The organism is Rhodococcus sp. 06-235-1A (assembly GCF_002258785.1).
Classification (GTDB): Bacteria; Actinomycetota; Actinomycetes; order Mycobacteriales; family Mycobacteriaceae; genus Rhodococcoides.
On sequence record NZ_NOYI01000002.1, the window covers coordinates 288356 to 398786 of the forward strand.

106 protein-coding genes, 1 tRNA gene, 1 rRNA gene and 2 pseudogenes (1 of these 110 only partly in view) are annotated in these 110431 nt (G+C 63.1%); 44 read left to right on the plus strand and 66 right to left on the minus strand.

Annotated elements, in window-relative coordinates:
* The 5 genes in view from CH275_RS01250 to idi are tightly spaced (at most 58 nt apart) and all read right to left on the minus strand, a layout consistent with a single transcriptional unit that may run on beyond the window.
* Positions 1–253 carry the 5' portion of a small basic family protein gene (locus tag CH275_RS01250; protein ID WP_094674413.1) on the minus strand. It extends 191 nt beyond the left edge of the window, so the window shows 253 of its 444 coding nt (coding positions 1–253); the start codon lies at positions 251–253; its stop codon lies beyond the left edge, outside the window.
* Complete coding sequence (locus CH275_RS01255; RefSeq protein ID WP_256990806.1) at positions 250–1056, minus strand: DUF881 domain-containing protein; 807 nt, start codon at positions 1054–1056, stop codon at positions 250–252. Before CH275_RS01255 ends, CH275_RS01250 begins: the two co-directional genes overlap by 4 nt.
* A 56-nt stretch (positions 1057–1112) precedes the next feature.
* Entirely contained in the window at positions 1113–1715 is a 603-nt protein-coding gene (locus CH275_RS01260) for a CDP-alcohol phosphatidyltransferase family protein (RefSeq protein ID WP_094674417.1), read from the minus strand.
* 58 nt (positions 1716–1773) lie between these two features.
* Complete coding sequence (locus CH275_RS01265; RefSeq protein WP_094674419.1) at positions 1774–2409, minus strand: NUDIX hydrolase; 636 nt, start codon at positions 2407–2409, stop codon at positions 1774–1776.
* A 27-nt stretch (positions 2410–2436) separates the two neighbouring features.
* Positions 2437–3045, minus strand: coding sequence for an isopentenyl-diphosphate Delta-isomerase (gene idi / locus CH275_RS01270; RefSeq protein WP_094674421.1), 609 nt, complete (start codon positions 3043–3045; stop codon positions 2437–2439).
* Positions 3046–3089: 44 nt separating this feature from the next.
* On the opposite strand from idi, the gene CH275_RS29325 reads away from it, so the two are divergent.
* The 3 genes from CH275_RS29325 (at position 3090) to CH275_RS01280 (ending at position 4874) form a co-directional block, all read left to right on the plus strand.
* The gene (locus tag CH275_RS29325; protein ID WP_179275909.1) at positions 3090–3254 is read left to right on the plus strand and encodes a hypothetical protein; all 165 of its coding nucleotides are present in this window, start codon (positions 3090–3092) and stop codon (positions 3252–3254) included.
* Between the two features lie 103 nt (positions 3255–3357).
* Positions 3358–3615, plus strand: coding sequence for a BatC protein (locus CH275_RS01275; protein ID WP_094674657.1), 258 nt, complete (start codon positions 3358–3360; stop codon positions 3613–3615).
* Positions 3612–4874, plus strand: coding sequence for a cupin domain-containing protein (locus CH275_RS01280; RefSeq protein WP_094674423.1), 1263 nt, complete (start codon positions 3612–3614; stop codon positions 4872–4874). The genes CH275_RS01275 and CH275_RS01280 overlap by 4 nt, the downstream gene beginning before the upstream one ends.
* A 6-nt stretch (positions 4875–4880) precedes the next feature.
* Here the strand turns inward: CH275_RS01280 and CH275_RS01285 are convergent, their stop codons facing one another.
* Together CH275_RS01285 and CH275_RS01290 are read right to left on the minus strand one after the other, a co-directional pair.
* Positions 4881–5642 carry an SDR family NAD(P)-dependent oxidoreductase gene (locus tag CH275_RS01285; RefSeq protein WP_094674425.1) on the minus strand — a complete coding sequence of 254 codons (762 nt, stop codon included), beginning with the start codon at positions 5640–5642 and terminating at the stop codon, positions 4881–4883.
* 28 nt (positions 5643–5670) lie between these two features.
* Complete coding sequence (locus CH275_RS01290) at positions 5671–7467, minus strand: acyl-CoA dehydrogenase (RefSeq protein WP_094674427.1); 1797 nt, start codon at positions 7465–7467, stop codon at positions 5671–5673.
* A gap of 340 nt (positions 7468–7807) precedes the next feature.
* On the opposite strand from CH275_RS01290, the gene car reads away from it, so the two are divergent.
* Complete coding sequence (gene car / locus CH275_RS01295; RefSeq protein WP_094674429.1) at positions 7808–11335, plus strand: carboxylic acid reductase; 3528 nt, start codon at positions 7808–7810, stop codon at positions 11333–11335.
* 42 nt (positions 11336–11377) lie between these two features.
* Here car and CH275_RS01300 read toward each other — a convergent pair whose 3' ends face one another.
* From CH275_RS01300 to CH275_RS01315, 4 genes are read right to left on the minus strand one after another with little or no spacing between them, the layout of a single operon-like run.
* On the minus strand, positions 11378–12958 hold the full coding sequence (locus tag CH275_RS01300) for a regulator (RefSeq protein WP_094674431.1): 1581 nt from the start codon (positions 12956–12958) through the stop codon (positions 11378–11380).
* An 8-nt stretch (positions 12959–12966) separates the two neighbouring features.
* Positions 12967–13680 (minus strand): cysteine hydrolase family protein, encoded by a 714-nt coding sequence (locus CH275_RS01305; protein WP_094674433.1) that lies wholly within the window; start codon positions 13678–13680, stop codon positions 12967–12969.
* The gene (gene atzF, locus CH275_RS01310) at positions 13677–15509 is read right to left on the minus strand and encodes an allophanate hydrolase (RefSeq protein WP_094674435.1); all 1833 of its coding nucleotides are present in this window, start codon (positions 15507–15509) and stop codon (positions 13677–13679) included. The genes CH275_RS01305 and atzF overlap by 4 nt, the downstream gene beginning before the upstream one ends.
* Before the next feature lie 57 nt (positions 15510–15566).
* Positions 15567–16241, minus strand: coding sequence for a GntR family transcriptional regulator (locus CH275_RS01315; RefSeq protein ID WP_094674437.1), 675 nt, complete (start codon positions 16239–16241; stop codon positions 15567–15569).
* A gap of 101 nt (positions 16242–16342) precedes the next feature.
* On the opposite strand from CH275_RS01315, the gene CH275_RS01320 reads away from it, so the two are divergent.
* Positions 16343–16639, plus strand: a complete 297-nt coding sequence (locus tag CH275_RS01320; protein ID WP_094674439.1) for a DUF503 domain-containing protein — start codon at positions 16343–16345, stop codon at positions 16637–16639.
* A 16-nt stretch (positions 16640–16655) separates the two neighbouring features.
* Here the strand turns inward: CH275_RS01320 and CH275_RS01325 are convergent, their stop codons facing one another.
* A complete protein-coding gene (locus tag CH275_RS01325) occupies positions 16656–17219 on the minus strand; it encodes a dihydrofolate reductase family protein (protein ID WP_094674441.1) in 564 nt (187 codons plus the stop codon).
* Positions 17220–17300: 81 nt separating this feature from the next.
* Here CH275_RS01325 and CH275_RS01330 point away from each other — a divergent pair, with 81 nt between their 5' ends.
* The 5 genes from CH275_RS01330 (at position 17301) to CH275_RS01350 (ending at position 20044) form a co-directional block, all read left to right on the plus strand.
* Positions 17301–18452 (plus strand): NAD(P)/FAD-dependent oxidoreductase, encoded by a 1152-nt coding sequence (locus CH275_RS01330; protein ID WP_094674443.1) that lies wholly within the window; start codon positions 17301–17303, stop codon positions 18450–18452.
* A 19-nt stretch (positions 18453–18471) separates the two neighbouring features.
* Positions 18472–18762 carry a hypothetical protein gene (locus tag CH275_RS01335; RefSeq protein ID WP_094674445.1) on the plus strand — a complete coding sequence of 97 codons (291 nt, stop codon included), beginning with the start codon at positions 18472–18474 and terminating at the stop codon, positions 18760–18762.
* Positions 18763–18813: 51 nt separating this feature from the next.
* On the plus strand, positions 18814–19233 hold the full coding sequence (locus CH275_RS01340) for a hypothetical protein (protein WP_094674447.1): 420 nt from the start codon (positions 18814–18816) through the stop codon (positions 19231–19233).
* Positions 19230–19523 (plus strand): transcriptional regulator, encoded by a 294-nt coding sequence (locus CH275_RS01345; RefSeq protein WP_094674449.1) that lies wholly within the window; start codon positions 19230–19232, stop codon positions 19521–19523. Before CH275_RS01340 ends, CH275_RS01345 begins: the two co-directional genes overlap by 4 nt.
* A 101-nt stretch (positions 19524–19624) precedes the next feature.
* A complete protein-coding gene (locus CH275_RS01350) occupies positions 19625–20044 on the plus strand; it encodes a VOC family protein (protein WP_094674659.1) in 420 nt (139 codons plus the stop codon).
* A gap of 15 nt (positions 20045–20059) precedes the next feature.
* On the opposite strand, the gene CH275_RS01355 is transcribed toward CH275_RS01350, so the two are convergent.
* The 4 genes and pseudogenes from CH275_RS01355 to CH275_RS01370 form a co-directional block, all read right to left on the minus strand.
* A complete protein-coding gene (locus tag CH275_RS01355) occupies positions 20060–21331 on the minus strand; it encodes an MFS transporter (protein WP_094674661.1) in 1272 nt (423 codons plus the stop codon).
* A 25-nt stretch (positions 21332–21356) separates the two neighbouring features.
* Positions 21357–21974 carry a GyrI-like domain-containing protein gene (locus CH275_RS01360; protein WP_094674451.1) on the minus strand — a complete coding sequence of 206 codons (618 nt, stop codon included), beginning with the start codon at positions 21972–21974 and terminating at the stop codon, positions 21357–21359.
* Positions 21975–22053: 79 nt separating this feature from the next.
* Positions 22054–22572, minus strand: a pseudogene (locus CH275_RS01365) (alanine:cation symporter family protein); the annotation flags it as partial.
* 39 nt (positions 22573–22611) lie between these two features.
* Positions 22612–23865 carry an EAL domain-containing protein gene (locus tag CH275_RS01370; protein ID WP_094674453.1) on the minus strand — a complete coding sequence of 418 codons (1254 nt, stop codon included), beginning with the start codon at positions 23863–23865 and terminating at the stop codon, positions 22612–22614.
* A 147-nt stretch (positions 23866–24012) separates the two neighbouring features.
* Between CH275_RS01370 and CH275_RS01375 the strand changes: the two genes are divergently transcribed.
* From CH275_RS01375 to CH275_RS01410, 8 genes are all read left to right on the plus strand, one after another.
* Positions 24013–25380 carry a serine/threonine-protein kinase gene (locus CH275_RS01375; protein ID WP_094674455.1) on the plus strand — a complete coding sequence of 456 codons (1368 nt, stop codon included), beginning with the start codon at positions 24013–24015 and terminating at the stop codon, positions 25378–25380.
* A gap of 30 nt (positions 25381–25410) precedes the next feature.
* Positions 25411–26742: a flavin monoamine oxidase family protein gene (locus tag CH275_RS01380; RefSeq protein ID WP_094674457.1), complete on the plus strand. Its 1332-nt coding sequence runs from the start codon at positions 25411–25413 to the stop codon at positions 26740–26742.
* 238 nt (positions 26743–26980) lie between these two features.
* Positions 26981–29044 (plus strand): AMP-binding protein, encoded by a 2064-nt coding sequence (locus tag CH275_RS01385; protein ID WP_094674459.1) that lies wholly within the window; start codon positions 26981–26983, stop codon positions 29042–29044.
* A gap of 206 nt (positions 29045–29250) precedes the next feature.
* Positions 29251–29691: a carboxymuconolactone decarboxylase family protein gene (locus CH275_RS01390; RefSeq protein WP_094674461.1), complete on the plus strand. Its 441-nt coding sequence runs from the start codon at positions 29251–29253 to the stop codon at positions 29689–29691.
* A gap of 49 nt (positions 29692–29740) precedes the next feature.
* Complete coding sequence (locus CH275_RS01395; RefSeq protein WP_094674463.1) at positions 29741–30322, plus strand: hypothetical protein; 582 nt, start codon at positions 29741–29743, stop codon at positions 30320–30322.
* A gap of 55 nt (positions 30323–30377) precedes the next feature.
* A complete protein-coding gene (locus CH275_RS01400) occupies positions 30378–31196 on the plus strand; it encodes a DNA-formamidopyrimidine glycosylase family protein (protein ID WP_094674465.1) in 819 nt (272 codons plus the stop codon).
* 155 nt (positions 31197–31351) lie between these two features.
* Positions 31352–33199: a DEAD/DEAH box helicase gene (locus CH275_RS01405; protein WP_179275910.1), complete on the plus strand. Its 1848-nt coding sequence runs from the start codon at positions 31352–31354 to the stop codon at positions 33197–33199.
* Positions 33199–33771 carry a hypothetical protein gene (locus tag CH275_RS01410; RefSeq protein WP_094674469.1) on the plus strand — a complete coding sequence of 191 codons (573 nt, stop codon included), beginning with the start codon at positions 33199–33201 and terminating at the stop codon, positions 33769–33771. The genes CH275_RS01405 and CH275_RS01410 overlap by 1 nt, the downstream gene beginning before the upstream one ends.
* 21 nt (positions 33772–33792) lie before the next feature.
* On the opposite strand, the gene CH275_RS01415 is transcribed toward CH275_RS01410, so the two are convergent.
* The 11 genes from CH275_RS01415 to CH275_RS01465 form a co-directional block, all read right to left on the minus strand.
* A complete protein-coding gene (locus CH275_RS01415) occupies positions 33793–34257 on the minus strand; it encodes an SRPBCC family protein (RefSeq protein WP_094674471.1) in 465 nt (154 codons plus the stop codon).
* Positions 34258–34330: 73 nt separating this feature from the next.
* Positions 34331–35425 (minus strand): iron-containing alcohol dehydrogenase, encoded by a 1095-nt coding sequence (locus CH275_RS01420; protein WP_094674473.1) that lies wholly within the window; start codon positions 35423–35425, stop codon positions 34331–34333.
* Positions 35422–36411 carry a transketolase family protein gene (locus CH275_RS01425; protein WP_094674475.1) on the minus strand — a complete coding sequence of 330 codons (990 nt, stop codon included), beginning with the start codon at positions 36409–36411 and terminating at the stop codon, positions 35422–35424. Before CH275_RS01425 ends, CH275_RS01420 begins: the two co-directional genes overlap by 4 nt.
* Positions 36404–37249, minus strand: coding sequence for a transketolase (locus tag CH275_RS01430; RefSeq protein WP_094674477.1), 846 nt, complete (start codon positions 37247–37249; stop codon positions 36404–36406). Before CH275_RS01430 ends, CH275_RS01425 begins: the two co-directional genes overlap by 8 nt.
* Positions 37250–38047 carry an SDR family NAD(P)-dependent oxidoreductase gene (locus CH275_RS01435; protein ID WP_094674479.1) on the minus strand — a complete coding sequence of 266 codons (798 nt, stop codon included), beginning with the start codon at positions 38045–38047 and terminating at the stop codon, positions 37250–37252. It abuts the gene before it with no gap.
* Positions 38044–39507 carry an MFS transporter gene (locus tag CH275_RS01440; RefSeq protein ID WP_094674481.1) on the minus strand — a complete coding sequence of 488 codons (1464 nt, stop codon included), beginning with the start codon at positions 39505–39507 and terminating at the stop codon, positions 38044–38046. The genes CH275_RS01435 and CH275_RS01440 overlap by 4 nt, the downstream gene beginning before the upstream one ends.
* A complete protein-coding gene (locus tag CH275_RS01445; protein ID WP_094674483.1) occupies positions 39504–40919 on the minus strand; it encodes an MFS transporter in 1416 nt (471 codons plus the stop codon). Before CH275_RS01445 ends, CH275_RS01440 begins: the two co-directional genes overlap by 4 nt.
* A gap of 16 nt (positions 40920–40935) precedes the next feature.
* Entirely contained in the window at positions 40936–41622 is a 687-nt protein-coding gene (locus tag CH275_RS01450; RefSeq protein ID WP_256990807.1) for an HAD family hydrolase, read from the minus strand.
* A 17-nt stretch (positions 41623–41639) separates the two neighbouring features.
* A complete protein-coding gene (locus CH275_RS01455; protein ID WP_094674487.1) occupies positions 41640–42557 on the minus strand; it encodes a phosphotriesterase family protein in 918 nt (305 codons plus the stop codon).
* Entirely contained in the window at positions 42554–44119 is a 1566-nt protein-coding gene (locus CH275_RS01460; protein ID WP_094674489.1) for an FGGY-family carbohydrate kinase, read from the minus strand. Before CH275_RS01460 ends, CH275_RS01455 begins: the two co-directional genes overlap by 4 nt.
* Complete coding sequence (locus tag CH275_RS01465) at positions 44112–44660, minus strand: hypothetical protein (RefSeq protein WP_094674491.1); 549 nt, start codon at positions 44658–44660, stop codon at positions 44112–44114. Before CH275_RS01465 ends, CH275_RS01460 begins: the two co-directional genes overlap by 8 nt.
* A 151-nt stretch (positions 44661–44811) precedes the next feature.
* On the opposite strand from CH275_RS01465, the gene CH275_RS01470 reads away from it, so the two are divergent.
* Positions 44812–45606, plus strand: coding sequence for an IclR family transcriptional regulator (locus CH275_RS01470; protein ID WP_094674493.1), 795 nt, complete (start codon positions 44812–44814; stop codon positions 45604–45606).
* Positions 45607–45646: 40 nt separating this feature from the next.
* Here CH275_RS01470 and CH275_RS01475 read toward each other — a convergent pair whose 3' ends face one another.
* A complete protein-coding gene (locus CH275_RS01475; RefSeq protein WP_094674495.1) occupies positions 45647–47572 on the minus strand; it encodes a TerD family protein in 1926 nt (641 codons plus the stop codon).
* Between the two features lie 418 nt (positions 47573–47990).
* Complete coding sequence (locus CH275_RS01480) at positions 47991–48773, minus strand: class II aldolase/adducin family protein (protein ID WP_094674497.1); 783 nt, start codon at positions 48771–48773, stop codon at positions 47991–47993.
* Positions 48774–50176: 1403 nt separating this feature from the next.
* On the opposite strand from CH275_RS01480, the gene CH275_RS01495 reads away from it, so the two are divergent.
* Complete coding sequence (locus CH275_RS01495) at positions 50177–51103, plus strand: hypothetical protein (RefSeq protein WP_143546667.1); 927 nt, start codon at positions 50177–50179, stop codon at positions 51101–51103.
* Here the strand turns inward: CH275_RS01495 and CH275_RS01500 are convergent.
* On the minus strand, positions 51037–52008 hold the full coding sequence (locus CH275_RS01500) for a hypothetical protein (protein WP_094674505.1): 972 nt from the start codon (positions 52006–52008) through the stop codon (positions 51037–51039). The genes CH275_RS01495 and CH275_RS01500 overlap by 67 nt on opposite strands.
* Positions 52009–52155: 147 nt before the next feature.
* Positions 52156–52778: pseudogene (locus CH275_RS01505) on the minus strand (IS3 family transposase); the annotation flags it as partial.
* Positions 52779–52825: 47 nt separating this feature from the next.
* Between CH275_RS01505 and CH275_RS01510 the strand changes: the two are divergent.
* Positions 52826–53362 carry an MFS transporter gene (locus CH275_RS01510; protein ID WP_094674507.1) on the plus strand — a complete coding sequence of 179 codons (537 nt, stop codon included), beginning with the start codon at positions 52826–52828 and terminating at the stop codon, positions 53360–53362.
* A gap of 1210 nt (positions 53363–54572) precedes the next feature.
* Complete coding sequence (locus tag CH275_RS01520; protein WP_094674511.1) at positions 54573–54881, plus strand: hypothetical protein; 309 nt, start codon at positions 54573–54575, stop codon at positions 54879–54881.
* Here CH275_RS01520 and CH275_RS01525 read toward each other — a convergent pair.
* The 8 genes from CH275_RS01525 to CH275_RS01555 all read right to left on the minus strand — a co-directional run bounded on the left by CH275_RS01525 (position 54878) and on the right by CH275_RS01555 (position 58443).
* Positions 54878–55429, minus strand: coding sequence for a class I SAM-dependent methyltransferase (locus CH275_RS01525; protein WP_179275911.1), 552 nt, complete (start codon positions 55427–55429; stop codon positions 54878–54880). The genes CH275_RS01520 and CH275_RS01525 overlap by 4 nt on opposite strands.
* 31 nt (positions 55430–55460) lie before the next feature.
* A complete protein-coding gene (locus CH275_RS29330; protein ID WP_179275912.1) occupies positions 55461–55604 on the minus strand; it encodes a hypothetical protein in 144 nt (47 codons plus the stop codon).
* Between the two features lie 350 nt (positions 55605–55954).
* The gene (locus CH275_RS30320; protein ID WP_094674514.1) at positions 55955–56167 is read right to left on the minus strand and encodes a helix-turn-helix domain-containing protein; all 213 of its coding nucleotides are present in this window, start codon (positions 56165–56167) and stop codon (positions 55955–55957) included.
* A gap of 163 nt (positions 56168–56330) precedes the next feature.
* Positions 56331–56540, minus strand: a complete 210-nt coding sequence (locus CH275_RS01535; RefSeq protein WP_094674516.1) for a carboxymuconolactone decarboxylase family protein — start codon at positions 56538–56540, stop codon at positions 56331–56333.
* 71 nt (positions 56541–56611) lie between these two features.
* Positions 56612–57061, minus strand: a complete 450-nt coding sequence (locus CH275_RS01540; protein WP_094674518.1) for a MarR family winged helix-turn-helix transcriptional regulator — start codon at positions 57059–57061, stop codon at positions 56612–56614.
* A gap of 58 nt (positions 57062–57119) precedes the next feature.
* Positions 57120–57536, minus strand: coding sequence for a PPOX class F420-dependent oxidoreductase (locus tag CH275_RS01545; RefSeq protein WP_218828739.1), 417 nt, complete (start codon positions 57534–57536; stop codon positions 57120–57122).
* A 66-nt stretch (positions 57537–57602) separates the two neighbouring features.
* Positions 57603–57995 carry a nuclear transport factor 2 family protein gene (locus CH275_RS01550; RefSeq protein WP_094674522.1) on the minus strand — a complete coding sequence of 131 codons (393 nt, stop codon included), beginning with the start codon at positions 57993–57995 and terminating at the stop codon, positions 57603–57605.
* A 52-nt stretch (positions 57996–58047) separates the two neighbouring features.
* Complete coding sequence (locus CH275_RS01555) at positions 58048–58443, minus strand: VOC family protein (RefSeq protein ID WP_094674524.1); 396 nt, start codon at positions 58441–58443, stop codon at positions 58048–58050.
* Positions 58444–58612: 169 nt separating this feature from the next.
* Between CH275_RS01555 and CH275_RS01560 the strand changes: the two genes are divergently transcribed.
* The gene (locus CH275_RS01560) at positions 58613–61261 is read left to right on the plus strand and encodes an excinuclease ABC subunit UvrA (protein ID WP_179275913.1); all 2649 of its coding nucleotides are present in this window, start codon (positions 58613–58615) and stop codon (positions 61259–61261) included.
* On the opposite strand, the gene CH275_RS01565 is transcribed toward CH275_RS01560, so the two are convergent.
* From CH275_RS01565 to CH275_RS29335, 3 genes are all read right to left on the minus strand, one after another.
* On the minus strand, positions 61242–61436 hold the full coding sequence (locus tag CH275_RS01565) for a hypothetical protein (RefSeq protein ID WP_143546668.1): 195 nt from the start codon (positions 61434–61436) through the stop codon (positions 61242–61244). The genes CH275_RS01560 and CH275_RS01565 overlap by 20 nt on opposite strands.
* A 164-nt stretch (positions 61437–61600) precedes the next feature.
* Complete coding sequence (locus CH275_RS01570) at positions 61601–61810, minus strand: hypothetical protein (protein WP_052053589.1); 210 nt, start codon at positions 61808–61810, stop codon at positions 61601–61603.
* Complete coding sequence (locus CH275_RS29335; protein WP_179275914.1) at positions 61810–61968, minus strand: hypothetical protein; 159 nt, start codon at positions 61966–61968, stop codon at positions 61810–61812. Before CH275_RS29335 ends, CH275_RS01570 begins: the two co-directional genes overlap by 1 nt.
* Before the next feature lie 358 nt (positions 61969–62326).
* Between CH275_RS29335 and CH275_RS01575 the strand changes: the two genes are divergently transcribed.
* From CH275_RS01575 to CH275_RS01585, 3 genes are read left to right on the plus strand one after another with little or no spacing between them, the layout of a single operon-like run.
* Positions 62327–62860: a DUF4440 domain-containing protein gene (locus tag CH275_RS01575; protein WP_080731770.1), complete on the plus strand. Its 534-nt coding sequence runs from the start codon at positions 62327–62329 to the stop codon at positions 62858–62860.
* A gap of 43 nt (positions 62861–62903) precedes the next feature.
* A complete protein-coding gene (locus CH275_RS01580) occupies positions 62904–63569 on the plus strand; it encodes a response regulator transcription factor (RefSeq protein WP_032392427.1) in 666 nt (221 codons plus the stop codon).
* Positions 63569–64987 carry a HAMP domain-containing sensor histidine kinase gene (locus CH275_RS01585; protein WP_094674528.1) on the plus strand — a complete coding sequence of 473 codons (1419 nt, stop codon included), beginning with the start codon at positions 63569–63571 and terminating at the stop codon, positions 64985–64987. The genes CH275_RS01580 and CH275_RS01585 overlap by 1 nt, the downstream gene beginning before the upstream one ends.
* A 122-nt stretch (positions 64988–65109) precedes the next feature.
* Here CH275_RS01585 and CH275_RS01590 read toward each other — a convergent pair whose 3' ends face one another.
* Both CH275_RS01590 and CH275_RS01595 read right to left on the minus strand, forming a co-directional pair.
* Positions 65110–65634, minus strand: a complete 525-nt coding sequence (locus CH275_RS01590; RefSeq protein WP_032371923.1) for a YqhA family protein — start codon at positions 65632–65634, stop codon at positions 65110–65112.
* A gap of 678 nt (positions 65635–66312) precedes the next feature.
* Positions 66313–66819, minus strand: a complete 507-nt coding sequence (locus tag CH275_RS01595) for a CGNR zinc finger domain-containing protein (RefSeq protein WP_230597381.1) — start codon at positions 66817–66819, stop codon at positions 66313–66315.
* A 47-nt stretch (positions 66820–66866) separates the two neighbouring features.
* Between CH275_RS01595 and CH275_RS01600 the strand changes: the two genes are divergently transcribed.
* The 7 genes from CH275_RS01600 (at position 66867) to CH275_RS01630 (ending at position 74263) form a co-directional block, all read left to right on the plus strand.
* Positions 66867–67790, plus strand: coding sequence for an AEC family transporter (locus tag CH275_RS01600; RefSeq protein ID WP_032371922.1), 924 nt, complete (start codon positions 66867–66869; stop codon positions 67788–67790).
* Positions 67791–68114: 324 nt separating this feature from the next.
* A complete protein-coding gene (locus tag CH275_RS30490) occupies positions 68115–68621 on the plus strand; it encodes an Rv2732c family membrane protein (RefSeq protein WP_441347012.1) in 507 nt (168 codons plus the stop codon).
* Positions 68596–69357 carry a DsbA family protein gene (locus tag CH275_RS01610; protein WP_080729425.1) on the plus strand — a complete coding sequence of 254 codons (762 nt, stop codon included), beginning with the start codon at positions 68596–68598 and terminating at the stop codon, positions 69355–69357. Before CH275_RS30490 ends, CH275_RS01610 begins: the two co-directional genes overlap by 26 nt.
* A 65-nt stretch (positions 69358–69422) precedes the next feature.
* A complete protein-coding gene (locus CH275_RS01615) occupies positions 69423–69953 on the plus strand; it encodes a vitamin K epoxide reductase family protein (RefSeq protein ID WP_080729424.1) in 531 nt (176 codons plus the stop codon).
* A 194-nt stretch (positions 69954–70147) separates the two neighbouring features.
* Positions 70148–71515, plus strand: a complete 1368-nt coding sequence (locus CH275_RS01620) for a PepSY-associated TM helix domain-containing protein (RefSeq protein WP_094674663.1) — start codon at positions 70148–70150, stop codon at positions 71513–71515.
* Positions 71512–72207 (plus strand): DUF5134 domain-containing protein, encoded by a 696-nt coding sequence (locus CH275_RS01625; protein ID WP_052053225.1) that lies wholly within the window; start codon positions 71512–71514, stop codon positions 72205–72207. Before CH275_RS01620 ends, CH275_RS01625 begins: the two co-directional genes overlap by 4 nt.
* Before the next feature lie 208 nt (positions 72208–72415).
* Positions 72416–74263, plus strand: coding sequence for a cytochrome c oxidase assembly protein (locus CH275_RS01630; RefSeq protein WP_094674531.1), 1848 nt, complete (start codon positions 72416–72418; stop codon positions 74261–74263).
* Positions 74264–74576: 313 nt separating this feature from the next.
* On the opposite strand, the gene CH275_RS01635 is transcribed toward CH275_RS01630, so the two are convergent.
* Both CH275_RS01635 and CH275_RS01640 read right to left on the minus strand, forming a co-directional pair.
* Complete coding sequence (locus CH275_RS01635) at positions 74577–76766, minus strand: heavy metal translocating P-type ATPase (protein WP_230598160.1); 2190 nt, start codon at positions 76764–76766, stop codon at positions 74577–74579.
* Positions 76767–76922: 156 nt separating this feature from the next.
* Complete coding sequence (locus tag CH275_RS01640; protein ID WP_179275915.1) at positions 76923–77678, minus strand: zf-HC2 domain-containing protein; 756 nt, start codon at positions 77676–77678, stop codon at positions 76923–76925.
* Positions 77679–77740: 62 nt separating this feature from the next.
* On the opposite strand from CH275_RS01640, the gene CH275_RS01645 reads away from it, so the two are divergent.
* Entirely contained in the window at positions 77741–78316 is a 576-nt protein-coding gene (locus CH275_RS01645) for a sigma-70 family RNA polymerase sigma factor (protein ID WP_032389148.1), read from the plus strand.
* Between the two features lie 17 nt (positions 78317–78333).
* Here CH275_RS01645 and CH275_RS01650 read toward each other — a convergent pair whose 3' ends face one another.
* The gene (locus CH275_RS01650; protein ID WP_094643454.1) at positions 78334–78675 is read right to left on the minus strand and encodes a winged helix-turn-helix transcriptional regulator; all 342 of its coding nucleotides are present in this window, start codon (positions 78673–78675) and stop codon (positions 78334–78336) included.
* Positions 78676–78738: 63 nt separating this feature from the next.
* Between CH275_RS01650 and CH275_RS01655 the strand changes: the two genes are divergently transcribed.
* The 10 genes from CH275_RS01655 to CH275_RS01700 all read left to right on the plus strand — a co-directional run bounded on the left by CH275_RS01655 (position 78739) and on the right by CH275_RS01700 (position 90834).
* Entirely contained in the window at positions 78739–79581 is an 843-nt protein-coding gene (locus tag CH275_RS01655) for an NmrA family NAD(P)-binding protein (RefSeq protein WP_094674535.1), read from the plus strand.
* A gap of 215 nt (positions 79582–79796) precedes the next feature.
* Complete coding sequence (locus CH275_RS30325) at positions 79797–80027, plus strand: heavy-metal-associated domain-containing protein (RefSeq protein ID WP_032389146.1); 231 nt, start codon at positions 79797–79799, stop codon at positions 80025–80027.
* 102 nt (positions 80028–80129) lie between these two features.
* Complete coding sequence (locus tag CH275_RS01665) at positions 80130–81227, plus strand: ABC transporter substrate-binding protein (RefSeq protein WP_218828740.1); 1098 nt, start codon at positions 80130–80132, stop codon at positions 81225–81227.
* Entirely contained in the window at positions 81224–82270 is a 1047-nt protein-coding gene (locus tag CH275_RS01670; protein WP_218828741.1) for a FecCD family ABC transporter permease, read from the plus strand. The genes CH275_RS01665 and CH275_RS01670 overlap by 4 nt, the downstream gene beginning before the upstream one ends.
* A 2-nt stretch (positions 82271–82272) precedes the next feature.
* Entirely contained in the window at positions 82273–83055 is a 783-nt protein-coding gene (locus CH275_RS01675) for an ABC transporter ATP-binding protein (RefSeq protein WP_094674537.1), read from the plus strand.
* Between the two features lie 166 nt (positions 83056–83221).
* A complete protein-coding gene (scoE, locus tag CH275_RS01680; RefSeq protein ID WP_094674539.1) occupies positions 83222–84139 on the plus strand; it encodes a (3R)-3-[(carboxymethyl)amino]fatty acid oxygenase/decarboxylase in 918 nt (305 codons plus the stop codon).
* A complete protein-coding gene (locus CH275_RS01685) occupies positions 84136–84681 on the plus strand; it encodes an FcoT family thioesterase (protein ID WP_052066535.1) in 546 nt (181 codons plus the stop codon). The genes scoE and CH275_RS01685 overlap by 4 nt, the downstream gene beginning before the upstream one ends.
* A complete protein-coding gene (locus tag CH275_RS01690; RefSeq protein ID WP_032389142.1) occupies positions 84678–86219 on the plus strand; it encodes a long-chain-fatty-acid--CoA ligase in 1542 nt (513 codons plus the stop codon). The genes CH275_RS01685 and CH275_RS01690 overlap by 4 nt, the downstream gene beginning before the upstream one ends.
* Before the next feature lie 102 nt (positions 86220–86321).
* Positions 86322–86531: a phosphopantetheine-binding protein gene (locus CH275_RS01695; RefSeq protein WP_218828742.1), complete on the plus strand. Its 210-nt coding sequence runs from the start codon at positions 86322–86324 to the stop codon at positions 86529–86531.
* Position 86532: 1 nt separating this feature from the next.
* Complete coding sequence (locus tag CH275_RS01700; protein WP_094674541.1) at positions 86533–90834, plus strand: condensation domain-containing protein; 4302 nt, start codon at positions 86533–86535, stop codon at positions 90832–90834.
* A 1996-nt stretch (positions 90835–92830) separates the two neighbouring features.
* Here CH275_RS01700 and CH275_RS01710 read toward each other — a convergent pair.
* The 19 genes from CH275_RS01710 to rrf form a co-directional block, all read right to left on the minus strand.
* Positions 92831–92904: transfer RNA gene (locus tag CH275_RS01710), tRNA-Pro, on the minus strand.
* Between the two features lie 85 nt (positions 92905–92989).
* On the minus strand, positions 92990–94438 hold the full coding sequence (gene der / locus CH275_RS01715; RefSeq protein WP_094674545.1) for a ribosome biogenesis GTPase Der: 1449 nt from the start codon (positions 94436–94438) through the stop codon (positions 92990–92992).
* Entirely contained in the window at positions 94435–95118 is a 684-nt protein-coding gene (cmk, locus tag CH275_RS01720; RefSeq protein ID WP_094674547.1) for a (d)CMP kinase, read from the minus strand. The genes der and cmk overlap by 4 nt, the downstream gene beginning before the upstream one ends.
* Positions 95118–96284 carry a pseudouridine synthase gene (locus CH275_RS01725; protein WP_094674549.1) on the minus strand — a complete coding sequence of 389 codons (1167 nt, stop codon included), beginning with the start codon at positions 96282–96284 and terminating at the stop codon, positions 95118–95120. The genes cmk and CH275_RS01725 overlap by 1 nt, the downstream gene beginning before the upstream one ends.
* Positions 96285–96296: 12 nt before the next feature.
* Entirely contained in the window at positions 96297–96980 is a 684-nt protein-coding gene (gene scpB / locus CH275_RS01730) for an SMC-Scp complex subunit ScpB (RefSeq protein ID WP_094674551.1), read from the minus strand.
* Positions 96977–97813, minus strand: a complete 837-nt coding sequence (locus CH275_RS01735) for a segregation and condensation protein A (RefSeq protein ID WP_032378001.1) — start codon at positions 97811–97813, stop codon at positions 96977–96979. The genes scpB and CH275_RS01735 overlap by 4 nt, the downstream gene beginning before the upstream one ends.
* Positions 97810–98772, minus strand: coding sequence for a ParA family protein (locus CH275_RS01740; RefSeq protein WP_256990808.1), 963 nt, complete (start codon positions 98770–98772; stop codon positions 97810–97812). The genes CH275_RS01735 and CH275_RS01740 overlap by 4 nt, the downstream gene beginning before the upstream one ends.
* Before the next feature lie 110 nt (positions 98773–98882).
* Positions 98883–99797 (minus strand): site-specific tyrosine recombinase XerD, encoded by a 915-nt coding sequence (gene xerD / locus CH275_RS01745; protein WP_037150221.1) that lies wholly within the window; start codon positions 99795–99797, stop codon positions 98883–98885.
* 5 nt (positions 99798–99802) lie between these two features.
* Positions 99803–100435, minus strand: coding sequence for an NUDIX domain-containing protein (locus CH275_RS01750; RefSeq protein WP_094674555.1), 633 nt, complete (start codon positions 100433–100435; stop codon positions 99803–99805).
* Complete coding sequence (locus CH275_RS01755; protein ID WP_094674557.1) at positions 100432–102165, minus strand: CTP synthase; 1734 nt, start codon at positions 102163–102165, stop codon at positions 100432–100434. Before CH275_RS01755 ends, CH275_RS01750 begins: the two co-directional genes overlap by 4 nt.
* Before the next feature lie 150 nt (positions 102166–102315).
* Complete coding sequence (locus CH275_RS01760; RefSeq protein ID WP_094674667.1) at positions 102316–103263, minus strand: copper transporter; 948 nt, start codon at positions 103261–103263, stop codon at positions 102316–102318.
* Complete coding sequence (gene steA, locus CH275_RS01765) at positions 103260–104444, minus strand: putative cytokinetic ring protein SteA (protein ID WP_094674669.1); 1185 nt, start codon at positions 104442–104444, stop codon at positions 103260–103262. The genes CH275_RS01760 and steA overlap by 4 nt, the downstream gene beginning before the upstream one ends.
* An 84-nt stretch (positions 104445–104528) precedes the next feature.
* Positions 104529–106298, minus strand: coding sequence for a DNA repair protein RecN (gene recN, locus CH275_RS01770; protein ID WP_179275916.1), 1770 nt, complete (start codon positions 106296–106298; stop codon positions 104529–104531).
* A gap of 2 nt (positions 106299–106300) precedes the next feature.
* Complete coding sequence (locus tag CH275_RS01775) at positions 106301–107266, minus strand: NAD kinase (protein WP_094674561.1); 966 nt, start codon at positions 107264–107266, stop codon at positions 106301–106303.
* Entirely contained in the window at positions 107263–108084 is an 822-nt protein-coding gene (locus CH275_RS01780) for a TlyA family RNA methyltransferase (RefSeq protein WP_094674563.1), read from the minus strand. The genes CH275_RS01775 and CH275_RS01780 overlap by 4 nt, the downstream gene beginning before the upstream one ends.
* Before the next feature lies 1 nt (position 108085).
* On the minus strand, positions 108086–108328 hold the full coding sequence (locus CH275_RS01785; protein WP_094674565.1) for a hypothetical protein: 243 nt from the start codon (positions 108326–108328) through the stop codon (positions 108086–108088).
* Positions 108329–108392: 64 nt separating this feature from the next.
* Positions 108393–109382, minus strand: coding sequence for an HAD-IIA family hydrolase (locus CH275_RS29755; RefSeq protein ID WP_094674567.1), 990 nt, complete (start codon positions 109380–109382; stop codon positions 108393–108395).
* Positions 109379–110260, minus strand: coding sequence for a hypothetical protein (locus CH275_RS29760; RefSeq protein ID WP_094674569.1), 882 nt, complete (start codon positions 110258–110260; stop codon positions 109379–109381). Before CH275_RS29760 ends, CH275_RS29755 begins: the two co-directional genes overlap by 4 nt.
* Before the next feature lie 74 nt (positions 110261–110334).
* Positions 110335–110431: ribosomal RNA gene (gene rrf, locus CH275_RS01800) — 5S ribosomal RNA — on the minus strand; the annotation flags it as partial.

Genomic DNA, 110431 nt, shown 5'->3' on the forward strand with positions numbered 1-110431 from the left:
GAAGCGCACGTACCCCACCGAATACCGCATCGATCGCAGCGACGACGGCGATCGGCAGATAGGGCGCGACGACGGCGGGGACCTGCGGGCCTGCGACCGTGCCGATGGCGACCCCGGCGACCAGTGCGACGAGCGCAGCGATGGCGTAGGCACCGTGGGCAGTGGTGACCGGAGCGTCCGCGGTTGCCTCGGCGTCCACTGCGTCGGCGTCGATCTGGGACGGTACGGATTTCGCCGGATCGTGCTTCGTCATCGTGGGGTTGCCTCCTCTGCCTCGAACGACTCTTTCACGGCGGCAGGCCCGAGCTCGAGATCGGCGGCCGGCCGTACCGAGAACCCGACACCGTACAACTGCGCCACCGTACTCATCCGCAGATACGCGTCGCTGACGACGAACTGCACCTGGATGCGCTGCGGCGGCCCGATCGCCGCGATGTCGTAGGGCGAGGTGATCGGGCGATTTTCCACCAGCATTGCCCCGCCGGCCTGCCTGATGGTCACGTTCGGCCCGACTCGAACCCCGTCGACGGATACCGCCTCGGCTCCGCTGGCCCACAACGAGTTGACGATTGCGGCGATGTCTCGATCGAATACGGCCGCTCCCGAGCCCGTGCGCTCCGAAGAACCACCGTCCACGGCCGGTTCGGTCACGACAACCGAGAGTCCCGGACCGGAAACGGTATCGAGGCCCGCGGCAGACTCGACGGCACTCAACCGGTCCAGCAGGGCGTTGCCCACCACATCGGACTGCAGCGCTTCGTCTCGTTCGGACGACACCTGCTCGGCCAGTTCGTCTCTCGTCGATTCCAATTCGGCGCTGCGATCCCGGGCAGCACGGACCGCGGCCGACGCATCGGCCCCGGCGCGGTCGACGGCGGCGGCCCCTGACGCCAATTGGGACAGCGCGACACCGAAGACGATACCCACGACGACGGCTCCGGTCAGCAACCAGAGCGCCGCGGGTAATCGCGGCTTTCGGGTGTGTTGCGCCGTGCGTTCGGCAGCCGCGGCCACGTAGCCGGGATCGAGGTGGTCGGTCAACAACGACGTCAACAACGACGGGACAGGATTCCTCCTGACCCGAGCCCCCGGTCGTTCCGCAGGTGTCACCGTCAGGTGCCGGCCACTGTCGGGTCGACCGCCCTGGCGACGGCGATGGCCTTGCCCACGTACAACATGCCGGTCCAGGTGTACAACGCAGTGCCCCAGATGAGTAGGGCATACCCGAGTGGGCCCGCTGCGTCGGCCACCGAACTGTCGCCCTCAGAGACCAGCAGTACCGGCAGAGCGATCATGACGACGAAGGTGGCGGCTTTACCGAGGTAGATGACGTCCGGGGGCGGGAGCGAACGACGTCGATAGACGAACATCGTCAGTCCGAGCACGGCATCGCGGCCGATCAATATTGCTGCGACCCACCACGGGATGATGCCGCGTAGAACGAAGGCAACGAGGGTGCTGATGACGTAGAGCCGATCGACCAGCGGGTCGAGAACGGCACCCAATTTCGATGCCTGTCCGAGCATGCGAGCGAGTTTGCCGTCGAGCCAATCGGTTCCGCCGCTGACGAGCAGAATGACCAGTGCCCACCCGTCCGCTTCGGGGCCGAGCATGAGGTACAGGAACAGCGGGACGCCGGCCAGGCGAATGGCACTGAGCAGATTGGGAACGGTCGCGATGCGGTCCGATACCTCGAGCTCACGGTTGTCCGTCATCGACGATCACCTCCAGTCGTTTCTGCTCGTCGTGCGCTCGGCCGAGTCTGCGGCCACGTTAGCGCCATGCGAACACGGGCTGCTCGAAGTCTGCGACTCGGGTGTGTCGACCGCGCAGCGCCACCTCGCGGAATTGGTGGACGATCGCACCGGTTGGAGCATGGATGGCTCCGGTTCGGTACGGCCACCGAATCACCGGACGCTGCGATTCCGGAATCGACACGAACTCGGCGTCGACGTCGAGTTCGTCGACCGTCACCTCGAACACCTCCGCAACCTCGTCCTCGTTGGGGCGCAATGCGGCCGAGTAGTCACCCACCCACACCACGAACGGTGTGATGACGTAGCCGGACCGGGTGACGTAATCGTCGAGCCTACCGATGACATCGGTCTCGGCGACTCGAATACCCAACTCCTCGTCCAATTCGCGTAGGCACGCCTGCACAGTGGACTCTCCCGGGTCGACGCCGCCGCCCGGCAGGGCGTACTGCCCGGGATGCGCGCGCAACCGGCTCGGCCGCTTCGTGAGCAGCATGCGCCGGTCCCCCGGCGCTCCGCCGACTGCGACGGCCACTGCCGCGGCCCGCAGTCCGACGGATTCAGCGGTGTGATGTGCGAACCCTTCGAGTGCGCGCGCAATCGAATCTCGACCGAGAAGGTCCTCGATCGGGTCACCGGAATCGTCGACGCTCACACCACGAACACTAGAGGCTCGGCCGAATCAGCGGCTACCGGCAAGGCGGGCAGCGGGGGGAAGCAGATCGTCGGGCGCGACCGGCCAGCCGAGCGGCTCGTCGCCCAGGGCTGTCAATTGGTCCACTTGTGTTCGACACCATGGTGATACGTCGATGCTGCCGCCCCGCACCCCCGTGGAGAATTCACTCCACGACACCCACCGGGTCTCGTCCACCTCGAGCGGATCGGGATCGAACGTCGCATGCTCGTCCACCCGCACGCGGTAAACGGGGCAGATCTCGTTCTCCACGATTCCGTTGTCCATGACGGCCCGGTACCGAAAGTGAGGCAGAACCAGTTCGGCCGAACTTGCGTGCAGCCCCAGCTCTTCGCCGATTCGGCGCAACACGGCGTCGTCGAGTTTCTCGCTCGGGGCAGGGTGGCCACAGCAGCTGTTGGTCAGCACGCCCGGCCAGGTCGTCTTGGTCGACGCTCTGCGCGTGAGCAGTACCGCGCCGTCGGATCTGACCACGTAACTCGAAAATGCCAGGTGCAGCGGCGTCTGCGCCGTGTGCACGGTGGTCTTGTCCTGTGTGCCGACAGCGCGGCCTTCGTCGTCGAGCAGCACCACGTGCTGCGAGGGGGATGGATCCATCGTTCCATGGTCCCACGGGCAATCCAGCGGTCTACTGTCGAACCATGGGACGCGAAGCGAACGCAGACGACGAGACACAGACCGACAGCGAGAAATCGAACACCTCCGATTCACCCAAGGGCGGTCGACCCGGACCGGTGGACGGCGGGGGCGGCGGCGGGATGGCGACACGTGAGAACGCGCCCGAGATCGCCGACGACTCAGCCTGAAATTTTCGACATCACGGCTGTTTGAAAAAAAGAGTTCGCGTCAATACCTCCGATGTTCTCGCGCTGCGCGGGCACACGAACCTCCACGACCGGAAGGACCTCGATGAGCATCAACGACGACGACATCACCACCACGAGCGGATCTGCAGGCGAAGGCCCCGCTGACGGCGGCTCGAACCCCGGCGGTCACGACGGCGGCGCAGACGGCTCGGCCGGAGCGGGCGAAGGCCCAGCCGACGGCGGCTCGAACCCTGATGGTCACGACGGCGGCGCAGACGGCCCCGCTGGAGCAGGCGAAGGCCCAGCCGACGGCGGATCCAACCCCAACGGGCACGACGGCGGTGCGGACGGCACCGCTTGAGCACTGAGCTGAGCGACGAGCGCGGATCGGATCATCGGTCCGCGCTTCGTCGTCTCACCGGTAGCGACCTCGGGACGTTCGCAGATCGGTTCTGGGGTGTTGCCCCCAAGCTGACCAGATCCGCTGATCTCTCCCAGTCGTTCGACGACTTGATGACGCTCGATGCGGTGGACGAGTTGATCTCCGAACGTGGCGTACGTACCCCGTTCGTACGCATGGCCAAGGATGGCCGCCTGCTGGACAAAGCACAGTTCACCGCGTCCGGCGGCTTCGGTGCCGAGGTCACCGATCAGGTGGACTCCGGCGCGGTACTGGCGGCGTTCGCGGACGGCAACACTCTGGTTCTGCAGGGTCTGCACCGGTTGTGGCCCCCACTGATCCATTTCGTCGGTGATCTCGTTCGCGAGCTGGGCCATCCCGTGCAGGTCAATTCGTATGTCACACCGGCTGCATCGCAAGGCTTCTCGCCGCACTACGACGTACACGACGTGTTCGTCGTTCAAATTGCCGGCAGTAAGCGGTGGAGCATCCATTCGCCGGTCCACGTCCATCCGCTCAACAATCAACCGTGGTCGGACCGACGTTCGGCGGTCGAAGAGCACGCATCGAACGCTCCCGAACTGGACGTCGTCCTCGAGCCCGGCGACGTGCTGTACCTACCGCGCGGGTGGATTCACTCGGCGCAAGCACTCGGTGACACCACGGTTCACCTCACGATCGGCGTCGCGTCGTACAACGAATACGACATCGCCCACCACGCACTGCAGGCGCTCGGCGACGTCGAGAGTCTACGTGCTCCCCTGCCCGCCGGCCTGGACCACGCCGACCCCGAATCCCTCGTCCCGCATGTGCACCGAGTTCTGGACGGGATGCGTGCCGCGCTCGACGAGATCGGCCGAGACCCCGACGCGATACGTCGCCTCGCCGACCGCGTCGCACACCGTCACGACGAACTCGTCCGACCGCAACCGGTACGTCCCCTGGCAAGCGTCGCCGCGATGGGCGCGTTGCGGGGTGGGGATTCGATTCGGTTGCGGCCCGGCATCTTCGCACGCCTGGTGCACTCGAGCGACGGCGTATCGATGGTGCTTCGAAACAAGACCGTGACGCTGCCACCCCAGTGCGGCGACGCGGTCGAGAGCCTGATGAAGGGCGCTCCGTGCCGTCTCGATTCGATGCCCGGTCTCGACCTCGACGATGCATCGGTGGTTGCGCGCAGACTCATCCGCGAGGGCATTGCGGTGACGGTAGCGCGGTAGCAGTCGTCAGGTGATCGTGACTCCACCGTCGACCGCGATGGTCTGACCCGTCACGTATCCCCCGGCGTCGGATGCCAGCCAGACGGCGGTGGCGGCCAGCTCCTCCGGATCGCCCTTGCGGCCGAGGATCATCCGCGGCGCCATCGAATCGAGATATCCCGGTTGGTAGGAGTCCGTCATCTCGCTCTGAAAGAAGCCCGGCGCAATCGCGTTGACCCTGATCCCTTTTCGCGCGCCCCACTGCTGCGCGAGGTCGCGGGTGAGCCCGACGATGGCGGCCTTGCTGGCGCTGTAGGCGGCCTGCGGTAGGCCCGCAGTGGTCAGCCCGAGCACGCTGGAGATGTTCACGATCGAACTGCCGGGTGCCATCACCCGTCCGCACGCCTGGGCTGCCCAGTAGGACCCGTTCAGGTTGATGTCGATCACCGAGCGAAACTGCTCGGGAGTCTCGCGGGTGGCGGGATAGGCGGTGCCGACTCCGGCGTTGTTGATCAGCACGTCGACTTTGCCGAACTCGGCCACGGCGGCGTCGACCATCGCGGTGCACTGGTCGGGGTCGACCACATCGGTTGCGACGGTGATCGAACGTCCTCCGACACTGTCGATCAGCTGTGCGGTCTGCGCCAACTTGTCCACGCGGCGCGCCGCGAGCACCACGTCCGCCCCCGCCTCGGCAGCAGCTTTCGCGAAGGCAACACCCAGACCGGAGGATGCGCCGGTGACGATGACGACTCGGCCGTCGAGGCGGAATTTGTCCAAGATCGACATTTGCGTAACTCTCCTTGTAACTGGTCTTTCAGAACCAGGCGGGTGACATATCGAGGGTGGTGCGGTCCAGTCGCGCCAGCAGATCCAACTGAGCATCCACCTTCGGCAGCTCGTAGACGTAGAAGTACTGTGCCGCAGAACGCTTTCCGTCATAGAAGTCTCCGGACTTCGTGCCGACGGCCAGTAATTGCTCCAGCCACATCCAGGCGATCACGATGTGACCCATGGCCTCGAGGTACGCCGTGGAGTTCGCCAGTGCCACAGCCGCGTCACCGGTCCCCCACAGCGCCGCGGTGACCTCGACGATTCGGCCGAATCGGGCGTCCAGTTCCGCACCGTGGGTCGCAGCATCGCCGCCGACAGCGTCCGCCCGCGCGACCGTCCCCGAGATCTGTTCGCCGAGCAGTGCCAGTCCAGCGCCGCCTTGCATGACTACCTTGCGACCGAGTAGGTCCAAGCCTTGAATGCCGTGCGTGCCTTCGTGAATGGGATTGAGGCGGTTGTCGCGGTAGTGCTGTTCGACGTCGTAGTCGCGAGTGTATCCGTAGCCACCGTGCACCTGAATGGCCAAGCTGTTGGCCTCGAGGCACCACTGCGACGGCCAACTCTTGGCAATGGGCGTCAGTACATCGAGCAACAGTGTCGATCGCGACGCTTCGGCATCGTCGGACGCCGAATCCTGCAGGTCGACCAGATGCGAACAATAGAGCCCCAACGCCAGCGCACCTTCGACATAGGACTTCTGCGCCAACAACATTCGGCGAACATCGGCGTGTTCGATCAACGCCACCGGCGGTGTGGCAGGATCCTTCGCGCCGAGCGGCCGTCCCTGGGTACGTGTCTTCGCGTATTCGACCGACTTCAGGTATCCGACGTAACCGAGAGCAATGGCCAGGAATCCGACTCCGATCCGAGCCTCGTTCATCATGTGAAACATGTACGACAGTCCGCGGTTCTCCTCGGCGACCAGAAACCCGACTGCCCCGGGTTGCCCTGCGGGAGAATGGGTTCCGTCACCGAACGCCAGCAGGGTGTTGGTGGTGCCGCGATTGCCCATCTTGTGATTGAGGCCGGTCAACACGATGTCGTTGCGCTCGCCGATACCGCCGTTGCCGTCCGGCAGGAACTTGGGCACGATAAACAGCGAGATGCCCTTGACCCCGGGCGGTCCCCCTGGGGTCTTCGCCAGCACCAGATGGACGATGTTCTCGGTGAGTTCGTGATCTCCACCGGAGATCCACATCTTGGTACCCGTGATACGGAAGCTGCCGTCGTCCTGCGGTACCGCTTTGGTCGTGATGTCCGCCAGCGACGATCCGGCCTGCGGCTCCGACAGGCACATGGTTCCGAACCAGCGCCCGTCGAGCATGGGCCCGACGTAGTCGCGCACCTGGTCCGGCGTGCCGTACGTGGCGATCAGGTTGGCGTTGGCCATCGTGAGAAACGGGTACGACGAGGTCCCCGCGTTCGCGGCCTGGAAAAAGGCCATCGCTGCCCGGGAGACGGTCGCAGGCAGTTGCATGCCGCCGATCGACTCGTCGAACTGCCCGGCGATCAGACCTGCCGACGCATAGACATCGAGCGCTTGTTTGACTTCCGGTATCAGCTCGACCGAACCGTCCGCGTTCATCGTCGGCTCCTGCGCGTCCGCCTTCTTGTTGTGCGGCGCGAAGTGCTTACGAGCGATGTCCGCACTGAGATCGAGTACAGCGTCGAAGGTCTCGCGGGAATGTTCCGCGAAGCGCGGTCGAGTGGTCAGCCCGGCCACGTCGAGCCACTCGTACAGCAGAAAATCCAGGTCGCGGCGCGAGAGGACATCCGACATTCACTTCTCCGATCGCGAGAGCACACCACCAGCACTGAGTCCTTCCGCAGGCTTCACTCCTGCGCGAATGCTGTGATGCACGTGACTACGACCTCACCATACAAGTCGGCCCCCGTCGGTCGCACCGAGCATCCAACGCAGCCTTCACCGTCTGCGGACGGACGGCGGGATCTCGGTCGAAAGACTCAGCCCGACAGACATTTACGACCAATCGGACTATGAGCAGCGTCACGATTGAAACGTCGACCCCCGGCATATACTTACCTTTGATAACGATATTTTTCGAGCTATCACGATTGCCCCGAACAGGTTCGGAGCGCATCGTCGGAGGGAGTCGAGCATGACGCACACACTGGCCGTCGACAGCGAGCACGACCGGAACGCCAGGCAGCGAGATCGATACCGGGCGCTGCACGAGACCGACCCCGAGTTTCGTGCCGCCGAACCGGACAGTGCCGTCGCCGACGCGGCGCAGGAGCTCGCCCCCAACCTTGCGCGTGTGGTGGCCGAAGTGATGACTCGGTATGCGGAGCGACCGGCCCTCGGCCGCCGGGCCAGAGAGATCGTAAGAACTGGCACCGCGCACACCGTCGGACTGCTCCCGCGACTCGAAACCGTCACCTACGGCGACGCGTGGCAGGACGCCGGCGCACTGGCCTCGGCGCTGACCAACGACGAGTTCGGCATCGCACCCGGGGACTTCTTCGCTACGTTGGGATTTGCCGGGGTCGACTACGTCATCGCCGAATTGGCCACGATCCGACTCGGTGCCATCGCCGTTCCGTTGCAGGCCGGTGCCACCGCCGGCCAGCTGTCGGCCATCGCCGACGAGGTGGAGCCGGTCGTCCTCGCAGCCGACGTCGACAACCTGTCCGTAGCGGTCCAGGTTGCCACGCACTGCCGGTCCATCAGGCGAATCGTCGTGCTCGACTACGACGGTGCGATCGACGCCCACGCACGGACCATGAAGTCCGCGCGGGACGACGCCGAACAGGTGGGGGTCGTGGTTCGGCCGCTCACCGAGCTGGTTCGCGACGGAGTGCAAATGCCCGAGGTTCCACTACCCGATGCAGAAGATCCCGATCGACTCGCGACGCTGATCTACACCTCCGGCAGCACCGGCACACCCAAGGGGGCGATGCATACCGAACGAATCGTGTGCGGAGCCTGGACCGGCGCTTGGCACCACACCGGCGCTTCTTCCGAATCCGCGGATCGGCCGGCCTTCCCGGTGATCACCCTCGACTATCTTCCGATGAGTCACTTGGCCGGGCGCGGACTCGTGTTCTCGACGCTGGCGGCAGGCGGGACGGTCCACTTCGCCGGAGCCAGCGACCTGTCCACGCTGTTCGAGGACTTCTCGCTCGCTCGGCCCACGATGGCACTGTTGATCCCCCGAGTGTGCGAGATGATTCGACACGACGTCCTCGCCCAGATCGACCGCGAGGTCGAGCACTCCGCCGGAGGGGACGAAGACCGTGTACGGCGAGACGTTCTGGAGCGCTACCGGAACCAGCAATTCGGCGGACGCATTCTCGCCGCGATGGTCGGTACGGCACCGATCGCTCCCGAGGTCAAGGATTTCGTCACCGAACTTCTCGATATCCAGGTACGTGACAACTACGGCTCCACCGAGGCCGGAATGGTGTTGCACGACGGCGTCGTCGCGCGCCCACCGGTGATCGAGTACAAGCTCGACGACGTACCCGAGCTCGGCTACTTCTCCACCGACACACCGCATCCGCGCGGCGAACTCCTGCTCAAGACAGCGTCCATCATCCCCGGGTACTACAAGCGCCCGGACGTCACGGCCGATGTCTTCGATTCCGAGGGCTTCTACCGCACCGGGGATGTCGTCGCCGAGATCGAGCCGGACCGGCTGGCCTACGTCGATCGCCGCAAGAACGTTCTGAAGTTGGCACAGGGCGAGTTCGTGGCGCTCGCGCGCCTCGAGGCCCTGTTCGGCACCAGCGACCTTGTCGACCAGATATTCCTCTACGGCAACAGCCAACGTGCGTATCTCCTGGCCGTCGTCGTTCCGGCTCGGCCGGACACCACCGCCGGGTCGATCATCGAGTCGCTGCAGAACATCGCGCGCGCAGAATCGCTCAACTCGTACGAGATTCCGCGCGAGGTGACAGTCGAACACCAGCCGTTCACCCAGGACAACGGACTGCTGTCCGGTGCCGGTAAACAATTGCGTCCCAAACTCGTCGAGCGCTACGGTGCCGAACTCGAACGACGTTACGCGGACCTCGAGTCGGGTCAGAACGAGCGCCTGCGCGAGCTTCGCCGTAGCGGTGCCGACGCCCCAGTGCTGACCACGGTCGGCGATGCCGCGCAGGCACTGCTCGGATGCGACGGATCCGATATTCGACCCGACGCCCACTTCGGCGACCTCGGCGGAGACTCGCTGTCGGCGTTGACGTTCTCGACGCTCCTGCGGGACATCTACGGCGTCGATGTGCCGGTGGGAGTCATCACCGGGCCGGCCATGGATTTGTCCGCCTTGGCCGACTACATCACGTCGGCCCGGGACAACGACTCCGACACAGCAACGTTCGCTTCGGTCCACGGACGCGACGCCACCGTCGCGCACGCGTCCGACCTGAGCTTGCCGGCATTTCTCGACCAGACACTCCTCGATGCCGCTCACCACATACCCGGACCTCGCAATCGCACCGACACTGTGCTGCTGACCGGTGCCAATGGATATCTCGGCCGCTTCCTGTGCCTGGAATGGCTCGAGCGCATGGCCGAGGCCGGCGGAACGGTCGTCTGCCTGGTGCGCGGACGCTCCGATTCCGACGCGCGGGCCCGGCTCGATGCAGCATTCGACAGTGGCGACCCAGAACTCACCGAGCGGTACCGGAGCCTGGCCGATGCCGCTCTCGAGGTGGTGGCAGGTGATCTCGGCACGCCTCTCTTCGGCTTGGACCACGATGCATTCGAGGCGCTGGCCGAACGGGTGGACCGCATCGTCCACCCCGCGGCATTGGTCAACCACGCACTCCCCTACGAGCACCTGTTCGGCCCCAACGTCGTCGGAACCGCCGAGGTGATCCGGCTGGCGCTGACCGACCACGTCAAGCCGGTGACGTACCTGTCGACGGTGGCCGTCGCAGTCGGCGTCGAGGATTTCCGGGAGAACGGAGACATTCGCACCGACAGCCCGTCGCGAGCTGTCGACGATTCCTACGCAAACGGCTACGGCAACTCCAAGTGGGCCGGTGAGGTGTTGTTGCGCAACGCGTTCGACGAGTTCGGTCTGCCGGTGTCGGTCTTCCGCTCCGACATGATCCTGGCGCACAGCAAGTGGTCGGGTCAGCTCAACGTGCCGGACGTGTTCACGCGTCTGATCCTGTCGGTGGTCGCAACCGGTCTGGCTCCACACACGTTCTACGCCACCGACACCGGGGCACCGACCGACGAGAAGGGGCGGCCGCTGGCCCACTACGACGGACTGCCTGCCGATTTCAGCGCGTCGGCCATCACGTCCATCGCGGGCGGCGATCTGTCGGGCTACCGAACGTTCGACATCCTCAACCCGCACGACGACAACATCTCTCTGGACACATTCGTGGACTGGCTTCGTGAGGCCGGTCGCAACATCGAGATCGTCGAGAACTACGACGACTGGTTCGCGAGATTCAGTGCCGCAGTGGAAACACTCCCGGAGAAGCAGCGATCACACTCGTTGCTCCCCCTGATCCACTCGTACGCGCAACCGCAGCACCCGTCGTCCGGTGCACTTCTGCCCGCCGACGAATTCGCCTCCGCCGTCGGGGACATTCCGCACCTCGGACGCGAATTGATCGAAAAGTATCTCTCCGATCTGGTAGCGCTCGAGCTCGTGAGCACGCGCTAGAGCAGTTCCCGATGCGGGCCGTGCGGCCCGCATCGGGAAGCACTACTCCCCGACCGGTTGCGGCTCGCCCGTCGGCTTCGGGACGGCAGTCAGCCGGGAGTACGCCAGACACACCAGCCCGAAGAACAGATAGCCCAGGGCGACTTGAGGATTGGCGGCCCATCCGACCTCGTGCGAGTGGATCAGACCGACCCACGACAGAGCTGCGGCCACCCCACCTGCTGCTGCGGCGGCGAGGAACCGTTTGTCGAGAACGAACGTGACGATGGTGCCCAGCATCAGTCCGGCCAGTACCGCGCCGGATCCGAACGTCTTCAGACCGTCGTACACGACACCTGCCTGACCCAGTGCCTCGCTGCCCACTTCCGTCGCCGATGTGCCCGCCGCGCTGAGCGCGTTGTCGATCAGACCCACCGCCCACTCCGCGAGGTTGGGTAGCAGTGCAACTACCACCGCGATGGCGTGCAGCTTCGGCACCGACTGAAATGCCTGGGCACCGATCAGCAGGCCGATGTACAGCAGAATCGGGACGATCGCGGGTATCGGTAGCAGCGTGGCCAGTAATCCGAAGAGCCCGAGAAAACACATCAGGCCGATCGCGATACCCGACGCGAGTGAATACCCGGTTCGGCCACCCGCGTCTTTCCAGCCCGGATGGCCGATGTAGACGGCCGGCGGGAACGGCGAGCCGAAGGCAGATCCGACGATGGCTCCGAATCCGTCTGCGAGCAGCACACTGCGAAGGTTGTAGTTGTCTCCCGCTGCGGATGCGCTTTCGACGTTGCTCATCGCCTCCGTGAAGTTGTAGACGCCCAAGGGAATTGCGGTGGCAAGCAGCGGTGCCAGGTTGCCGAGACCGTCCAGAAGCAGATCGAGGCGTAGGTCGGGAAGGCCGAGCGCGATATTGCCTGCGGCCTCTGTCACGTCCGGCACCGACATGTATCCGCCGATCCAGCCGATCGCCGTGCCCACCAGAAGCGCTGCGAGACCGACCGGAATGTTGCCGGGCAGCTTCACGTCCGTGAAGAAGCCGATCAGAATGATGGCAAGAACGGGTAATCCGATCCATGCTGCCTCCCACATCTGAGCGGCTGGGCGCATCGCGATGAACGTGATCGAGATACCGGCGAGAGTGCCGAGCATCGCCGCGCGCGGGGTGATTCTGCGAATGTAGGGCCCGACGAAAGCACCGATCATGACGATGATGCCTATCATGAACGCCCAGGCCAACCCAGCTGCCCACGCCTGCAGCGCGTTTCCCGTTGCCAGATAGACCGGCAACATGACCACGAACACCACGATGAACATGTGCGGAACGCTCGGCCCGTAGGGCAGGGCCGTCACGTCGGTTCGGTTCTCGCGCTTGGCCAATCGACGGGCGAGAACCATGTAGTACAGGTTTCCCAGAATCAGGGCGATACCGAGGGCGGGAAGCAGGGTTCCGAGCACGTCACTCGACGGAATCCCGACCACAGCGATGCTGAGTGTCGTCAGCGTGAGCACATTGACGAGGATGTTGAAGCCGAGTCCGAAGAACGCGTTGGTGTCTCCCTTGGTCCACCAAGCGAGGGCGAACGGAGACGAAGGGCCCGCAGCGGGTGAGTCTTTCACGTCCATGGTCATATTCGGTCCTATCGACTTGCCGAGGTGGGGACGAGTGCAGACAGCGCGGTCACGACGTCCTCCGACGGCGCGGTCCACCCGAAGATTCCGCCTTGAGCCGAGATCATCTCGAGGCCCACACGCTGAAATTCCGGGAAATACGAACCGACACAATCGGTCACCACGAGGCACTCGTACCCGCGATCGTTGGCCTCCCGAACGGTGGTGTGCACGCACACCTCGGTCGTCACACCGGTGACGATCAAGGTGGTGATTCCGGCGGCCGCCAGAATCGCGGAGAGTTCGGTGGCATAGAACGCGCCCTTGCCGGGCTTGTCGATGACGGTCTCGCCCTCGATCGGTGCAAGTTCGTCGACGATGTCGTGCCCGTACTCGCCGCGAACAAGGATGCGGCCGAACGCTCCCGGATCGCCGATGCGCTGCGACGGGCTACCGCGGCGCAGCTTTGACGGTGGACAGTCGGAGAGATCCGGTAGATGCCCCTCTCGGGTGTGGATCACGGGTATCCCCGACTCCCTGGCCGCGGTGATGAGGCCCGCAAGTGGTTCGATGACGCTTCGCAGGAGGCCTACGTCGTTGCCGAGGCTCTCTCCGAATCCTCCGGGCAGCAGAAAATCCCGCTGCATGTCGATCACGAGTAGCGCCGTCTTCGCGGCATCGATGGTGAACTCCGATGGTGACGCGGTCGAGATCTTCGATTCGGGTGGGTGTGTCGATGTCATGAGATCTCCTGTGCTGCAATGGAAGTGTCGTGAGCAGGATTGATCGCCCGGGAATATGCCCGCCAGCCACCGAACTCGCTGATGTCGTCGACGGTGTGACGCTCCGCGCCGGTCTGGACTGTCGCGTCGCAGACGTAGCCGAGAACGTCGGAACCGTCGGCCAGCAGAACTCGTCCCAGAGCGAGCACCGCCGGCAGCCTGCCCGCGAGTACAGCCAGAGAGGCAGCGGGCAGTCGCCACCTCTCCACGTCTATTGCGCTGCCGCCGAGCGGAACTCGCAGCAAGCCAGGTATGGGATCGGTGCTACCGATCCGAAGCAGCGTGTACGTCGGTGCCGTGGACGTGGCCTCGACCAGCGACCCGCCCAGCTCGAGCAACTGAGGGTTGGCCCGCTCCCCCGACAGGTGGTGCCCGGCAACGACGATGTCCACGGTGTCGACAGCCGATTCTTCGGTTGGAGTGGGCGGCGATGCGATCCGTCCTTCGCCGAGAATCATGGCCGCGACCGCGAGGACCGTATCGTCGGACAGTGCGGGCCCGATCACCATGAGACTGACCGGTCGACCGTCTTCGGTGAGCCCCGCGGGAACGGCCACGGCCGTCAGGTCGAGAAGGTTCCCGAAGTGGGTGTAGTGACCGAGCTTGGTATTGCAGGCGATGGGGTCTGCGAGGACCTCCGGAACGGTGAAAGTGGTTCCGATGGTCGGCACGATCATCACGTCCATCGAACTCCAGAGCTGCGCAACGCGAGCGCGAAGCTCTTGAAGCGACTGCAATGCGCGGAAGGCGTCGACAGCGCTGTACTTCCGCCCTCCCAGAAAGATCTCCCGTACGACGGGAACGATGGAGTCAGGCTTCTCGCTGAGGAATTCGTCGAACTCGACCAGTCGCTCAGCGACCCACGGTCCCTGATACAGCAGCAAGCCGGCCTCGAGGAAGGGCGTCAGATCGACTGCGGTGGTGCGCAATCCACGTTCGGGCAGCGCGCGGCGCGCAATCGAGTGCGCGTCGAACATGGCAGCGTCGCCGAAGAAGTCCAGCTGCTGCAGGTCCGGTAGACCCACTGTGATCTCGTGCCCGTCGTACTTCTCTCCGCGCGGACGTGACCAACCGTCCGCGCGATCCTCGGCGCACATGACGTCGAAGACGACGTCGAGGTCTTCGACCGTGGACGCCATCAGGGTGATGCAGTCCAGGGACTTGCACGCGGGGACGAGACCGACGGTGCTGATCAGTCCGCGTGACGGCTTGTATCCGACGATGCCGTTGAGCGCGGCAGGAACTCGACCCGATCCTGCGGTGTCGGTGGCCACACAGAACGGCACCTGCCCGAGGGCAACGGCCAGTGCCGAACCGGAACTCGACCCGCCCGAGATCATGTCGTTGCCGTAGACGCTTCTCGGAATCGGATACGGCGTGCGGGTTCCGTTCAGCCCGGTCGCGAACTGGTCGAGGCTGGTCTTACCGACGAAGATGGCTCCGGCGTCGACCAGCGCCTGCACTGCCGCGGCTGTCGAATCCGGCGTGTAGGCGTAGTCCGGACAGGCGAGAGTGGTCGGGTGACCGGCCACATCGATGCTGTCCTTGACTCCGAAGGGAATTCCGTACAGGGGTAGCAAGACCGCGTCGGGTCTCGCTTCGAGAGCTGCGGCGGCAGCGAGCAATTCCGCTCGCTCCACGACGGTGATCCACGTTCCGTCGTCGCCGCGTGCAGCCACGGCGGTCGAGAACGCCTCGACGGTCGCCGTCGGTGTCGATGTGCCGGTTCGGTATGCCGCGAGCATCTCGGTAACGGTCGAGCCGACGGCCGGACCCTGGTCTGAATTCATACCGTCGATTGTCGACAGTTTCGTGTTTCTGCAGGTTGTCGCCGTGTTTCGAGTCTGTTAGGAAACGCTCTCGAGATGCAGGTAGGTCAGCTCGCCGTGTTGCTTCAAAGCGGCGAGCGCCACCGACACGTCGTTCGATTCGATAGCGTCGAGCAACCACTCGTGACGCCGGATCCCGTCGACCGGATTGGCGACTCGGGCTTCTTCCCTCAGATTGCGGGCCATCGGTAGCTGCAGCTTCAGCAGGATCGGCGCATACGCCACATCGAGTTGACGGCTGCCTGCCAACCCCACGATGGCCTCGTGGAACCGCCGGTGCGCGTCGTCCTTCTCGAGAGTGTCACCCCGCGCGTCGGCGTCACGCATCTCGTCGAGCGCCGTTCTCACCGGCGCGAAGGCACTGTCGGGCGACGACGTGAGCGGGAGTGCACGCTCGATCGCATGCCGTTCGAGAACCTGACGCAGCTCGAACAATTCGAGAATGTCCTCGGCCGACCACACCGTCACTCGGAACCCGCGGCGCGGGAGATGTTCGACGAGACCCTGTTGGGCCAACAGGCGCAACGCCTCGCGTACCGGTGCCCGGCTGATCCCGAGGCGAGCGCACAGGGTTTCCTCGACCACCCGAGATCCGGGCTCGAGCGCACCGCTGAGTACCTCGGATCGGACCTGCCGAGTCGCCATTTCGACAAGGCTCGGCGGCAAGGAACCGTGTCCCGCCGGTGCAGCCATGACGTCAGTGTACGAACATGCGCGCCGAATGGCGTGCATCCACGGTATTGCCGGGCCGAGTCGGGGCCGCGCGACCACCCCGGCGTTAGACTGGCACGCCTATGTGGATTGGATGGATAGAATTCGACTTCCTTCTCGGCGACGTTCACTCACTCAAAGAGAAGCGCTCCGTGATCCGGCCGGTGATCTCCGACATGCAACGTAAGTTCGCTGTGTCGGTCGCAGAGACCGATCATCGCGAGTTGCACAGGCGAGCAGGCATCGGCGCGTCCGTCGTGGCCGGCGATCGCGACCACGTCACCGACGTCCTCGACCGAATCGAGCGCGTGGCGGCCTCACGTCCCGAACTGCAACTCGTCTCCGTTCGGCGGCGCACCATCCGAAGCGACGACATCTGAGGCCCTCCCCGTCGGGTCAGCGACGTACGTCGAAGACCTGCTTCTGTATTCCGTTGCCGTAGACCTCGTGTTCGACCAGTTCGAGATGCGTGGTGTCCTTGTCGGACTCACTGAACAGTCGCTTTCCCGCGCCGAGCAGAAGCGGAAACACGAGCAGGTGGTAGCGATCGACGAGCCCGGCGTCGGCCAGACTTCGCCCCAGGGTTGCGCTGCCGTGTATCGAGATCGGCCCACCGTCGGAGTCCCTGAGCTCGGCAACGTCGTCGACACTGCGCAGAATGGTTGCCGGCCACCGAGAGTCGTCCTGCTGGAGCGTTGTCGACACCACGTACCTCGGCATCGCGTTGTACCCGGCGAAATCGTCCATGGTGGGCCAGATCGGCGCGAATGCCTCGTACGAGGTGCGGCCCAACAGCATCGCAGTGGCCTCTTCCTGCTCGCGCCCCTTGATCTCGTATGCTGCCGGGTCGAATTCGATGCCCTGAAACGTCCAGCCGGAGTTGCGATAACCCACCTCGCCTCCAGGTCCCTCCATCACGCCGTCGAGCGAAACGAACGCGGTCACGATCACAGTGCGCATGGACGGTCCTTACCGGTGCTGGGATGCGGGTGCCGGAATCGTAAACCATCCGCCCGCCGAATCCGTCGATACCATCGACCGATGATCGCGAGCGACATGTCCCGCCCGGCATGGGACGACGACCCGGTCGTGTCCGGCTGGGCGGGGTTGCCTGTGCTGGAGCGTGACAGCACCGCCGACGTCTGCGTAGTCGGCCTCGGGGGCTCGGGTCTGGCCGCCGTCGCCGACCTCGTCGACCGCGGACTCGATGTGGTCGGAATCGACGCAGGGCGGGTTGCTGCCGGTGCCGCGGGTCGGAACGGCGGCTTTCTGCTCGGTGGTCCTGCGACCTTTCTGCACACCGCGCTCGCAACGTGGGGTCCGTGCGCTGTCGATCTGTATCGAGCGACTCTGGCCGAGATCGACTCCCTGGAAGGGATTCTCGGATCCGACGTCGTCCGCCGCACCGGATCCATCAGGCTCGCGGGAGTCCCCGGAGCGCCGGTCGAGCCCGCCGATTCGGAGGATTGCGACGCGCTGGCACGGTGCCTGCGCGAGAACGACGTTGCCGTCGAGCAGTATTCCGGCGAGTTGGGGCGCGGCATCTTCCTACCGGACGACGCGGTGATGAATCCTGCGCGTCGCGCGCTCGGGTTGGCATCGATTCTCGCGGGCCGCGCCCGGCTGTACGAGTACACGCCCGCAACCGCCATCGAGCCAGGATCGGTCACGACACCGAGCGGGGTCATTCGGTGCGGCCTGATTCTCGTTGCCGTCGACGGTCGCCTCGAACAGGTACTCCCCCAGCTCGACGGCCGGGTTCGGACCGCACGTCTGCAGATGCTCGCCACCTCGCCCGTCACACCCGGACGGCTGCCGTGCCCGGTGTACGGACGGTGGGGGTACGACTACGCACAGCAGGACGCGTCGGGACGTCTGTATGTCGGGGGCGGGCGTGACCTCTTCACCGAGGACGAGTGGACACCGTCCGGTGAACCCACCGTCCAGGTGCAGAACTACATCGAATCTGTCGCGACATCGTTTGCAGGAGAATCTGTCTCGGTTGATGCGCGATGGGCTGCATCCGTCGGATTCACTACCGACGGTCGGCCGCTGTGCACATTCGTCGACGACACCGTGATCGCATTCGGCGGCTACAACGGAACCGGCAATCTCGTCGGGCCGGTGACCGCCCGCGCTGCTGTGGCCCTCGGATTGGACGCAATCGAAGTTCCGCAGTACCTGAGCAGCTGACGCGTGGCAGGGTGGACTCATGGCCGAGGAACCGGAACACACCGAGGACGGTCACTACATCGTCATCAATGGTCGACGTTGGCGCGCAACGGATCCTGACATCCCGGAGGATCGCAATGCCGAATTGCGGTCGATTCTCATGGCGTGGCGCAGGGAGGTCAAACGCACGTCGGGTGCACCGGAATCTCGAGCTGGTGTGCAGGCCACCAAAGTCGCCCTCGGCGAGCGAGGAACGCCGTGGTGGGAGCAGTCCGACGACGAGCGACGGGCCCGATGGGAAGCGGAAGTGGCGCGGCCGGCCGACCTCTGACCTTTCGCCAAATTGTTGCCATTGCGGAAACTATCCAATACAGTTTCCATCATGGAAAACATCGGAAGACCTACACCCGCCGAAGCACGATCGGCTCTCGACGACATCGACCGAATTCAACGTGCGGTACGCGACACTCCGTGGCCGGTGTGGCTGTATCCGGTAGACGCCGTACTGCTCGCGCTGTTCGCACTGACCGCCCTTCTCGACAGCCGGGTCTGGTTCCTGGGGGTCGCAGCGGTGATCATCGCGGTCAACGTCATCACCGGATATCGGATGGGGACGCCGTGGGCCCTACCCACCGACCGAGGGTTCCTCACCTGCGTGGCGCTCGCGGGGTTCTGCGTCGTACTGGCGCAGGCTGTCGGCAATCCCAGCGGACCGGCCTGGCCGGTGGTCCTCCTTGCGGTCGCAGCCTTCTCGATCTTCTCGATCGGATCGATCCTGCACTACCGCGGTACGCGTCGATGAACGATCTCGATCCGGTCATTCACCCGGCCCACCGACTACGAATCTGCGCCCTTCTGGCCGCGGCGACAACGGTGGAGCTCGCGACCGTCAAGGAACACAGCGGGTTGAGTGCATCGGCGCTGAGTAAGCAGGTTGCTGCCCTCGTCGATGCGGGATACGTCGAGCAGCAGCGCTCACGCACGGACTCTCGTCGATTGTGGTTGTCGTTGACCAAGGACGGTAGAAAAGCCTACCGACAGCACGTGGCTGCTTTGCGCGCCATATTGGTGGACTCGGACGTCTCGAGCTGAACGACGACCGGTGACTTTGCGACGTGGTGCGTGTCTACTGTTTCGACGGATGTCGTCGGTGTAGTTCCCTGAGTGTCGTACTGCGAATGAAGGAGCATGTCATGTCCATTCTCAATCCGTACCTGTCGTTCCGCGACAACGCTCGCGAGGCGATGGAATTCTATCGTTCGGTCTTCGGTGGCGAGCTCACGGTCACCACGCTCGGCGAGGCTCACGCCAGCGAGGATCCCGCCGATCAGGACAAGATCATGCACGGCCAGCTGACCACCCCGAACGGCTTCACTCTGATGGGTGCCGACACCCCCTCCTCGATGGAACACACCACGGGCAACACGATGAGTGTCTCGCTCAGCGGCGACGAGGAGGACGAACTGACGGGCTACTGGAACAAGTTGGCCGTCGATGCACAATTCACGATGGGCCTGGAGAAGGCACCGTGGGGCGACACGTTCGGCATGCTGACCGACAGGTTCGGTGTGCAGTGGATGGTCAACATCGCAGGATCGAGCGCTGGGAGCTGAGTACAGCTTCCGCCGCTACCCGACGACTTTCTTCGGCGGGATCACCTGTCGGAGACCTTCGGGCCCCCACCCTCGATCGAGGGCGACGAGCAGTACTGCGCAGCCGATTCCGGACAGAGCCAGTGCGGAACCGAACATCGCCGTGTATCCGAACAGGTCTCCGACCACACCTGCGGCAATCCCGGCCGCGCCCTGCGCAAAGACGATCGCGCACGCCATCAGTGTGTAATCGCTTCCTGCGAAGCGCTTCTCGGACGCGTCCATCATCAGCGCGAACACCGCCACGGTGGCCGCACCACCGAGCACGTGTTCGGTGATGTTGGCGGTGACCAGAAGCGGAAAGCCGCCGACGCCCAGAGACGCAACGACATACAGCGCGAGGCTCAGTGTCTGGCTCACTCCGCCCACGAGCAATGCTCGGCGACGCCCGTGTCGAAACGTCAACCATGCACCGAGCGCAGCGCCCCCGAGAGCAGCCACGGACGACAGGCCACCTTCGACCAGTGCAATCTGTGGCAGGGAAAGTCCACTGTCCGACAGGAACGGCCCCACCAGTGCCGAGCCCATCGAGTTACCGAACTTGAAGCCGATGATCAGCAGGATGAACGCGACCATGCCGGGCCTACGCAGTCGGGACCACCAGGCAACGGCAAGTCGTGCCGGAGTTTCCGGCTCGGCCGGTCGATCGGACTCGGCATCTGCGGCGTCCAGTTGTCTCCGCATCCACCACACCGGAATCGTCGTCAGCAGGATGAGCAGTGCCATCGTGACGAACAGGACCCGCCACCCCGCAAACGTGAACAGCCACAACAGCAGTCCACAGCCACACACCATTCCGATCCGGTAGGCGCCGACTTGGAGTCCGTTGCCCAGCCCACGCTGCGCCGAGGTCAGCGTTCTGACCGCAATGCCGTCGGTCGCGATGTCCTGCGTAGCCGAGAGAGCGTTCATGACGAAGATGCCGACGAACAACCACCGCAACGTCGACGACAGGTCGAGGAACGACAACGCCAGAGCCACCACCGCAGCCGAACACTGCAGCGACAGCAGCCACCGTCGTCTGGATCCGTAGCGATCGACGTACGGCGCCCAAAGAAATTTCAGCGCCCAGGGCAGAAACAGCACACCGGTGGCACTGATCTTCACCAGCGAGAAGCCCGACTCGCGTAGCACCACAGGAAGTGCCTGGGTGAAGAAGCCGAACGGCAGGCCCTGTGCGAAGTAGAGCGCCCCGAGCAGAGCGAGGGTGCCGGCGGTGAACGACGCCGGACGCACCGCATTGGTCATGCCGGTCATCGTCTCAGAGCGTCGACTACCCCGCTGAACGCACAACCGGTTGGCGGAGAACGGTGCGAAGCTTCGCGGGCTCGACCCGGCGCGGGTCGCTCAGGTAGATCTCGTGGTGCCTGCCGGTCATCGTCAGTCCGGCATCGGGGATGTACCGATCGTGAAGTTCGGCCAGCACCGGCGTCTCATCGTCGTAGGACCCGATATGCAGTGTCTGCACGCAGAGTCCCTCGTCCAGGGTCTCCAACCGAACTTCGGTCGACGCCTCGGACGTGCCCTTCGCACCGGCGGACGCCACTGCCGCCTCGAACATCGTTCGATCGATCCAGTCGGGCACCATGATCATGACGGTCCAGTTCCACTCGGCCTTGTTGCGGTCTGTGGTGAACGACGCCATGTTCTCGGCCCACCACAGAGCCTCGAGTGGCGGGACGACGTAGTCGCGGTCGAGGCTCTTGCTGGCGAACTTCAGCGCGTACGCCACGGGGTAGAGAGCGGCGAGGGCGTCCGCATACTCGGGCGCGATGTTCGGGTCTCCGTGCCCGTCGATCATCAGATACCTCAGCGGCGGCACAACGAGACTGCGAAAGACGTTGTGCCGCGCGGAGTACGAGTCGAGCGTCTTCTTGAAGTCGATCTTCATTCATCCCCCTCCGTCAGGGATGAGCCAAGCACATTCGGTGGGTCGACGACGACCCTTCGTGTCGAAGATCCACCGTTTGTCAGACCTCGGCGTCTACCTTCTCCTTCTCACCCCGGCGCATTGCCATGTACTCGGACAGTTCACGCTTCACCACCGGCAACAGCAGGTACAGACCGGTGATGTTGACCAGGGCCAGCAGGAACAGGGTGGCATCGGCGAAGTCGAGTACCGAGCCGAGCGAAAGCACGGTTCCGATGACGGTGAAGACGCAGAACATGATGTTGAAGAAGCTGCGCGAGAGACGGCTGCGCCCGAACAGCGACGTCCAGGCCTGCAGTCCGTAGTACGCCCAGGTGATAGCGGTCGAGAGCGCGAACAGAGCGACCGCGAGCGTCAGGACGTAGGGGAACCAGGGCAGCACGGTCTCGAAGGCGTCCGAGGTCAGCGTCACGCCGCCTGCCGGTAATTCACCGGTCTCGGCGACGATCGCCCGCTGGTCCTGCCAGGAGACGGTATTGGCGATCACGATGGTCAGTGCGGTCGCCGTACAGATGACGACGGTATCGATGAAGGGCTCGAGCAACTGTTTACTATTTTTCGAGCAAGGATTTACGTTATCTTGACCGAGTCGACCCGCTCAACATGCGGACCGATGGGATATCCGTCGCAACAGAACGGTGGCTGCATCGAGTACCACGTGGCGGTCGTAGGTGAGGCGGTAGTCGTACAACGGTGTGCCGTCGTCTCCGGTGCCCCGCTCGACCGCGATCAGCGCCACGCTCGACATCGGCGCCACGATCACGATCGATCGTTCCATCGCCAACGGCTCGTCCACGCCGACGACCACCATCCGGAAGTTCTGCCCGGCCGGCGCGGGATGTGAGTCGAACACGACCATAAGAGCGGCGCGTGCCGCCAGGTCGTCGTAGATCGCTGCACGGGCCGGGGTCAGACCGGTCGAGGTGCTGTGAGTAGCCAACACGATGGTGGACGGCCCGGTGCCGTAGGCACTGAGCAGCAGACTCTTCTCGATTGCGTCGAGCAAATTCGCGTCGGCACGCCTGGGGGAACCGAGCGGATGAGTCAGGCCGTAGGGCGTCACGGCCACCGGAGCGCGCACGGTGACGGCAGCGCTCGGATCGAGCACACGAACGGGCTCGACCACCACGCCGAAGTCGGGTAGGGATCCCGGTGCGCCGTACAGGTATCCCTGCCCCAGAAGGGCTCCCATGTCGCGCGCGTACCTCTCGTGTCGATCGGTTTCGATTCCCTCCGCGAGCACGAGCGCACCGGTTCGTTCTGCCTCGGCGGCGACGGCAGCGACGATGGCGGCGGTCTCGGCCGTCGAACGGCCCTGCACGAGAGTCATATCGAGCTTGATCACGTCGGGTCGAAGCAGCGGGATCAACGCCAGGCTGGACGAATCGGCACCCACGTCGTCTATGGCTACGCGCCAACCCATGTTTCGCGCGTGCTCGGCCGCCCTCAACAGGCCTGCCGGATCGCCCATCAGGTCTCGTTCGGTGATTTCGACGATGATCGACAGCCGTGACGCTTCGGCGATCATCGGGACGTAATCCCGGGGAGGCGGAGTATCGAGTGCTGTGGGTTCGGCATTGACGAACAACGCAAGTCCGCTGGGGTAGCCGGCGTCGATGGCACCCTGCAGCGCGCTCACTCGGCACCGCCAATCGAACTCGGCGGTCATCCCCTGCTCTCGTGCCGCACTCAGGAGTTCCGGTGGTGTGATCGACGGACCGTCGCCGCTGGTCCGCACGAGAGCCTCGAACCCCACCACTGCACGGTCGTCGAGAGAGACGACCGGCTGGTAGGCCGACGCGATGTCGACCGACATCGGCGAGATCTGCGCATTCGTCCAACGGGAATGCATGGGCGAACCTTCCTCGATGCTCGATCTGCCCCCACCCGGTGGATCATCATGCCCGACCGGGACACGACGTCGACACAGGACTGCGATCCGAACCTCGGTTCCATGACGATTAAGGTGCTCGGAGGAGTCGACGAACGGTGGTGAATCATGGTGGGAGCGGATCCTGGCCCTCGTTCGACCGACGATCACCTCTTCGCGAGCCGATATCGACTGGGCTCGGTTCTGGGGCGCGGCGCAATGGCCGACGTAGTACACGCCGAGGATCAGGTTCTCGGCAGGTCGGTGGCCGTGAAGATCTTCCGACACGGCGAACCGGCGGACACTACCGAGCGAATCGATGCGGAGATCCGGACCCTGGCGTCACTGTCGCACCCGGGCCTGGTGACGTTGTACGACGCCGGGTCTGCACCGGATGCCACCGGAGTACCGGTGCCGTACCTGGTGATGGAGCTGATCGACGGACCGACGCTGAATGCTCACCGTCAGGGCCGACGGATGCAGGGCAGAGACGTGGCGCGCATCGGATTCGAGTTGGCCGAGGCCCTCGCCTACATTCACGACCGAGGTGTGGTGCACCGCGACATAAAACCGGCCAATATCCTGATCGCGCAGAACCCCCACGTCGGCGGGGGCCAGTGCGCCAAACTTGCCGATTTCGGCATCGCCCGCATCGTCGACGCCGAACGACTCACCGAACACGGAACCACCGTGGGCACGGCGCACTATCTCAGTCCGGAGCAGGCCACCGGGACTGCCGCCGGCCCACCGACCGACATCTACACGTTGGGCCTGGTCCTCATCGAATGCCTTACCGGCACAATGGTATTCGAGGGCAGCGCGGTCGCGGCGGCCGTGGCGCGACTGCACCGCGATCCTGCTGTGCCCGAGGGACTCGGGCCGGAGTGGCATTCGCTGTTGACGGCCATGACCTCGAGGCACCCGGAGAATCGACCGGACGCAGCCGCGGTTGCGCACCGACTGCGCGGGCTCGTCCGACGTTCCGATCCCCTTCCCCTCACAACCGTCTTACCCGTCCACACGACCAACGGTGTCACCGACGGACGTGTTTCACCATCTGCGTCACAGGATTCGCAGCACCGACGCTGGATCCTTCCGGTCGCCGCCGCCTTGTTCCTCGCAGTCGGAGCGGGGATCGTCTGGTTGGCGACCGACGCGGGGGGCGGGGACGTCCAGATGCCCACGGCTCCAGCGACGCCGACAATCGTGGAGTCGGCGACCGTCGCGCCCACCACCCCCGCACCGCAACCGCAGCCTGCCGTCCCGGCGTTCTCGAACCCCCCTGACACTGCGTCCGCACCGTCCTCGGCCCCGGTGGTGATCGAGCCGGCTGCGCCTGCGCCACCACCGGAAAACGGGAATCCCGGCAGCGGGAACGGCAACTCGGGTCCAGGAAGCGGAGGCAAGGGGAACGGCAACTCCGGTCCCGCAGACCGCGGCAACGGCAACGCGGGCAACGGCAACTCCGGTCGAGGAAACTCCGGTCGAGGAAACTGAGAACCCCCAACAGGCGATCGGAGCACAACGATGACCCATTTCGACACAATCGTGGTGGGAGCAGGGATCTCCGGTGCCACCACTGCCAGAATTCTGCATGACGCGGGTCGGCGAGTCGTGGTTCTCGAAGCTCGCGACCGAGTCGGCGGCCGCGTCTGGACTGTGCGCGCCGGTGGCAGCACCCTCGACGTCGGTGCGTCCTGGATCCATGGGATCGACAACAATCCTCTCGCCGACGCGGTCCACGCCTTCGGTATCCGCACAGCCGAGTTCACGGTGGGCAGTTACCAACCCGACGGCCGACCCATTGCGTACTACTCCCCGACCGGGGCCCGATTGAGCGACGCCGCCGCCGCACGGTTCTCCGCCGACGTTCACGACTTCGACGAAGGATTCGCCAGGACCATTGCCGACTCGTCTCCACGGACGTCCTTCGGCGATGCGGTCGACGCGACTCTGGGTCGATTGGACTGGGACAGCGACCGCCTGGACCGAGTACGAGAATTCCTCGGCCACCGGGCGGAGGAACAGTTGGGGGTAGGGCAGGAAGATCTCGACGCACACGGATTGGACGATGACGCGATCGACGGAGACGAAGTCGTCTTTCCCGACGGTTACGACGAGCTCGCCCTCCGTCTCACCGAGGGACTGGACGTTCGACTGGGGCATGTGGTCACCCGGGTCCATTGGGGCGACGACGGAGTCGTCGTGACCACCGCGGCGGGCTCGTTCTCGGCCGATCGCGCCGTGGTGACGGTGCCGATCGGAGTGCTGAAATCATCGGATTTCACCGTCGAACCTTCGTTGCCGGAGCCTGTTTCGGGTGCGCTGGACCGACTCTCGATGAATGCCTTCGAGAAGGTGTTCCTCCGGTTTCCGATCAAGTTCTGGGACGAGAACGTCTACGCGATACGCCAGCAGGGTGAGGCCGGGCGATGGTGGCACTCGTGGTACGACGTGACCCTCGACGGGCGTCCCACACTGCTGACGTTCGCGGCAGGCCCGTGCGCGCAGGAGACCCGACACTGGTCGGACGAACGCATCGCGGAGTCGGTCCTGGAGTCGCTGCGTGGCGTGTACGGCGACCGCGTCGTTGCACCGGACGGCGTCCACGTCACTCGATGGCAAGACGATCCGTTCTCGTACGGTTCGTATTCGTACATGACGGTTGGCTCCCACTGCCGCGATCACGACGATCTCGCCACGCCGATCGGAGGCGTACTGCACCTTGCGGGTGAGGCCACGTGGACCGACGATCCGGCAACGGTCACCGCTGCAATGAAGTCCGGACACCGTGCGGCAGAACGCATTCTGCAGCGTCCGGTTCCATTCCACGAGATCTGGAGTCCCCTCGACCGTTGACCTCGGTCATAAAACACGAAGCCGGTGACACGGTTCGTCCACGATCCGCGCGGAGTCGAGCTCGGAATTTCCGCCCGACGTCGCCAAAAAGTTCGGCCGATCCCGCCCGAGAAACAAGCGTGGGCAATATCATGGCGATTTCATCCAGGCAGATGACCCGTTCCACAGGTGCGCCGCCATCCCCTGGTCGGTGCCGAGGCGGCGTTTCCGTCTGTCTCGGCGGGTACGGGGGTTGGGCATGGTTTCGGACGTCATCGACTGCAAGGTCGTGTTCGCACACGACATGGAGCAGGTGTGCGAGGTCTTGAGCGCGGTCGAGTTGTTCCCACGCTATTTCCCCGGTCTCGAATACTGCACGCTGCGTGACACCGCCACCGGGTATCGATGCGGCGTCGGCGGTGTCGAGCACAACATCGAGCTCGTCGTGAACCGGCGTAATCAACCGATCATCACCATCGAGCACACCGAATCCGGTGGCTTCATCAGATTCACCCTCTCCAGACGCTCGGCCGGCGAGACGAAGATCGATGTGACCGTGTTCAGGGCGGGTCTCGGCGGAGCCTATGCACCCCAGCCCGAACACAACCGCGCGGTCGTCGACTGGGTCATGGGCGGTCTTCGCAGACTGGGGAATTCTCTTTCCGGCACGGCTGACTCCGTTGTCGCGAACAGCGGCGACTCCCGGTCGCTGCAATTGGCGATCCTGAAGACGATGGTGGGAACAGGCGTCGTCCGTGCCGCACGTCCCGACCGCGCGTACCGGCAGTTGAACTCGCTGGCGAAGTGGGGCTTCACCTTGGGAGGCGGATTCGCGGCCGCTACGGCGAAGTCGCCGGACGAGATTGCCGTTGTCGACGACCGAGGAACCCGTACGTTCGCGGAGATCCACCACCGGTCACACCGCATCGCAGCAGGTCTCGATGCATCAGGGATTCGTCCCGGGAGCACGGTCGGAATTCTGGCCCGTAACCACTCGGCCATGATCGAATGCACTGTCGCATGCGGCATGCTCGGAGTCGAGGTCGTGCTTCTCAACACCGGCCTCGCGGCGCGTCAGATCGAGACGATTGCCGCTCGCCACCAGCTCCGAATGCTGTTCGTCGACGACGAATTCGACTCGATGGTTCGATACCTGCCGGACGACGTCACCCGAGTCAGTCTCTCGTCTCATACCGCCATTCCGCGTCGACGCACCCTCGAGCACTTCGTAGCACCCCCGTCTGCCACATTCGTACGGCCGGATCGCCCCGGGTCGGTCGTCGTGTTGACCTCAGGGACCAGCGGGTCGCCGAAGGGCGCACTCCGTCCCACCCCGAGGGGCTTCGGCACCATCGCGGCGATGTTGTCTCGGATGCCTCTCAAGACGAACGAGCGGATGCTCATAGCAGCACCCATGTTTCACAGCTGGGGGCTCGCAGCCTTGCAGATCAGCACTTCCTTGCGAGCCACCGTGGTGCTCCAGGATCGATTCGATGCAGAAGACTGCCTGCGCGCGATCGAAGAGAATCGATGCACCTCGTTGATCGCGGTACCTATCATGCTGCAGCGAATCCTCGATCTGCCCGAGGCGGTGCGATCCCGTTACGACACCTCCAGTCTGCGCGTCGTCGCCTGCAGCGGTTCCGCCCTGACCGGGTCGACGGTCAGCCGCTTCATGAACGTGTTCGGCGACATTCTCTACAACTTCTACGGTTCCACCGAGGTCTCGTGGGCCACGATCGCCACCCCCGACGACCTGCGCGCGTCACCTGGCACCGCAGGACGTCCGCCGCTCGGCACGACCATCGCGGTGCTCGATGCCGAGGGCACCCCCGTGCCGGTGGGAACTCTCGGCCGCATTTTCGTCGGTAACGACATGCTGTTCGACGGCTACACCAACGCCGAACCTCCGCCCACCGCGTCGGCACGTGGAGCCGCGTTGATGGACACCGGAGATCTCGGGTACATCGACTGCAACGGGCGGTTGTTCGTGTGCGGCAGGGACGACGAGATGATCATTTCCGGTGGCGAGAACGTATTTCCTGGACCGGTCGAGGATGCAATCGCCAATCTCCCTCAGGTCGGCGAGGTCGCCGTTGTCGGTGTGCCCGACAGCGAGTACGGACAACGTCTTGCTGCGTTCGTCGTCGGCCGCGGTGCCGCTGGTCTCGATGCGGACATGGTGCGCGCCTACATTCGAAACCGGCTGAGCCGCTTCTGCGTTCCCCGGGACATCACCTTCCTCGACGAACTCCCCCGCACGGCGACCGGCAAGGTCATCAAGAGAATGCTGATCGAACCCCCGGCCGCCGCCGGAATGTGAACCGGGTTTCGTCTATCACTCGACAGCCCGACCCAAGGGATCCCGCAGGCACTCGGCTGCATCGGCATCGAGGGCGTACAGGGCCACAGATTCGACCGGTTCGGCAATGTCGGCGGTGCCCGGACAGGGGGTTCGACCGAATCGAGACCTCATCGATCGACGCCTGACATGATCTGACGACACCACGGCAGACGAAAGGCAGCACCATGATCGACGACGAGTTCACCACAGAGGACAGGGGCCCGCGCTTCCGGGATGGACTGGCCGTTCGACAGGACGTGATGGGTGAAGAATTCGTCGAACGGGCATTCGCCGCTGCCGAGGACACCGACTCCGCCGCACTTCAGGATTTCGTCACCGACACCGTATGGGGTGGTGTGTGGACGCGTCCCGGACTCGATCACCGCAGCCGCAGTCTCCTCAATCTCGGAATCCTCATCGCGCTGCGAGCGCACGAGGAACTTGCAGGTCACGTGCGCGGAGCACTTCGCAACGGCCTCACCCGAACGGAAATCACCGAGAGCGTCATTCACACAGCGGGCTACTGCGGAGCGCCGGCCGCACTGGCGGCGATGCGCGTCGTGCAGAAAGTGCTCGACACGGAATTGGGACCGCTCGATACGGCGGACAAGTCGGACAACCGATGACGGCACATCTTGTCGCTCGAGATATATCTCGATCCGTCACAACAACGACGTGAGCTTCGAATTGTGTGAAGACGCGTCGGCCGGTCAGTGGCTGCTCGATCAGAGTCTTCCCTGGTACCACTTGGCGGGTCGGGGTCCGATCGGGTTCGAGAAGTACGCGCGGGTGTTGTTCATACCCGATCCCGACTTTCCGGGACAATCTACCGGCGACGTCGAATTCGAGCAGAAGATCAGCGAACTGGCGCAGGTCGGCGTGGCACTCGACGTCCTGTCTCGCTACACGACCACGCCGGACGAGTGCTACTTCGCTCTGTGGGACGGGTGGAGTTCGATCGACATCGCCTCACCGCCGAAGTTCGAGGTCCCGAATCGTGACTACTTTCTTTTTCGAGGTTCACTCGCGGACTACGAAAGTTGGAGCAGCGACGATCCACTTCTCTGGCCGTATGGCGACTCACCAGATCCCGCGTTCATCTGGCCTGCCGATCGTGCGTGGTGCGTCACCAATGACGTCGACCCTCACTTCGCCACGGTCGCAGGCAGCGCCGAGGCCGTCGACCGCGTTCTGGCCGAAGCGGCCATCGATACCGTCACCGACCACCCCGACATCGAGCCGCCCTACTGGGACTGACCCACTCGGATCGGCCGGCTGCGCATACTGCTTACGAATTGGGTACCCCGGATCCATGCCTGAACTACCCGAAGTGGAAAACGCCCGACAGGTCGTCGAAAAAGCCCTCGATCGCGTCATCGTCGACATCGATGACACCGACTCGTTCGAATGCCGACCGCACGTGCCAGGCGATATTGCCCGTGCATTGACGGGCGGGAAACTCACCGAGGCGCGTCGACAGGGCAAGGCGATGTGGTGCGAGACCGTCACGGCCGACGGCGCGAGTGGCCCGGCCCTGGGCATCCACCTGGGTATGGGCGGGCGTGTCATCGTCACCGCTCCCGACGGTGAGCGGACGTCGCGGTACGGAGGAGGCGATCCCCACGTCGGTGAGCGCCCGACCGACAAACCCGAGTGGACGCGCTTCTCGATGACCTTCGACGACGGTGGGCAGCTTCGACTCTTCGACAAGCGCCGTCTCGGCCGGGTTCGACTCGAACCCGACATCGGCGCTCTCGGACCGGATGCCGCGGAGATCACACGTGACGACTTCCGTGACCGAATCGGTTCCAGCGGTGCGCCTCTCAAAGCACGACTGCTCGACCAAGCGGCAATAGCGGGAGTCGGCAATCTTTTAGCGGACGAGGTGCTCTGGCAGAGCGAGCAATCCCCGTCCAGGCGCGCCAAGTCGCTCACGACGGAGGAACTCGACGAACTGCGTGTGGTTCTGCGCCGCGCGATCAGATCAGCGATGAAGAAGGGTGGTGTGCACACCGGGGAGATCATTCCGTTCCGAAAAGCGGACGCGGCGTGCCCTCGATGTGGTGCGCCGATGGCTCGCGGAACGGTGGGCGGCCGCACGACGTGGTGGTGTTCTCGCGAGCAATCCTGATCCGGTCCATCACGTAGATCATTCCCGATGACCCTGTAGGACAGTATTTTTCGGAAAAGTCAAGCTGATTCCGGATGCGGCACAATGCCACCGGACGGCGTACGGTGTTGGCAGCTTCGGACCCTGCCGAGGCAGCGAATTTCGCCGGAGGGTGCATGCGTTCGACCGCCTACACAGACCCAGCCCCGCACGTCACCTATTTGCCGCACCGTCATTGTTTCGCCGTCTGGCACAGCACTCCGCAGGCGTCGCTTCGAGGACGGGTCACTCCCATCGAGCTCGCGCTTCCCGGCGCGAATGGAACCGTTGCCGTGTGCACCGTGGAAGCGCAACTCGTAGCCGCGAACGGTAGCGAGCTCCTATCCGCCGCCGGCTCCACGGGAGATCCTTCGGCACGGGGATGGTTGTCGATCTTGGACCACATCGAGGACAATCCTGACCTGCGTCTGGTTCCTCCAGCGCTCGTCGACGCACTCCCGCCTGCCGCACATGCAGTTCCCAATGCCGGCGGCTCCAGCGTGCTGACTGCACATGGTGCCGCTGACGCGCTCCGCGCCAGCCTGCGCATGCAAGACGATCTGACCGAGAGTGCGTCGACCTTCACTCCGAGGCCCTATCAACTGCACGGTGCGTCCTGGGTGCCGACGGTTCAAGAGACCGGCGGCGGCGGAATCCTCGCCGACGAGATGGGGCTGGGCAAGACGCTCCAGGCCATTTCGCACATGATCGTCGGAGCGCGGCGAGGCGAGGGCAGCTATCTGGTCGTCTGCCCGACGTCGCTGATCAGCAACTGGCGCCGTGAGATCGAGAACTTCTCCGACGGGGAATTGGTCGTCAACGTGTACCGCGGACCGTCCCGCAGCCTCGAGCAATGCGCCGACGCGGGTTCGGTGACAGTCACCGGATACCCCACCCTGCGCACCGACACAGATCGATTGAGCGAAATATCCTGGAGCACTGTGTTCTTCGATGAGGCGCACGTGATGAAGAACTCGCGGACCAAGATTGCTCGCGCAGCGCGTCGGCTGAAGTCCACCACGCGGATAGCCCTGACCGGCACTCCCGTCGAAAACCGCATGGACGAACTCTGGGCACTGATCGATCTCACCAATCCCGGACTGCTCGGAACCCGGGCTCGGTTCACCCGACGATTCTCGGCACCCATCGAGCAGGGAGGTTCGGCGGCCGCACTCGCACAATTGTCGAGCGCGATCGCGCCGGTCGTCCTCCGCCGGACCAAGGCCGAGGTTGCGACGGATCTGCCGCCGAAGCACCACATCGACGTTCTCTGTCCGATCTCGAACGAGCAAGCGTCACTGTACAACTCGGCCGTCGAGGAAGCATTCGATACCGGCTTCGGATCGAAGCGCGCACGAGGGACTGCGGTGTTGGCGCTACTGACCTCGCTCAAACTGATCTGCAACCATCCGGGGCTCGTCAACGGCGACTTGTCCCGATTGGCCGATCGCTCCGGCAAACTCGACAGGCTCACCGAAATCATCGAAGAACTTGCCGAATCCTCGCAGGCTGCGCTCGTGTTCACTCAGTACCGTCGGACCGGCGAGATCTTGGCGGAGCATCTCGAAAGCCTCACCGGTGCCCCGATTCCGTTCTTTCACGGCGGGCTCGACGTGGACAAGCGCGACAAGATGATCGACGAATTCCAGAACAGCGACCGATCCCCTGTCATGGTTCTCAGCCTGAGGGCGGCGGGGTACGGCCTCAATCTCACCCGCGCCAGCACGGTGATCCACTACGACCGATGGTGGAACCCCGCGGTCGAAGCGCAAGCTACCGACCGGGTTCACCGAATCGGACAGAAGTCTCGGGTGACGGTCATGGCACTGACGACGGAAGGAACACTGGAGGAACACATAGCATCACTCCACACCCGCAAGAAGGCGATCGCTGGTCTGACCGAGAGCAACAACGAGTTGGCTCTGGCGGCGCTCGACGACTCGACATTGCGAGAAACGCTGTCGTTGCGGGCGGTGGCGCGCTGATGGCCACAACACCGCAGCCTGCGGCTTTCGGCTCGACGCCGTGGGGCAAAGACTGGGTCCGTCGAGTCGAACCCATCACTGTCATCCGGCCGAACCCGATGCTCCCGCGGGCACGAAGCCTGGTGCGCAACGATGCAGTGTCCCTGGACCACAACAACATCGGCGAGTTTCGCTGCGTCGTGTCCGCGGGTAAGAGGAGCGAGACGGCCGTGCTTGCACTCCCCCGATATTCGGCGGCCGAACGGAAGTCGGTGCTGCGCATCCTCGCCCGCCACACGCGCGGCGGTGCAACCAGCGGTGACCTCCCCGACGAAGTCCACGCCGAACTCGTGGCGAGCAAGCTGTCGCCGGTCCCGGACAGCACCGAAGCGTCGTGCACTTGCTCCGGCAGAATCGACCCTTGCCTCCACGTGACGGCCGCTACCTACGCCATCAGTCTGATTGTCGACCAGATGCCGACATCGGCGTTGGCCGTCCGCGGAATCGATCTGTCGGCCGCGACTACATCGAGGGACGTTCTCCGACGCTGGATGCCGATCGGAAGTCTCGACGGCTCAGCGTTCTTCGGTTGACCTGAGACCTGCGGCCTGAACTCAGGACGTCGCTTCGACTGCCAGTCGAGCGAGCGTGTCGTTCAGCTGATCTTCGGTCACCAGCGGGAACTTGATCTGCTGCAGCAACTTCTTGTCCGTGACCTTGGACCAGTCGTAAGTGTGGCGCACCAGCGTCTCGTTGGGGCCCTGAGATTCCAGCTCCCACAGCCACTCCCAGCCGGGGGGCTCGTTGCCGGCGGGTGCCGTCTTCCATGCGACCAGCTTGTCCTTGATGTAGCCGGACACGTGGTTGTCTGTCTGGTACTCCCCGCCCATGTGGTCACCCTGCATGTTCATCGTGAACTTCTCGCCGACCTTCTGAATCCGGTCGGCGTGGTCCACGCTGCGCACGAAGCCCGATCCGTCGAGCGCCTGATGCCGCTCGGGATTGGACAGGACGTCGAATACTGCGTCGACGGGTGCTTCGATGGTGCGTTCGACTGTGACCTTGGCATTGTCTGTCATGCTTTCCGCTTGCCCAGAATTCGTCATCTTCAATCGCGATCGGACAGATTCTTCGATCGAAGGTCACTGCTGCTCATTCACCGAGGTTCATCGACTCGACCTGATCGATGGCATCGATCAGAGTTTTCTCGGTAACAATGGCTGCTGTGTTGTGAACATGAGGTGCGGCGAGCGCTGCAACAGCGAGTGCGCGAATCTCCTCGGCCGTGGCATCGTGCATTCCCATATCCGACAGTGACCTCGGAAGCCGCAGCGCACGAAGAATATCCGCAATCTCGACCACGGTCTCCGCCCGATGAGATTCGAGCACGAGCTGAACGATCAAGCCGTAGGCGACGTGGTAGCCGTGCAGCGCCGATCGTGTCCCGCGTCCGGCCATCAGTCCCCGGGTCATGCAGTGTGCAATCGAGAGTCCGCCGTTCTCGTACCCGATCCCGGACATCAGCACGACGGCCTCCACGACGGCTTCGACGGCCGAGTTCAGTTCACCGTTCTCGACTGCCTTCACAGCCTCGACCGAATGCCGAGTCAAGACATCGAAACATCCGTTTGCGACGATGCCGCCGATGTCGAGCGGACGGGTCCCCTGCATCGTCGTTCCCGTGCCGAGACTGCATCCCGCGGCTTCGAACTTCTTGGCCAGCGCATCGCCGATACCGGAGATCAAGAACTCGACCGGCGCCTGCGAGATCAATTCGGTGTCGACGACTACACAGCTCGGGTTGAAGTCCAGATGGCCGACCTCGCACAACACGTGGTCGTCGTTGTAGATGGCCAGGACTCGTGCTGTGGGGCCGTCGTTGGATGCGATGGTCGGGCAGGTGATCATCGCGGCATCGAGATCGATGGCCACACCCTTGGCAAGGTCGAGTGCCTTTCCGCCGCCGACGCCGACGACGACGTCGCGACACCGATCGCTGACCGAGGAGACATGCTCGGCAATGTTCGTGCGAGTCACATCACCCGAGCACGGCAGGACCGCGAAGTCGACTCCAGCCGCCTCGAACGAGTCCGTCAGAACCGATCCCAGCTTGTCCAGGACGAACTCGTCCACCACGAGCAGTGGACGACGGCCATGAGGGACGGTGAATTCGGCGAGGCGCTTGATCACCCCCGGCCCCTGGATGTACTGACGGGGTGCCCCGAACCGGCGATAGTCGGCCGTCATCGAAACGCCCAATTTCCCGTCACCACGGCATCGGTGACAGCACCCTGGTCCAGGCCGAACATCGTTTCGTTGTACGACTGAGATCCGCAGGGATGGAAGCGGTCGTGCAGTCCGATTCTGGTGACCGGAACCGCGATCCCGTGATCGTGCACAAGCTCCGTGACCGCTGTGCCCAATCCGCCTGAGCGCAAGCCGTTCTCCACGACGACGACGCGCCCGACCGACGACGCGACGTCGATGATCGCCTGCTCGTCCAGTGGCTTGATGGTCGGTACATGCAGGACCGCGGCCGAGACACCCAGATCGCGAGCGGTATCCGCCGCCTTCATCGCGCGTTCGGTCATGAATCCCGTGCTGATGACAGCGACATCGCTCCCTTCACGGACCAGCCGTGCCGTGCCGACGACGAATTCGAAGTCGTTCTCGTCGAACACGACGGGTACCTTGCCGCGCAGGTTGCGGATGTAGAACGTTCCCGGTGTCGCCGCCGCAGCACGCACCGCGTGCCTGAGTTCGACGGCATCGCACGGGTCGATGACCGTCAGATCCGGAACGCTGCGCATCACCACGAGATCCTCCAACGACTGATGGGTGGCGCCGTACGGATTGACCAGCCCTGGCGAGCCGGCGATGATCTTGACGTTCGCCTTGCTGTGCGCGCAGGCGATCGCGATGAAGTCCAGCGCTCGTCGTGACAGGAATGCGGCGTAGGTGGCGCAGAATGCAGTCTTGCCCACCTTTGCCAATCCGGCTGCCATCATGACGGCACTCTGTTCGGCGACTCCAGCGTTGAAGTATCGCTCCGGGTAGGCGTTCATGAACGGCACGATGTCGGAGTACTTGGACATGTCCGCGCTGAGGCCGACGATCGACGAATCGGTCTTGGCCAGTTCGACCAATTCGTTGCCGAACGGCGCTGTTTCGTACGGCCCTTGGACGTCGGCGATCTCGCCCATACCGCCGGCTCGGTTCAGTAGATCAGACACGATTGTTCTCCAATTCTTCGATGAGCGAGGCCCATTCACCCGGTTCGACGCGCACGAAATGGGCTCGTTCGCGAGCGACGAGCGTCGGCACTCCGTGACCGGGTGTGGTGCGAGCGATGATCACTTTGGGTTTGTCCGTCACGTGGTCCAGCTGATCGAAGGCGGCACACAATGCGTCGACATCGTTGCCGTTCACCTCGGCTACGGCCCAACCGAAGGACGACCATTTGTCGGCGATCGGTTCCATGTCCAGCACCATGGGACCGTCTGCCTGGATACCGTTGCAATCGACCACCGCGGTGAGGTTGCTACACCCGAAGCTGGCGGCGGACATGGCCGCTTCCCACGTGGATCCTTCTTGGAGTTCACCGTCGGACAACTCCACGATCACCTTCGATTCGCGCTCGTCCAACCGGAGGCCCAGTGCCATCCCGACGCCTTGGCCGAGTCCGTGACCGAGAGATCCACCGGTGATCTCGACGCCTGGTGTCTCGTCGAAGGTGCTCATCGGTAGGTCGCTACCGTTGAGGCCATAGGTTGCGATCTCCCCGTCCGAGAGAATGGCGAGTTCGGCCAGCACGGCGTACAACGCCACGGAGTAGTGACCCGTGGACAGTACGAATCGGTCTCGGTCGATCCATTCAGGATCGGTCGGATCGAAACGCAGCTGACGGAAATAGACGACGGCTAGGACGTCGGCGATACCGAGGCCTTGAGCGATGTACCCCTCGCCCTTGTCCGCGGCCATGTTCATCATGCGTCGGCGCAGAGCAAAGCTCTTGTCGCGCAACTCGTCCGACGTGGTAGCGCGATCGGGGCTGGTGTTGATGACAGTCATTCAGTGAACCTCGCTCTTGTCCTGTGTCTTGTAGCTGTCGTCGGCATGGAAGGTCCCGTCGATGGTGATGCCGCCGTCGACCTTGAGTAGGACTCCGGTGACGAACGACGCGTCCTCGGAGACCAGGAACGAAATGGCCGACGCGACTTCTTCCGGATATCCGAAGCGCATCAACGGCGTTCGCATCAGGAGCCGGTCACGGTCGAGGGTGCCTCCCGCGATTCCGGACTGCATCATTCCGGTGTCCATGTAACCGGGCGCGACGGCATTGACCCTGATGCCTTTCTTGCCCCACTCGGCGGCCAGGGTGCGGGTCATTCCGACCACTCCCGCCTTCGCCGTCGTGTAGGCCAATCGGTGTGGCAAGCCGAATGTCGATCCGACAGACGCCAGGTTGACGATCGCCGGTGCCGACGACGAAAGCAATCGCGGGTACGCCGCTCTACTGCATCTCATCGCGCCGCCCAGGTGGACCGACAGCTCGCGTTCCCAACGGTCCGATTCGATGTCCTCGGCGCTCGAACGCGAGATGATGCCGGCATTGTTGACCAAGACGTCGAGGCCTCCTGCCACGGAGTCGACTACGTCGAAGCAGGCCTCCACCGAGGCGTCGTCCGTGACATCGACAGCTGCGGCGGTTGCTCCGATCCCGTCCGCGGTCAACCGATCGACGGCTGCCTGTGCGCGGTCGTCGACGATGTCGGCGACGACCACGTGGAAGCCGTCCTCTCCCAATCGATGTGCGGTCGCCAGACCCAGCCCTTGCGCTCCCCCGGTGATCAGGGCTACGCGTGTCATCCAGTGGCTCCATCTTCGGTGTCGATCAGAAGCGATCGATCGTGGGCCTGCCGAACGCCGATGTCGTGGAGTTCGCGGTCCGACTTGTCGCTCAACGGCTCCCATTTGATGATCACGCACGCGAGAAGTCCGACCAACGGTGCAGCCATCAGGATCAGCAGCGTTGTCGGTGTACCGAAGGCTTCGCGCATCACCGGGAAGCAGAACAGTCCGACGACACCGGCTGCGCTGCGTGAGATAGTGACCAACTGCGAGCCGCGAGCGCGCAGTTCACTTCGGTACGCCAGCGGTCCCATGGTCAGCCCGGCGGTGCCCGGAGCGGCTGCGTGACAGAAGATGAAGAAGGACGGAACCAGGAAGCCGGCCAGGATCGGCATGTCGGACCACGTCGCGAGGACGAAGATCGCCAGTGCCACACCGGCGAATCCCCACGCCGAACTGATCCGAACGCCGAAGCGGCGAGCGAAGTACACCGCGAGAACTCCACCGACGATGCCGAACAGATTGAACACGATCGACCCCGTGATTGCCATCGCGAACCCCGAGCCGAACAGATCCATCGAGATGATGGGCAGGTAGAAACCGATGGCGAAGTACTGCAACGCCTCGGTGAATCCCACGATATTCGCCAGGACGGTGCGCTGTCGATATTCCTTGTCCCACAACGCCGACCACTTCACCTTGATCGCCGGAGCCGGAACGACTTCGGCCATCCGCGACCGATCGACGGTCACCTCACGGCCGAGGATCCGAGTCAGTGACCGTGCCGCGCCGGGGAGATCACCTCGCGCCGCAAGCCATTTCGGACTCTCCGGCATGAACCAGATGCGGGCGAGAAGAAGTACGAACGCGATAGCACCGGCGACACCGAGACTCCATCGCCAGACGTCGAGGCCCGCGCCGAGTTCGTAGGCTGCGAGCGTCACGAGCAAGGCCAAGCTGGTCGACGTATACCACTGGGCTTGCGAGAAGCTCAGCCAACTTCGCTTGTTCTTCGGTAGGAGCTCGGCCAGGTACGCGAGAGCGATACCGAGGTCGATACCGTACGCGATTCCGCCGATGAGCCTGCCACTGAGCAACATGCCGTACGACTGAGCCGACATCATCGTCAGCGCACCGACGACGGCGAGTGCCTTCGCAATGACCAGGAATCGAACGCGCCCGATGCGGTCACCCAACTTGGCACACGTCAGCGCTGCGAGAACACTTGCGCTGTAACCGATTGCGCTCAGCGTGCCGACGTCGTTGCCGCCAAGACCCAGCTGCTCGGTGATAGCACTCATGCCACCACTGAGCGCCCCGGTGTAGAAGGCCTCGAAGCCCAACCCCGCCAGAGCGAGACCCAGGATGATCCAGTGCATCCGGCCCTTGACGCTACCTTCGTCGATGATGCGCTCGACGTCCTCCGGCGAGCTGACGGTCAGTTTCTCGTAGGACCTGACGGTCGACTGCGCGCTCATGCGGACTGACCTTCGAGTGGCTTGCCGATCTTGGCCTCGGCTTCGAGGGCCACAGCGTCACCCTCGTCGAACGGCTCCCACATTATTGCCTTGCACACACCGACGCCGATGAGAGGAACGACGGCGAAGATCGTGATGGTGGTCGACAGTCCGTACGCCTCGACCATGTTCGGGAAGGCGTAGAGGCCGACGATCCCACCCAAACTCTGTGACACCGTCGCGATCTGGCCGCCGCGCCCTCGAAGATCGCTGGGGTACGCCATCGCCGCCATCGTCAGACCCGAAACACCGGGGCCGGCGGAGTGGAAGAAGATGAATAGGGCAGGCACCAGGAACATCAGTGCCGTCGGGAGCGAGTCGAAGAAGACACCGAGGATCAGGATCATGGCGGCGACGGCCAAGAACCCGTACATCGCGGCACCGTGCGCTCCGAGCTTGCGAGCGACCCAGATGGACGCCACACCACCCACGATGCCGAACAGATTGAACACCACTGAGCCGAATATGGCCTCACCGAAACCTTTTCCGAACAGCGTCAGAGCTATCACCGGAAGGTAGTAGGCGACGGCGTAATACTGCAGGGCCTGCATGGCGGTGACGCCGTTGGCCAGGATGGTGCGACGGCGATAGGTCGAGTTGAACAGGTCGGACCACTTGGCCGTGTCCGGACGGTCCGCATCGACGGCCAGTATCCCCGAGGCGGGGAAGATCGGTTCGATCTCGTAGACCTGCTCGAGAGACTTCTTCAACCGAGCCAGATCGTTCTTCTCTGCGAGCCACCGCGGACTCTCGGGCATGAACAGCATCTGTCCGACGGTGACGATGACCGCGAACACAGCCGCTGCACCGAGCGCCCAGCGCCAGATGTCCAGACCGAGGTCGAGGTTGTACAGGCCGAGTACGACGAGCAGAGCGAACGAACTGGAGATGTACCACTGCGCCTGCCAGAAGTTGAGCAGGTGCCGACGCAGCTTGGGTAGGAACTCCGCCAGGTACGCCATGGCAACGCCGAGGTCGATACCGTACGCGGCACCTGCCAGGCAGCGACCCAGAACGAGGATCCAGAAGTTCGGTGCGGTCGCCATGATGATCAAGGCCACGACCGCGACGATCTTGGCCAGAACCATGAGCTTGACGCGACCGAGGCGGTCGGCCAGGAAACCGCAGGTCAATGCGGCAATAAGTGTAGCGATGTACCCGTAGGAGCTGACCAGGCCCACTTCGTTGGCGCTGAGGCCCAGCTGTTCGGTCATGGGGCTGGTACCGGCGCTGAGGACCGCGAGATAGAAGGCCTCGAATGCAATTCCGCCGAGCCCCAGAACGAGCAGTAGTTTGTGGCGGCGGGTTCGAATGTCCTCGAGGTCGATCAGATCGTTGATGTCCCGAACCGAATTGATCGTCAGAGATCGCATATCGGATTCCGTTCTGTCACAACCTCATCGGTTGTGTCCGACTAGATGTTGGGGGGTGAGGTATTGCGAGGATGCCAAGGGCTTCGAGAGGAGCCTCCAGCGAGAGATCAGGCGCGTATTCGGAAAGCCTGTTGGCCCCGTAGTAGCCGTAGTTCGCGCCGGCAGTGCGCAGGCCGGCGGCTCTCCCGGCGAGAATGTCCTGCGGGCCGTCACCGACGTACCAAGAACCGGTCGGGTCGATGCCCGACCTCTCCACCCCGAGGTGGATCGGGGTCGGATCCGGCTTGCGTTGGATCGAATCATCGGCAGTGACGATGCAGCTGAGCAAAGCCGGGTCGATTCCCACCCACTCGAGATCGAGTAACAATCGTTGCCGCGACTTGTTGGTTACGATACCGAATTTCGTTCCGCTGGTGGTCAATTCGGAAAACAAATCGAGAGTTCCTTCGTACGGACGCACGTGCCTGTACGCCCCACCGATGTAGTGACCGCCGTATGCAGCAACGAGCTCCTCCGGATCACCATCCGACCACGTCGCGAACACCTCCATCGGACGCGGGGCCATCAGAACGTGCGGGTCCTCCAACTCGGCGGGCAGCGACACCCCCAACTGCTCCTCGAACGTGCTGCGGTAAGCAGCGACTATCGCAGCACCCGAGTCGACCAGCGTGCCGTCGAAGTCGAACAGAACCCCTTTGCTCACAATCGATTTCGAGCTCGTCATCGTACATCGACCGGCTCGTAAGCGAAGAATTGCGCGGGGTTCACGACGAACAGTTGGTGGATCAGTTTGTCGTCCATCCGCCCCTGCACCTGCGTGGCCAACCCTGCAAAGCCAGGAGTTCCGCCATAGCTCGGCTGATAGCTGGGACGACCGAGGTCACCGGACACCATGATCTTGGTGAATCCCTCGTCGAACAGTCTCTCCACGAACGAGATTCGAATGTCGTCCGATGGGTACTTCGGCTTGGTCCAGTGATCGAAGCCCAGCCATACCCCGGTCCCGGCGAGCGCACGGATGTAGTCGTAGTCGAGATTCCGGTCGACGTGCCCGATCAACACTCGGTTCGGATCGACGCCGTGACCCTCGAAACCTGCCACCTGCACAGTGCCGAGCGTTCCTGCCTGACAGTGCGTGGAGATCGGCGCACCGGTTGCGAGATGGGCTTGCGCCGTTGCTTTTTGGACCTTCTTCTCGTCGTCCCGAATATGGTCGGTCCGGCAGGTCCCGTACTTGATGACACCGGCACGTGCGGTGGTTCCGTCGATCCCGACGGTGACGTCCTCGACGAACCTCTGCGCCAACTCGTCGACACTCTCGGTCTCGACGGAATCCGGGTAGTAGATACCCTTCTGGTAACCCGACGCGGACACCACATGAACATCGCTGCGGCTCGCGGCGGCCAGCAGCTTCTCTGCGTTTCGCCCGTAGTCCGCCGTGGTCATCTCGATCAATGCACCGCCGCCCACCGCCATGAAGTCGTCGAGTTCGCTCACCGCGTTGTCCACGTTGTGCAACACCATGTCCGAGTCCTCGTTGGTGGCCCACGCCGGTGGGTTGGTGAACAGGTGCTCGTGACACAGGGTCTGTCCGAGATCCGCCGGATCGATATCTCCCAGAACGGTTCTGACGATCATGAAGTCTCCTGTTGTGAATGGGCGAAAGTGAATTGCGCGGCCCAGACGGGCTCGAGCGGCCCGAGCAGTGCTCGATAGGCACGAAACATGTCTTCGTAGGTGGCAGCGGTGTCCGGGTCGGGGCTGTACACGGCACCGTCCCGTACCAGTGTCGCTGTGGCATGGGCAATGTCGCGATAGTGTTCGACGGCTACCCCGCCCAGCATTGCGGCTCCGAGTGCACCCGACTCGGAGACATCGGGCACGAACATCTGCTTCTGCAAGACGTCGGAGATGATCTGACACCAGGCGGCGCTGCGCGCTCCGCCTCCGGTGAGTCGAATTTCGGTGATGTCGGTCGGCATCGCCTCGTAGCAGTGACGGATGGAGAGAGCCGTTCCTTCCAGTACCCCACGAATCATGTTGTCCACCGTCGTGTCCATGCCCAATCCGACGAAGCTCCCCCGCGCCTGCACGTTGACGAACGGTGCCGTCGCTCCGGCCGTGTTGAGATAGGGGTGGAAGATCAACCCGTCGTTCCCTGGCTTTGTGCGTCCGACAGCGTCCGCAACGGTAGTTCCGAGTGTTCTCTCACCACACTTGATCTCGGCCGCAACATCGCTACAGAAGGTCTCTACGACCCAATCCAGGCAGAGTGTTCCACCTCCGGAATTGGTGATCTGGCGCTGCCAGCGACCTTCAGGCATCAAGAAGCTGAAGCCCACTCCGGGAGGATCGAACAGCGGTTGCGCGCTCGACGTGCCGTTCATCAAGCTGGTGCCAAGCGTCGTGGTGGCTTGGCCGTCCCCCTGGGCGCCGATGCCGATCATGTTCGCCGTCGCGTCGCCACAACCGGCACCGACAGCAGTCCCCACCGGAAGTCCGGTCATCGCGGACGCTTCGGGCGTGACATGGCCGATGACGGAGGTGCTGGACAGTACGGAGGGAACGAATTCCTCGGCCTCTGGGATACCGAACGCCTCGAATATGTGACCGGATGTCGACCGCGCTGTCAGGTCACACGGCCAGAAGGACAGATCGGACTCCTCGGTGGCGATCACACCGGTGAGTCGATAGTTCACGTAGTCCTTGGCCATGAACACGGTCGAGATGCGCGAGTACCGCTGCGGCTCATGCATTTTCAACCATGCGAGCAGCGGGTAAGGCATACCGGGGATCATCGCGTTTCCGCCGATCGAGTACAACTTTCCATCCAGGTCCCGGTCGACCACATCGTTCAGGACCTCGGCCGCTCGCGCGTCCGGCCAACAAATGGCGTTTCCGACCGGGGTCCCAGCATCATCGAGCGCCCAGAGACCGCCCATATGCCCGGTCACTCCTACTGCCAGAAAACGCGTATCGGCGGGCAGTCGGTTCACGACATCGGCAATGGTTCGGGCAGTGGTTTCCCAGGTCTTGTCGCAGTCTTCCTCGTGACGGTCGCTACCGGTGCGGACAGACGGCGTAGGACACCCGGATTCCGCCAGCAGCATTCCCGTGAATGCATCCACCGCGATGGCCTTGATCGAGCTGGTCCCCTTGTCGACGCCGACGAGCACAGTCGGCGGCGCAGATTCAGACATCGGACACCACCTGATGAAGGCCATCGATAGCTGTGCGCATCGAGGTGGCGAATCCCGTCCTCGCAGCGACACCGTGCGTGAGGACGAGAGCGGCCGAATCGGCAGTGGGATGCTCGCACACCAGATGCACCGGATCGGTGACGCCCGCACGGGCGGCGTCGACGACGACTGCCGATAGGCACCCTTCCCACACTGCACCGAGAACTTCGTCGATGGTGGTCCTGTACGACGCACCGACGAGTATTCCCGCATTGGGAGTCGCTGCGGCCCGGTATGCGATCGGCGAGGCACCTGCCAAGTGGGTTGCTATCACGGCGCGTATCCGTGCGCCGTCGTATGACGACGGAGCGAAACGCCGAACGAAGGAATCGAACTCCTTCAGTCCCGATCCGCTCGTGGACGATCGGATCGACCCGCGAACGACTCGATCGAATCGGGTACCGGCACCGAGGTGAATGTGCCAAACATCGGTCACCTCCACCTCCGGGCGGGGGTCATCTGATCCGTCGACGTCGACGGGGCGACTTGCAGCGGCCGTCATCAGGCTCCTCAATGAGCGTCGACCACCGGTTGGGCGGTCCCATCACCGAAATACTTGCAGACTGTCCGGATTCCGGATACTCTGTCCGGAATCCGAAAGTACGGTCTCACAAGGTCATCGAAGTGTCAACGGTCACACTGGGGGGGAATTCATGCCTGTACCGACAGAACTCGAGATCGACCCGAAAAACCACATCGCATCGGTGGTCAAGGCGACCAGGATCTTGGAATCGTTCGATCGTGAATCGCCCGAGCTGTCCATTCAGGAACTCGTCGAACGGTGCGGGTACACCCGCACCACGACGTATCGCATCCTCGACACTCTCGAGCTCACCGGCTGGATCGAACGAACTGCATCCGGTGGCTACAAGATGACCTTGCGCGTGTTCGAGTTGGCATCGAGCGTGCTCGGCAGCTTCGACCTTCGGACCGAGGCCAGTCACGTCATGTCCGATCTGGCCGCACGGTACGACGAGAACGTCTACCTCGTGGTGCCGGACGGTGCCCGAGCCGTGTGTCTCGATCTGATCGAGAGCAGCCGTCCGGTACGTGTCATGTCACTGTCGGTCGGGCGATCGCTACCGTTGTTCATCGGCGGTGCGCCGTTGGCCTTGCTGGCCGAACTCGAGGACACATTCCTCTCACGCGTACTTGCAACCGGACCGCTTGCCACGCCGTCGGGAAAGCCGGTCTCCGAAGAACATCTCCGTCAGGTGTTGGCCGAGACGCGTGCTCGTGGGTATGCCATCAGCATCGAGGACGTCACTCCCGGCGTCGCAGCCCTCGGTGCATGCATCTTCGACCGCGCAGGGCGGCCCGTAGCGGCGTTGAGCTTCGGCGGCTTTCTCGCCAACTTCACCCAACCGCGTCAGGACGAGCTGGCGGCCGCATTGATCGAAGGCGCGCAGCGTATTTCGCTCCGACTCGGATTCCGGGGAAAGCCGTGAACTAGCTCCGAACATCTCCATCTGCAGTCCTGGACCGAACTCATTGCGAGGTCAGAGCCGAGTCGCCTGGATTCTCGATAGAGACCGATTCCGGCGACGAAGGGACCCATGGCTTCAAAGGCTGCACCACATCCCGATAGAAGGCGTCGAGACCGTCGGTCACGCTGCCGATGAAACTCGCCGCCGATCCGGAGCGCTTGCTGCCCATCTTGGTCGGTGACGTCAACGTGAAGTACTGCAGTTCACTGGTCCGGCCTGCGGTCAACGATTTCGTATCCGCTCGTACGGTCGCCAAGTTCTCGCACGACACTTCGCCTGGGTCTGCGAACACGGCTTCGACCAGGATGTCGGCGGGTGCGTTCTTCAATTGCTTGAGTAGCCACGACGCTCGTCGAAGAGCAGTCCCGTCGGTCGGCGCGTCTATAGCGGTACTGCACTGAATCTTGTTGGTGCGCATATCCGCGTCGACGGTGACATCTCCCGCGGCATCAGGGATGCGCAACGTGGCCGCAAGGCAGCCGGAAGCAACGAGCTGCTCGACGATGTACTCGTTGCGCGCCTGAGGATCTCCGCTGAACTTCCTCGGGAGGTGGTGCTTCACCGGAACGCCGAGGTCGGCAGTCATCCTCAATGCCAGGTGCCTGGACAGCGACGCCCATGTATTCGCCACCGACAAGGCTTTGACATCACTCGAACGAAGGGTTCCGGCGGTGACGGAGTCACGAACTGCCACCCAGTGGCGACCCATGTCGACGAACTCCGTCGCACCGGACTTCGGGTGGGTCAGATACCGGACGAACTCGCTCAGAATCCATACCTGCAGCGAAGCCGCAAGGTCGCCGTGTGACAATAACATTCGAGCCTCGTGAATGACCTCGGACCACGAGATATGCCGCAGCGATACCTTGTTCAGCTTGGTCTTGTTCACCTGGACCGGGAGCTCACCGGCAGAGGCCGGTATGTCGTTGGACAAACTCAGAACGGTCTCGTACCTGTGTCGTTTTGCGACGTCGAGGTAATTCTCGAGCTGCTCCTTCTGCAGCTTGCCGGTGCCGGTCTTCACTTCCAGCAACGCGGTCCATACTTGGCCCGCGCGAGCTACACGGAACACTCCGTCGGGAATGACCTTGCCCTCACCCTTGGCGAACTGCACTTCGAGATATCCCTCGAAGGGACCGGATGGAGCTCCGGCATGTGCGCAGATTGCGCGAGCGAACGGACGAACCGCCTGCATCGTCGCGATCAGTGCCGAGGTGGCTCTCTTCTCTTGCTCCTCACCGGATCCGACACCGGAAACGGAGAACAGGCGAGCTGCCTGCCACCCTTCTCCCCCGGCCAGGGTGAACTGAGGCGGCGTGACCTTCTTGGCAATCGGCTTCTTGGTGCGAACGCCGCGTTTCGGCGGTTCGACATCGACAACCGAGACGTCGACGATCTCACCGGTTCTGTCGACGGCCTGCACGTGCGAGTCAGCGACCTCGACCACGACCACGTCGTTTGCCGACGCTTCGTGCTGGCTGTCGTCGACGTCGACGCCGAAATCCTGCGCCAAACCACCCAATCCAGATTCCCAGCCCTGTCCGACCGCGCGTAGTTTCCACGCTCCGTTCCGCCGGTACACCTCTCCGAACACCAACGCACGTTCCGACGACGCATCGGCGGTGAGGAACTCCCCGAGCACCGAACCGGTTTGATCCCGCACCTGCATCGACAGTTTCCCGAAGTCATCCTGTTTGCCTTCATCGGTGCTACTGCTCCCGCGGTAGCGTACGGTCGCGTCCGCAGACTCCGGCTGGTTGTAGAAGACGAAGTCTGCATCGGACCGAACGTGCCCGCTCGAATTCACCAGCAGCGCAGACGCATCGAGATCTAGCTCCGGGTCGACCCAGGACACGATGACATCCAACTCGGTCACGTCGTCCGATAGAAAAATGTTCTGGCCCTTGACGAGAATGGGTGAACTCACGCTGACACGCTCCTGTCGGACAAAACGGACTTCAACCGAGCGGCCTATGCAAAACCCCTTCGGCGAAAGTCGTCCTCACTCGACAATTCATTCATTCGACCTACCGATCGCCCGGCTCAATCTGGGCCGAGCATGGAAATGGGTCAGGCCAGTCCCCGGAATACCGCAGTACAGTCCCCGCTCATGAACTATCAGCAGTGGGAGCGAGCAACCGAATGGCCGCTTGCCGGATCGGCTCTGACGTTCCTTGCGATTTACACATGGACTGCAGGCAATGTTCGGCAGTGCCTTCGGCACCCGATGACAAGGTGTGAACAGAAAATCGCCCGTCGAAGTCGAACCATCTTCAGATGCGGGGAAGCCGCTCCGCTGAGCGGGATTTCAGCTACTCGGACGGCGACAACGTCGCTGATGTCGCTCAGTCCAGCAACTCCGGATGCTGCGCGACGATTCGGTCGTACATCGGCTGAAACTGGAACCACCCCGCGTACTCGAGACCCACCTGGTTGTACGTCAGCTTTGCCGTCACGTCATCCAACGGTTTCGGTTCACCCGCGGCCATGGCGATGAGCTGAGCCTGACTGGATCGCTCCATGGTGATGAACCACCATGCCGCGGAGTCCACGGTCCGGCCTACCGTGAGCAGACCGTGGTTCGACAGCACAATCGCCTTGCGCTGACCGAGTGCGGCACCAATTCTTCTGCCCTCTTCCAACTCGGCAACAACACCGGTGTAGTCGTCGAACACGGCGTGGTCATCGTAGAACGCGCAGGCGTCCTGAGTCAGAGGTGCCAGCCCCATCCGCAAACTCGACAGCGCCTTGCCGTACAACGAATGTGCGTGAGCGGCAGCAACCACGTCCGGTCGAGCCGCGTGCACCTGGGAGTGAATGACGAAAGCGGCACGGTTCACCGGACGATTGCCTTCGACGATGTTGCCCTCGTGATCGACCAGGATCAGATCGCTCGATTTGATCATGCTGAAATGCATACCGAAGGGATTGACCCAGAAGTGGTCGGTCTTCTCTGGGTCCCGAGCGGTGATATGCCCCGCCACCCCTTCGTCGAAGCCGCACTGACTGAAGAGCCGGAAGGCGGCCGCCAGTCGTTGCTTTCGGTGCTGCCGTTCGTCGTCGATCGACTCGAAAACCGGCGGAGCGGGTACGTCGATTCCTGGGCGGGTCTGTGCCAGTTCGGACATGGTGTTCCTTCGAGTCGCAGGTGTCGTGTCCGCGCACTGCAACGGGCATGGTCGACGCGTAGCGGACGGTCCGCATGACAACCCTCGCAGCGAAACATCGCTGCTCGGTCATGGTTCAGTTCTACACCCGTGAGTCGCACATTCGATCGCGAAAGCCCATATGCATTGCGATGTGGCTCTTGCTGTCGCCGGAGTGGTGGCATTCGCTCCGCCTCGTAGCTTCTCGGTCGCAGTGTCCACGGCGACGTCCGGTCAGCGCGCAGCAATCGACCGATGAGATCACCCAGATACCGTCACGACGTAGTACCAGCGTTCCGCTTGTGCAGCAACAGTTTTGCCGCAACCGACCTGGGTTTTCTCACCACCTCCGGGACGGAGTCGAACCACCGGCGCAAAAATCGGCAGGCCGCAGGGTCATCGGCCGTCCACCACGCGGAGCTGCCCGAACGGTTCGTTGCACCACCTGCAGCTCCCGTCGACGTAGTCGTGCCCGTCTTCACGTTCACACTCATCCACTGCGCACCCGCTGCCGCATGAGAGCATCTGTCCACACCGGCACCGCTCGCCGTCACACCCCGGGTGGTGAAGCGCTCCCGGCGGGGTGCCACAGTCGTGACACTTTCTCCTTCCGTTCGCTATTCGACTGGGCCGCCAAGTGCAACCCACCGAATCGAGCATTTCCAGATCGCACGCCATGCAGATCGCCATGCCGTGCAGAGTCGCACAGGGCACCGACAGCAAAGGATTCTCGCGCTAGAAATTCTCTCCGTCTCGGCAAAGCTCACACCCATCGAGTTCCAGAGGAATCACCAGGACCGACCTGTGTGAGTCGCGCGTCACGCAGACAAAAAGGCGGCTCCAGATTTCTCCGGAACCGCCTCTCAACTGCTCTGTGTCGGGCTGACAGGATTTGAACCTGCGACCACTTGACCCCCAGCTAGATCGACCATACTTCGATGGACCCACCTGCACATACTGCACCGTCCCTGACCAGCGATTTCCGTGCACGGCAGTACATGTCGATCCACCCCCGATTGCACCGAATAGTGACACGCTCGCGGCACGCTCGAATACCGATCACTCCAGGTGTGTCCACCAAGCGCCACAACACACCACGACGATCCACCGCCGCAAAAAGCGACTGCACCGTCGACCCACGGCAGCAGTTCCAGTTCGTCTACAACGGTCACGAGGACGACTAACCCCCGCTCGACACAGTGATCCGCGCCCACCATCTGTCGTACCTCCTCCGTAGACTGGCACTCAACGGCTAGCGAAGGGGGCCGACAGTGAGTCCGTCGGACAAGTACGACGCTGCGAGCATCCGAAAGATGCGCGAAACCGCAGCCTCAGCTGCAGCTCAGATGCCCCAGCACTATCTCGACCCCCACATGGTCAGTGCGATGTCCAGCCTGGCGCAGACCGCCAACGCGTTCGGCAGTCATCGCGATGAGATGTTCAAGCAGATGGCTCCTGCAATGGCCTCGTTGGTCGAGGTCAGCCGATACAAGACAGACGTACTTGCACCAGGACTCGGGCGCATCATCGCGTCCATGGACCAGGTCAATTCGGTGACCGAGCAGTTCGCCTCGTCGTCCGCCGTGCAGGAGATGTTCAACTCGGCACAAACTCAATACGCCGTCGACTCGGTGATCTCCCCCGAGATCGTCAACGCGATGGCCGACGTAATCAACAAGAGCGTCGACACCAGGCAGTTCGCGCAGAACTTGTTGATGTCTCCCGGTGTCACCAACGCCATCAAGAGTATCGAAGCGGTGAACCTACAGGTGAACAGCTTTGCGGAGACGTACGCGAAGACGATGGCCCCTGTGATGGAGAGCTTTCGCGTCGGTTTTCAGGGAACCAAGATCTTCGACGACTTCGACTTCTCAGCGCTGGACGACGTCGACGAAGAGGCGTTCGAGGGCTTCCTCGACGAGCACCCCGAACTCGAAGAGACCTATGAGTCGATCGAGCAGTCCATGGTCGAACACGGACTCATCAGTGAGGGGACGTTCGCAAAGTTAGGCGCACGCTTCAAATCGTTGAGGATCGCCAAGCAGGCCGCGATCGTGCTGCTCTTGTTTTCACTCGCGACGGTAATAACGGTCGCGGGCAGCAACCTTCCCGAAGATCGCCAGGACGACGCGCTGGCGTTTGGGACGGTGCTCGCTCTGGTGTACGGCGTGTATGGGGTTCACGTGATGATAAAGAGCACGAAGCCTCGAAAGCCGCTACAGAGTAGGCCGCCCCACGCGGAGCCTTACTCTTCCTGCCCCAATTCCGGTACGCCTAGTGCTGCCGCCACCAACACGGCGAACCCAAAGTAGTAGTGGCTCAGGGAACTCATAGTCAGCTGGCAGCAGTACTTGTGGTACCGCTCGTTGAACGGGTCACCGTTGGTCAGGTCTGCTAGCTTCTCGCGCTGGTCTCCCCAGTGGAGTGTGTCGCCGTAGTTGAACTTGCGGATCAAGTCCTCTGGCACCACACCTTTGAGCGGCAACGGATGTTCGGGCTTGAGGTTCTTATTCAGCCGCTCGGCGATCATTGTTGGAGCGGCTTTCTCGTTGAGACGAGCACGAGCTTTGCGCCACTGCTTCAGTGTGGCCCTCACCGCAGCCAGATCGTCTGGATCAAGGCCCGCCGCGTTCGCCGCTCTGTTGATGACACTCAAAGCCTTTTGCCAGCTGGCCGTCTCACCGTCGTTGTGGAGCTGCCGGAAGGTCGCGGAGAAGCCGCTGAACTCCTCGTGACTCGACAGATCAACCTGCACGGTGCTGGGCCCGGAAGCGCCCCACGACATCTTCACACTGTTCTTACTGTTAATCACGCTGTAGCTCGCCAGGTTTTGGCATGTGCTCACGAAACGCATCAACAGTCGCTTCTCGTCATCAGTGAGTACGCCAAACAAGTTCATGAACTTCGACGGGTCGTCGAGTCCAAACAAGAACGTGAGCTGCTCCCATTGGTACTCGAAGCAAGTCGGCTCGCTACCCTCTTTCTGAAGTGCTGGCGGAAACTTCAGCTCGACCGGGCGGATCGAGTCTTCAATCGGGATACTCTTGACGATAACCGTACCCTTGGCCTCGTTTGCGATAGTGCCAGTTACTTTGTAAATGAACGTGATTGGGTCGTCCTCGATGACGATGAATTTGTCTTCGGTTGCCGGTACGAACGGATACCTAGTCTTGGCCAGGCTCTTCTTCGACTTCTTACGGGGCTTGCTCTTCGGCATCCATCCTCCAGTGTCAGCGGCGGGACTAACTGTACCCGGCGTGTCCGACATTTACCGTCAGCATGCGACTGTGTATAACATTAGGCTACTTCGCTATTGCAATTGTTGATCTGCCGCGAGGATTTCGGACAATGGAGATGACTATTCTCAGCCCGCGATCGCGGGCTGCCGATAACTGTAGTGGACGTCGTTCGGGGATCGATACTCGATTGCCGAATGCCGACGCCGCGGATTGTAGAACCCTTCGATGTATCTGACGATGTCTGTCGCGCTTTGCTTTTCGTGGAATAGATCGTCCGATAGACGCACTCGTTCTTGAGGGCCGCGAAGAAACTTTCCGCCATGCTGTTGTCCCAACACACCCCGGTCCGCCCCATCGAGGACCGCATCCCCAGCGAGCTCACCAGAGCCCGGTAGGCCCGCGAGGTGTAGACACTGCCGCGATCGGAGTGGAGGATCGCTCCTGGCTCGATCAGGGTCGTCGATGCCGCATTCGTCAACGCCGCCGCCACCAGATCGGTGCGCATATGGTCCGCGATCGACCAGCCCACCACTTTGCGGGAGTAGCAGTCGATGACCGTCGCGAGATACACGAACCCCTGCCAGGTGTGAATGTAGGTGATGTCGCCGACGAACTTGATCCCTGGACGATCAGCGGAGAAGTCACGCACGAGCAGATCCGGCACTGCCGGTTTTCCCGAGACCGACTCGCCCGTCCGCGCCGAGTCCGACTGCGACACCAGGGGATAGCACCGGGGCCGAATACCTTCACTGCTCTCCGAACACCCGGTTCGCGATCCCCGTTGCTGTGGGAGTGATGGCTGTTGCGGCTCTACTGGTCGAAGGCATGGTCACCGATTGGTCCGCGCTACTGGTTTCCCGCGATTTCGGCGGCGGCGCAACGGTCGGCGCGACGGCGGTCGTGGTGTTCAGCTGCGCAATGTTCCTCTCCCGCTCGTTCGGCGACCTGATCATCGACCGGCTCGGGCCGCGATGGACGGTGGTATCCGCGGCGGTAGTGGTGACATCGGCAACGCTTGTGGGGTTGGGCCTTCAGCGCAGTCCGTGGGGCGTGGTGGTAGCGATGGCGTTCATCGGACTCGCTCTCGGTCCTCTGTTCCCACTGCTCATTATCGAAGCGGGACGTCGCAGTCATGCAGGCGTAGCGGTTGCGACCGCTCGTGTGAGCGCAGTCGGTTATGGCGCGTATCTGGCAGGTCCCCCGCTCGTGGGCTTCCTCGCCGACCACACCGGCCTGACATTCGCCTTCGTCATGGTGGCCTGTACCTGTGCGATTACGCTGTTGTCTTCGTCGAAAACGCTGCGTAACAATGCATCAGACGTCATCGCCTAAGAGAACCGTCCGAGTCCACAGCTGCAACCCCGCCCCCGAGGGCTGACATGATGCGCACAGGCCGACACTGGCCCGCACGATCGGACACGGACGGTCATGGTGGTACACGACCGCATTTCTCGGTGGTCTTCGTGCTGTCCCTGTATCTGGCGCGGCGGACGGCGGGCTGGCGATGGTTGAGCCTCGTGGCACTGATCGGCGTCACCATCCACTATTGCTGTTGGTCGGTAGGGCGCGCCGGTAACGTGATGCAATACGACCAGTCTTGATATGCAGCGTTACCGGTAAGCCTCTGCAAATATTGTGCCGCAGCGCCTTTCGTTAGCGGTCCCATTGTGGACTGTTAAATTACGCGCCCCGAAACGTCGGAATCAGTCGATCGTGTGGGTGTTCGTCGGTTGTCGTGTCGTGTACCAACGCTATTGAGGCTCAACCGGAATGGAATCGGGCTGCGGCACGAGTGCAGCGTCATTCTCAGGGAGGACCGGACGGTCGGTGGCTCATCCGCGCAACCGATCTTGTGGCCGGGAGTGCTCACAGATCGCTGCCGTGGTGTCACAGTGGATCCCATGACCCGCGACCCGCTACGACGTCGCCGCGCCGCACGACGCGCCCCGGACACGGACCCTGCAGCTGCCGAGGTCACTGCTGTCACAGCGGGTGTAAAGGCGACGGTGTGGCCGCGAACAGGAACCGAGGGCGGCGAGCCCACGCCGCTCGCGTGCGGGATGTTCGTCGACGAGGCCGACGCGCACGAGTTCCTACCCAGCAGATGTTCACCCTTCCCGCCCGCGAGGTCAACCAGGTCAGGGTTCGACTCGCAGGCGCAGCAGGGACGGTGCCGCACCGGTAACTGGTCGGTACCGCGGCGTCGGTGCTCGACTCCCTCTACGCCGACACCGCGGGCACTGACTGCCGACGACGGCGCACCGGAGTCGTTGCCGGACAACGAGACGTCGACCCCGCAGGGTGAGGCGAGCGCACAGTTGCCGTTGGCGGCGCGGACGGTGCCGGTGGCGCTGCACCTGCGGACGGTCGATCAGCAGCTCGCCGACTACGGGATCCGCGAGATGTGGATGCGCGAGCGCACCGAGATTCGGCACCTGATGAGCCCGCCGGCGCCCATGAACATCGAACGCAACACAATCGGGCGGGAACTGAACGCCATCGACGAGCTCTACGACGCCGACACCGACCATTACCTCCGCACATGGACCGCGGCCGCCACCGAGCAGGCTCGGCGTATGGGTCCGACCGACCGGTTCCGGTTCTCGTGTCGACTCTGCCGACCGAGTGCTTCGACGACACGGACCTCGAACCGATCTACGATCACGCCTTCGCCGTCACACCGCTCCCCGGGTGCGGCTACATCCCGCAGACCTTCCCCCACCGCACACCCGACGGCGCGCTCGACATCGACGCGTTCATCGCCGCCGAACATGCCGCCGGCCGCAGCTACCGGGACCGCGTGCGGTCACGCGTCGAGGACGCAGGTGCCGGGAACGCTCCCGTCGACTAGTTCACAGCCGAGAGGACGACGCCTTCCGAGTACCGCCGGACCACGACGTCGGAGAAGCCAGCGCGATGGAACAGTTGCTCGAATCCGGACGGCGGCCCTCCGGAGGGCGGCGTGAACGCCGCCACCACCACAGCGCCGTCACGCAGAACGCGCCGCAGCTGAGACAGACCGGCACCCGCGTCCGGCCAGAAGTGCAGACTGTCCACCGTCAGCGCCGCGTCGAAGGAATCATCGTCGAACGGCAGGTGAGCGACGGTTCCCGATACGAGAGTCATCCGCCCGTCGTCGATCGCGGCGGCATTGCGCTCGGTGGCCCGCCGGTGCATCAGCCCGGAGGGGTCCACACCGGTGACCTGACCGTCCGGTACCGCCAGCGACAGCAGCTCCAGCGCCAGACCGGGCCCGAAACCGATCTCGAGGACACGGCCACCCCGGCGCGGTGCCAGCACCTCGACCACCCGCCTGGCCATCTTCCCGCCCGATCGCACCATGAGGTCAGCGCCTCGCTCACCCGCGTCACCCGCGGGGATCACGAACATGTCGTCCATCGGCACATCGTCCCTCATATGATCACGAGGGTCAGTACCCCGTCACCGAAATGGAAGGGTGGAAGATCGTCGTGACCGGCTTGCCCTGGTCGGTGCTCTCGTATTCGACCGACTCGATCCGTCTGCCCACGACATCGAACAGTTCCGCCCAGCGTCGACGTCGAACGCTCGCCACTCGCCACTGATCCTCACGAATTCGGCGGCGAGAAAATCGACATTACCGCTCTGAGCATCACCGAACACGTGCCCTGGGACGCGGAGAACCTTCGCACTGCATTCAGCAAGCTCCCGATCATGCGATAGACCCGGCGAACACGTGGATCGCCAGGCGAGAGAGGACGATCAGACCGCCTCGCGGCGGTCCGGCATCGGTCGAGATCGTGCCTGTCGCACGCGGCAAGCCCACATCGAACGCAACACGATCGCAGACATACGTCCGTCGACCTGGTGACTTTTAGGTACATCCGGACGAGTGTGAGCTGCAGGACCAGGACCGCGTCGATCGCCGACCCGCCTGCTCACCGCTTAGCTGCGGGACCGAGTGAACTCGCTCGAGCTCATCCCGAAGGACCGTCGAAACGTCGCCCGGTCGCCGAATCCGGACCGTGCAGCGGCTTCGCTCGAACATCGGTGCTCGGTGAGTTCCTGCGCTGCCAGTTCCAGGCGGCACCGACGTAGGTGATGTGCGGGTGTCGCACCGTTCTCGGCGAAGATCGCCTGCAGGTAGCGAAGTGACATACCGTGAGCTCGCGATCGACGAGGCGTTGTCTGGGGATCGTGTGCCCGGGTGAACACGTACGAGGAGATGGCAAGAACAGCCTTCTCCGATGCTCCGTGTCGGTGCTCGGACGGGAACGTCTCGCCGTGCCGACATCGGACCGACCTTTGGAGGCACCTGCCTTCACTGCCCGCTTCGCGTGGTCTCGATGCAGAACGGGCATTGCGTGGTCACCGCGACCCCGACAGCAATCAGCTCGCGGGTGGCGAGATCGAGGTTGCCGGTGTCCTTCTTGAACACGGCCTTGTCGAAGCCGAAGAACGCCGAGACCATCGCGGGGGCTGCTTCCTTGAGGTCGGCCATGAAGTGAGCTTCGTCGTGATGAGAATGCATGGGTCGATCCTTCCCGTTGATCCGCTGGTGGTGCGCCGTTCGCGGGATCGCGCACGGTGTGACCGGACGAGCTACTGCCCGCGGTCGGCAGCTCGTCCTGCCGCCCGCAGCATCTCGAGAGCGGAGCTCACTGCGCGAATGGTGTCGTCGTCGAGAACCGATCCGATTCGCCGATCGAGTTCGCGGTCGAAGACAACAGTTCCTGCCGCGAGGATCTCGCGGCCGGCCGGTGTCAGGGCGACGAGGGAGGAGCGCCGGTCGTCGGGGTTGGCGCGGCGGGCGCAGTAGCCCGCCGCTTCGATACGGTCGACGACCTTGCTGGTTCCCCCGACGGTGATGGCGAACTCGGCGGCGATGCCTTGGACCCGAGCTCCGTCGTCGTGGACGGAGAGAAATCGCAGGATCTCGAACCAGGTCAGGTGCAGGTCGCACTCGGCCCGCAGCGCGCCGTCGATCGCGTTCCACAGGTCGATCTCGTAGCGGACGATGTTGTCGAAGAGGGCTGTGTTGTCGTTCGTCATGGCCGTTCCGTGTGATGTGGGTGGATGTGCGGAGTGGGAGCGACGCCCGACGGTCGGGTCAGTCGGCGACGCCGTCCAACGCTCTGACCTTGTCGGTTCGCCCGTGCACGGTGACGATGCCGGGTCCGCCGTTCCGCTCGGCGTACTCGTCGGCGCGATCGTCGCCCATGTACCGGGCGCCGAGCCTGCCCGCCCAGTGTCGAGCTTCAGCTGGGTCGTGGTCGATGCGTGCGGTGCCCTGGAACATGACGAACGAGTACGGAGGTCGGTCGTCGTCGACGACGAGCGCGAACCGGGGGTCGCGGGTTAGATTGCGGCCCTTCACGGAGGTCATCTCGGTCTGAAACACCAGCTCGTCTCCGTCGAGGAGGAACCACAGTGGTGCCACATGTGGGCTGCCATCTATTCGGACGGTGGCCAGTTTCCCGGTGTGCGTTCCAGCCGAGACGAACGCGCGCCACTGGTCCTCGGTCATGATGGGCATGGTGCGGTGATCCTGTCGTCGCGCGGAGGGTGGTTGTGTTCTGCCCGGGTGAGGTACTCAGCTCCCCCAGAATGCGTCCTCGGCGGCGGCGTCGGCGGAGAACAACCACATCTCGACGATCTTGCCGTCGGTCACGCGCAGCAAATCGACCCCGTCCATGGCCATGCTCTGCTCACCGCGGCGGCCGGAGAAGTGGATCGACGCGGCGACCAGATCACCGTTGTCCATGTACGAGTGGACTGTGTCGATGGCGAAGGTGCCGGCGCTGGCTTCCATCATCGCTCCAAGGAGCGCAAAGACGGCGTCACGGCCGGTGTGGTCGCCGGAGAAGCGGTGCGAGCCCGGCTGGTGCCAGACGATGTCCTCGGCCAGCAACTCGCCGAGTGTGTTCATGTCGCCGGTCTGGACGGCGGTGAAGTAGGTGCGGGCGAGATCGGTGGTGGCGCTCATGAGTGGGTGTCCTTCATTTGGGGGGTCGGAGGGTGAAGTGGTGCGCGTGCGGTCAGTTCGTCGGTGCGGGTGCGGAGAAGATTCCGAAGTGGTTGCCGGTGCTGTCGCGCAGTCGGGCGAACGTGACGCCGGAGGCGTCCGTCAGCGGCTCCATCAGGACCTCCGCACCGAGTGCGGTCGTGCGGGCGATGGTGTCGGCGACGTCGGCGACGTCGGCGACGAGCACGTAGAAGATCGCGTAGTCGGCGAAGGTGCCGTCGGATTCGAAGATGCCGCCGCCGGGTCGAGGAGCGCCCGGGGTGATCGCGGCGTGGTAGTTCACGCCGGGGAGATCGTGGTTGGGGGTGAAGTTCCAGTCGAAGAGCTGGCTGTAGAAGCTCTGGATCTCCTCGGGCTTGTCGGAGCCGAATTCGAACCAGGCCACGGAGTTCAGGGCGGGAGCAGTCATGATGGGCGACCTTCGCGTCGTCGGGGTGGATGGCCCCGCGGTGGGGCCGTGCAACCATCGTGACATATAGCTTCCATGGAAGCAACTTCCATGTATGTGTAATCTGGCTTCGAGTCGGTTGCCCCAGCCGGTCCGCCACCGCACTGCATCACCCGATCGAGGAGAACCGATGACGCACGACGAGATCCCCACGACCACCGTGCGCCCGAGCGACGGAGTGCTCGCTCGGCGGGATCCCGCCGCGGCGCACGAGCAGCCCGCGGCGATCGAGGTGCGCGGCGCGAAGGTCCACAATCTCGCCGACGTCGATGTATCGATACCCCTGCACACGCTGGTGGCAGTGGCGGGGGTGTCGGGGTCGGGAAAGTCGTCGTTGGCGATGGGGGTTCTGTACGCGGAGGGCTCACGCCGCTACATCGAGGCGCTCTCGACCTACACGCGCCGCCGCATGTCGCAGTCCGCTCGCGCCGCCGTCGACAGCGTCGAGTACGTGCCGGCCGCACTGGCCCTGCGCCAGCGACCCGGAGTGCCCGGCGTGCGCAGCACCTTCGGCACGTCGACCGAGTTACTCAACGTCCTGCGATTGATGTTCTCGCGGTTGGGTTCTCATTGTTGTCCGAACGGTCACCGACTCGATCCCACGGTCGAGGTCGCGCTCGACCACGACCTGACGTGCCCGGTCTGCGGAGCCACGTTTTACCCTCCGGGCGCCGAGTCGCTCGCCTTCAACTCCGACGGCGCCTGCCCTCGGTGTTCGGGTAACGGCGTGGTGCGCGAGGTGGACGAGCGCATGCTGGTGCCCGATCCGAGCCTGAGCATCGACGCCGGTGCGGTGGCTCCCTGGTCGATGTTCGGTCTCACGGTGATGCCTCGCGTCGTCGCCGAGATGGGCGTACGCACCGATGTGCCCTACGAGGAACTGCGCGCCGAGGAGCGCGACATCGTCATGCACGGCCCGGAGGAGAAGCGGCACATCACCGTCCCCACCAAGAACGGCAAGCTGTTCGAGATGGACTTCACCTACCGCAACGCCGTACGCGCGGTGGAGGAAGCGATGAACAAGGCGACGAGCGAGAAGGGGCTGAGCCGTGTCGACCGTTACATCAGCACCCACCCCTGCCCCAGTTGCCACGGCGTCCGTCTCAGCGACTCGGCCCTCCGATCGCACATCGGCGGCATCGATCTCGGCCAGGCCACCGCCAAGACGCTCGACGACCTCACCGGCTGGGTCACCACCATCGAGACGTCCCTGCCCGCGGACATGACGCAGATGGCGCGCAACCTCGTCGACACTCTGCTCGAGATGGCCCGGCGCCTCGTCGGACTCGGCCTGGGCTATCTGACACTCGACCGCGGCAGTGCCACCCTCTCCACAGGCGAACGTCAACGCGTCCAACTTGCGCGCGCGGTGCGAAACAGAACCACCGGAGTGCTCTACGTGTTGGACGAACCGTCCATCGGACTCCACCCGTCCAACGTCGACGCCCTTCTCGACATCATGCGAGACCTCCTACTGGACGGGAACTCCGTGGTGTGTGTCGACCACGACGTCCAGGTCCTACGCGACGCCGACTGGATCGTCGAGATGGGTCCCGGCGCGGGCAGAGACGGCGGACACGTGGTGGCGACCGGCACCCCCGCCGACCTGGGAGACGATCCGGCCTCCCGGCTCGGCGGCTTCCTCGTCGGTCGAGAAGGCATCGTCGTGCGCGATCGAGCCCCGTCCGATCAGATGTTCGCCCGCGGACAGATTCACCTGACCACCCATCCCCTGCACACCGTTCGCGCGCTTACAGTGGACATTCCGTCGGGACGCATCACCGCGGTGACCGGCGTCTCCGGGTCCGGCAAGACCACGATGGTTCTCGACAGCCTGGTGCCCGCACTGATCGCTCGCGGCGCCGGCGGTCGCCCACCCGCACACGTCTCAGCGTTCGACGCACCGGGCATCACGCGCGTCAACGTGGTCGACGCGACCCCCATCGGAGTCAACGTGCGCTCCACCGTCGCCACGTACAGCGGGGTCCTCGACGACCTACGCCGCGCCTTCGCGTCCACGCCGGTGGCCGCGGAGTTCGGTCTCACGGCCGCCGACTTCTCGTACAACACAGGGTCCCTGCGCTGCCCGCGGTGCGAAGGAACAGGCCAGATCTCACTCGACGTGCAGTTCCTGCCGGACGTCGATATCGACTGCCCCGACTGCTCCGGCACGCGCTACTCCCCGGCCGCCCACGAGATCCGCCGACCTGTCCAGAAGGCCTCCGGTCCACCGGACATCTCACTTCCGGATCTGCTCTCCTGCACGGTGACCGAGGCGCTCGAGCTCACCACCGATCTTCGGCGCGTCCACACCCGCCTGCAGACCCTCGTCGACCTCGGGTTGGGTTACCTCACCCTCGGCGAGGCCACACCCGCCCTCTCCGGCGGCGAGGCACAGCGCCTCAAATTGGCGACCGAACTACGTCGCGACCAAGCCGACACCCTCTTCGTCTTCGACGAACCCAGCGTCGGGCTGCACCCACTCGACGTCCGCACACTGCTGACCGTCATCGACCGCCTCAACGACAACGGCGCCACCGTCGTCGTCATCGAACATGACCTCGACATGATCGCCAACGCCGACCACATCATCGACATGGGCCCCGGCGGCGGTGACGCCGGCGGACGCATCGTCGCCACCGGCACACCCGACAACATCGCCGCCGACCCCGCCAGCATCACCGGCCGCTACCTCCACGAGCACCTACGAGTCGGAGTCGCGAACACCGACCCCCATGGTGCGGACCCGGCCGACCCCGTCAGGTGCCGGCGGCGGTGAGGTGGTCTCGGCAGTCGATGTACTCGAGATAGGCATTGCCGGTGATGGGTTCACCACGAAACGTGCCGCGGTAGCGGTGGTTGCCGACGTAGCCTGCTCCGAGGCCGTAGGTGAGGTCGGTGGCGGTGTCGATGGAGATGATTCGCTCGCCGGTGGCAGGATCGGTCAGACTCACGTCATCGTCGCAGGCAGACGCATGATTCGTCACGTGGGGGCGCGCCGCGGCTCGGGTTCGTGTGCGGTGACCTTGAAGTCGACGCTGACTGTGTGGGCCGAGCCGTGTCCGTCGACGGACCGGATGTAACAGCTTCCTCGACGACGTCGGCCGGTCCGAGCACCTCACCAACAGAACCTGGGTCGTGTCGTCGATGTTGAGGACTGGACGAAGAACTGCCGGGAGGTCATCGCCGCCGTGGCCGAGGCGGTGTACACGGTGTCGCACGGTGTGGTCGCGATGGCCTGGTCGTTGGCGAACATCGTCACGCCCGGTGTGCCGACGATCGACATCACACCGAACGAGCGATGCGGATCAGGGAGGTCGGGAACCATCACCCCGCAGTGCACCCAACTCCGCCCGCGACCCGAGGGAGGGGACGCACCGGCGTCTCGGCGTCGAACGGGCGGGCGTTCAGCGAGCGGGTCCGGTTCACCAGCGGCACAACTCCGTCCACCGCAGCCCGCACATGATCCATCGACATGATCGCCACAGCGATAGCCTTTCCTCGACCGCGCTCCGCTTCGCCCGAGGCGGGCGCTCATCTTCGCACCACACCTGATACCTCGAATAATACTAACCCTGCCGGCCATCCGGTCATTGGTTGTCGCGCTTCATCCACCTCGCACGCACCGTGCCGGGTGAGGGCAGGGACGGTCGCGACCACCCGGCACGGTACGTGCGAGGTGGGGACGGTCACACAGAATCGGATCGAGTGCACAGCCCACACCGTTACGAGCGGAAAGTTGTCCGTCCGTTGACAATTCCCTGGCACTGCACTGGCAATCGAATCGCGATGCTTGATCTGTCACCGAAAGTGGTTCGGTGACAATAGATCGAGAGGTAAGACCATGCGCACCAAGACCGTCGTCCGCGCCACCTCCGTCGCTGCCGTCGCCGCAGCCGCTGTCGCACTGTCGGCATGCAGCACCGGACAGGCATCCACGCCCGTTGCAGCCGACACTGACACCGCCGCAGGTGCCAACGCCTCCGTCGACGCGGGCGGCGAACTCACCCTCGACCGCATCGAGAAGCAATTCGACACCTGGCTCGACACCGTCGCGCAGGGCGACCCGCAGGCGATCAACGCTCTTTACCGAGAGGACGCAGTGCTTCTTCCGACGTTGTGGGCCGGTGTGTTCGACAGCCCGGACGAACGTCTGGCCTACTTCACCGACTTCGTCAGCAAGAAGCCGACGGGAGCGATAGACGAGTCCGTGCCGCAGTTGCTCAGTCCCACGTCGGGATCGCTGTCGGGTCTGTACACGTTCACCATGGGCGAGTCCGGGCAGAATGTACCGGCACGCTTCACCTTCGTGTTCGAACTCGAGGACGACGGGGACGTCGTGATCGTCGACCACCATTCCTCGAAGCTGCCCGACTGATCCACCGACCACGGCGCACACCGCTGGGATGGGACCATGACCCGTGCGAGTACTCCTGGTCGAAGACGACCCGTCGATCTCCGACCCACTTACCTCGGGTCTGCGGCGGTACGGCTACGAGGTGCAGTTGGTGACGACGGGGGCTGACGCACTCGCGGCTCCGCTGCCCGACGTGATCCTGCTCGATCTCGGCTTGCCCGACATGGATGGGCTCGACGTCTGCCGTGAAATCCGCAGGAGCTCGTCGGTGCCCATCGTCGTCATCACAGCCCGAGACGACGAGATCGACACCGTGGCCGGTCTGGAGGTGGGCGCGGACGACTACGTCAGTAAGCCGTTCGGGGTGCGCGAGATCATCGCCCGGATCCGAGCAGTGATGCGGCGGGCGGGTTCGAGTACGGGGGCGGAGGCATCGACTCCGCATCCGCAGCAGCTCGGCCCGATCACGCTCGACCGGGTCGCTCGACGGGTGAGTGCACACGGCGTCGAGGTCGCACTCGCGCCGAAAGAGTTCGACCTCCTCGCTCACCTTGCCGAGTCACCCGGCGCGGTGTTCACCCGTGAGCAATTGATGGAGGCGGTGTGGGACGAACACTGGTTCGGCCCTACAAGAACGCTGGACGTGCACGTTGCCGCCTTGCGACAAAAGTTCGGTAACGCGCTCGTCCTGACGACGGTGCGCGGCGTCGGTTTCCGGTTGGAGGTCTGATGGTCCGCCGTCTCGTCGCGTCGTACCTCGCGTTGGTGGCACTCGCGTTGGCGCTGTTCACCGTTCCCGAGGGCATCGGACTGGTGAGCGCCTTGCGAAACAACCAGGCGGAGGTGGGACTGCGTGAGGCGCGCACCGTCGCGATCCTTCTCGCGACCGCCGATGCCGCCGATCCCGACTCTGCGGCGGGAGCGGAACTGGCGCTGCTCACTCTGCGCAGTAACCTGGAGGAGCAGACGGGCGGCCGAGTGGAGTTGCTCTCCGCGGACGGGCAACCTGCACTGGGCCGTCCGGTATCCGACCCCCTCGGAACCGATATCAGCGCGGCGCTGCAGGGGCGGGAAGCCGTCACGCGCGCCGAGCAATCTGTGCTCGGCGAGCCGGGACTGCAGGTCACCGTGCCCTCGAAGGCTCCGGATGGTACGACGGTCGGAGCGGTGCGTTTGACCTATCCGTCTGCTCCCGTCACCGCTCAGATCCGCGAGTTGTTCGGACTGCAGCTGGTCGTGGCGCTGGCGACGCTGGGCATCGCCGCGGCCGCAGCGTGGTGGCTGGCCCGATCAATGACGCGACCGTTGCGGCTCCTCGACTCCATGGCCCGGTCCTTGTCACAGGGCGACTTCACCGCCCGCACGAATCCGCTCGAAGCCGGGCCGGCCGAGACACGTCGGGTCGCCGAGTCGATGAACGACGCCGCGGAACAAATCAGCGAGCTCATCGCCGTCAAGAGGCGGTTCGTCGCCGACGCCTCCCACCAACTCCGCACGCCCCTGACCGCGCTGCGCCTGAGTCTCGACAATCTCCACGACGAGATGAGCGACCCCCACGCACGTGCGGCCGTCGACCGGTCGATCGCGGACACGGTACGCATGACCCGTCTGGTGCACGACCTGTTGACCCTCGCCCGCGCGCAAAAGCCCATCGACAACTCGATACAGGTCGATACCGCAGCAGTCGTGGACACTCGATTCGCCACTTGGTCCGCCGCAGCGCGGTCTCAGAACGTCACCTTGACCTCTCGCATTGCACCGGGCGCGCAGCTGATCGCAGCCGACGGTCACCTCGAACAGATTCTCGACAACGTTCTCGCCAACGCCGTCGACGTCGCCCCGCCGGGTACCGACATCGTCGTCGACGCGGCCGTGATCGGCGAGACGGTTCGCCTGACGATCGCTGATTCAGGGCCAGGACTTACTGCAGAGGACCGGCGCCGTGCGCTCGACCGCTTCTGGACCCGTCGCCCCGGCGGATCCGGACTGGGGCTGGCGATCGTCGATCAGCTCGCCCGCGAGAACCGGGGATATATTGTGCTCGAACCAAACCCGAGCGGAGGACTGATCGTGGTGATCACTCTGCCGGCAGCGGCCCCGCTCCGAAATCGCTCACGACTGTTCGGATCGAGCGGGAACACATCATGATTCAGGCCAGCGGTCGGCAGTGCCGATAACGAGGAGTCCGTGCCGATGGACAGTCCTAACTCGTGCGATTCGCTCAGGCTGCTCACCTCTTCACCTGCGCATGGACATACGCATTGCACGCGTCAGGGCGTGCGAGGCCAAGTCGAGAAGACGATCAGCAAACCTCCGACCAGCGCGGTGGAGATGCTCTGAGCAATGAGCTCGTCCGGCTGTGGCCTGGTGATGGAAACTTCGAGAAATCGCACGACAAGCACGAGAAACAACGTCCCCGCAGTTTGCCTCTTCAACTGCCCGAAGGACGTCGTCGTCAACGACTGTGGCAGATCGAGATCGTGAACGAACAATTCCCACAGTCCGAACCCCACGATCAACAACACGGTTGCGATGAGAATCGAGTCGATGCTCTCGAACAACTTGACCAACGCTGGATCGGACGACAACCCTTCGACGAACAACAACCGCACGAAGTCGACACCTTTGGCAAAGGCCCACACGTACGTCACGGCGGAAAGCAGCAGCGCAGTGGTGGCACCGATGATGCTGATGAATCTGAGCCGCGCAACGTCGAACCTAGGTGACTGCAACGGTTTCGGTGACTCTGGTTTCGGAGCCTGCGGTTGGTATCCGCCGCTGGTCGGTGCCGACATGACCGATCCTCTCGAACGTAACTGACATGCCTTCCGGTCGGTCGATACTCGAATGTCAACGACCGAACAGCTAGCAGTGATGAACTCGGCGAACAGGGGCACGACCGTACCAGGCTGCCTCGGTGCAACCACGACGGCCGGAACGACGATCGGATGCGGGGCGGGCCGTCCGCGCTACCGATCCGGACAACTATTAACGCGGTCGCACAATCTGTGCGGGAATGGTCACGTCATCGACCAGCGGAACCGGATCGGCCGTGAAGTGCGACCTCGTGTGGTGAGTAGCGGTTCGGTGACAACAGATCAAAAGGGAAGCCCCACCACTGCGTCCTTCCCACACCACCTTCATTCGAGCAGTGTGAGTTCACACCGATAACCGTGCTCGAGCCGATCGATCGAATTGAGCAGTCGGCATGCGTTCTCCGGACTCTTGAGCACGGACATCAGTCCCCTTCAACGTTCGTCGCCAAGTGCCGACATCACTACAAGCTCATGGCCGGCCCGCGTGATCACTAGTTCCGTACGCTCGTCCACGACAGGCAATCGAGTTGCCGGGCACGGAGGCCGTGGCATAGCGATCCACTGTTCGAGTTGAGTCAGCAAGGGCAGCGGCGTCTCGTGTCTGTTGACCCGTACCTTTCAGTGGAACCCGAAGGGAACAACCGCGAGAACGTCGGTTCAGATGCGCGGTCGCCGTCTATGCCTTGCAACTGCGTCTCCGTTTGCGCATCGGGTGCGGCAATAGGCCCGTCGACCGTTTCGGCTTGTGTCCACGAAAACTCGATTGCACCGGTGCGCCGAACATTCCCCCAGGCGTAGCCCACCCGCTTCTACGGTGAACAGTGCAAGTCCTCCCGCCGTCACCGCCGTCACCCGTCCTACGATGTCGTTCTCGTCCGGCGCGAAATGCAGATGCGGCCTCAATCCGTCGTGGGTGGTCAAGTACACGCCGTTCACTCCGTCAACGAGCAATGAATTGACTGCACCGCAACGGATCTCAGCATTCTCGGCAACAAACACTGCTCGCAATCGAACCGTCCAACGCCGCAGCGCCCCAGTGGTTCCGTCGTCCACAGCAGACCAGCGGATCGCGTGCTTGTTCAAGACCTCTTCGACGCGGGAGGCCTTCCAGTCGCCATCGGCAAGAAGATTCACGAGCTCGGACGCAAGTTGAACACCGGTCATGTTGTCATGGTTGAACTGCACAACGGCATTGCACCACAGTTCCAGGAGTGCATCTAGTTCTCACCGCAGTTGTCCCGATTATCGCCATCCTCGCGCTCGGCGCGGTGCTCAGACATCGTGTACTGACCGATGACGGGCTGTGGCGTGGACTCGAGTGGCTCAGCTATCGCGTATTCACACCCTCTCTCTTCGTGGTGTCCATAGCAACAACGTCGCTCGAAGAAATCTCTACAGGGCCGCTGGTTTTCAGCATTGCGATCCCTGTGGTCGTGGTATCAATCGCTCTCGTCGCGAGCCGGCGACTCCTGCGCGCGAACGGACCACAGCTGACGTCGCTAGTACAAGGCAGCATCCGCATCAACACTTACATCGGCCTTATTTTCGCATCGGCGTTGAACGGTACCGAGGGCGTCGCCACCTTCGCCCTCGCGGCCGCCGTGATGGTTCCGCTGGTCAATGTCATTTCTGTCACCGTCCTGTCGGTGCACGGACGCAGGGCCGGCGACCGACCCCGCTCACGCCTGTGGCGACACATCGCCGGAAACCCGCTGATCCAGGCATGTGCGCTCGGTTTGATGCTCAACATCAGCGGCGTGGGTCTACCGGAATCGATCGCGGGACCGCTGACGATGCTTGCTCAACCCGCTTTGGTCGCCGGAACCCTGGTAGCCGGTGCTGCCGTGACACTGCGATTGTCGATACGAGACAGCGTCGACATAGCTCTCTCGTCCACCATCAAATTGATCGTGCTTCCGCTCGCGGCCGGTGCACTGGCCACTGCGGTCGGTGTGTCGCCGATTGGACTGGTCGCTGTCGTGCTCATCTGCGCTGTTCCTACGGCACCGTCGGCCTATGTCCTGGCCGCACTCATGGGTGGAGACACTCGATTGATGGCGTCCATCGCAAGTATTCAAACGGTGCTGTCGATGGCGACGCTGCCCTTGATCCTGAATGCCACCTCAGCTTTGTGACAATGACGGCCTTGCATCTAGTTCGTCGCCGACTGCGGGGTCGAGCCGCACGACCGGATCGACCCCGCAGTCGTTCGCGCCCGGTCAGCCAATCGGGCGGATGCACATCGCTACTGTTCCGCAACCTGCAACCAAACAGTCGTTCTCGACCGCACAGTAGTTCCCGGCCACCCGAATCGAAGGTCTCCTCGTCTAACCGGTGAGTAACTGGGAACTTTTTGCGCCGTTGAACGACAAGTGAGTGCTGGGCCGGATCCAGACTCAGCATTGGCGCGACGGAGGAGGGACACATCTGTGGATGACGATCTCCGTGACTACCACACGATGTTCGAGTCGATAGAACGGCGCGTACTTCGCGGGGAAAGCGTGACCGCTCTCGAGCGTATCGGACTCACGCTCGGAGTCTGCGTCTCCATCGTCGGACTGTTTCTGCCGTATGTCGGGACTACCCGAGGGTGGTCCATTTTGGTCAATTCGTCGGCTGCACAGGAAGAATCGCCAAATATCATAGCGTCGCTGGCGGTGCACGCATCGGTCGTATTCTGCGTGCTGTGTTCGGCCGCAGCCCTGTACTGCTGCGCACTCCCAATTACCGTCCTCACAGCTACCGGTTGCGCAGGGGCGACGTGCCTGTTGTCGGCGACCGTGTCCTCTCACATGTCACACACGGAGCCGTCGGGCCTATCCGGTCCGGGTCCAGGCCTGATTGCCGCAACCATCGGTGCCGCCGTTCTGGCCGGACTGTGGATGCGCGCAGCAGCACATTCCCAGTTTCAGTTCCTTCGAAAATGGCTCCGCTCGCAGAATGCTCACCACGAAAGAAAGATGTAACAGCGTGTCGAAAGCAAACAAACAGTACAAGAACCAGATGGCCGCTGCAGAGCACAAGCGAGATGTCCAGGTGAGAATTATTCTCACTGCAGTCCTGGTCATCTTCGCTCTTGCAGTCGGGTTTTTTGTAATCCAGGGACGAGACGGCTCAGCTGACGCCGCGGCACCTAGATCCGTCACGGACAGCGGCGCTATTCGCGCAGTTTCGCCGGACGTCGAACTCACAGAAGGAAGCGAAACGCCGAAGAGGGTCCTGACTATCTTCGAGGACTTTCAATGCCCGGTCTGCAAGAGCTTCGAAGCTGCTTTTGGAGGCACACTCGATGAGCTTCGTACATCGGGCGTGGCGGCAATCGACTACCATCCGATCGCGATCCTCGATCGTATGTCCTCGACCAACTACTCGACGAGAGCCGCCAATGCCTCAGTCTGCGTGGCTGATTCATCGGTCGATACCTGGCTGACGTTTCATTCCTCGGCGTACGCGCAACAACCTGCCGAGGGTGGGGAGGGTCTCTCCGACGAAGCTCTCGGTGACATAGCTACAGCAGCAGGTGCGCCCGACTCGGTCCGTGGGTGCATCGAGGATGGCCAGCACGAAGACTGGGTGACGTCTTCGACGCAATCAGTTCTCGATCGGGACATCAACGCGACACCGACTGTCCTACTCAACGGCGAAGCACTCGATTTGACCACTCCCGAGGCGCTGTCTGCAGCGGTACGCGCCATCCCGTGAGTATCGGAGAGGGTATTGCGGAGATCGCCCGTCAAAGGCGGAGATCTGCTGGGCGCGCATCGAGTATGGCTCTCGTCTTGGGCGGAGCGATTGGGCTGGTTGCGTCGCTGATACTGGTAATCGAACGCTTCGAGTTGCTGATGGATCCAACCTACGTTCCGTCGTGCAGCCTCAATCCCGTCCTGTCGTGTGGATCAGTCATGACATCGACGCAAGCAGCCGTGTTCGGGTTTCCGAACCCGGTACTGGGCATACCGTCGTTTACTGTGGTGCTGGTAGCCGGCATTCTTCTGGTTGCAGAAGTGCCGCTACCCCAGTGGTTTTGGCAAGGCCTTGCGATCGGCATGACTGCGGGTGTGGTCTTCGTCCATTGGCTCATCTTTCAAAGCCTTTATCGCATCGGCGCCTTGTGCCCGTACTGCATGACGGTCTGGGCAGTGAGTGTTCCGTTGTGGGTCGTTGCCGCTTCGCATTCGTTCAGCACTGAACCGGTGTTTCTGAGGCGGTGGAAGTGGACTTTCGTCGTGCTGTGGTTCACCGTGGTCGTTCTACTCTGCGCCGAGCGATTCTGGAGCTATTGGAGCACGCTGGTCTGATCAGCGTCGCACGCCGCGTGTGCGCCAACATGCGACGGGAACTTTCACCCAGGCGCATCCGACTACTGAGCGAAACACCGGATCTCGATGCGCACAGAAGGGGCAGTTACCCGATGCCTACCGGAGAGACCTTGCGAACGTCGGGTTTCGGCACTGAGTCGTCTGCGACACCGAAACCTTCTGTGCTGTCGCAGATGCGTCCGGTAGTACTCAGACTCCACTTCTACGCCGGAATTCTGGTCGGACCATTCTTGCTGCTCGCGGCAGTTACAGGCCTGTTGTACACCATCGCCCCTCAACTCTCGGACTATGTGCACCGTCATGAACTGACAGTAGATCGAGTCGGGGCGAAAACTGTGCCACTCGGGGAGCAAGTCGACGCGGCACGCGCCGCGTATCCGGAAGGCTCGATCGCACAAATTCGGCCGCCGGTCGATGCCGAGGGGACGACGCGCGTCGTGTTGGCCGTCGATGATGTGCCCGCCGGATACGGCCGGACGGTGTTCGTCGACCCTTACACAGCGGAGGTGCGCGGAGAGCTCACTACTTATGGTGAGTGGTTGCCTGTGCGTGCGTGGATCGACGAACTGCACCGAAATCTGCATCTGGGAGAGCTCGGTCGCAACTACAGTGAACTGGCCGCAAGTTGGCTGTGGGTGGTAGCGCTCGGGGGACTCGTGCTCTGGGTGGACAGGGTGCGACGACCCTCGAACTCCACTGCAGCTGCCGCAAAGGCCGCGCTCATTCCTGAGTTGAAGAAGAAGGGCCGGGCACGTGCACTGTCGTGGCACGGAACTGTAGGGGTGTGGATCATCGCGGCTCTGCTGTTGTTGTCTGTCACGGGGCTGACGTGGTCTCGGTATGCGGGAGAGACGATCGGGGATGTGCGAGCTGCGTTGTCCTGGACGACCCCCTCTGTCGCGACTGCACCCGACAGCTCGGCCGGTAACAGCGTGCACCACGCGTCCGAGGCAACGCAGGGATCCGACTCGGTCATCGACAGCGGTATCGGTATCGATGGAGTCGACGTCGCCGCCCGAGCTGCAGGCTTGCGCAGTCCGATGGAGTTCGTTCCTCCGACAGTCGCTGGTCAGGCATGGAAAGTGCAAGAGGCAAAGCGTGATTGGCCGACACGCTACGACTCGGTAGCGGTCGATGCCGTGTCGGGTCATGTGACCGACAAAGTCGATTTCGCCGACTGGCCACTGATGGCCAAGATGACGAATTGGACGATCGACGCCCATATGGGCATTCTGTTCGGCGTCGTGAATCAGATTGCGTTGGCGCTTACTGCCATCGGGCTGATCGCCGTCATTCTTCGCGGCTACCGCATGTGGTGGATGCGTCGCCCGGCCCGCGCAGTGGGGGTGCGCTTCGGGACACCTGTGCCGCGCGGGAGTCTGCGGCGAATGCCTCCGCTCGCGGCGACCGTTCTTGTCGTTGTTGCGGTCGCTATCGGGTGGTATCTACCCTTGTTCGGACTGCCTCTAGCGGTTTTTGTGGGCGTGGACACCGTGCTCGGTATGCGTAACCGCATGCTTGAAAGTCGGCTGCGCGCATGATCGCCGATGCTTCGCTGCGATGGATCTGCACTGCACTGTTCACGTTCGCCGCAGGATGGTGCCTGTTTCGCGTCGTCTCCGCCAGCGCGTCGAGTGTTCGCATCGGTCACGGGCTACATCTGTCGATGTGTACTGCAATGATTGCGATGGCATGGCCGTGGGGAGATAGCGTGCCACTACTACCGCAGGGTGTGTTCTTCAGTGCAGCGACTGTGTGGTTCACAGTGAGCGCGTTCGGTATACGCAGTGCCACCAAGAATTCGATTGCCGGTGCATCCGCTCATGGATCGATGACGAATATTTATCACGCGGTCATGATGGCCGCAATGGTATGGATGCTTGCCGTTATGGCGGGAGGGGTACCGGGCACCGTTGCCCATCATCACACAGTGGACTCAGTGCAGACCGAACTCCATTCGCATACAACAGGAATGAGCGCGGGCGCGCATGCGAATGCTGCGCCCGAACCTGCCTGGGTTTCGGCCGTCTCGCTCGCAGCGGCTTTGGCCTTCGGGGCTGCTGCAATCATATGGTTGCATCGAATGTTCGTCGTCGATCAACAAGTAGCGATGGCTCCGGCTGGAAGACGCACGGGAGCTACGACGCTACCCGGTTCACGTCTGGAGACGGTCTCGGCGTCGAGCGAGGTGGCGATGGCTGCCGGCATGGCCATCATGTTCGGTGTGATGTGAACGCCAGACCAACACACGCCCGCCCGGCAGAATTCGTCCCGACGTCGAACGAGGATCTGTGACAACTGCATTCCGCACTCACCAGCACGCAACTCGGTCGAGATGGGCGACTGGCGTTGTCTTAGCGGTCGCCGTTGCGCTGGTCGTATCGGTTACCGCTATATCGGGCGAGAGCAGATATACGGCAACCGGGGACTCGTATCCCGGAATGTTCACGTCCGTGGCATATGTCCTGCTGCGCTTCGTTGCTGCGCTCTCCGGTGCGTGGGCGCTGGGGTCGCTGTTCTTTGCCCTGACGTGCACACGTTTCACCCGCGCTGGTCGGGTCGGACCGGATGGGTACGCGGCCCTGTCGACGGCGGGCCGCGCAGGGGTGGTCTGGCTGGTTTCCGCTGTTGCACTGATTCCCTTGTCTGCTGCCGACGCAACCGGAATCGGAATCGGAGAGGCTGTGCAGCGTGGTGTCATTGCCGATCTGATCCCTCCGAACGAGGCTCCCAAGGCGTGGATGGTCACGGCGATCGCTGCGGCGATCGTCTCGATCGTGACCCGTTTCACTTTGAACTGGGTGCCGATGGCTGTCGCTGCTGCCATAACGGCAATCGGAGTTCTCCCTGCATGGGTCATTGGCAATGCTGGTCAGGGCCCAAATCATGACATCGCCACCAGCGCAATCATTGTCGCGATTCTGGCATTGTCGATATGGACTGGTTCGACGATCAGCCTGAGGTCTCGGCTTCACCGCAATGACGGCGAGGAAGCAACCGATTCCGTAGTGGCCGTCACCCGATACGGCGCGATCGCGATCTGTGCTGCGATTCTTACGCTGAGCCTGTTCCCAGTGGTCATGATCATTGTGCTGCCCCTCGATTCAGTTCTCACGTCCTCGTACGGACGGCTTGCCATCAGCGTCGCGGTGTTGCTCCTCGGTGCATTCATCTCGGTCACTCTCTCAGGCCGTCGCAGACGCCGGTCGAAAGAGAGCGGGCCACCTTATCTGTTGTCTGACATGGTCTCTGTGTACCTCGTCGTCGCCTGGGCCGTGATCGTCCTGATGGCTGTACAACCGGCCCCGGCATTTTTGTCGGCTCCGTCCACGGTCTATGACATCTTTCTCGGATTCGAACCGGACGGTCCCCCGTCCGTTGGTCAGTTCCTTTCTTTCTGGCGTTTCGATTTCGTCACCGGCGGGGCGGCGTTGGTATTTGCGGGGCTCTACGCGTGGGCAGTGATGTACTTGAAGAGACGCGGCGACAAGTGGCCGGTTGGGCGCGTCGTCGCCTGGATGGCAGGGTGCCTAGCGCTGTTGATAGCGACCAGTTCGGGTGTGGGCGCATACGGATCGGCGATGTTCAGCGTGCACATGGGGGTGCACATGACGTTGAACATGTTCGTTCCGGTGCTGCTCGTCCTCGGCGGACCGATCACTCTCGCACTGAGGGCTCTGTCGCCAGTGCATGACGGCGGCATGCCTGGGCCGCGAGAATGGATCGTTCTGTTCGTACACTCGGCGCTCACACGTGTTCTCGCCAATCCCGGCGTTGCTGTCGGATTGTTCGTTCTCTCGCTCTACGCGGTCTATTTCAGTCCGATCTTCGATGAACTGGTGCGCTATCACTGGGGTCACGAACTGATGAACATCCATTTCATCATCACCGGTTATCTCTATTATTGGGTCATCATCGGAATCGATCCGGGCCCGAAACGATTGCCCCACCTCGTTCGCCTGGCATTACTCTTCGCGGTCATGCCGTTTCACGCATTCTTCGGCATAGCCGTGATGACCATGGACCGACTGATCGGCGGAGCCTTCTATCGCTACCTGGACCTACCGTGGGTGCAGGATTTGGCAAGTGACCAACGTTTCGGAGGTGGACTGGCCTGGGCGTCGAGTGAGGTGCCACTGGTACTCGTTGTAGTCGCGCTGGTCACTCAATGGGGACGCCAGGACAGAAAAACGGAGACTCGCGAAGATCGAGCTGCCGACAACAACAACGACGACGAACTCACCGCCTACAACGCCATGTTGGCCGAATTGGCTAGAACCCGGAAGTAAGGGACAAGCAATGGCTCGAGCAATCTACCTCTTCGTCCTCATCACTCTGATCGGGGCCGCAGCACTACTGGCCTCTCGCGCCACCAGCTGGCGCGATCCACACTGGGTTGGAGTTCTCGGGATCATCACGGTTACGACTTTTTTCGCATACGAAATGGGACGCTGGGCAACAAACTGAATTCGGATAATCGTATTCCACTGTCTCAGAATTCTTCTCGGAAAGCTCCGATCGAGCCTGGATGCGGAATGTACCCAATGCGACACGGGGATCCGCGGCTCAGTGCAGACCCCGTCTTGCCTTGTTCGTCGATTGCTACTGCGCTCGGCGGTAACGACGGAGGCGGAGACTGTTGGAGACAACGAAGAATGAGGAGAAGGCCATGGCAGCACCGGCAAGAAGTGGGTTCAGCAGACCCGCAGCAGCTATGGGAATGGCAGCGATGTTGTAGCCGAAAGCCCACACCATGTTGCCCTTGATGGTAGCGAGGGTGGCCTTGGCCAAACCCAACGAGTCGACAACCGCACCGAGATCATCGCGCACAACGATGATGTCTGCAGCACCGATGGCGACGTCGGTTCCTGCACCGATCGCCAATCCGAGATCGGCGGTGGCCAAGGCTGGTCCGTCGTTGATGCCATCGCCGACCATTGCCACCGTTCGCCCGGCCTCCTGAAGCGATACGACGATCTCGACCTTTCCTGCCGGCAGAACCTCCGCTATCACCTCATCGATCCCGACGGCGTCGGCGACGACCTGTGCGGCAAATGCGTTGTCCCCGGTCACCATCAGAGTCCGCAGCCCGAGAGCTCGCAATTGCGCGATCGCATCCGCAGCGGAAGCTTTGACCGTATCGGAGACGATCAGAACTGCACGCACCGTCTCGTCCACCGCGAGGTATACCGCTGTGGCCCCGATTCTTTCACTGTTGTTCTGCGCGTGACGCAGTGTGTCGGCAATGACCCAACCGCGGTTTTCGAACAACCGGCGCCGACCGATTTCGACAGAACGCCCGGCCACGAAACCTCGTGCACCCATTCCTGGCATCGCGGCGAAATCATCAACCACTGGCAGCACGTCGGCGCGCGTGCGGGCTGCGCCGACGATTGCCGCAGCAATGGCGTGTTCGGACGCGTGCTCTACCGCTCCGGCAAGGAGCAACAGCTCATCCTCGTTTTCGTCGGGCAGTGCCACGATCGACTCGAAAGTCAGAGCGCCGGTGGTGATGGTTCCGGTCTTGTCGAATACAACGGTGTCCACAGTCCGCGTGGCTTCCAGGGCCTGGTGACCTTTGATGAAGATTCCGAGTTGTGCTCCACGTCCAGAGGCAACCATCAAGGCCGTCGGCGTCGCCAATCCGAGTGCGCAGGGACACGCGATGATCAAGACGGCGAGGGCGGCGCTCACTGCCGCATCGACATCTCCGCTGGCGACGGCCCAGGCAACGAAAGTGCAAATGGCCAGGGCGAATACGACAGGGACGAACACACCCGAGATGCGGTCGGCGAGACGCTGAAGATCGGCCTTCCCCGACTGTGCAGCGTCGACGAGCCTGATCATTCCTGCGAGCGCAGTATCGGACCCGACTGCTGCAGCTTCGACAATCAGACGGCCGTCCAGGACCACGGTTCCGCCGGTCACGGCGCCTCCAGCGTACTTGTCGACGGGGAGCGATTCGCCGGTCATTGCGCTGGTGTCGACGCTGCACGCGCCGTCCACGACGAGGCCGTCGGCAGCGATGACTTCGCCGGGGCGCACGACGAACTTCTGGCCCTCTTTCAGCTCCGCGACAGGGATTCTGAGTTCTTCCCCGCTGCGCAAGAGAACCGACACGTCGCGAGCGCCCAACTGGGCCAGTGCCCGTAGGGCTCCGCCGGCCCGGCGTTTCGCTTTGGCCTCGAAATAGCGGCCTGCTAGGACGAAGACAGTAACTCCGACAGCCACCTCCAGGTAGATCGAGTCGCTCGAGACGATGGCGGCCCAGACGCCGCGTGTTTCGTCAGCTGTCGAGTCTCGGACGAACATCGAGTAGATCGACCATCCGGTCGCTGCGGTGATCCCCGATGACACCAACGTGTCCATGGTGGTCGTACGGTGCCGTAGCCCTGCAATCGCGGCTCGATGGAACGGGAGCGCTGCCCATCCGACTACCGGAAGTGCGAGACCGAGGAGGATGAACTGCCAACCGGCGATACGGGTGCTGGGGACGACTGCAAACATGATCGACAGATCTGCCAACGGAATGAACAACACGAGCGCAACCACGAGACGTCGAAAGATGCTTCGAGTATGTTCGTCGCCTGCCGAAGTATCAGTGCTGGCATGGTCGACGAATTCCTCCGCCCCAAAACCCGCGGCGTCGACTACGTCGCAGAGTTGCTGGGGCGTCATCGAGGGCGGTGCCTCGATGGTGGCCACCGCAGTCGCGTAGTTGACCGAGGCCCGGACTCCGTCGATCTTGTTGAGTTTGCGTTCGATTCGGTTGGCGCAAGCACCACAAGTCATTCCGGACACGGCAAGTGCGATTCGCGGTGTATCGGAGTCAACGGGTTCCGAAACTCGTCCATCGTCGACTACATCGCTGGGGGGTGTTGTGACTGACATGCGATCGGTTCTTTCCTCGGTATCGAAAATGCGCAATTGAAATTTGCACCCTGCGTACTAGGCCGCGGGATCGTTCGAATCACGTAAATGACCGCGTCGACGCCCATACCTTGCGCCCTCGGGAAGCTCGAAGTCGTCGGTGTCTTCCACCCGGCGATGCGGCGACGGTGAACCGTCGTCGACCTCGCTACGACGAACCATCGCGGTAACCAAGACACCGATAGCAATAATGGCGTGCGATGCAACCCGTTCGGCGGTGACAGCTCCCGAAATCGTGTCGGTGATCACGAATGCGGCCAGCAAGACGGTGAAGGTAGCGAGTACCGGCATCAGCCCAGCAGTGGTTCTCGGCCGCCAGGCTGCTACCAGGAACCCGACACCGATAGCGACGTTCCATGCTGTGCTCTCGTTGAACAGGTGGCCCGCCATCGCATCTGGGCCCATGACCATTGCCTCACCGCTGTGGTCGTGGCCGATACCGAAGATTTGGGTGGCACCGAGCGCGAGCTGGGCTATGGCAACGACGGCCAGCACTGCCCGCCATGGATGATCTGTGACGACCCACCGCACGGCACGTTGTGGGCGGCCGCGCGGTATCGGTACGCCTACCGCGGCGAGAATTTCGGACGTCAGATCCGGGGTACGGACTGCCGAACCGATCCGCAGACCGCGGGTGGCCTCCGACGCCGCTGCGTACCACGCTTGGCATTGCACACAGCTATCGAGGTGTTCGTCCGTGCGTACGGAGGGCACCGGCTCTCGCTCCCCGTCGATACGAGCCGACAGTGCTTCCCTGGCCAATGTGCAATCCACATCTACATTGTCGCGCAGGGCTGCCGTAAAGTTCCCGCTGCCCGTCCCCTACTCTGACGAACGTGAACTCGAGGGCCGACAGGGATGCGCGCACCACTGAGCTGGCTCTTGCTGCCGGCCGGGGGGACCACCGCGCTCTGGAGTCGTTCATCCGCGAAACTCAGCGCGATGTATGGCGATTCATCGCTCATTTGAGTTCTGTTGCGGCGGCGGACGATCTCACCCAAGAGACGTATCTGCGTGCGATGAAGTCGTTGCCGCGCTTTGCCGCGCAGTCCTCAGCGCGTACTTGGCTCTTGTCGATTGCCCGACGCGTGGTGGTCGACCAAGTGAGATCCGCGATGTCACGACCGCGACTTGTCGGCAGCGATGACTGGATCGCAGCAGCCGACACCGCCCATTCGGAGTCCTCGACGTCGACCAATCATTCCGAGGATCTCGTAGAGGTCCGTATGTTGCTCGCCGGACTTCCTACAGAAAGGCGCGAGGCGCTGATTCTGACGCAAGTTCTCGGCCTGTCTTACGACGAAGCGGCGCACGTTCTCGGATGCCCGATAGGCACCGTCCGATCCAGAGTCGCGCGGGCACGCGAGCAATTGGTCGCAGCCGCCCGGGCAGACGGAGAAAACACCGGGTAGCGCCCCTCTCTTCAAGGTCAGTCCGATACTCCCGTGGGGACTGTCAAAGCCCACGCGTTCATGGCATCGAGGACAGGGCTGAGTTCGTGACCGAGCGGGGTGAGTTCGTAGATCACTCTCGGCGGAATCTCGGGGTACGCCGTGCGAGTCACGAGGCCATGCGTCTCGAACTTTCGCAATCGGTTGGTCAGTGTATGCGCACTGATGCCATCGAGCGCCGTGAGGAGCTCACCGAAACGTTTAGGGCCGGTGAGTAATTCGCGGACTACCAGCGTAGCCCATGGGCCGTCCAGTAGCGTGAGGAAGCGGGTGATACCGCAGGTTTCCGCAGTGCAGTCCTCGAACTTGATAGGTCGCATAGTGCACCACTCTACTGTTGGTGCACTTGATGTAACCGATGCATCATATGCATTAATGGGGACATGACCTACATAGTGCATGGCGCTTCCGGTGCCCAAGGCTCACCCGTACTGTCCGCCCTGGCCGCCGCCGGCCACCACGCCACCGCCGCAGTGCGCAACACGTCGGCGATCGGGGGCTCCTCAGTAGCAGTGGACTACACCTCCGTCGACTCTCTTGTGAACGCCTACACCGGGACCGATGGCATCTTCGTACACATCCCCATCGGCCCAGTCGAGGATCAAATGGCGTTCGCACACGCGATCGCCGATGCCGTGCGCCGCGCTCGGCCGGAGCGTGTGGTGTTCTCTACCAGTGGGGCCACCATCGATGAATCGGCCTCTCCGTCTTCGGCAGCCGAAATCTTTGCACACCAGCTGGCCGAGAGCGGAGTTTCGTATGCCGTGATCGAGCCAAGACTCTTTCTCGAAAACTTGCTACTACCGGTCTCGCTGGGGCCGGTGCGTGAGGACGGCCGACTGATGTACCCGATCCGCGACGACTACGCCGCGTCTTGGAGTTCTCATCTCGATATCGCTGATGTGGCGGTTCGCCTCCTGTCGGATCACTCAGTCTCGGGCATCGTGTCGGTCGGCGCGCTACCAGGTCTAGTGGGTGACGATCTGGCAAAGGGGTTCGCCGCATACTTTGCTCGCCCGGTGGGCTTCGACGCCATCACCCCCGATCACTACGGCGACATGATCACTCCGCTTTTCGGCGAAGGCGCAGCAGGCCCGGTCATCGAGTCCTACCGTCACCGCGCGGCCCAGCCCGACGAGGTTATATCGCACGACAGGTCCGCCCAGAAACTGCTCGGTATCAGTCCACGCAGTGTGCAGCAATGGTTGTCTGACCTCGGGGTATGAGCAGTCGCGGGCAGCACAGAATGGCGCTGGGGAGCGCAGCTGACAAGGAGTCGGTAGCCACCGGGAACTCGACCGTCACTCGCGACGACCTGTGACGAAGAACCGAGTACCGAACATCCGAACTCGAAGTCATCCGTCGATCGCCGCAGCGGGCGTGTGAGTTCAGTCGGTCACCGCTGCGATACCTCTCCGCCGAAGAATTGGAGCACTCCCCTATGCCCTCATGGTCGCTTCGAGTCGATGGTCTGCACTGTCGAAGTTGTGTCGACACCGTCATCGACGAGATTTCCGAGATCCCCGAGGTCCGTTCGGTCACTGTGGAGCTCAAATCCGGAGAATCCTCCGTTGTTTTAGTGGACGCAACCGAACACATCGCAGACGCAGTGGTACAAGCAGCGTTGCACGAGGGAGGCACATTCGACATCGTCGGCGGTCCGCCGGCATAAAGAATCACTCACAAGAATGAGCCATGTCACGGAACTTTTTGACCGGCCGACCCGACTACCTGGATGCATATAGAACAGGTCGCCCGATGAAAGAAGTTTGCTTTGCGCTCATACAATCGCTCACTCGGATGGACCGCACTCGCGGCCGTCGTATCCCTGGTCGGAATCAGTTGCGGCTCAACGAATACCACGGCGACCGAGACCGCCACAGGCGCTCCCGCCGCAGCCGAGGGGACGGTGACGTACCCGTTGACCATTGACAACTGCGGTTACGAGCAAACTTTCACCGAACCTCCGAAGCGAGTGTTGCTGATGCAGGGTGCATCCGTCGGGGAGGTGGAGACACTGATTCATCTGGGTCTGGAAGATTCGGTGCTGGCCAACACTCAGCATTACGGCGTTTCCGATACCCCGGGAATGGTCGAGAAAGTCGATGCGCTTCCCACCGGAGACATCGAACTGAACGCAATGCTCGACGTTCCTGCCGAACAAGCGTTGGCGGCTAAGCCGGACCTGATCATCTCCACCTACTCCGGCGGTTTCGACAGCAAGTTCGGCTTCGCATCACGCGAGACGCTCGCCGACGCCGGAATCAATTCCATCGTCAACCCGGTCAACTGTGGTTATGCGAAGCCCGACAACGTTACGCCCGAAGAAGAAGAAGCGTATAGAAACGGCTCCGTCGAGTCCTCGCTCGAATTCATCGAACTGATCGGACAGATCTTCGACGTCGAGGAGCGCGCCGCGACCGTCAGCAGTGAACTGCGCGAGCGCATCGACGCAGTCCGGTCCGCTGTGGCCGACGAACCGAAGAAGAACATGCTCATCGCATTCCCGGATATGGCGATGATGAACGCCAACGGCCTTCCCGCGGTGTTCTCCGGCAACATCTACGACTCGGTCGTCGAATCCGCCGGCGGAGAACCGGTGTTCCGGGACGGAGGCTGGGGATTGACCTCCAGCCTGAGCGCCGAACAACTCGCCGCGGCCGACGTCGACACACTCGTTATCGGTGCCTACAAACCCAACGAGGATCTCGATGCAGAGGCCGCGAAGCTCTTCGCTGCATATCCACAATGGACAGCGGCGCAGAACAATTCCTACGTCAAGGTATCCGACGGCATCTACCTCGGACCGGCCAACGCCGATGCGATAGAAAAAATCGCCAAGGTTGCCCACCCTGACGCGTTTCAGGAGTGACGTCGGCTCTGCAACACACGCTACGAAATCGGCCGCTGACGTTGGTGCTGGCGCTATGTGTGGCCTTGTTGCTGTCAGCGGCCATTTCGGCAATTTGCATCGGATCCATACCGGTCCCACCCGCCCAGGTCTGGTCCGTAGTTCGATACAAGCTTCTGCACGTCGGACCGGTGCCCGATCCGTTGTACGAAATGATCGTGTGGAACCTTCGAGTACCACGAATCGCCTACGCGGCCTTGGTCGGCGCAGCACTGTCGCTTGCTGGTGCGGTGCTGCAAGGATTGGTGCGAAATCCCCTCGCTGATCCGTTCGTGATCGGCGTCTCGTCCGGCGCATCACTCGCCGCAGTGGCCGTGATGTCCTCCGGTACGTCATTGGCCTTGCGCTCACTCGGCGTGCCCGTGGCAGCGTTCATCGGGGCCATCGCGACACTGGTCATCGTCCTGTTCTTCGCGCAACGGGGTGGGCGTTTCACCGGGGGCAGGATTGTGCTGGCAGGTGTTGCAGTGGGGCAAGTGGCAATGGCGGGAACCACCCTCGTGCAACTACATTCGGAGCCCGCCGAAATCCGCGGCATGCTGTTCTGGATCATGGGTAGTGTCGCTGGAGCCCAGTTCGGAAATCTGATGCTACCGACCGCCGCCATCCTGCTGTCTGCGCTCTGGCTCGTCTTTCAGGGTCGAAACCTCAATGCGTTGGCAATGGGCGACGACGACGCAATCGCATTGGGAGTCAACGTCGATCGGTTGCGACTGCTCTTGATCGTAGTTGTCGCGCTGTTGACCGGAGTATCGGTGAGCATGGCCGGTGGTGTCGGCTTCGTGGGTCTGATGATTCCGCATATTGCGCGATTCGTCATTGGTGCCGACTACCGAAGGTTGCTGCCGGTAGCGGCCATTTCCGGTGCAGCGTTCCTCGTACTGATCGACCTTGCCGCAAGGGCCATAGATCCGCCGAACGAGTATCCACTGACGATCTTCACTGCGGCGTTGGGTGGCCCGTTCTTTCTGTGGTTGCTCAAACAAAGCAAAACGGAGGCTTGAACTTGAGAGTCATCGTGTCTGCCGTCGATATCGACATCGACGCGCACAAAATCCTGGACTCCATCTCGTTCGAGGCCCAGTCGAACCGAACGACGGCCCTGATCGGTCCGAACGGGTCTGGAAAGTCGACTCTGCTTCGCGCCGTCTACCGAGCAGCGAAGCCGACCATGGGGACCGTACTGATCGGTGACAGTGATATCTGGCAGACACCGGCGAAGGCCGTCGCCAGACAGCGCGCAGTGGTCACACAACATCAAGGTGCAGGCACGGACTTCACCGTCCGCGAGATCGTCGCGATGGGCCGCTCGCCCCACAAGGGATACTTCGAGACGGACAACGACACCGACCGCCGGCTCATCGACAATGCGATGTCGATCGTTCACGTCTGTGAGTTCGCTCAGCGACCCTTCTCCACACTCTCCGGAGGCGAGCGCCAGCGCGTACTACTCGCCCGGGCGCTCGCCCAACAAGCACCCGTCATCATCCTGGACGAACCCACCAACCACCTCGACGTCCGAGCTCAATTCGAGCTGCTGGACTTACTGGAGAACCTCGAAACGACTGTTCTGTTGGCTATGCACGACCTCGACCATGCACTTGCACATGCAGATACGATCGCCGTCCTCGATCGCGGAAGAATCGTTGCTGTCGGGGAGCCACGCGCGACCCTCACACCAGCGCTGTTGCTGGAGGTATTCGGTGTCGATGCCCTCGTCATCGACCATCCGATTACCGGACGTCCCCATGTCGCGATGGCTCTGCCGCACAGCAGTCGCCACACCTGATCGATCGCGCGCACGCCCCTCGATCACCTGTGATCGATCCGTACCCGATTCTGCGGAACTAACCAGCCGAAGTGCCCGACTACTCCGGTAACTGCTCTTCCACGTCGTGCGTTTGCCGCAGAGGCCGCTCAATTCTTGTTCCGTTCACCGAAAGCCCGAGGTTCCCATGCTCGTCTCGCCACAGCCGAACGTGACGCGAGGGGTCCAAGTACACGGATTCCACCCCAGCACGGCTACCGAGTCTGAGGTGTCGACGATCCTCGAGCACATCTATCGGGACAAAATTGTGCTCCTGAAAGAGCAGGAGCTCGACCACGACGAATTCGTCGCTCTCGGTGCGTTGCTCGGAAGCCCTGCTGTGTATTACGAGTCCATGTATCACCTACCTGGTCATCCGAAGATCTTTGTCTCGTCGAATCAACCATCGGGTGGCAGCCGAATCGGGGTTCCGAAGACCGGAAAGTTCTGGCATTCCGACTACCAATTCATGCCGGATCCGTTCGCGATCACCCTGATCTATCCGCAAATACTGCCCGAACGAAACCGCGGCACATATTTCATCGACATGGGAGAAGCCTTCCAGGATCTGGATCCTCGGATCAAAGACGTTGTTGTTCTGTCTAATTCGTGGCACAGCTCACGCAGATATGTCAAGATCCGGCCGTCGGACGTGTATCGCCCGCTGGGCGAGATCGTCGCGGAAGTCGAAGCGAATACACCACCGCAGATGCGGCCGACCGTGATCGAGCACCCGGTAACCGGGGAAGCAGTGCTCTACATCAGCGAGGCTTTCACCTACGCGATCGAAGACCGTGACGGAGACGCTCTCCCCGCCGAACTGCTCACCGAGCTTTTCCGGACATCAGGCCAACTCGATTCGACGTTCACCCACCCAAGTATCTTCCTGCAGACCTACGAACCGGGGGATATTCTTTTGTGGGACAACCGATCTCTGGTACATCGAGCACTTCACACCTCCTCGAACGAACCGGTCGAGTCTCATCGAATAACGGTGCACGACGGGCATCCGCTCAACTGGGTCCGGCACGCGGGTGTTGATCGCGGAGAGGCGGCAGTGAAATGACATCCACAACTGGCGCGGCGGCCGATACAGCGAACCACTCCGCCGCTCTTCTCGAGCGCGCCATGCGCCCGTACGCAGGTAAAGGATGTATCTATCTCGAGCGAGCATCGGTCGACGTGCACGACGGCCTCGCAGTGGGGTCCGGACAATTCTCGATTGCGGAGTCTTGTTACATCGACGACACCGGCCACTTCAATGCCGTCGAGTTCAACATTTCTTACAACCAGCTCTTCTACTACACGCTGGCCGCGTGCATTCAGGACAACGTCCTCCCCCAGTTCTCGGGGTGGACACTCGAGGACTACTGGCCCCGCCAGCTGCCCAACATACTCATCCACCGCATGAGCACTAACTATTCGCGGCCCATCGACCCGCGATCGTATCGAGCCGAGATGACGATTACCGACATCGGATTCCGTCACCGTTCCCGCGCTGTAGTGACCGTCGAAACGCACATCGAGTTCAGTGACGACAAAGGCGGCCGGGCGACAGGAGATGTCTCCGTGGCTATCATCGACCCACCGGCTGGTCACCAAGCATGAACAGGATCTCTACGCCCGACACGCTGCATGTCGGACTTACATCTTGGGCACAGCGCTACCCAGATCGAGTGTCGCTGACCTGCGAGGACGAATCGGTCACCTACGAAGAACTCCTCGGACGAAGTCTGCGAGTCGCAGGCGCCCTCGACGAGCTCGGTGTCGGCCCGCACGACCGAGTTGCGTACCTCGGCCGTGACAGCATCGCCTTCTACGAAATTCTTTACGCGTGCGCGCACGTGGGGGCCGTGCTGGTTCCGGTGAATTGTCGACTTGCCGCAGTCGAAGTGGATTTCGTGGTGAAAGATTCCGGCGCGCGAGTGCTGTTCACCGATCAGCCCACCGCGGATCACGCGGCCACCGTTCTGCACTCGATCGACACGAGCGGGGCACCGTTTGCACAATGGCGCGATGCGCAGCGACCGTTCCTACCGGCCGGTGCCGTATGGACACGCGATGATCCCGTCGTCCAGATTTATACCAGCGGAACCACAGGCCACCCCAAGGGTGTCGTTCTGGCACACCGAACATTCTTTGCCGTCCGCGAACTCCTCGACGCCGCCGGCCTGGACTGGATCGACTGGAAACACAACGATATCAATCTCATAGCGTTGCCTTCGTTCCACATCGGCGGACTCTGGTGGGCCACACAGGGACTGAATGCCGGCGTCGTCAACGTGATAATTCCGTCGTTCTCCGCCGCAGCTGCGCTTGCCGCGATCCGCAGCAGACACATCACAACCACCTGCCTGGTACCCGCAATGATGCATATGATCATTTCCGAAATCAGTTGCAGTAAAACTGATTTCCGCTCTCTACGTAAAGTCGTATACGGCGGATCACCGATCGGGCGAGCGCTGCTCACACGCGCGCAGACGATGTTCGACTGCCACTTTGCACAGATCTACGGACTCACCGAGACCGGCAACACCGCACTGTGCTTGCCACCCGCCGAGCACGGTGTCTCGATGACCCGAATCGAGGCTGCAGGCCGCCCCTACCCCGGCATCGAGATTGCAATCGTCGATTCCGACGGCTTGCCGGCCCCGGAGGGAGACATCGGCGAAATCCTGGTCAGCAGCCCGGCCCGGATGATCGAGTACTTCGATCGCCCAGACGCTACCGCCGACACGCTGGTCGATGGATGGATTCGAACCGGGGACGCCGGATACATCGATTCCGAGGGGTTCCTGTTCATCCGTGATCGAGTCAAGGACATCGTGATCGTCGCCGGAGAAAACGTGTACCCAGCGGAAATCGAACGCGCGTTGACCGAACACGATCACGTGCGCGATGCCGCAGTGATCGGCATCCCCGACGATCGCTGGGGTGAATCGGTGCTCGCTTTCGTTCAGCGCGAACCGAAATCGCGCCTGTCCATCCGAGAGGTAGCCAACCATCTGAACGGCCGGATAGCTCCGTACAAGATGCCCGCCCGGTACGAGTTCATCGAGTCCATTCCGCGCAATGCCAGCGGAAAGATACTCCGGCGCTCTCTACGGGAGCGGTACTGGACCGAGAACGAACGTCAAGTGAACTGACCGATCTGCTGGAGAGCACCCCGAATTCTCGCTACAGGCCCGAACCGCAACTCAGAACGAGGCGACAATCGATCGATGGAAACCCCGCCATGTCGAGCCGACGTGAACGCAGCAATAGCCGACGTATTATTCGTCGACCCGAACGAGCTGACGTCATCGACCGACCTCGCTGACCTCGGTCTCGAGTCGATACGTCTGCACTCGCTGATCGAGCACTTTCGATCTGCGGGAGCAGACGTCACATTCGCCGAGCTGGCCGAGGATCTGCACTTGGCGCATTGGTATCGGGTCTTGACCGACGAGAGTTCGTGATATGCGACTGGAACTGACCGGTGCACAACGGGGCATCCTGAAGGCTCAACAGCTCGATCCACAGAACCCGGCGTTCAACATCGCCGAGTACGTCGATTTTCTCGGGGCACTGAACGTCGATCGCTTCGTCGAAGCTCTGCGCACGATGATCGCGGAAACCGACGCGACGCGACTGACTGTAGTTACCGACAAGAAACGCTCATACCAACGAGTAGGGAACCGCGCAGACGTACCGGTGGAAGTAGTCGACCTCACCGATCGTTCTGATCCGGAACATGACGCGTTGGAAATCATGCAGGGCGACGTCTCGGCTCCCCTGAACCCAGCGGTGGACACACTGTGCCGGCACATCGTGTTCCGCATCGGATCCGCTCGCTTCTTCTGGTATCACCGCGCGCATCACTTCGCACTCGACGGATACTCGTTCGCGCTGATCGGCGCTCGCGTGTCGGTGTTGTACCGTGCAGCTTCGGCTGGGCGTATAGCACCTGGCGCGTCCACCCGATCACTGGCCGATGTGATAGCCGAGGACCAGAGCTACGTCCATAGCGCACAGCGGCTCACCGACCGTGCCTACTGGACATCACTACTCTCGGGCTCCTTCGCGCCGACGTTATCGGTCCGAAACGGCATGCCGTCGAACACGTTTCGCCGCTCTGTCATCGATTTTCCCGAAGAGCAGTTCGTCGCATTGGCTCGAGCGTCCCACCTTGCGCGAGTCGTATGGTCGGATCTACTGCTGGGAGTTGTCGCCGCGATGACTGCTTGCGAGACCGGCGTCGCAGACGTCTCACTGGGGGTCCCAATCAGTAATCGATTGGGTTCGTGCGCAGCCGAGACCCCGTGCATGATCCTCGGTGCCATCGCCGTGCCCGTGCGAGTCGAACCCGCCCACTCCGTAGCTGCGATCGCGCGCACGGTCTTCGAACAACTACGCCAGTCGCGCAAACATGCACGCTATCGGTACGAGGACCTCAGAGCAGAAACTCAGACTCTCGGCGGCGACCGCCGACTATTCGGTCCGGTCGTGAACATAATGGCCTTCGACTACGACCTGAACCTTCCGGGCATCAGTGCGACAGCCCACAACCTGACGCCAGGACCCGTCGAGGACATCACGATCGACATCTACCGCCGCTCTACCGGGAGCGGTTTGACAGTATGCATCGACGTTAACCCCCGGCGCTACGACGACGTCCACCTTGCCCGGATCCACCAACTCCTGACCACCATGATCAGCGCCGCAATCGCAGATCCACACTCACGAACGGACGATCTGAGCCGCATAATCGTACCTGTTGGTCCAGTGCCGTCAGACACCGAAGTTGCCGATGTGATGGAGTCGATCGCGGACCTGGTCATGGAAAACCCGGCTGCGCCAGCACTGGCAGGCACCACCGGATCGACATCCTTCAACCTCACCAGGCGTCAGTTGATGCAAGCAGCTAACACCGTCGCCGATGCAGTTCGCACTACGGCACCGACCTCGAAACTGATTGTGTTCTATCCGATGGGAAATGGGCGCGACATTGTGGTGATGCTCGCGGCGCTTCTGCTCGGCACGCCCTATATGGCGCTCGACGCGAATGCTGCAGACTTCGCTCGTCGAATGGCCACCGTCAGGCACCTCCACCCAGCGGCTGTGTACGACAGCTCGACACGGGCAGCCACCACCAACACCGTCGCTGACGCAACGCCCGTGCAATACCCCGCAGAACAACCGGATTCGGAAGATCGAGTCCTGTCGCACGCTTCCACCGGTGATGCGTACACAATCTTTACCTCAGGGTCGACTGGAACCCCAAAGGCCATCGCCGTCTCGAGGCGCAATCTGAACGCCTTCATTGCCGGAGTCTCCGCACATTACTGTATCGACCACCTCGACCGAGTGCTGCAGTTCGCGCCGTTGCATGCAGATACCAGCGTCGAGGAAGTGTTCCTCACGCTGACCGCAGGTGCAACGCTGGTTGTGGCCAGCAATGACGACAAGCGATCGTTGGGCTCGCTGATAACACTGGTACGTAACGAACGCATCACTGTCCTCGATCTGCCCACTGCCCTGTGGCATGAACTCGTGGTCGGCCTCGAGCGACAAGCCCTGGATCTACCCGAATCGGTTCGGATGGTAATCATAGGCGGCGAGGCGGCATCTGCTACACATATTGCGCGGTGGCACGAATTGGCCGCTGACCGGCACTGGACAGTTCGATTGATTAACACCTATGGGCCGAGCGAGGCGACAGTAGTAGCCACGACCGCTGAACTTCGGCCCCAGGACAACCCAAACGACGGTGTCCCGATCGGGGGTCCTATCTCGACAGTCGGTGCATTTCTTCTCGTCGACAACGTCACGCCGGACGACGGCTCTCGTCGGATCGGCGAGTTGTGCCTGTACGGCCCTACCGTCGCACGGGCATACACCGCAACGGACAGTGAGAACGGAAACAACTTCGGCACAGTGGTTCTCGGCCGCGGCACCGGCGATGAACGCTCGGTCCATGCATACCGGACCGGAGATTTGGTCAGCGCCTCGGACGACGGACTGCTGAGGTTCATCGGACGGACCGACGACCAAGTGAAGATCAGTGGTCACAGGGTCGAGCCCACTGGAATCGACAAGGCGATCGCCACTCTTCCCGGCGTCGCGAATTCGGCAACCGTGATCGCACGTCGCGGTGGCATCATGCCGACCATTCACAGCTTCGTTGTAGCCTCGGATTGCGTACTGAACTCCGCGGACATCGGGATTGGGCTCAACGGGCTTCTACCCACAAGCTCCAGGCCGAATTCGATTACGATAGTAGACAGCCTGCCACTCACCGGGAACGGAAAACTGAATCGCGCAGCGCTCGTGGCGATGGTCGACCGCACACCGACCGAACTCCCGTCGACTTCGGCCACACACGACACCGAAGCCGCGATCGTCGCTGTGTGGGCCGAGGTGACCGGCACCGCCGAGATCACAGCCGATTCCGACTTCTTTCTTCTTGGCGGGCACTCGATGCACACCATTGCCGCTGCCAACCGACTCAGTGGTGCGCTAGGTCTCGATGTTCGACCCGAATTGATTTTCACAAACCCGACCGCCCGAGGGCTTGCCCGCGAACTCGACACCCTGATGCCGTCGGGGACCTCGTCCAGGCGACAGCGAACAGCGATGATGGACGATTTCCGAACTTTGACGCGCATCAAGTCGTGGTCCAAGGTGCACCGACTCCACGCCAGAGGCCTTGGTCGACACGTACTGCTGACTGGCGCGACCGGATTCGTAGGAATCCACGTACTCCGAGAACTACTGGCGCACCCGGACGTGACAGTCACGGTCCTAATCCGAGGGTTAGGAGGGGAAAATCCACGAGATTCGCAGCGCAACCGCATTCTCCGGCAGTGCGAACCGCTGTCCGCGAACGAGATTCGACGATTGATGCAAGATGTGCACATCATTCCTGGCGACCTCGCAGCCCCTCGTTTGGCATTGAGTGACGAACAATGGGGTGCGTTGGCCGAAAACATCACCGACGTGATCAATTGCGCTGCAGTGGTAAGCCCGCTACGGCCCTATACGAGTGTTCGACCGGTCAATACTGTTGCAGTGTCAGAACTGCTCGCACTGTGCCGTGACAGCGGCGGGGCCACATTTCATCAGCTATCTACCGTAGGGGTCGCGTCCGACCAGCCAGTTCACGAGTTCATCGAAACCAAGAACCTGCCGGGATATTTGGCCAGCAAGGCCATCGCGGAGGAAATCGTCCGCGCAGCGGAACTCGCTGGTTTGCCGGTCTCGATTATCCGGCTTGGGCGAGTGATCGGTTCGCGAAGAACTGATGCCGTCAATGCCGAGGACACCTTGTGGACCGTCCTGCGGGCATGTGCGGCCATCGGCTCCTATCCTGTGGTCGACGTCGCCGAACCGCTCAGTTGCGTCGACGACGTTGCGGCGGCAATCGTGGCTCAGGTGAAGGACTCATCCGTTGACGTGGGTATCGTCCGCACTCTGGGACCACCGAGTGCTACGCCCTTCGTGGATATCGTTCGCGCGGTCGGGTTGATCGATCGATCCCATCACGGCGTGGAGATTGAGCAATGGCGGGCGCTCGTTGCAGCGTCCGATCACATTGCGAGCGAACATAAGCAGCTGATCTCAGTTTGGTGCTCGGTGGTAAGAACTGCTCGCATCGTTCCTAAAAGCGACATACCTATCACAAAGGACATCGACGGATACTGCTACCTGTTACCAGTGGTATCGGACACAGAAATACAACGACTTGCCGATCGCGATCGCCAGTTTCGCACCCGAACCTGAAGCACCAATCCTTCTTGGTTGATAAACGGAACTGCGCCGGCGAGTCCAGAGACTTCGAATTGAGTGAGATCGATCGGCTGCTTGGAGGTGAAGAACTCGGATTGAGTGGATTTGTTCCATCCGCACCGGCGACATGTTGCCGGGGGGTCGTGGCTGGATCGCGGAGGTAGTCCGCGGTGGCACTTGATTGGCGGGCAGTCGCGTCACTGCCTGAGTGGTCTATTCAGCTCGGTTTCGCAAAGGCCGCCGACGCACTCTGGGAGGGAGTCGGCTTTGGCGTCCCCGACGGTCCCGATGGACGCATCGGTAATCCATTTCGTCGAGACGTCCAGCGAAGCTATTGACGATACTGTCTTCCCCAGTCTTTGTGATGAGTGAGCCCGCCAGATTAGTCACGCCTCCGCTGCGCGGAACTCGGATCGCTCGGTTGATCGCGTCGAGAACTACGGTGCTGTCATGGGGTTCGGGACGTTGCACCCTAAGAGAGGTTGGCCGTCGATGACAAACGCGGCGTACACTCAACCCGCCATCGTGCGGACATAAGAAGTCGGCAACCACAGCACTTTCGATGCCGACGGCTCGAAGTGTAGTGCACCAGATCTTGCGCGCGGGCGGCTTTGGGCCCGACACTGTTCCGAGTGGCTACGGCCGCACGGTCCTGGAGCCTGCCCGAAGCGCTCGACGTTGCAACTTTGCTTCCGCTGCGCAATGCTATCCGCGCCTTTGCTTTGTAGACGGGGGTCGCGATCGAGGACTTAGAAGACGAAGGCAACCCGTCTCCCCCGCGGCATACGTGACCGCCAAACGGTTCCTGGTTGTGGAGCAGTCGGATGACTCAGGGGCGGCCGACGGCGTCGAACCCGGCAACGCCTTGCGCCTGTCCGACGTAGGCGCAGGGTGGGCAGGTCTCATGGAAGTCTGCGTACAACAGAGCCTTCACTGCTCCCCTGGTCGGTCTTCGATTTTCGTAACTCTATGTGGAGTCCGTCGTGTCGGTGCACGGCAACGTGCCCGCAGACGAGCTCCGAAGTTCGCTGCGGCGAAACGCGCCCGCGAACCCCGGTAGCAGAATGACGGAGTCGCGGCGGCCGAGCACCTCGTCGGACCAACCGCGGCACCGCGCACGGCCCTCTCGATCAGGTTCTTGACGTCGTCGACCAGCAAGGGGTCGAGGGGTGTGCGGGGTCGGTCCCACGCGGCGGATCCCGGAGAGGTGGCGGACACCAGCCAGCTTGTGTGCGGACCGCGAGGGGTGCCCGGTGGTGCGGTGGTGGTGGTTGATGGCCGCGATCCAGGTGGCGACGGCGTAGGCCCGGTCCCCCGTCTGGGTTCGTGTGTCGGCGGCGTCGACGAGACACGCGGCGACAGTGACCGGGTGCGTCGCCAGTGCGACATGACCCTCCAGTACGCACCCACCCTGGGAAACGCCGCATCCCTGCGGAATAGGTGCGCCGAGTCCCCTCGGAACGAGACGACTCGACTGCTTTGGCGATTCGTTCGCCACGGCTTGCGGGATCTCGAGCGTGGACGCAAGCCCTGCGGCCCGCCGATATGCTCACCGCAGGTGTTCGGACTGTTCGGAAGTCCATTTGGGTAGCTAACGCAGGTCGTCGACACGATTGCGGCGCAAACTGAGTTGAAGAGGTGTTTTGCCGCCGATGGTGCGAGAAACGCAATTCACGAGGTTGACATCGGCCACTGCCAGGTCGACTGAACCACCCCGCAAGAGGGTTGAGATCGCTCGGTGCGAACGCGCGTGACCGATCGCCGTCAGGACTCGAACCGTTCACACACGAGTTTGATCCGGGATCCGAGTTTCGCGCGGTCCAAGCGTCCGAACCTCGACTCAGCCATAGCGTTCGAGGCGGACGCCTGTGGACTCCGAAAATCAACTAAGGAACGAGTAGTGACACTGAGCGGCACGGAGCCTTACTTTAAGCCAAAAAAGGCGGCTCCGGATTTCTCCGAAACCGCCTCTGACCTGCATCTATCAATGTCGGGCTGACAGGATTTGAACCTGCGACCACTTGACCCCCAGTCAAGTGCGCTACCAAGCTGCGCCACAGCCCGCCGCGCCTCGAAAGGCGCTTGCTGAGATTACCCCAGCCCTACCCCTGAGAGGAAATCGCCTGCTCAGGGGCGGGGCTGGACTACATCAGCGGTTGTTGCCCTTGCCCGGGCGTTCCCGCTTCTCGCGGATACGCACCGAGACGCGCACGGGGCTGCCGTCGAAGTTGAACTCCTCACGCAGACGCCGCTCGATGAATCGGCGGTAGCCGGCCTCGAGGAAGCCGGTGGTGAACAGCACGAACGTCGGCGGCCGAGTGCTGGCCTGCGTCGCGAACATGATGCGCGGCAGACGTCCGCCGCGCATCGGCGGCGGAGTGGCCGCCACGACCTCTTTGAGCCAGGTGTTCAACCTGCCGGTGGGCACCCGCTTGTCCCACGACTCCAGCGCAGTCTCCAACGCAGGCACGAGCTTCTGCACTGCGCGGCCCGTCTGCGCCGAGATGTTCACTCGCTGCGCCCATGGCACCCGAGCGAGATCGCGATCGATCTCCTTCTCGAGCTGCTGACGACGATCGTCGTCCACCAGATCCCACTTGTTGAACGCCAACACCAGCGCGCGGCCGGCATCGGAGACCATGCTGAGTACCCGCAGGTCCTGCTCCGAAATCACCTGTGAGGCATCGAGAAGCAGAATCGCGACCTCAGCGGCCTCGATTGCAGATTTCGTGCGCAGCGACGCATAGAACTCGGCACCACTGGCATGGCTGACGCGCTTGCGTAGGCCTGCGGTATCGACGAATCGCCATGTCTTGCCGCCCAATTCGACCAACGAGTCGACCGGGTCGACGGTGGTGCCGGCAACATCGTGCACCACCGAGCGCTCGTCACCCGAAAGCTTGTTGATCAACGAGGACTTGCCGACGTTCGGCTTGCCGACCAGAGCGACACGCCTCGGTCCCCCACCGGGGATGCCCTCACGCGGCGTCTCGGGCAGCGCCTCGAGCACGCGGTCCAATAGATCACCGGTACCGCGGCCGTGAGTCGCGGACACCGACAACGGTTCCCCCAGACCGAGCGACCACAGCGCGGCAACCTCGGATTCGGTGCGACCGTCGTCGACCTTGTTGGCCACCAACAGAACCGGAGTCTTCGACCGGCGCAGCACTCGTGCCACAGCCTCGTCCGTCGTCGTCGAGCCGACACGAGCGTCGACGACCAACAGGATCGCGTCGGCGGTGTTCATCGCCAATTCGGCCTGGCGCGCAACGGATTGCTGCAGACCCTTGGCGTCGGGCTCCCAACCGCCGGTGTCCTGCACCAGGAAGCGTCGACCACTCCAGTTCGCCTCGTACGACACGCGGTCGCGTGTGACGCCGGGGACGTCCTCGACCACGGCCTCACGTCGTCCGATGATGCGGTTGACCAGCGTCGACTTGCCGACGTTCGGACGCCCCACCACGGCGAGAGTCGGTACGGCAACGGCCTCTTCGCCGTCTTCGCCCTCGCCCAGGTCGACGTACTCCCACTCGCCTTCGTCGCTCCACGTTCCGTCGCCCGCGGTTTCCGCTGCGCCGGAGAAGAATTCTTCACTCACTGCACTGCTCCAGTTCTGTCATTGACCACGAGCAGCAAGCGCTCCATCACACCGTCGAGATCCAGCTCGCTGGTATCGACGATCACCGAATCCTCGGCGGGACGAAGCGGTGACACTGCTCTTGTCGAATCTGCATGATCACGGCGTTGCACATCCGCGAGCACGGATTCGTAGTCGTCGCCGCGACCTTGCTCTACGTTCTGCTTGTTGCGACGCTCCGCCCGCGCTTCCGGGGACGCCGTGAGGAACACCTTCACGTCGGCGTCGGGAAGTACGACGGTGCCGATATCGCGGCCCTCTACAACGATGCGCGTCGACGAGCCCACAAGGTCGCGCTGCAGCTGCACAAGCAGCTCGCGCACAGCGGGCACAGCAGAGACGGCCGAGACGGCCTTGGTGACGGCATCGCCGCGGATTTCGCCGCTGACGTCCTCACCGTCGAGCAACACGGTCTCGGACAGCGGGTCCTTCCCGATCTCGAGGGGAAGTGCAGCAACAGCTTTCGCTACTCCGTCTGCATCGGTCGGCTCGATACCCGAGCGCAGCACCCACACCGTTGCGACGCGGTACATCGCACCGGTGTCGAGGTAGCTCGCTTCGAGCGCCGACGCGAGCCGGCGCGATACCGACGACTTACCGGTGCCCGAAGGCCCGTCCATCGCCACGACGAGCGCACTCATCACAGGCCTACGGATTCGTAGAGCTTGCCGATCTCGCCGCGACCGAGAACACGCAGTGTTCCTGGACGCTGATCGCCGAGCACGATGTTGCCGACATCGGTGCGCACCAGCCGTCCGACCGGGAATCCGACCTTGTCGAACAACCGACGCACGATGTGCTTGCGGCCCTCGTGCAGGGTGACCTTGACGAGCGACTTGCCGTCCGAGATGTCGAGCAGCTGGAAGCCGTCGACCTTCACCGGTCCGTCGTCGAGAGTGACTCCTTCACGGAGCTGCTTGCCCAGCGTGCGGGGAATGGTGCCGAACAGCGTCGCCAGATAGGTCTTGGAGACCTCGAACGACGGGTGCATCAGGCGGTGAGCAAGATCACCGTCGTTGGTGAAGAGCAACAGCCCCTCGGTGTCCGCATCGAGGCGGCCGACGTGGAACAGTCGCTGCCCCGCCTGCACACGCTCGGAGACGATATCGCCGACGCACGGGCGTCCGAGATCGTCGGACATGGTGCACTGCCATCCACGCGGCTTGTTCATCGCGAGATGAACCAGCTCTTCCTTCACGACGACGCGGGTGCCGTCGACACGGACCACAGCGATGTTCGGATCGATGCGGATGCCCTGTTCGGTGACGATGCGTCCGTCGACCTCGACACGGCCGTCGGCGATCAGTTCCTCGGCCGCACGACGTGATGCGACACCGGCCTGCGCGAGGACCTTCTGCAACCGAATGCCTTCACCCACGGGCACGTGCTTGCGCGGTGAGGAATCGGTGTGCTGATGCTTCGCCGGCTTGGCGTTGCTGATCGTGGTCGACGGCGTCTGCTTCTTTTGGGGCTTCGGCGGCTTGGGACGCGACGGCTTCTTGCGGGGAACCGAGTCGTTGCTGCGGTCGTTGATGCCCGTGTCGGCGGGCTTGTAATCGAACGATTCCCCCTGCTCGACGCCTCTGCGCGGGGCCGGGCGACCGCCGGTACGGGGTGCACCTGCGCGAGGGGCTCCAGTTCGGGGTGCTCCGGTTCGGGGAGCGCCGTCACGAGGGGCGGCGTCGCGGGTGCGATCTCCGCGACGCGCGTCACGTGGAGTGTCCGACCTACCTGCGGTCGGCTTCCTGCGTGGGTCTTGTCTCTTGTTGCGGTCCGGTGTGCCATCACGGCGAGCGGGCTTGTTCACTTGTCTTACCTATCAGTCGTCCGAGTCGAGCTCGGCTGCCGGATCGGGTTTCGATCCGCGGTTCTTGGTGGAGCGGGTCATTCTCGGGTCGGTGTCCATGCTGTCACTGATCTCGTCGATCAGGTCCACCCCCGGCAACAGCGGTGCCAGTTCGGGTAGATCGCCGAGCGATGCGAGCCCGAGCCGTTCGAGGAACAACTCGGTGGTGCAGTACATCGTGCCGGTCGTCTCCGGGTCCGTTCCTGCTTCGGAGATCAGTCCACGGGCGAGCAGCGTACGCATCACTCCATCGACGTTGACTCCACGTACGGCGCTGACTCGTGCGCGGGTCAACGGTTGACGATATGCGATCACGGCCAGGGTTTCCAATGCCGCGCGTGTGAGCTTGGACCGAGCACCGTCCAGAAGCAACCGCTCGACGTACGGCGCGTACGCGGTTCGGGTGTAGAAACGCCACCCGTCACCGGCGTAGCGAAGGTCGATTCCGCTCGTTCGTTCGGTCAGCGCTGCGGCCATCTCGTTCAGGGTGACGCGCACGCGGGCTACCGATGCACCCACAGCCGAGGCGAGCTGCTCGTCCGAAGCGGGAGTATCGACGATCAGCAACACGGCTTCGAGCGCCGACGCGAGCGTGGCGTCGTCCAACTCCTCGGAATCGTCGACGTCCTCGAGCTCGAGTTCTGGGTCGACACTCATGCGTAGTCCTCTTCCGTGACCACGATGGGTCCTTCGTCCTTGCCGGTCCAGCTCACTCGGAGGTCACCGAGCGGCTCGGGCTGCTCGAATGCGATCACCTGTTGCCGGAACAGCTCCAGCAACGCCAGGAACCGCGCGATTATTTCGACCTGCACCTCGCAGTCCTGCACCAACTCCGAGAACGACGCCCACTCGTTCAGTCCGCGGCCCTGCAGGTTCTCGAGCAACCACTCGGCCTGCTCCGGAATCGAGACCGCGTGCTGATGGATGTGATCGAGCCCCACCTGGGGAATCGGCTTGGGCCGAAAAGCAGCAGCGGCGATGTCTGCGAACCTGGCGGGGTCGACGCCGAGCAACACCTCAGGAATCAGATCCGCGTACCGGTCCTCCACCGACACCGATCGCGGATACCGCCGCAGCGCAGCAGCTTCCAGCTCTCCGAACAGCAAGGCCACCTGCTTGTAGGCGCGGTACTGCAACAACCGCGCGAACAGTAGATCTCGTACTTCGAGCAGCGCCAGATCCTCGGCATCCTCGACGTCACCCGACGGCAACAGACGAGCTGCCTTGAGGTCGAGGAGCGTGGCGGCGACGACCAAGAACTCCGTCGTCTGATCCAGTCCCACATCGGCACCGAGAGACTTGGTGAACGAGATGAAATCGTCGGTGACGGTGTGCAGCGCCACTTCGGTGACATCCATGCGGTGCTGACTGATCAAGGACAGCAGCAGGTCGAACGGACCCTCGAAATTGAGCAAACGAACCCGAAATTTCGACGGATCCGCGTCGGCAGGAACCTCGATAGGGGCCTCGTCGGCAGCGTCGACGGTCACGGACCCGACCGGTAGATCACCTCGCGCGCCAGAGCGCGGTACGCCTGCGCGCCGCCGGATTTCGGAGCCCATGTGGTGATGGGTTCACCGGCCACACTGGTTTCCGGGAACCGAACCGTACGAGTAATGACCGTGTCGTAGACGACGTCGCCGAACACCTCGACCACCCGGGTCATCACCTCGCGAGAGTGCAGCGTTCGGGCGTCGAACATCGTCACCACGATGCCGGCCAACTTCAGCCGAGGATTCAGCCGATCGCGCACCTTCTCGACGGTGTCGTTGAGCAGTGCCAGTCCGCGGAGGCTGAAATACTCGCACTCCATCGGAATCAGCACTTCGTCGGCGCAGGTGAGCGCGTTGACGGTCAACAGCCCGAGCGAAGGCTGGCAATCGATGAGGACGTAGTCGTAGCGATCCAGAATCGGATGCAGCACCCGCCCGAGCGTCTGTTCGCGACCCACCTCGGTCACCAGCTGAATCTCCGCGGCCGAGAGGTCGATGTTGCTGGGCATCAGATCGAGGTTCTCGACGCGAGTCCGCATGATGATGTCGTCGGCGGAGACCTTCGCCTCGACGAGGAGGTTGTACACCGTCAGATCGAGTTCGTGATGGGCGACGCCCAGGCCCGCGGACAGTGCTCCCTGCGGATCGAGGTCCACCAGCAGCACACGACGGCCGTAGCCGGCCAGCGAGGCACCGAGATTGATGGTCGACGTCGTCTTGCCGACGCCACCCTTCTGATTGCACATCGCGATGATCTTGGCCGGTCCATGACTGGCCAGCGGTTGCGGATCCGGAACCGACCGTGTCTTGCGACCGGTGGGCCCGAGTTCGTTGGGAGCGGGAATGACGTCACGCGACTCGCGACTGGACTCCGGTTGACGCGTATGGAACAGCGCGCCCTCGAGATGCGCACGATCCGAGGCTGACTCCGCCGCTGGCGGCTGCGGTGTCGACACGTTCCAGCGCTCCCCTGTCCCGTTCGTCTTCGAGTAGTTCACGCAAACGCTACCGCTTGAGGCACCGGCGCTGTCACCGGACACGCTGACAGGCAGCGGTCGACCTCGTGCTACCGCGCCCGCGGATGCGCTCCCGCCCACACTTCGCGCAGTGTGGTGACGGTGACGAGAGTGTAGATCTGCGTCGTCGTCACCGATGCATGCCCCAACAATTCCTGCACCACACGTACGTCCGCACCGCCGTCGAGCAGATGCGTGGCGAAGGAGTGCCGAAGAACGTGTGGTGAGACGCCGGAGGTGATCCCGGCCCGCTCGGCCGAGTCCTGCAGTACCTGCCACGCGCTCTGCCGAGACAACCTGCCACCGCGCACGTTGAGAAACAGGGCCGGGTTGGACCGCGCGACCAGGCCGGGTCGCCCACGCACCAGGTACGCGTCGATCGCCTCGATCGCCGGCCTGCCGACCGGGACGATGCGATGCTTGCCGCCTTTGCCGCGCAGCAGTACCGAGCGTGACTCGGTGTCGATATCGTCCACATCCAGCCCCACGGCCTCGGAGATTCGAGCACCGGTGGAATACAACAACTCCAGTAGTGCTCGATCACGCAGTCCGCGTGGAGCATCGGGCCCAGCGATCGACGCCGATTCGAGCAGTGCCACCACTTGGTCGATGGGTAGCGATTTGGGCAACCGCTTGGCAGGCTGCGGCGGCTTGACCTCGCTCGCTACGTTGCGCTCGACCATGCCCTCGGCCAGCGCGAACCGGTGCAATCCGCGCACGGCAATCAGCGTGCGCGCGGCCGAACTCGCTGCGAGAGCGGTGAACTCGTCATCGCCGCGCCGGAGGTACAGCACGAACTCGGTGATGTCGTTCTCGGTGACCTTGGCCAGATCAGCGATTCCATAGCCGCTGAGAAACCGCTCGTACCGCACCAGATCACGACGGTAGGACGACACCGTGTTCTTCGCCGAGCCGCGCTCGACCACCAGATGGTCGAGATACGTCTGAATCTGCTGGCCGATCACGGTCGCTACTTTCGTGAACTCTTCCGCTTCTCGAAGGCCGTGGGCAGATCCGTCCACGGGGCGTCGGCCGGGCGCAGTTCGGTGCCTGCCGCGCGGGCAGCAGCGAATGCGAGCACGCCCGCCACGGCGGACGCGTTCACGATTTCTCCAGCCAATGCGCGACGGACGGCCTCGTCCATCGGAACGAAGGAGAGTTCGATGTCTGCTTCCTCGTCGTGCGCCTCGGGCCGATCGACTCGGGTCAGATCCTGAGCGAGAAAGATCCGCACGGCCTCGTCGGTGAACCCGGGCGAGGCCAGCACGTCGACCAACACCGACCAGGTACCGGCGGCAAGGCCGGTCTCCTCGGCGAGCTCACGCTGAGCCGCCAATACCGGCTGCTCCCCCGGTGCGTCGAGCAAGCCGGCCGGCAATTCCCACAGGCGTCGCCCGATGGGGTGCCGATACTGCTCGATCATGGCCACCCGATCCTGATCGTCGACGGCCAGAATCCCGACCGCGCCGTGATGCTCGACCACCTCACGTTCGGCCTGACGACCGTTCGGCATCGACACCTGATCGAGCCGAAGCGCCAGAATGGCACCGGAGTACGGAACCGACGAGTCGAGCGTGGTGAACTCGTGCCGAGGCTCGTTCATCCGACGCTGTCGGCAGTGGCGTCCGACTCCTGCGCCGCCACGGTGTCACCGTGAATGTCGACCGGCAGCCGCTCTGCAGCCTTGTACTTCAAAGCCGCATTGATCAGCGATGCGAACAACGGGTGCGGACGGGTCGGCCGGCTCTTGAGCTCCGGATGCGCTTGGGTTGCGACGAAGAACGGATGCACCGAGGCAGGCAGTTCGACGAACTCGACCAGATGTCCATCCGGAGAAGTACCGCTGAACACCAAGCCGCTCTTGGCAATTCGATCCCGGTAGTCGTTGTTGACCTCGTAGCGGTGACGGTGACGCTCCGAGACAGTCTCGGTGCCGTACGACGCTGCGACGACCGATCCCTTCTGCAGGGTTGCCGGGTAGGCACCGAGGCGCATCGTGCCGCCGAGATCGGCGTCACCGGCGACCGCGTCTTCCTGATCGGCCATCGTGGAGATCACCGGATCCTTGGTGTCGGGATCGAACTCGGCGGAATTGGCGTCGGTCAGACCGACCGAACGAGCCGCCTCGATGACCACACACTGCAATCCGAGGCACAGCCCCAACAGCGGAATCTTGCGCGTGCGTGCGAACTCGATGGCCCCGAGCTTGCCCTCGATACCGCGGATGCCGAAACCGCCCGGAATGAGCACCGCATCGACGTCGCCCAACGCGGCCTGCGCCCCCGCAGGTGTGGAGCACTCGTCGGATGGAACCCACTTGATCTCGACCTTGGCGCGATGAGCGAATCCGCCGGCACGCAGCGCCTCGGTGACCGAGAGGTAGGCGTCGGGCAGGTCCACGTACTTACCGACGAGGCCGACGCGCACAGTTTCGCGTGGCTGATGCACGCGCTCGAGCAATCCGCCCCAGATGGTCCAGTCCACATCGCGGAACGGCAGACCGAGCTGACGGACGACGTAGGCGTCGAGGCCTTCCTTGTGCAGCACCTTGGGAATGTCGTAGATCGACGGCGCGTCGGGCGTGGAGATGCAGCCGTCGACGTCGACGTCGCACATGAGCGCGATCTTGTTCTTCAGTCCCGGCGGCACGTCACGATCACAACGCAGGATCAGTGCGTCGGGCTGGATGCCGATGCTGCGCAGCGCTGCGACGGAGTGCTGGGTGGGCTTGGTCTTGAGCTCACCGGACGGAGCCAGGAACGGAACCAGCGACACGTGCAGGAAGAACACGTTGTTGCGGCCGACGTCGTGGCGGACCTGACGCGCAGCTTCGAGGAACGGCTGCGACTCGATATCGCCGACGGTGCCGCCGATTTCGGTGATCACGACGTCGGGCTGGTGGCCCTGCAGGTCCGGCCCGTTCATCGCAAGAATGCGACGCTTGATCTCGTCGGTGATGTGCGGGATGACCTGAACGGTGTCGCCCAGGTACTCGCCGCGACGCTCCTTGGCGATGACCGTCGAATAGACCTGGCCGGTGGTGACATTGGCGAAACCGGACAGATCCCGGTCGAGAAAGCGCTCGTAATGTCCGACGTCGAGGTCGGTCTCGGAACCGTCCTCGGTGACGAAGACCTCACCGTGCTGGAACGGGTTCATCGTCCCGGGATCGACGTTGAGATACGGATCGAGCTTCTGCATGGTCACGCGCAGTCCGCGTGCGGTCAGTAGCTGGCCGAGGCTGGATGCCGTCAGGCCTTTTCCGAGCGAGGACGCGACGCCCCCGCTGACGAAAATGTGCTTGGTGTCGGAACGCGACTGAAGGCGTGACAATGAGGCTCCCGTGACGAGTCTGCAGGGCTTGCTCCTACCAGGGGGCTGATAAGAGAGGTAGAGCGTGGAAATTGGGCCTGCTACCCACGGGACTTCACGGTAACACCAGTACCTACCTCACCGCCAACGACACGCGCGTGCGGGTCGCGATCAGCTCGCGGGAGCTCCGACCGTCACGGCGTTGGCGTTCGCTCCGGTTCCGTATCGACCAGAAGCCCCGTCCAGCTGCTCCGCCAGAGCAAGAACGGTGGTGATTCGTCCGGCTTCACGGTCGACGTTGTCGACGGTGCTGAGCGAGGACGACAGCGCCGAATCGGCTCGCACGACGGCGATGGATCCGTTGCCCTCCGCGGCGCCGGATCGTCCCGCCAAAACCGTGCCCGCACCACGCGAGTCGAGAGCACCCGCGAAGCGCGCCACGATGGCACCGCGATTGCCGTCCTCGACGTCCGAGGTACCGGCACCGGTGACGACCACTGCCAACTGAGCGGGTGCCACGGCACCGTTGTCGTAGGCGATGAACCCGCCGCTGCGCAGCGTCTCGAGCGCGAGTGAGAGCTCCTCGGGCGTCGACTGCGGCTGGGCCGTCTCTGCGTTGAGCAGCAGCACCGATCCCAGCAGGTCCCCTGCCAGGCTGCCTTGATCGACCGCCCCGGTGCGCAACTGCACGCCTGCCGGAATGACGTTGGTCAGGCGCGTCCGCAGATCGTCACCGTTCGCAGCGGAGACGAAGGAATCGGTGAGCGACACCCGGCCGGTGACCGTGGCACCCGACGCTCCGATCGACCGCGTGACACCGTCGACATCACCGGGATCGGCGTCAGGAGTAGTGATGACCACGACGGAACGATCGACCAACGCGTCTCGCAGAACGCGGCCCGCTACTGCGGCGTCGAAGCCGTCGGCAGAGTTCAGCTGCTCGCCCAGCTGGTTGTTGGTCGCCTGCAGATCGTCCACTTGATTTTCGAGACCGGTCTTGTCGTCTCGAAGGCCGGAAACCAGTCCGCTCGAGAGCAGACCCGAACCGAGCACGATGCCGATGGCCAGTGCAACGAACACTGCGGCCAGCGAAATGGCATGTTGGCGAAGCGAAATCACGGAAGCAACCCCTGGAACCACAGAGCGAACCGGTTCCACAGATCGATCGCCCAGTCCAGCGATTCACCGCCGATGTTGGACACCGCCAACGCCACGATGACAGCAACGAGCGCCGCGAGGATCAGCAGAGCGATCGCACCGCCCGACACCCGGCTGCGATAGAGGGTCGCAACGGCTTTGGCGTCGACCAACTTGGCACCGACCTTCAGACGCGTCATGAACGCGGCCGGGTTGGTGTTGCGTCGACCTCTGTCGAAGAACTCGTCGAGGCTCGCCGGGCTGCCGACCGACACGATCAGCGACGCACCGTGGTGATCGGCCAACAGCAGTGCCAGATCGGCTGCGGCACCGGTGGCCGGGAACGTCATGGCGCCGATTCCGAGATCCTGGATGCGCTCGAGACCTTGCGCGTGTCCGTCGGAATCTGCTGGAAGTACCACCTCTGCACCGCATTTGAGGGTCTGGGCGGTGACGTCCTCGGGATCACCGACGATGAGATCGGGCCGATGACCTGCCTTCATCGCAGTGTCGGCACCTGCGCCGACGCCGATGATGACCGGCGAATACTCCTTGATGAACGGCTTGAGGTTCTTCAGATCCTCGGCATGGCCGGGTCCGTCGGCGACGATCACGACGTGACGACCCTTGAGATCGATGTCGATGTCCGGCACTCCGACACCGTCGATGAGCAGCGGGCTCTCGGTACGGATGAACTCGATCGTGTTGCCCGAGAACGCTTCCAGGTGATCGACCAGTCCGGTCTTGGCCTCGATCATCTTGTCCGAGATCTCGGCTTCGCTCTGCTCTTCGCCCTTGGCAAGGCGACGATCGCCGGTGTAGACGCCGCCGTCGTTGAGACGAATCTTGGTGCCGTCCTTGATCTTCTTGAAGATCTCGGTGCCGGCCGAGTCGATCAAGGTGATGCCGTTCGCCACGATGACCTCGGGTCCGAGGTTGGGGTAGCGCCCGGAGATCGATGGCGACGCGTTGACGACCGCGAGCACCCCCGCCTCGACGAGCGCATCTGCGGTCAGTCGATCCAGGTCCAGCTCGTCCAGGACGACGATGTCGCCGGGGCCGACCCGTTTGAGCAGCTTGGCCGTGTTGCGATCGACTCGCGCGATCCCGGTGATTCCAGGCAGCGAATCCTGACTACGTGACAGCAGAGCCGGCATCTTCATGTGAACCATGATGACCCGATCGACACGCCCGGCGACGGAGGCGCGCCGAAACAACTACCACACTGATCACATCAGCACCAAAAGTTACAGCGCAGCTCGATCGGCGTTTGCAGTGGCCAGCAGCTCCTCGGCGTGCGCACGTCCGGTCTCGGTGTCGTCGAGTCCCGCAAGCATTCTGGCGAGTTCCACAACTCGCTCCGACGAAGACAACGTCCGAACGCCACTGTTCGCGGCACCCTTCTTGGCGTCGGTCTTGTCGACCACCAGGTGGGTATCTGCGAAGGCCGCGACCTGCGGCAAATGCGTGACGACGATGACCTGATGGGTGCGAGCCAACCGGCCGAGCCGACGGCCCACCTCGACGGCCGCGCGACCACCCACACCGGCGTCGACCTCGTCGAACACCATGGTCGCGCCCTTGTCGGAGCCCGCCAGCACCACCTCGAGTGCCAGCATGACCCGCGACAGCTCACCGCCCGAGGCGCTCTTGCTGATCGGCAGAGCCTGGGCTCCGTCGTGTGCAGACAGCCGAAACTCGACCTCGTCGACGCCGTTGCTGCCGGCATGCAGTTCGGCACCCTCGACGACGATCGGAGCCGTGTCCGACGGTCCGGCCGCCAGCGTACGAACGTCGATCTGCAGCTTCGCTTTGCCCATCGCCAGACCGGCCAACTCGACGCTGAACGCCTTCGAGAGCTTCACCGCAGCTTTCGCGCGAGCGGCGCTCAGCTTGACCGCGGCCGCCGCCACGTCGACCGCAGCCGCATCGACCTTGGCACTCAATTCGGCCAAGGCGTCGGCCGAGGTATCGATGTGCGAGAGGCGCTCACGCGCATCCTCGGCCCAGGCGATGACACCGTCGACGTCGGCGGCGTACTTGCGCGTCAACGACTTCAGCTCGGCCTGGCGGTTCAGGATCGCGTCGAGCGCTCCCGGATCGGACGGCAGATCCGTCAGGTACGAGGTGAGATCGGCACCGATGTCACCGACGATGGCCATCGCGTCGTTCAGCCGCGGCAGCAGCTCGGTCAAGGCCGCGTCGTCGGCATGTTCGAGGCGAGACCGTGCCTCGCCCAGCAGGTACAACGCAGACGTCGTGTCCGACGCCTCCTCTGTGCTTCCGACGAGCGCGGCCGCGGCACCTTCCGCGGTTTCTCGCAGCGAATCGAGATCGCCCAGCCGCCGGACGTCCTCGGCGACGGAACGGTCCTCCCCCGGCTCCGGCGCGAGAGCGTCGATCTCCTGCAGCCCGAACTGCAGCCGGTCGGCTTCCTGAGCCAGTTCGCGGCTGCGTTCGGTGCGGTCGATCAACTCGTTGCGAGCGTCGAGCCAGGTCTTGCGCGCGGTGCGGTACTTAGCAACCAGTGCCGCCACTGCATCACCTGCGAATCGGTCGAGGGCACCGAGCTGTTGATCGGGGCGGAGCAGACGCAGTTGGTCGTTCTGCCCGTGCACCGTGAGCAACGAGTCGGTGAAGTTCGACAGCACCGATGCCGGCACGCTTCGCCCACCGAGGTGAGCCCGAGAACGACCGTCCGAGTTGACGGTACGCACGGCGATGATCGAATTGTCCTCGTCGCGTTGGCCTCCCGAGGACTCGAGTACCTTCTCGACGTCGTCGATCACCTGCTCCGACGCCGTGTCGGTGCTGAAACGGCCCTCGACGACAGCACGCTGCGCGCCGAGCCGAACCCGGCCGGCATCGGCGCGGGCACCCGACAGCAGGTGCAGACTGGTGACCACCATGGTCTTACCGGCACCGGTCTCGCCGGTGAGCACGGTCAATCCCTCGTGAAACTGTGCGCTGGCACCGGAAATGACTCCGAGGCTGTCGATCCGAATCTCTTCGAGCATCCCTACCTCGCTCTCCCCCGCCACCCGGTCACGGGCAGTTCGAATTTCTTGACCATGCGATCGGCGAACGGTGCCGAATCGAGTCGAACCCATTTGATCGGTGACGCTCCCCGCACCACCTCGACGCGAGCGCCGGCAGGCAGGCTCAATGTGCGCCTACCATCGCAGAACACGAATCCTGCGTGCCCGCCTGCGTCGATCTCGACCGCAACGATCGACTCGGGACTGGTGACGAGCGGCCGAGCGAACAGAGCGTGCGCATTGCTCGGAATGACCAGTATCGCTTCGAGTTCCGGCCACACCACCGGCCCGCCGGCCGAGAACGCATACGCCGTCGAACCCGTCGGGCTGGAGATCAGTACGCCGTCGCAGCCGAATGCGGACACCGGTCGACCGTCGACTTCGAGCACCACCTCGAGCACTCCGAGCCGCGACCCGTTCTCGATACTCGCCTCGTTCAGCGCCCATCCACGATCGACCACCTGATCGCCTACGCGAATCGCGATGTCCAAGGTCATGCGCTGCTCGATGCGGTAGTCACCGGCGATGACGCGAGCCAGAGCTTCTTCGAGATGGTCGGCCTCCGCCTCGGCGAGAAATCCGACGTGGCCGAGATTGATGCCGAGTACCGGGATGGACGCTGCTTGCGCTAGTTCGGCCGCGCGCAGAAAGGTTCCGTCGCCGCCGAGAACCAGGACCATCTCGCACCCGGAGGCCGCGTCGGGACCGAATTCGACGACGTTGAGCCGCATGTCTGCCACGAAGACGTGGTCGTGCTGTTCCGTATCGGACGCCTCGATCTTCGAGGGTTCCACTTCGTCCACCAGCACGCGTAGGCAGATCCCCGCTTCGTCGAACACTTTGCCCACGCGGCGGGCAGTCTCGGCGATGTCCGGTCGACCAGGATGGGCGACGAGAAGAATTTCCCGCGTCGACTCCAGCTCCGGTGCCGCATGGGACGGAGTCACTGTGGTCCTTCCTCGATCGCGAGCCGGACGAGTTCCGTGATGTCGGCGCGCGGCGAAACCTCGCCTGCGCCTGCCCTCAGCCACAAAAAGTACTCGACATTGCCCGACGGCCCCGGCAGTGGGCTTGCCGCGACAGCTTGGACGGTGAGATTCAAGCCGACGGCTGCGTTCGCGACGTCCTCGACGGCCTCGGCTCGCAGCGCGGGGTCACGCACCACACCGCCGGAGCCCACGCGGTCCTTGCCGACCTCGAATTGTGGTTTGACCATCAACACCATGTTGGTGCCCGGCTTCGAGCATGCGACGAAAGCGGGAAGAACGAGCTTCAACGAGATGAACGACAGGTCGGCGACGATCACGTCGACCGGTCCCCCGATCGTCTCGGCGTCGATCGACCGGACATTGGTGCGATCGATGACGTGCACTCGGTCGTCGGATTGTAGGCGCCACACCAACTGGCCGTATCCGACGTCGACGGCCACCACCTCGCGTACACCGCGGCTGAGAAGAACGTCGGTGAACCCACCGGTCGATGCACCGGCATCCAGGCAACGAGCATGTTCGACGGTCAGACCCAGCGGCTCGAACGCCTCGAGAGCCCCGAGCAATTTGTGGGCACCTCGCGAGGCCCAACTGACCTCGTTGTCTTCTTCGGCCACCAGCAGCGGCGTACCCGGCTCCACCGCCGTTGCCGGTTTGGAGGCCACGGTCCCAGCGATCTTCACCCGACCGGCCTCGATCAATTCCGACGCGTGCTCACGGGATCTCGCGAGCCCACGACGAACCAGTTCGGCGTCGACACGTGCGCGACGAGCCACGTCAGGTCTTGTCGACGGTGGTCAGGGCGCGCACCAGAACCTCGTGCGCCCGATCCAGCAGACTTGCGTCGCGCGCCAGTGCGTCCGAGTCGACGGCCTCGGATTCGTCGTCGGATGCCGACTCGATCGTGAGCTGACTCAACAGCGAGGAGACCTCGGCGCGGATGGCGTCCGGATCGGCCGACGACTCATCGCCGACACCGCTCGGCCGGTGCTGCCCTGGTAGTGGAATAGACGTGCTCATCGCCCCTCACGCTATCGGATGGGTACGACGAATGCCCGATCGCCGCCGCTCTCCGGACCCCGCATCAGCATCCGAGCAGCGACCGTAGATCGCCGAGGTGATCCCCCTCGAAACGAACATCCCCGAACGCCGAGCCGGACCAGGCGACGTGCAGTGTGGCAAGCGCGCCCTCGAAAGCATCCGGGGCACCCTCTCCCTCGAATCGGACCGAGAGCACATCGTCCTCGATCCTCACCGCCCAACCGTCCTTGCGGTCGACGCGCGATGCGATCTCGTCCTCGTTCAGCACCCCGAGATCGGGACCGATGTGGGTGGGTCGCAGATGCCGAGGGGCACGCAGCAACTCCGCCGCAGTGCTGACACCGGTCAGCACCAGGAGCGACGGCAGGTCGGTCTCGTTCGCACCGGCGATGTCGGTGTCCAGCCGGTCTCCGACGACCAGCGCCGAACGCGCTCCACTGCGTTCGATGGCGTCGCGCATGATCGGCGCGGCGGGCTTGCCTGCCACGATCGGCTCGACCTCGGTGGCATTGCCAACAGCGGCGACCATGGAGCCGTTCCCTAGAACGAGTCCACGCTCGGTCGGCAAAGTGGCATCGATGTTGGTGGCCACCCACAGCGCACCCGCACGGATGGCGAGGACTGCCTCGGCCAACATCTTCCAGCCGGTATCGACGGAGTGCCCCTGCACCACGGCCACGGGATCATCGTCGGCAGACCTGACCGGCTCGAGACCGACCTTGGCGATCTCGTCGGCCAATGCGTCGGTGCCGACGACGAGCACCCGTGAACCTGGGCCCAGCTTGCCTGCAAGAACCCGAGCGGCTGCCTCGGAACTGGTGACAACGAACTCTGCGGAGGTAGCGAAGCCGAGACTGCGTAGATGCTCGGCCACGTCCTCAGGTGCCCGACTCGCGTTGTTGGTGACGAAGTACTGCTTTTCGGAGCCTCCCGAAAGCGCTTCCACTGCACCGGGAATGGGGTCCTTACCGGCATAGACGGTGCCATCGAGGTCGAGAAGCAACACGTCGTGGGCATCGCGCAGCAGCGTCACTGGCTGCCTCCGGACAACTCCTCGACCCGCTCTTCTGCGTCGGTTTCACCATCGACATCGGCGGCAGCGGCATTGAGGAACCACTTGACGCCCTCGTCGACGCGACCTGCCGCCACCAGTGCGTCGGCGTAGACGTAGAACAGCCGAGCTGCAGCGGTTCCCGAGCGCGAGGCGTCGAGATCTGGGGTCTGCAGTGTGACGACAGCCTGGTCGTACTGGTTGAGGTCCATCCGGGCGCCAGCCACGACAATCCGGAGTTCCGACGCTTCCTCGCCGGTCAGCTCACGAGCCTCGTCGCTGCGACCGAGTTCGATTGCGCGCTCCGGGCGTCCGAGCCCGCGCTCACAGTCGGCCATCACGGCGATCAGACCAGGGCCGCCGGCCATCCGGCGGGCCGCACGGAGCTCAGACAGGGCTTCGGCCCACTCACCGGCGTGGTAAGCCGCGATACCCGCGGTTTCACGGACGACGGCAATGCGACCCGCTCGCTGACGAGCAGCGCGCGCGTGCAGCAGCGCCAACTGTGGATCGTCGTCGAGCAGTCTGCTGGTCATCACGAGGTGACGGGCCACAGCAGTGGCATTGTTCTTGTCCAAGCTCAGCAGATCCCGGCGCACTGCCGGCTCGAGCTGGCCGGCTTCGACCTCGTCGGGCAGGTCCGGCTCGTCGGGACGCGGTGGCCGACGGTCGGACGATGAGCTGTTTCCGCGGCGGTCGCCGGAGAAGCCGCCTTCGCCGCCGCGCCTACGAGAAGGACCGTCGGAACGCCGCGGGTCTCCGCGACGGTCCTGAGAGCGTGGGTTGCGGTCTCGGGACTCGCTCGGGCGGTTGCCGCCATCCCCTCGGGAGGGGCGACGATCGTTGTTGTCTTCCGACACGGGCGTCCTTTCGGATTTCGGGTACAAAACGCAAAAAGGGGACCCACCAAGTGGGTCCCCTTCTTACAACGGGTGTTCGGCGGTGTCCTACTCTCCCACACCCTGTCGAGTGCAGTACCATCGGCGCTGGAGGGCTTAGCTTCCGGGTTCGGAATGGGACCGGGCGTTTCC

Coding starts and splice junctions, on each gene's coding strand:
- CH275_RS01275 (WP_094674657.1), top strand. CDS start 3,358: ATGAGCATCAACGACGACGACATCACCACCACGAGCGGATCTGCAGGC.
- CH275_RS01380 (WP_094674457.1), top strand. CDS start 25,411: ATGACCCATTTCGACACAATCGTGGTGGGAGCAGGGATCTCCGGTGCC.
- CH275_RS01355 (WP_094674661.1), bottom strand. CDS start 21,331: ATGACCAATGCGGTGCGTCCGGCGTCGTTCACCGCCGGCACCCTCGCT.
- CH275_RS30490 (WP_441347012.1), top strand. CDS start 68,115: ATGTTCGAGTCGATAGAACGGCGCGTACTTCGCGGGGAAAGCGTGACC.
- CH275_RS01460 (WP_094674489.1), bottom strand. CDS start 44,119: ATGTCTGAATCTGCGCCGCCGACTGTGCTCGTCGGCGTCGACAAGGGG.
- CH275_RS01520 (WP_094674511.1), top strand. CDS start 54,573: ATGGACCGCGGCCGCCACCGAGCAGGCTCGGCGTATGGGTCCGACCGA.
- CH275_RS01595 (WP_230597381.1), bottom strand. CDS start 66,819: ATGACCGGTGTTCAACTTGCGTCCGAGCTCGTGAATCTTCTTGCCGAT.
- CH275_RS01535 (WP_094674516.1), bottom strand. CDS start 56,540: ATGCATTCTCATCACGACGAAGCTCACTTCATGGCCGACCTCAAGGAA.
- CH275_RS01455 (WP_094674487.1), bottom strand. CDS start 42,557: ATGATCGTCAGAACCGTTCTGGGAGATATCGATCCGGCGGATCTCGGA.
- CH275_RS01315 (WP_094674437.1), bottom strand. CDS start 16,241: ATGGCTGCACCGGCGGGACACGGTTCCTTGCCGCCGAGCCTTGTCGAA.
- CH275_RS01525 (WP_179275911.1), bottom strand. CDS start 55,429: ATGGACGACATGTTCGTGATCCCCGCGGGTGACGCGGGTGAGCGAGGC.
- CH275_RS01510 (WP_094674507.1), top strand. CDS start 52,826: ATGGCTGTTGCGGCTCTACTGGTCGAAGGCATGGTCACCGATTGGTCC.
- CH275_RS01570 (WP_052053589.1), bottom strand. CDS start 61,810: ATGGTTCCCGACCTCCCTGATCCGCATCGCTCGTTCGGTGTGATGTCG.
- CH275_RS01320 (WP_094674439.1), top strand. CDS start 16,343: ATGTGGATTGGATGGATAGAATTCGACTTCCTTCTCGGCGACGTTCAC.
- CH275_RS01430 (WP_094674477.1), bottom strand. CDS start 37,249: ATGACTGTCATCAACACCAGCCCCGATCGCGCTACCACGTCGGACGAG.
- scpB (WP_094674551.1), bottom strand. CDS start 96,980: ATGAGTGTCGACCCAGAACTCGAGCTCGAGGACGTCGACGATTCCGAG.
- CH275_RS01700 (WP_094674541.1), top strand. CDS start 86,533: ATGCGACTGGAACTGACCGGTGCACAACGGGGCATCCTGAAGGCTCAA.
- CH275_RS01445 (WP_094674483.1), bottom strand. CDS start 40,919: ATGCGATCTCTGACGATCAATTCGGTTCGGGACATCAACGATCTGATC.
- CH275_RS01405 (WP_179275910.1), top strand. CDS start 31,352: ATGCGTTCGACCGCCTACACAGACCCAGCCCCGCACGTCACCTATTTG.
- CH275_RS01440 (WP_094674481.1), bottom strand. CDS start 39,507: ATGAGCGCGCAGTCGACCGTCAGGTCCTACGAGAAACTGACCGTCAGC.
- CH275_RS01615 (WP_080729424.1), top strand. CDS start 69,423: ATGGCTCTCGTCTTGGGCGGAGCGATTGGGCTGGTTGCGTCGCTGATA.
- CH275_RS30320 (WP_094674514.1), bottom strand. CDS start 56,167: ATGTCACTTCGCTACCTGCAGGCGATCTTCGCCGAGAACGGTGCGACA.
- CH275_RS01290 (WP_094674427.1), bottom strand. CDS start 7,467: ATGTCGGATGTCCTCTCGCGCCGCGACCTGGATTTTCTGCTGTACGAG.
- CH275_RS01500 (WP_094674505.1), bottom strand. CDS start 52,008: ATGCCGAAGAGCAAGCCCCGTAAGAAGTCGAAGAAGAGCCTGGCCAAG.
- CH275_RS01420 (WP_094674473.1), bottom strand. CDS start 35,425: ATGACGGCCGACTATCGCCGGTTCGGGGCACCCCGTCAGTACATCCAG.
- CH275_RS01625 (WP_052053225.1), top strand. CDS start 71,512: ATGATCGCCGATGCTTCGCTGCGATGGATCTGCACTGCACTGTTCACG.
- CH275_RS01340 (WP_094674447.1), top strand. CDS start 18,814: ATGGAAAACATCGGAAGACCTACACCCGCCGAAGCACGATCGGCTCTC.
- CH275_RS01785 (WP_094674565.1), bottom strand. CDS start 108,328: ATGAGCACGTCTATTCCACTACCAGGGCAGCACCGGCCGAGCGGTGTC.
- CH275_RS01635 (WP_230598160.1), bottom strand. CDS start 76,766: ATGACTTGTGGTGCTTGCGCCAACCGAATCGAACGCAAACTCAACAAG.
- CH275_RS01370 (WP_094674453.1), bottom strand. CDS start 23,865: ATGCATTCCCGTTGGACGAATGCGCAGATCTCGCCGATGTCGGTCGAC.
- CH275_RS01545 (WP_218828739.1), bottom strand. CDS start 57,536: ATGACCGAGGACCAGTGGCGCGCGTTCGTCTCGGCTGGAACGCACACC.
- CH275_RS01650 (WP_094643454.1), bottom strand. CDS start 78,675: ATGCGACCTATCAAGTTCGAGGACTGCACTGCGGAAACCTGCGGTATC.
- CH275_RS01560 (WP_179275913.1), top strand. CDS start 58,613: ATGACGCACGACGAGATCCCCACGACCACCGTGCGCCCGAGCGACGGA.
- CH275_RS01465 (WP_094674491.1), bottom strand. CDS start 44,660: ATGACGGCCGCTGCAAGTCGCCCCGTCGACGTCGACGGATCAGATGAC.
- CH275_RS01575 (WP_080731770.1), top strand. CDS start 62,327: ATGCGCACCAAGACCGTCGTCCGCGCCACCTCCGTCGCTGCCGTCGCC.
- recN (WP_179275916.1), bottom strand. CDS start 106,298: ATGCTCGAAGAGATTCGGATCGACAGCCTCGGAGTCATTTCCGGTGCC.
- steA (WP_094674669.1), bottom strand. CDS start 104,444: ATGAAGATGCCGGCTCTGCTGTCACGTAGTCAGGATTCGCTGCCTGGA.
- CH275_RS30325 (WP_032389146.1), top strand. CDS start 79,797: ATGCCCTCATGGTCGCTTCGAGTCGATGGTCTGCACTGTCGAAGTTGT.
- CH275_RS01610 (WP_080729425.1), top strand. CDS start 68,596: ATGCTCACCACGAAAGAAAGATGTAACAGCGTGTCGAAAGCAAACAAA.
- CH275_RS01300 (WP_094674431.1), bottom strand. CDS start 12,958: ATGACCATGGACGTGAAAGACTCACCCGCTGCGGGCCCTTCGTCTCCG.
- CH275_RS01655 (WP_094674535.1), top strand. CDS start 78,739: ATGACCTACATAGTGCATGGCGCTTCCGGTGCCCAAGGCTCACCCGTA.
- CH275_RS01400 (WP_094674465.1), top strand. CDS start 30,378: ATGCCTGAACTACCCGAAGTGGAAAACGCCCGACAGGTCGTCGAAAAA.
- CH275_RS01590 (WP_032371923.1), bottom strand. CDS start 65,634: ATGTCGGCACCGACCAGCGGCGGATACCAACCGCAGGCTCCGAAACCA.
- CH275_RS01345 (WP_094674449.1), top strand. CDS start 19,230: ATGAACGATCTCGATCCGGTCATTCACCCGGCCCACCGACTACGAATC.
- CH275_RS01685 (WP_052066535.1), top strand. CDS start 84,136: ATGACATCCACAACTGGCGCGGCGGCCGATACAGCGAACCACTCCGCC.
- CH275_RS01750 (WP_094674555.1), bottom strand. CDS start 100,435: ATGAACGAGCCTCGGCACGAGTTCACCACGCTCGACTCGTCGGTTCCG.
- cmk (WP_094674547.1), bottom strand. CDS start 95,118: ATGAGTGCGCTCGTCGTGGCGATGGACGGGCCTTCGGGCACCGGTAAG.
- CH275_RS01480 (WP_094674497.1), bottom strand. CDS start 48,773: ATGTCCGAACTGGCACAGACCCGCCCAGGAATCGACGTACCCGCTCCG.
- CH275_RS01690 (WP_032389142.1), top strand. CDS start 84,678: ATGAACAGGATCTCTACGCCCGACACGCTGCATGTCGGACTTACATCT.
- idi (WP_094674421.1), bottom strand. CDS start 3,045: ATGGATCCATCCCCCTCGCAGCACGTGGTGCTGCTCGACGACGAAGGC.
- CH275_RS01260 (WP_094674417.1), bottom strand. CDS start 1,715: ATGACGGACAACCGTGAGCTCGAGGTATCGGACCGCATCGCGACCGTT.
- CH275_RS01620 (WP_094674663.1), top strand. CDS start 70,148: ATGCGTCCGGTAGTACTCAGACTCCACTTCTACGCCGGAATTCTGGTC.
- scoE (WP_094674539.1), top strand. CDS start 83,222: ATGCTCGTCTCGCCACAGCCGAACGTGACGCGAGGGGTCCAAGTACAC.
- CH275_RS01285 (WP_094674425.1), bottom strand. CDS start 5,642: ATGTCGATCTTGGACAAATTCCGCCTCGACGGCCGAGTCGTCATCGTC.
- CH275_RS29325 (WP_179275909.1), top strand. CDS start 3,090: ATGGGACGCGAAGCGAACGCAGACGACGAGACACAGACCGACAGCGAG.
- CH275_RS01410 (WP_094674469.1), top strand. CDS start 33,199: ATGGCCACAACACCGCAGCCTGCGGCTTTCGGCTCGACGCCGTGGGGC.
- car (WP_094674429.1), top strand. CDS start 7,808: ATGACGCACACACTGGCCGTCGACAGCGAGCACGACCGGAACGCCAGG.
- CH275_RS01325 (WP_094674441.1), bottom strand. CDS start 17,219: ATGCGCACTGTGATCGTGACCGCGTTCGTTTCGCTCGACGGCGTGATG.
- CH275_RS01495 (WP_143546667.1), top strand. CDS start 50,177: ATGTCCAGCCTGGCGCAGACCGCCAACGCGTTCGGCAGTCATCGCGAT.
- CH275_RS01390 (WP_094674461.1), top strand. CDS start 29,251: ATGATCGACGACGAGTTCACCACAGAGGACAGGGGCCCGCGCTTCCGG.
- CH275_RS01330 (WP_094674443.1), top strand. CDS start 17,301: ATGATCGCGAGCGACATGTCCCGCCCGGCATGGGACGACGACCCGGTC.
- CH275_RS01335 (WP_094674445.1), top strand. CDS start 18,472: ATGGCCGAGGAACCGGAACACACCGAGGACGGTCACTACATCGTCATC.
- CH275_RS01550 (WP_094674522.1), bottom strand. CDS start 57,995: ATGAGCGCCACCACCGATCTCGCCCGCACCTACTTCACCGCCGTCCAG.
- CH275_RS01350 (WP_094674659.1), top strand. CDS start 19,625: ATGTCCATTCTCAATCCGTACCTGTCGTTCCGCGACAACGCTCGCGAG.
- CH275_RS01630 (WP_094674531.1), top strand. CDS start 72,416: ATGTTCACGTCCGTGGCATATGTCCTGCTGCGCTTCGTTGCTGCGCTC.
- CH275_RS01375 (WP_094674455.1), top strand. CDS start 24,013: ATGGTGGGAGCGGATCCTGGCCCTCGTTCGACCGACGATCACCTCTTC.
- CH275_RS01360 (WP_094674451.1), bottom strand. CDS start 21,974: ATGAAGATCGACTTCAAGAAGACGCTCGACTCGTACTCCGCGCGGCAC.
- CH275_RS01585 (WP_094674528.1), top strand. CDS start 63,569: ATGGTCCGCCGTCTCGTCGCGTCGTACCTCGCGTTGGTGGCACTCGCG.
- CH275_RS01540 (WP_094674518.1), bottom strand. CDS start 57,061: ATGACGAACGACAACACAGCCCTCTTCGACAACATCGTCCGCTACGAG.
- CH275_RS01435 (WP_094674479.1), bottom strand. CDS start 38,047: ATGACACGCGTAGCCCTGATCACCGGGGGAGCGCAAGGGCTGGGTCTG.
- CH275_RS01470 (WP_094674493.1), top strand. CDS start 44,812: ATGCCTGTACCGACAGAACTCGAGATCGACCCGAAAAACCACATCGCA.
- atzF (WP_094674435.1), bottom strand. CDS start 15,509: ATGAATTCAGACCAGGGTCCGGCCGTCGGCTCGACCGTTACCGAGATG.
- CH275_RS01305 (WP_094674433.1), bottom strand. CDS start 13,680: ATGACATCGACACACCCACCCGAATCGAAGATCTCGACCGCGTCACCA.
- CH275_RS01385 (WP_094674459.1), top strand. CDS start 26,981: ATGGTTTCGGACGTCATCGACTGCAAGGTCGTGTTCGCACACGACATG.
- CH275_RS01555 (WP_094674524.1), bottom strand. CDS start 58,443: ATGACTGCTCCCGCCCTGAACTCCGTGGCCTGGTTCGAATTCGGCTCC.
- CH275_RS01415 (WP_094674471.1), bottom strand. CDS start 34,257: ATGACAGACAATGCCAAGGTCACAGTCGAACGCACCATCGAAGCACCC.